A 108,128-nucleotide genomic window follows, 5' to 3' on the forward strand; every position below is an offset into this window, starting at 1 on the left:
GATCGGCGGGGCCGGCGCGACCGTCAGTGCCGTCCGGGCGCCGGCCAGCGCGACCGAGTTCACCCCGTTCGCCAGCCAGATCAAGTCCGCCAAGCCGGATCTGCTCTTCGTCGCCTGGGCCGGCACCACCGCCCCGGCCATGTGGCAGACCTTGGACCAGCAGGGCGTGCTCACCTCCACCACGGTCGTCACCGGCCTGGACATCCGCGCCTCCTGGCCCACCTTCGGCGCGGCCGGCAGCAAGATCTCCTTCCTGTCGCACTACTTCGACGGAGCCAGCGACACCGAGGCGGCCAAGGCCGCCAAGACGAAGATCCCCGGCGGCACCCTCGACCTGTTCCATCCGGACGGCTTCGCCGCCGCGCAGATGGTGGTCCGGGCCGCGCAGGAGGGCGGCGACGACGTCGAGAAGATGATCACCGCGTTGGAGGGCTGGAGCTTCGAGGGCGTGAAGGGCACCATGACCATCCGCGCCGAGGACCACGCGCTGCTCCAGCCGATGTACCAGGCGAGCCTGACCGGCAGCGGCGACACCTTCACCGCGGCCGCCCAGAAGGCGCTCAGCGGTGACGAGACCGCGCCGCCGGTCCAGGCGATGAAGGGCTGAGTTCCGATGCTCGCCACCCACGGTCTGACCTGGCGGATCGGTGAGGTCGCCATCGTCGACTCCGTCGAGATCGACCTGGCACCCGGGGAGTTCCTCGGCGTGATCGGGCCCAACGGCGCCGGCAAGACCTCACTGTTCAACCTGATCACCGGCCTGCGTCGGGCCACCGAGGGCCGGGTCACCCTGGACGGGCAGGACATCTCCGCCCTGCCGCCGTACCGCCGGGCCCGGCTCGGGCTCGGGCGTACCTTCCAGGCGTCCTCGGTCTTCGGCTCGCTCAGCGTGCGGGAGAACGTCCGGCTCGCCGTGCAGGCGCACCGTGGGGGCTCGATGAAGCTGTGGCGGCGGGCGGCGGCCGACCGGGAGGTGGCCGCCGCCGCCGACGCGGCGCTGCACCGGGTCGGCCTGGCCCACCGGGGTACGACGCTGGCCGGCACCCTCGCCCACGGCGAGAAACGCAAGCTGGAGATCGCCCTGCTGCTGGCCGGCGAACCACGGGTGATGCTGCTGGACGAACCGATGGCCGGGGTCAGCGCCGAGGACGTCCCCGAACTCGTCCAGGTCATCCGCTCGCTCACCGGCGACAGCGGCCGGTCGGTGCTGATGGTCGAGCACCACATGGACGTGATCCTGGAGTTGGCCGACCGGATCGCGGTGATGCACCACGGCGCCCTGCTGGCCTGCGACACCCCCGAGACGGTGATGGCCAACCCGACCGTGCAAGAGGCATACCTGGGGGAGTCGCTCTGATGGAGCCGATCTTGACCGTCGAGGAGCTGTCGGTGCGGATCGCCGGGCTGCACATCCTGCAAGGGGTGTCGTTCACGGTCGCGCCGACCGGGGTCACCGTGCTGCTGGGCCGCAACGGGGTGGGCAAGACCACCACACTGCGCGCCCTGGTCGGGCTCACCCCGCGCAACGGGGAGGTGCGCGGCACGGCCCAGATGGGCAACCGCGCCCTGCTCGGCCAACCGACCCACCGGCTGGTCCGCAGTGGGCTCGGCTACGTGCCGGAGGACCGCTGCGTCTTCGCCGGACTCACCGTCGCGGAGAACCTGCGGCTCGCCGAGCGGCGCGGCAGCACTCCGGCGTACGACCGGGTGTTCGCGCTCTTTCCCGAGCTGGACCGGCGGTCCCGGCAGCGGGCCGGGTCGCTTTCCGGCGGGCAGCAGCAGATGCTCGCCATCGGTCGGGTGCTGATCAACGACAACCGGCTGCTGCTGGTCGACGAGCCGACCAAGGGGTTGGCGCCGAAGGTGGTGACCGAGGTGGCCGAGGTGCTGGAGCGGGTCGCGGAATCCGTGCCGGTGCTGCTGGTCGAGCAGAACCTGGCCGTGGTCCGGCGGCTGGCCCACGACGCGGTGGTGCTGGCCGCCGGACAGGTCGCCTGGACCGGCAACGCCCAGGAGTTGTTGGCGGAGACCGAGCTGACCCGGTCGCTGCTCGGCGTCGGCTCGGCGGAGGTGCACCACTGATGGACGCGGTCATCCTGCTGACGCTGACCGGGCTCGGTCTGGCGGCGCTCTACTTCCTGGTCGCCTCCGGCCTGTCGCTGGTTTTCGGCCTGGCCGACGTACTCAACTTCGCGCACGGGCTGTTCCTCGGCGTCGGGGCGTACGCCACCTGGTGGGCGGCGGGGAACCTGCCCGGCGCCGGCCCCGACGGCCTCGGTTTCGTGGTCGCGGTCGCCTTCGGGGTGGCCGCCGGCACGCTGATGGCGGTGCTGGTCGAGCTGGTGCTGATCCGGCCGCTCTACAGCCGCACCATCGAGCAGGTGCTGGTCACCGTCGGGCTGTCCCTGGCCGGGGTGGCACTGTTGCAGGCCACCTGGGGTGCGGACGCCCGTCCGTTCCCGCGCCCGGAGTGGACCCGTCAGGTGACCACGATCCTCGGCGCGCAGGTACCCAACGGCGGCCTGCTGCTGATCGTCGCCGCGGTGCTGGTGCTCGGCGCGATCCTGGCCTTCCTCCAGTGGACCCGGTACGGCCTGATCATCCGGGCCGGGGTGGAGAACCGGGAGATGGTCACCGCGCTGGGCATCGACGTACGCAAGGCGTTCACCCTGGTCTTCGCCATCGGCGGAGCGGCGGCGGCACTGGCCGGGGCGCTGGGCAGCGTCTACTTCGGCACCGTCTCGCCGCAACAGGGCGGCTCACTGCTCATCTTCGCGTTCATCGTGGTGGTCATCGGCGGGATGGGCTCGGTGGTCGGGTCCGCGTACGCGGCGGTCGCGGTCGGGCTGCTGCAACAGTTCGTCAACTACTACGGCACCTCCGGGCTGGGCGACATCTGCGTGGTCGCGCTGCTGGCCGTGGTGCTGCTGCTGCGCCCGCAGGGCATCGCCGGAAAGGTGGCTACGGCATGACCGAGGTCAAGAGTCCCGAGGCGCCTTCGGCGGCGGTGCCGTCGGAGCTGACCACCGAGTCGACCCGCTGGTCACGGCTCCGCCCGTTCCTGCCGCTGGCCGTGCTGGCCGTCGCGCTGATCCTGCCGTACTCCACGCTGCACCTGCCGGGCATCTTCGAGGGGGCGCTGAACTCGCCGGGCACGCTGCAACTGCTCGCCGTCTGCCTGGTCTTCGGCGGCCTGGCGGCCGGCTACGACCTGCTGTTCGGGCGGACCGGGATGCTCTCCTTCGGACACGCGCTCTACTTCGCGGCCGGGGTGTACGGCACCGACATCCTGATCACCCGGGCCGGGCTGCCGCTCTGGCAGGCCGCGCCGCTGGCGATCGTCGGCGGGACCATCCTCGCCGGACTGATCGGGGCGGTGGCGCTGCGTACCGTCGGGATCGCCTTCGCCATGGTGACGTTGGCCTTCGCCCAGGTCGGTGCGATCCTGGTGGCCCGCGACTTCGGTGGGCTCACCGGCGGTGAGGAAGGACTTCCGCTGGACGTGTCGGGCGTGCCGGCCGGGCTGGTCGGGGTCGCCAACACGGTCAACCTGTACTGGCTGGCGCTGGCATACCTGGTCGTGGTGGTCTTCGTGGTGCACCGGGTCAGCGGCTCGCCGACCGGACGGGTACTGGCCGGGCTGCGCGACGACGAGCGGCGCATCGGCGTGCTCGGGCTCGACCCGTACCGGTTCAAGCTGGTCGCCTTCACCCTGGCCGGTGGCCTCGCGGCGGCCGGCGGGGTGGTCTACTGCCTGATCGTCGGCGGCGCCTCGCCGCACATCACCAGCAGCGAGCTGACCCTGTCGCTGCTGGTGATGGTGGTGCTCGGCGGTCCCGGTACCCGGTGGGGGCCGGTGCTGGGCGGCATCCTCTACATGTACCTGGACCACCGGCTGGTCTCCGTCGGCAGCTCCGGTGCCATCGACGCGCTACCGGCCTTCCTGAGCCGGCCACTGTCGCAGCCGCTCTTCGTCCTGGGCACCGTCTTCATCCTGGCCGTCTACTTCTTCCCCGGCGGCCTGGCCAGCCTCGCCCCCCGACTGACCCTCCTGCGCAACGCGCTGTCGCCGCGCCGACGGGGGTGACGATCAGGTTGGCGGGGCGCACAACGGCGTGTCGCCCCGCCAACCTGATCACCCGTTGAGCAGTTCGTACGCTGCGGTCGGCGCCGACTGGGCCTCGTCGTCGGTGAACGCGACGATCTCGGGGGCGTTGCCGAAGTCGAAGTACTCGACCACGTACTCCGACGCCTTCTGCTTGCCGGCCGCCGGGATTTGCAGGGTGAACGAGTTGAGGTTGCCGTCCGGGGCGACGACGGCGGTGAACGGGATCGGCTCCACGACGTCGCCGAGGGGCGCCACCCCCTCCAGGGCGTCCACCAGTTCCGGCTGGGCGGACAGGTCGACCACGCCGGTGTACGTCCCGCCCTCGCCGGCCTGGACGTCGGTGGCGGCGCGGATGATCACCTCGACGTTGCCCGGGTCGGTGCCCTCGTAGCTCGGCAGGGCGTCCGGACCCTCGATCTTCGTCGGGTCCAACTCCATCCACTTGGTGGGCAGCTTCATCAGCTTCTGGATGTCCTGCGCACCCTTGAAGTTGACCTTCATCCAGGTCCGTGACTCCACCATCCGGAAGGACATCTCCAGGGTGAATTCCTTGTCCTTGGTGACGGTGTCGATGTCCATGCCCCGGTTCACCGGGTCGACCACGCCGGAAACGTCACCCGAGGTGTCGCTGGTGGTGAAGCGGAAGGCCGCGTCCTCGGCGGTCGGCACCGCCGCCAGCAGCTCCTGCTTCGGGTCCGGCGGCGCCGCCTCCGGCTTGTCGTCGCAGCCGGCCACCAGCGCGGCGGTGAGCAGGGCCACTGCGGTGACCGCGATCCGCCGGCTCGCGACGGTGGTGCCGGTTCGCTGTGTCATCTCGTCCTCTCTCACTGATCGAACGGCATCGTATGCCAGCCTGCCCGGACCTGCCGGCGGGCTCGACCGCCCGTGCTGTGGGCGAGACGGCGCACGCTGGTAGAAAGGCCGGATGAGCCAGGAACGCACGGTGGTCCGAGAGCGGGCCGAGGGGGTGCTGCGGCGCCTGGCCGGCGCGCACGCCCGACTCCGCGAGGATCAGTGGCGGGCGATCGAGGCGCTGGTGGTCGACCGGCGGCGGGTGCTCTGCGTGCAACGCACCGGCTGGGGCAAGTCGGCGGTCTACTTCGTCGCCACCGCGCTGCTGCGGGACCGCGACCGACCGGAGACAGCGGCCAGTGGACCGGCCAGCCACACCGGACCGACGGTCATCGTGTCACCGTTGCTGGCCCTGATGCGCAACCAGGTGGACGCGGCGCAGCGGGCCGGCATCCGTGCCCGGACCATCAACTCCGCCAACCTCGACGAGTGGGACGAGATCACCGCCGAGATCCGGGCCGGTGCGGTGGACGTGCTGCTGATCAGCCCGGAACGGCTCAACAACCCGGACTTCCGGGACGGGGTGCTGCCCAAGCTCGCCGCCACCACCGGCCTGCTGGTGGTGGACGAGGCGCACTGCGTGTCCGACTGGGGGCACGACTTCCGGCCGGACTACCGCCGGTTGCGCACCTTCCTCGGCAACCTGCCGGAACACACGCCGGTGCTGGCCACCACCGCCACCGCCAACGCGCGGGTGACCCGGGACGTGGCGGAGCAACTCGGCACCGAGTTGAATGCCCAGCGGTCCGACGTACTGGTGCTGCGCGGCAGCCTGGACCGGGAGTCGCTGCGGCTGGGCGTACTCGACCTGCCGAGCCCGGCGTACCGGCTCGGCTGGCTCGCCGACCACCTGGACCGGCTCCCCGGCTCGGGGATCGTCTACACGCTGACCGTCGCCGCGGCGACCGAGACCGCCGAGTTCCTGCGGTCCCGGGGCTGGTCGGTGGCGGCGTACACCGGCCAGGCCGAGGACGCCGACCGCCGCGCCGCCGAGCAGGACCTGCTCGACAACAAGATCAAGGCGTTGGTGGCGACCAGCGCGCTCGGGATGGGCTTCGACAAGCCGGACCTCGGCTTCGTGGTGCACCTGGGCGCCCCACCCTCGCCGATCGCCTACTACCAGCAGGTCGGCCGGGCCGGCCGAGCCGTCGAACACGCCGAGGTGCTGCTGCTGCCCGGCGCCGAGGACGTCGCCATCTGGCGGTACTTCGCCTCACTCGCCTTCCCGCCGGAGGACCAGGTCCGCGCGGTGCTCGCCGCCCTGGACCCGGACCGGCCACTCTCCACCCAGGCCCTGGAACCGCTGGTCGACCTGCGCCGGGCCCGGCTGGAGTTGATGCTCAAGGTGCTCGACGTCGACGGCGCCGTCCGCCGGGTACGCGGCGGCTGGCTGGCGACCGGCGAACCCTGGGTCTACGACGAGCCCCGGTTGCGCCGCGTCGCCACCGCCCGCGCCGCCGAGCAGCAGGCCATGCTGGGGTACGCCGCGACGACCGGATGCCGGCTGCGGTACCTGCGCGAGTGCCTGGACGACGCCGGGGCTCTCGACTGCGGCCGGTGCGACCGCTGTGCCGATCCGCTGTTCCCGGCGGAAGTGTCACCGGCCGCGCTGACCGCCGCACAGACCTTCCTCGGCCGCCCCGGCGTGCAGATCGCACCCAAGAAGCTCTGGCCGACCGGATTGGAGACGGTCGGCGTACCGCTGAAGGGGCGCATCGCCCCGGCGGAGCAGGCACTGCCCGGCCGCGCCGTGGGCCGGCTCTCCGATCTCGGCTGGGGCGACCGGCTGCGGGGCCTGGTCGGGCCGGGTACGCCGGACGGCCCGCTCCCCGACGATGTGGCGGATGCCGTGGTCGAGGTGCTCAAGGCGTGGGCGCACGGGGACGACCCGTGGCCCAGCCGCCCGGTCGGGGTGGTCTCGGTCGACTCCCGCAGCCACCCGGTGCTGGTCGGCTCGCTGGCCGAGCGGATCGCCACCGTCGGGCGTCTGCCGCTGCTGGGCCGGGTGACCGTGGCGGGGCCGACCGATGCGCCACGCGGCAACAGCGCGCAGCGGGTACGCGCCCTGCACGGCACGCTCACCATCCCCGCGCCGCTCGCCGCCGCCCTGTCCGCCCTGTCCGGCCCGGTCCTGCTCGTCGACGACCTGGTCGACTCGGGCTGGACGCTGACCATGGCAGCCCGCGAACTCCGCCAAGCCGGCGCCCCCGCAGTCCTCCCCCTGACCCTCGCCCAAACCACCTAACCCTCCCTCCCCGCCCCTCCCTCCCCCGCGATCTTGCACTTTCTGTCGGGGCACAACGGGTGAATAACCCATAACGGCGACCTAAAGTCCAAGATCGCGGAGGCTAGGGGCGTGGGGGTGAGGGAGGCGAAGGGCGTGAGGGTGAGGGTGAGGGAGGGTGGGGAGTAGGGGTGGTTACGGTGGGTGCGTGGGGGAGCGGGAGGTTGAGGTGCCGGTGGTCGGGGCGGTGCGGGAGGCTGAGCGGGGCGTGGGGGGAGCGGCGGCGGGGGAGGTCGGTGAGGGTGGCGCGGTTTCGGCGGTGCCGGACCGCGCGACGCTCCGGTTGGCTCTGGTGGTCGGCGGGCTGGTGCTGGCCGTGTTGCTCGGGTTCGGGCTAGGGCGGATCAACAGTGGCGGTGCCACGCTGGCGGGCGGGTTGCCGGACAGCGCGTTGGCCGACCACACCCACGCACCGGGGACCGGCGCCCACGCCCACGACGCGGGGCAGGCCGAGGCGGGTGGCCTGGCGGTCAGCCAGGCCGGCTACACCCTCACCCCACTGTCCGGCGAGTTCACCGCCGGGCAGACCGGTGAGCTGCGGTTCCAAATTCGGGACGGGCAACGCCGGACGGTGACCCGGTTCGCGGTGGTGCACGACAAGCCGATGCACGTCATCGTGGTACGCCGGGACCTGACCGGCTACCAACATCTGCATCCGACCATGGCGGCCGACGGCACCTGGTCGGTGCCGCTGACCCTGCCGAGGCCGGGCATCTGGCGGGCGTACGCCGACTTCACCGCCCTCGCCGACGACGGCCGGCAGACCGCGACGACCCTCGGCGTGGACCTGGTCGCACCCGGTGGGTACGCACCACGAGCCCTCCCCGCCCCGGCGACCACGACCACGGTCGACGGGCTGACCGTCGGCTACCAGGGCGGCCCGCAACCCGGCCTGACCGTGCCGGTGAGTTTCCGGGTCACCGGGGCGGACGGCACCGGCCCGGCGCTGGAGCGGTACCTCGGGGCGTACGGCCACCTCGTCGCGTTGCGTGCGGGGGACCTCGGCTACCTGCACGTACACCCGGAGTCGGAACTCGTGGACGGGGCGATCCAGTTCTGGCTGACCACACCCGGACCGGGGCGGTACCGCCTCTACCTGGACTTCGCCACCGGAGGGAAGGTACGCACCGCCGAGTTCACGGTGATCGTGCAGTAGACGGCTGGCCCGGTGTCAGCCGGCGCGGCGGATCGGCCGGCGGGCGAGGTAGCGCAGCAAGTCACGGATGTGGTGCTTCTCCTCGGCGGGCACGGCCGGATCCGCCAGCCGTTGCAGGATCACCCGCACGTCCGCCTCGACCGGGCCCTCGCTGCCCCGCCGCCACGGTCCCGAGCCGGTGTCGGGCAGGCCGAGCGCACGGAAGGCCGCCGCCACCGGCAGGTCCAGGGCGGCGCAGAAGCCGCGTACCTTGGCCAGTTCCGGGTAGTCCTGCCAGTCGCCGGCCAGCCAGCGGAAGACGGTGGAACGACCGACGCCGGTGTGCGCGGCCAGATCGGTGACCGTCCACCCACGTTCCTCGCGGGCGTCGTCGATAGCTCGGCGCACGAAGCGCGCGAACGCCATCTGCGGCGATACGTCTGCCGAACCCATCCGGTGGGTCTTCCCTCCCGACCGGCACCCGACGGTGCGTTCTTCGAGAGTAGTACGGGACGGGCGGGAAACAATTGACTGACCGACCAGATGGTCCCGGTGGCGGGACCGGACCCGCCTAGCGGTCCGCTGCGGCCTGCGTGAGCAGGGTTTCCAGCCGGGGTGTGATTCGCCACTGCGTGATCAGTTCCCGGTATTCCGCACGCTGCTCGTCGGTGGGGGCGGCATCCGTGCGGCGGGCCCGGATGAGCAGATTGCGCGGGGTGTGCGCGGAGTCGACGAACTCGACCACCTCGGCCCGGTACCCGTGCAGCCGCAGCAACCCGGCACGCAGCGCGTCGGTGACGACGTCCGCGAAGCGCTCCCGCAGGATGCCCTGCCGGACCAGCAGCGCGTACGGCGATGGCGCGCCACCGGCGCGCAGTTGTGCCGCGACGTCGTGGTGGCAGCACGGCGCGGCGAGCACCCACCGCGCGCCCCAGCGCACCGCCCGGGCCAGCGCCTCGTCGGTGGCGGTGTCGCAGGCGTGCAGGGCGAGTACGAGATCGGGTGCCGGTTCGACGACCGCGTCGGCGATGCTGCCGGCGACGAACCGCACCCGGTCCGCCCAGCCGAGCCGCTCGGCCAACTCGGTGTTACGGCGGCGCTGGTCCTCGCGTACGTCCACGCCGACCAGTTCCACGTCCAGCCCTCGCTGGGTGAGATACCGGTACGCGGCGAAGGTCAGGTAGGCGTTGCCGCAGCCGAGGTCGACCACGCGCAGCGGACCGGACAGCCCGTCGGGCAACGTGGCCACCAACGCCCGCAGGAACGCGTCCACCTGCCGCCGCTTGGCCGCCGAACCGCCGATCTCCGCGAAAATCGGGTCACCGGGGTCGAGCAGGTACTCCTTGGCCCGGTCGTGCCCGCCCGGCGCGGCGGCGCGCCGCTGCTGGCCACCGGCCGGCTCGTCACCGCTGGCCGGGGCTGGTCGGCCGTCACCGGCCCGGCTCGGCCGCGTCGATGCCGCGCGGTGCAGTTGCGCCTCACCTGACTTGGTGACCCGCAGTTGCAGGGTGCTGTCGGCGGTCTCGACGTGCCAGTTGCCGAACGGCTCGGCCAACAGCGCCTCGACCGCCGCGTCCGACTCCGGGCCCGGCGCCACGTTGCGGGTGTACGGTCGGGCGCCGTCGGAGGTGGCGATCTGCAACCGGGGACCGGCCTTGAGCAGCACCGGCCGCAGCTCGGCCCGGACCACCGAAGGACGCTGACCACGCCGCCGACCGGCGGCCACGGCCCGGGTCAGCTCGGGACCGAGCAGCATCGAACGGACCTCGGCCAGGGCGGCGTCCAACGGTACGGGCATGACTCCATCTTCCATGTCGGTCCGGCTCGTCCCGCCACCAGCCGGCGCGCTGGTCACCGCCGCCACGGTCACCCTCGACACGGGATCGAGTGGCCTGGCGGTCGGAGTGAAACCAAACGGCCGCACCGCCCGAGGAGGGCGGTGCGGCACGGGTGTGGCTGTGGTCAGTCGGTCGCTTCGGCTGCCGTACCGGCGGTGGATGCGGCGCCACGACGGCGCCGCCGGCGGCGGGGCCGTGCTGCCTCGCCGGCGGCACCACCCTCGGTGCCCGTGCCGGTCTCGGCGGCGGCGGTGCCGTCGCCGGCCGTGGTGGCCGCGTCGACGCCGGCAACGACCTCGCCGGCCCGGCGGCGCCGGCGTCGCCGGGGAGTACGGGTGTCCTCGCTGGTCAGCTCGCCGGCCTCGGTGGCTTCCGGCCCGGCATCGCCGTCCTGCGGGGAGCGGCCCCGTCCGCGACCGTCGCCGCGTCCGCTCGCGCCGCGCTCACCGGATCCGCGTCCGCCTGCGGCACGGTCACCGTCACCGGAGCCACGGCCCCGGCGCCGCGTGCCACGCGGCTCGCCCCGGCGTGACCGGCCCCCGCCCAGGTCCTCCTCGACCTCGGCGGCCAGTCCGGCGCGGGTGCGCTCGGCGGTCGGCAGAGTGCCGGTGACCTCGGTCGAGATGTGCAGCTCGGTGTAGAGGTGCGGGGAGGTGTGGTACGTCTCCGGCGGCTCGGGCATGTCCAGCCCCAGCGTCTTGTCGATGATCCGCCAGCGCGGCATGTCGTCCCAGTCGACGAAGGTCACCGCGACGCCGGACGCGCCGGCCCGGCCGGTACGACCGATCCGGTGGGTGTACGTGTCCTGGTCTTCCGGGCAGTCGTAGTTGATGACGTGGGTGACGCCGCTGACGTCGATGCCCCGGGCCGCGACGTCGGTGGCGACCAGAGTGTCGATCTTTCCGGCCCGGAACGCGCGCAGGGCCCGCTCACGGGCACCCTGCCCGAGGTCGCCGTGCACGGCGGCGACGGCGAAGCCGCGGAAGTCGAGGTCCTCGGCGACCCGGTCGGCGGCGCGCTTGGTCCGCGTGAAGATCATCGTCAGGCCACGGCTCTCCGCCTGGAGGATCCGGGCGACGATCTCGATCTTGTTCATCGAGTGGGTGCGGTAGACCAGCTGCTCGGTCTGCGGCGACGGGCCGGTCTCCGCGGTGTGCCCGGCGTGGATCGTGATCGGGTGGCGCAGGAAGCGCCGGGACAGCGTCACGATCGGGTCCGGCATGGTCGCCGAGAAGAGCATGGTCTGCCGGTCCTCCGGCAGCATCGCCAGGATCCGCTCGACGTCGTCGAGGAATCCCAGGTCGAGCATGCGGTCGGCTTCGTCCAGCACCAGTGCACGTACCCCGTGCAGGCGCAGGTGCTTCTGCTTGGCGAGGTCGAGCAGGCGGCCCGGGGTGCCGACGAGGATCTCCACGCCCTTGCGCAGCGCGTCGACCTGCGGCTCGTACGCCACACCGCCGTAGATCGGCAGCACGCGTACGCCACGGGTGCGGCCGGCCGCCGCGATGTCCTTGGCGACCTGGATGCCCAGCTCGCGGGTGGGGACCACGACCAGCGCCTGGGGCAGTCCGTCACCGCCCTCGCCGGGCGCGAAGACCCGCTCCAGCAGTGGTACGCCGAAGCCGAGCGTCTTGCCGGTGCCCGTCGGGGCCTGCCCGATCAGGTCGGCGCCGCGCAGCGCGATCGGCAGCGCGTACTCCTGGATGGCGAAGGCGCGGGTGATGCCGGCCGCGGCCAGCGCGTCGACGGTCTCGGCACGTGCGCCAAGCTCGGCGAAGGTCGGTGCCTCCGGTCGGACCGGGGCGGTAGGGGCCAGTTCCTGGCCGTCGGTGAGGTCTTGAATCGGCTCACTCATATGGATTTGGGGGTGCCCTCTCGTGGGTGCGCCCCGTCATGTCTTCAGGGCGCGTTCGGTATGGCGCGGGCCACACGGTCGGCGGCAGAAAGCCGAGCGGACCGGGCCGCACGCGCGCCGCGGGGCCGGACTTCGGCCGGGATCGACTGCGACTCCGGCCGGATCGGCACCTACGGCAACTCCTCCATGCTACCTGAACGGGCCAAACGCGGTACTGATTCCGAACCGGCAAGCGTCACTGGGCAGGCTTCCATGTGATGTGTATCACCGGGCGGTCGCGATGTCGACGGGCTCGCGACGGCCGAAAGCCCCATGAGTGGCCGGTCGCGTGCGGACCGCCGGACATTCCGGTGCGTCCCGCTTGGGCGGTAACCTGCGCGGGTGTCCGCCTCCACCGCGCCCGGCCCCGCCGTGGTCGATCTTCTCGCCCTGGTGGCCCTCGGCGAACTGCTCGCCTTCGAACGGATGGCGGCCGACGCCCGGCTCGCACCCGATCTGCGTCGTCGGGCGGCGTTGAGCGAGATGGCCGCCGCCGAGATCGCGAACTACCGGCGCCTGGCCGACCGGCTCGCCGCGCTGGGCGTACTCCCCGACGACGCGATGGCGCCCTACGTCGAGCCGTTGCAGGCGTACCACGACTCCACCGAGCCGCGTGACTGGGCCGAGGCGGTCACCAAGGCGTACGTCGGCGACGCCATCACGGACGACTTCCTCCGGCACATCGCTGACGCGCTGCACGAGCCGGAGCGCCAACTCGTGCTCGACGTGCTGCACGAGTCGCGGTACGCCCAGTTCGCCGCCGCCGAGATCCGCCTCGCCATCGCGGCCGACCCGAAGGTGGCCGGCCGGCTGTCGATGTGGGCCCGGCGTCTGGTGGGTGAGGCGCTCTCCGAGGCGGGGCGGGTGGCCGCAGCCGACCGTGGGGCGCTCACCACCTTGATCATGCAGGGCGATCAGGTGGACGTGGCGGGATTGTTCCGGCGGCTGACCGACGCGCACACTGCGCGGATGGCCGCCGCCGGACTCAACAACTGACCGTCAGCGGACGGTGAAGCCCACCGCCCGGGGAGACGCCTCGGCGATCTCGACGTAGGCGACCTTGCTGACCGGCACGATGATCCGCCGGCCCTTCTCGTCGGTCAGGGACAGGGTGCCCTCGCCCCTGGCGACGGCGTCGGTCACGATCCGCTCGATCTCGGCCGGCGATTGCGCGCTCTCCAGGACCAGTTCGCGGGGCGCGTACTGCACGCCGATCTTGACCTCCACTGTGCCTCCTCCGTCGGGCGAAATGGCCGCCGTGCGAAGGCTATCCGATCACAAGCGGGTTGTTCAGGCTGACTCACCTTGCAGCGGAAAGCTGGCGATGCCCCGCCAGGAGAGGGCGGCGACCAACGCCTCCGCCTCGGCCTTGGGCACCTGGCGGCCACCGGCCAACCAGAACTGCGCGGCGGTCTCGGCGGCGCCGACCAGACCGGAGGCGAGCAGTTCGGCGTGGGCGCGGCTGACCCCCGTGTCGGAGATGATGGTGTCCGTAATCGCCGCGATGCAGCCCTGCTCGACCCGTTCGACCCGTTGCCGTACGGCCGGTTCGTTGCGCAGGTCCGACTCGAAGACCAGCCGGAACGCCTCGCTCTCGTGGTCGACGAAGTCGAAGTACGCCCGCACCGACGCGCTGACCCGCTCCTTGTTGTCGGTGGTGCTGGCCATGGCGTCGTGCACTTTTGCGACGATGGCGTCACAGTGCGTGTCGAGCAGGGCGAGGTACAGCTCCATCTTCCCCGGGAAGTGCTGGTACAGCACCGGCTTGGAGACTCCCGCCCGCTCGGCGATGTCGTCCATTGCTGCGGCGTGGTAGCCCTGCGCGACGAACACCTCCTGAGCTGCGGCGAGCAGCTGCTTGCGGCGCGCCGAACGAGGTAGGCGCGTGGGCCGGCCGGCGGTCTGGGCGCCGTTCCCCACAGCGGTCATGGGAACCTCCGAGATTGTCGTACGGGTCGGCATTTCACCCGAACCGGTCAGAGCCTGGGTGGCCCCTCGCGGAATTGGCCCGCCGCTGTAACTTATCGCCACTGTCGCCACACGGTAGCCTCAGCGGGGGCGACCAAGGAGCGCGCGGTGAGTGAAACAGGACAGTCCGGTGCTGCCACCCCGGGAGAGCACGGCGACGGTACGGGTCAGCGGGATGACCTGGCCCGTTCCGGCAACGGGTGGGCTCCACCGACGGGCGACTGGTCCTGGAGCGCGGAGGCCCCCCAGGACACCGGGGAGAGATGGCGCGTCATCCCACCGCCGTCGGGTTGGTCCACCGCGTCGCCACGCTACGCCGATCTGCCGGCTCCGGTAGGTGATCCGGCACAGTCGGAGCGCTCGGAGCGGGTCAACGGCCATCATCAGCTCAACGGCGTACATCATCCGGCGGACGATCCTTCCGGCTGGCACGCCCCGGTGAGCGCGCCACCCGGCCCGCGTGATTCCGGACACGAGCCGGGCCAGGAACGGCTCGTGCTGCCAGCACAGCGTCCCGTACCAGCCAGCGAGCGGCCCGCGCCGCCGACCGGCGCGCTGCCGACCTCCGCGCCGCCCGTTGGTGGCCTGCCGACCTCCGCACCGCCCGCTGGTGCGCTGCCGACGTCCGCGCCGCCCGTTGGTGGCCTGCCGACGTCCGCGCCGCCGGCTGGTGGCCTGCCGACCTCCGCACCGCCGGCGATGCAGGTGCCACCGGTCGGCACTGCCGCCTCGGGTTTCGAGATGCCGCCCGGCCTGCATGCGCCGTCCGGCGAGCGGGGCGGGGACGAGTACGCGGGCGGTCAGCCGTACGGGTGGGGCGACCCCTACCGAACCGCACCGAGCGCAGAGCCCCGGTCGGTGCCGGCCGACCCCGCCGCCGCAGCAGGTGATCAGGCGCCCACCGACTCGGCCGGTCCACGGTCGGCAGAGCCGCCAGCGGCCGAAACCGAGTGGCCGAGCTGGGCCCGGTCCGGCCCGCCCAGCGACTGGGCGCCGGCATGGGCGCAGCACGAGGGCGACCCGTCCGGCCGGCGTTCGCGTGAGACGCCGGGCCAGACCTGGGCCCACGAGCCGAGCCGGCCGTACGAGCCGGTGCGCGCCGAGTCGACCCGCCCCTACGAGGCGGTACGCGTCGAGCAATCCCGGCCGTACGAGCCGTCCCGGTCGGCCGCCGGCCACGGCCCGGAAGCCGTGGCGCCGCAGACCCCACCCGGTCGGGCCGAACAGCCTGCACCCGGTCGGGCCGAGCAGACCCCACCCGGTCGGGCCGAACAGCCTGCACCCGGTCGGGCCGAGCAGCCTGCACCCGGTCGGGCCGAACAGACCCCGCCCGGTTGGGCCGAGCAGCCTGCACCCGGTCGGGCCGAGCAGCCTCCGCCCGGCCGGCCGGACTGGGCGGTCGCGCCGACCAGTACCCCGCCGGCAGCGGAGCGGCCCGCGTGGGGCCCCCGAACGGTCGACGAGTCGCCGGCAGTCGGTGCGGCTGGTGAGCGTCCGGCGTGGGCCGCCCGGCCGGTCAGCGCGGCCCCAGCTGACGAGGGCCTGCCCTGGGGCTCGCGGGCGGCCGGCCAGCCGCCGGCCGAGGAGCGGCTGCCCTGGGGCCTTGGCCCGGCCAGTGCCCCGCCGGCCAGTGCCCCGCCGGCCAGTGCCCCGCCGGCCAGTGCGCCGGGCTACTGGGAGGCCCCGCCCGAGCCCGGCCCGGCACCGTCGACGTCCGAAGTCAGGCCGCTGTCGGACGCCGGGCCGCTGTCAGAGGCCAGGCCCCTCTCCGACGCCAGGCCGGCGGCAGAGGCCAGGTCGGTGCCGGATGCCTGGTCTGCGGCGGAGGCCAGGCCCGTGTCGGGTGCTTGGTCTGCGGCGGAGGCCAGGCCCGTGTCGGGTGCCAGGCCGGCGCCCGACCTGAACGCCCAGCGACCATTCCGACTTCGTCCGGTGCCCAGCGAGCCGACCCCGGCTCGGCCGGCACCGGTGTCTGCCCAGCCCGACCCGGCATCGGCGCCGACCGCAGCCGATCCGCTGGCCGGTGCGAACGCCGACGGATCGGGTCGCCACGAGCATGGCCCGTCCGCGCCCGGGATGAGCGCCGGTGGGACGGGCGGCTACGAGCCTGGCCCGTTCGCGGCCGGGGCCACCGCCGGTGGGTCGGGTCGTCACGAGCACACCCCTGCCGCGAACGGTCTGCCGAACGTGACTCCCTATGCGGCACGTCGGTCCGCGCCTGAACCCGTACCGCCGGCGGAGCCGGGCAACGGCCGGTCGCCGGACAGCACGTCGGCGGTGTTGCCGCAGCGCGTCCCTGCTGAGCCGGACGTGCCCGTCGTGCCGGAGCCGCCTGCCGTGGAGCCACCCGCCGAAACCCCGGAACTCGCCCGGATCGCCACCCACCTTCGCCGCGACGACGAGCCGGCACCGTTGCGTGACCGGCCCGAGGGGTTCGACGTCAACGCGATCCTCGACGCGGTCCGGGGCGTCGAGGGGGTACGCGACGCGGCGTTGCGCCGTACCCCGGCCGGTGCCCACAGCCTGCGTCTCGACCTGGCCGATGGTGCCGATCCGGCTGAGGTGAGCCGGCAGGTCGCCCGGCTGCTCCAGGAGCGGATGGGGCTGGCCGCCGCGCCGCGCGGCGTACCGACGCTGCCGGCGGCGCCGGTCCGACGCCGAACCCCCGACAACCGGGGCGGTGACAGCGGTGAGCCTCGGGCGCCCGGTGAGCCCCGACGCCCCACCAACCGGCCGGCGGGAGCCCGCGCGGAAGCGGTGGCGGCCCGGGCCGAACCGGCGCCCGACCCGTCGCGGCGACGGCGTCCGGCACCCGCCCCGCAACGCGGCCGGGCCACCGTGGAGGAGACCGGCGCGACGGGTAGCCCGGTGACCCTCGGCGCCTCGTACTCGGGTGGGCAACTGACCACCACCGAGTCGGCGCCGTCCCGACCGTTGGACACCGGCGGCCGGCCCGGGCCCCGGGTCGTGCTCGACCACGTTCAGGTGAGCACGTTCGGGCTCGACGCCACGGTCGAGGTCCGGCTGATCGCCGGGGAGCAGAGCTCCGCCGGGTACGCCACCGGGCCCGCCGTGGACGGTTACGTACTGCGGCTCTGCGCGGTCGCTGCCGCAGCCTCGATCGACGAGCTGCTGCGCGGCGCGAGTAGCACCGCCGACCGTGGGCGGTGCTTCGTCGAGCATGCCGCCGTGGTGCCGTTCGGCAACTGTGAGGTGGCCACCGTCGTGGTGTTGCTGGTCTGCGACGGGTGGGTCGAGCAGCTTGCCGGTTCTGCCCTGGTGGCCGGCGACCCCCGGCAGGCGGTGGTGCGGGCCACCCTGGCTGCGGTCAACCGTCGCCTGGAGGCGCTGCTGGCCTGAGCCGGCCCGGGCAAACTGGAACGGTGAAGCCTGCCACCCTCTCACCCGACCGGCTGCTGCCCGCCCACTCGGTCCCGCCGCCGTGGCCGGGCCGCCAGGTGCGGCTCGACGGCATGGTCAGCTATGTGCGGGACACCCCGGCCACCCGGCCGGACGCGGAACCGGCGCTGTACGTGCACGGGCTGGGTGGCTCCTCGCAGAACTGGACCGACCTGGCCGGTCTGCTCGCCGACCGGCTCGATGGCCAGGCGATCGACCTGCCGGGCTTCGGGCGCAGCGAGCCGGGCCAGCGCTACACCGTGCCGGTCTTCGCGCAGCGGGTGATCCGTTGGCTCGAACACAGCGACCGGGGGCCGGTGCATCTGTTCGGCAATTCGCTGGGCGGGGCGATCTCGGTGCGGGTCGCCGCGCTGCGGCCGGATCTGGTGCGGACGCTGACCCTGGTGTCGCCCGCGCTGCCGTTTCTGGACTTCCGCCGGTCGTTGCAAGGTCGGATGCTGCCGCTGCTGGCCATCCCCCGAGCCGAACGACTGGCCGCCTGGCAGCTGACCCGGGTAGCGCCGGAGGTGATGGCGCAGCAGGTGATGGAGGCGTGCGTGGCCGACCTCAGCCGGATCTGCGATCAGCGTCGGCAGGAGGCGCTGGAGGAGATCCGGGTGCGCTACCAGGCGGAGCACTACGCGGCGGCCTACGTGCGTACCTTCCGTGGGCTGGTGCACAGCTTCCTGCGGTCGTACCTGCCGGGGTCGGATTCGCTGTGGCGGCTGGCCCGTTCGGTGCAGGCGCCGACGTTGGTCGTCGGTGGTCGGCGGGACCGGCTGGTCGACGTACGGGTGGCGCCGCAGACCGCCCGGGCGATTCCGGACAGCCGACTGCTGATGCTCGACGGCGTGGGTCATGTGGCGCAACTGGAGGTGCCGCGCCTGGTGGCACGGGCCGTGGTCGGGCTACTCACCGAGACGGGGGACGCGAGAAACCGGGCTGACCTGGCAGGATGACCCCGATGGTCATCCCTCGTAGCCACCGCCGACAGTCTGGCCGACACGTCCGTCGCGCGGGTATGTCGGGACCGGGCGTTGGTGGGGGTCCCCGGCGGCGTCGATCGGAGGTCGTCGCCCGGGTGGCCGTACTGGTGGCGGCGGTCGGCGCCACGGTGGTGCTGGTGGCTGGGGGGACGAGCTGGCTGCCGGGTGCGGCCGACGCCGACGAGGCGCAGGCGGACTCGTCGGCGCCGTCGGTGATGGCGGTCGTACCGCCGCTGGCCTCACCGTCGGTGGCCTCGCCGTCGCCCGTACCGCCGGCGGCCTCGCCGTCGCCTGAACCGCCGGTGTTGCAGCAGCCCGGGCCGGTGCCGTCGGTCGGACGGGGCAGCTTCGACTACGACGAGCGGACGGGCCCGGTGCTGGGCGCGGCCGGCGGGATCCAGCGGTACCGGGTGGCGGTGGAGTCCGGCGCGGGTGTCGATCCGGGCGAGTACGGGCTGGCCGTGCAGGAGGCGCTGACCGGTCCGGGCAGCTGGGTGGACAGTGGCCGGCTGCGGTTGCGGCAGGTGGAGACCAGCTCGCGGTACGACTTCACCGTCTACCTCGCCACCGCGCCGACGGCGGGCCGGATGTGCGCGGCCGGCGGGGTGGACATCCGGGTCGGCGGGCGGCCCTACACCTCCTGCCGCGCGCCGGGAAAGGTGATCATCAACCTGGAGCGCTGGGTGCGGTCCGTGCCGCACTTCGTCGAGGCGGAGGTGCCGCTCACGGTCTACCGCACGTACGTGATCAACCACGAGGTCGGGCATCAGCTGGGCAACCGGCACGAGCGCTGCCCGGGGCCGGGCAAGCCGGCGCCGGTGATGATGCAGCAGACGCTCTTTCTCAAGGGGTGCGTCGCGAATCCCTGGCCGTACCTGGACGGCCGGCGGTACGCCGGTCCTCCGCTGTGATCGGCCGGCACGCTGACGGCTGCTCGATTATGCGGCTTTAGGTGCGATTTGGGTGCGACGATAGGGTCATGCCCTCTTCACCCCTTGATGGGCGCCCGCAGGGCCCGGACCGACTGGCCGAGTCCCGGCGGGCGGCCCGGTCGCGGCACCGTGGGCTCGCGGTATCGCTCGGCCTGATGGTCCTCGCGGTCAGCGCCACCGTTTATCTGGCTCAGGCCGGCGACCGGGTGGCGGACCGGCTCGACGGCCGCAGCCGCGCCGCGCACGATGTGCTTGATCAGCGCCAGCAGCCAAGCACGTACCCGAGCGCCGGTGCCGGAAGTTTCCTGGTGGCCGCCGAGGAGTCGCCCGTGCGCGGGCTGGACGGGCCGATCGTGCGCTACCGGGTGGCCGTCGAGGAGGGCGCCGGACAGGATCCGGCCGGGTTCGCGGCCGACGTCGACGCGGTGCTGGCCGATCCGCGTAGCTGGATCGGGTCGGGCGAGTTCCGGGTGCAGCGGGTCGTCGAGGACGACCCGGCCGACTTCACCGTCTACCTGGCCACCCCGCTCACCTCCGAACAGATGTGTGCCGAAGGTGGCCTGAGCACCGAGGGCTACACCTCCTGCCGGCTGCCCGGCAGAGTGATCATCAATCTGGCCCGGTGGCTGGAGGCGGTGCCGGACTACGGCGCGCCGCTGTCGGTCTACCGGGCCTACGTGGTCAACCACGAGATCGGGCACGAGTTCGGGCAGTGGCACGAGGAGTGCCCGGGCCCGGACCGCCCGGCACCGGTCATGCAGCAGCAGACGTACGGCCTGGCCGGCTGCGTGGCCAACGCCTGGCCCTTCCTCGACGGCCACCGGTACGCCGGCGACCTGGTTCCGTGAGTCACCCGGCCCGCCGGCCGGTTTCGCCACCCCGGCGGGCGCCCTGGATATTCCCGCTCCCGCATGCCGGGCGACGTGTCCCTGCTCATGGTCGATGGCTGCGTCGGCGAGCGACAATGGCCCGGTTGTCCACCACATCGATTTCCGGGGAGTTCACCGTGTCGTTGCCCCCGCTCGTCGAGCCCGCCGCCGAGCTGACCGTTGACGAGATCCGCCGCTACTCCCGTCACCTGATCATTCCGGACGTCGGGGTGACCGGGCAGAAGCGGCTGAAGAACGCCCGGGTGCTCTGTGTCGGCGCCGGTGGCCTCGGCTCTCCCGCCCTGATGTACCTGGCCGCTGCCGGGGTCGGCACCCTCGGCATCATCGACTTCGACACCGTCGACGAGTCGAACCTCCAGCGGCAGATCATCCACGGCGTCTCCGACGTCGGCCGGTCCAAGGCCGAATCGGCGGCGGCGAGCATCCGCGAGATCAACCCGCTGGTCAACGTCGAGATCCACAACACCGCGCTGGACCGGGAGAACGTCCGCGAGATCTTCGCCCAGTACGACCTGATCGTCGACGGTACGGACAACTTCGCCACCCGGTACATGGTCAACGACGCGGCGGTGCTGCTCGGCAAGCCGTACGTCTGGGGGTCGATCTACCGGTTCGACGGCCAGGCGTCGGTGTTCTGGGCCGAGCACGGCCCCTGCTACCGCTGCCTCTACCCGGAGCCCCCGCCGCCCGGCATGGTCCCCTCCTGCGCCGAGGGTGGCGTGCTCGGCGTGCTCTGCGCCTCGATCGGCTCGATCCAGGTCAACGAGGCGATCAAGCTGCTCGCCGGCATCGGTGAGCCGCTGGTCGGCCGGCTGATGGTCTACGACGCCCTGGAGATGAGCTACCGCAAGATCAAGGTGCGCAAGGACCCGAACTGCGTGCTCTGCGGCGAGAACGCCACCCTGACCGACCTGCTGGAGGACTACGAGGACTTCTGCGGCGCGGTCTCCGTGGAGGCCCAGGAGGCGGTGGTCGACGCGACCATCACCGCCGCCGAGCTGAAGGAGTGGCAGGACGCCGGCAAGGACATCTTCCTGGTCGACGTGCGGGAACCGGCCGAGTACGAGATCGTCCGCATCCCCGGCGCCACCCTGATCCCCAAGGGCGAGATCCTCTCCGGCGAGGCGCTGGCCAAGCTGCCGCAGGACAAGCAGATCGTGCTGCACTGCAAGTCCGGCGTCCGCTCGGCCGAGGCGCTCGCCGCGCTCAAGGCGGCCGGCTTCCGTGACGCCGTACACGTCCAGGGCGGCGTGCTCTCCTGGATCAAGCAGATCGACCCGTCCCTCCCGGCGTACTGACGCAAGGAAGGGCCCCTTCTTAACGCCTCCGGTAGAGGAGGGGCCCCCTATTAACATCGGTCGCAACGCCCTGGTCAAGCCTGCCGACGGGCTGGTGTCGGCTGCCCGATTCTCCGAGGCGAGATCACGTTTGCGCCGGTAGCCTGGCCGCCGTGGTCGACATCGACGCCGCGATCGGGTTCGTGGTGGCACACGGAGACGCGGTGGAACGTGCCCGCCTCTCCTGGTTGCGTAACGGCACGGCACCCTCAGCCGAGACGCTCGACAGCGCCGAGGTCGGCCAGACCCTCGGCGGGGGCTGGCCGGCGTCCTGGGGCGACGAGGTCGCCTCGGTCGACGCCACCTGCTTCCGCCTCGCCGAACTGGACGACCTCGGCGCGCTGAGCCGCCCGGCCGCCCGGCGAGCCCTGGACTGGCTGGCCGCGGCCCAGCGGCAGGACGGCTGCTGGGAGGAGGACGCGGCGCTCGCCGACGTCGCCCCCGAATGGGCCCGACCGGGCGATCCGGAGGCACGGCTCTACCTGACCGCCAACGCCGCCTTCTGGCTCACCGTGGCCGGCCTGGACGCGCGGGCCGCCGGGCCGCTGGACCACCGGGTCGGCGGGGCGTACGCCGGGGTGGTGCAGGCCGCCGGGCACGCACTCGCCGGGCACCTGAACCCCGACGGTAGCTGGCCGTCGTTCCTGGCCGCCGGCTGGCTGAGCGCTGCGGTGCTGCACCGGCAGCAGCTGTTCTACGAGTCGGCGCGGATCAAGGCGGTGCTCGCCGAACGGCTCCCGCAGGCGTCACCGGCCGACGCCGCCTGGCTGGCCGCGACGCTGCGCCGGGTTGGCGTCGACGAGCAGGAGTGGACCGTGGTCGCGGCCCGCCGCCGGCTGACCGAGACCCAACGCAGCGACGGTGGCTGGACCAGCGACGACGGCCACCAGTTCGACGTACACGCCACCCTGGCCGTAATCCGCGCCTTCCGCTGACCCCCACCCCCCTGGCTCCCCTCACCACCACCCCCAAGCTCCGCCGATCTTGCACTTTTCGTCTCGACAAAGGTGCCATATGACGCGAATCGGCGACCCAAAGTGCAAGATCGCGGGTGCGGGTGCGGGTGCGGGTGCGGGTGCGGGGTGCGGCGGGTGCGGGGTGCGGATTAGGTTCTGTCTCGCGGATCTTGGTACGAAACGGCCCCCGTGAGGGCCGTTTCGTACCAAGATCCGGGGCTGGGATCGGGTGAAGCGGATCGGGTCGCCCGGCGGTGTCGACCGGGGGCCGACCAGCGTGGTTGGACTGCGGCGTGGACGAGTAACGCGGTCAGGTCGGACGTGGCTTCAAGGGCGCAGGCAGTGGGGCGACCAGGCGGCCAGGTACGACGTGCTCGGTACCCACTTCCACGACTTGCTCGACTCGTCGAACTTCGATCGGCCTACCTGCCGTTCCCGACCAACAAGATCCGCGAGACAGAACCTAGGGGCGGAGATGGCCGGTGCCGGTTACTACGTACTTGGTGCTGGTCAGTTCGGGTAGGCCCATGGGGCCACGGGCGTGGAGTTTCTGGGTGGAGATGCCGATCTCGGCGCCGAAGCCGAACTCGCCGCCGTCGGTGAACCGGGTCGAGGCGTTGACCATCACCGCCGCCGAGTCGACCCGAGCCACGAACTCCCGGGCGGCCGACTGCGAGTCGGTGACGATGGCCTCGGTGTGGCCGCTGCCGTACCGGCGGATGTGCGCGACCGCCGTGTCGAGCGAGTCGACGACGGCGACCGAGATGTCTGCCGAGAGGTACTCGGTGGCGAAGTCCTCGTCGGTGGCCGGGACGACCGCGTCGGAGAACCGGGCCACCTCGGCCGAGCCGTGCACGGTCACCCCGGCCTCGGCGAAGGCGGCCAGCATCGCCGGCAGGAACTCGTCGGCGACGGCCGCGTGCACCAGCAGCGACTCGGCGGTGTTGCAGGTGGACAGGCGCTGCGTCTTGGCGTTCAGGGCGATCGACAGAGCCATCGACAGGTCGGCGGCGGCGTCGACGTAGACGTGACAGTTGCCCACCCCGGTTTCGATCACCGGCACGGTGGACTCCTCGACCACGGTCCGGATCAGCGACGCACCGCCACGCGGGATCAGCACGTCGACCAGGCCCCGGGCCCGCATCAGCTCCTTGACCGAGTCGCGGGAGCTGGCGTCGAGCAGCTGCACCGCGTCCGCCGGCAGGCCGGCCCCGACGATCGCGTCGCGCAGCACGGCCACCAGTGCGGCGTTGGAGTGCGCGGCCGACGACGAGCCGCGCAGCAGCGCCGCGTTGCCGGACTTCAGGCAGATGCCGGCGGCGTCCACGGTCACGTTGGGTCGACCTTCGTAGACGATGCCGACCACGCCGAACGGCACCCGGATCTGCCGTAGTTCCAGCCCGTTGGGCAGGGTCGAGCCGCGAACCACCTCACCCACCGGGTCGGGCAGCGCGGCCATCTGACGCAGCGCGTCGGCGATGCCGGCCATCCGGCCCTCGTCGAGGGCGAGCCGGTCCAGCACGGCCGCGCTCAGCCCGGCGTCGCGCCCGGCCGCCAGGTCCGCCTCGTTCGCGGTGAGGATCTCCGGCGTACGCGCCACCAGCGCGTCGGCCATCGCGTGCAGCGCGGCGTCCTTGGCGGTACGCGTCGCCACCGCCAGCGTCTCCGCCGCTGTCCGCGCCCGGCGCGCCTGCTCGGTCACGCTCATCCCATGCTCCTTCAGGTAAGGAAGGGCCCCCTGTTAACGCCTCGTGTATAGGAAGGGCCCCTTGTTATCACTTCAACCGGGCTTACAGCAGCACCAGGTCATCGCGGTGGACGACCTCCCGTTCGTACGCCGGTCCGAGCGCCGCCGCAAGGTCTGCGGTGGAGCGCCCGAGCAGGCCGGGCAGCTCGACCGCGTCGTAGTTGACCAGCCCTCGGGCGACCGGGGCGCCGGAGGTGTCGACCAGGTCGACCGGATCACCGGCGGTGAACGCCCCGTCGACGGCGGTGATCCCGGCCGGCAGCAGCGACTTGCGCCGGCCCACCACGGCGGCCACCGCCCCCGGATCGAGGTGCAGCCGCCCCCGGGGCGAGGTCGCGTGGGCGAGCCAGAACAGCCGGGCCGCCGGACGCCGGAGACTGGGGTGGAAGTAGGTGCCGACCGGCTCACCGGCCAGCGCCGCGACGGCCTGCGTGGCGGAGGTCAGCACCACCGGAATGCCGAACCCGGTGGCGATCCGGGCCGCCTCGACCTTGGTCACCATGCCGCCGGTGCCGACGCCCGAGCGGCCGGTGCCGCCGATGTCGACGCCGGCCAGGTCCGCCTCGTCGCGTACCTCGGCGATGCGGCGGGAGCCGGGCCGCGACGGGTCACCCGTCCAGAGGGCGTCGACGTCGGAGAGCAGCACCAGCAGGTCGGCGTCGACCAGCGCGGCCACCAGCGCGGCCAGCCGGTCGTTGTCGCCGAAGCGGATCTCCTCGGTGGCGACCGTGTCGTTCTCGTTGACGATCGGCACCGCCCGCAGGTCGAGCAGCTTGCGCAGGGTGCGGTACGCATTGCGGTAGTGCGCCCGTCGGGTCACGTCGTCGACGGTGAGCAGCACCTGCCCGACGGTGCGACCGTGCCGCGCGAACGCGGCGGCGTACCGCCCGATCAGCAGGCCCTGTCCGACGCTCGCCGCGGCCTGCTGGGTGGCCAGGTCGCGTGGTCGCCGGGCCAACCCGAGCGGCGCCAGGCCCGCGGCGATCGCGCCGGAGGAGACCAGCACCACCTCACGACCGTCGGCGGTACGCGAGGCAGGGGCGGCACCGGCCGGCGGTGGCGCGCCGAGCGCGTCGACCAGCGCGTCGAGGCGCTCGTCGGCCAGCCCGCCGGTGGCGGTGGTCAACGAGGAGGATCCGATCTTGACGACGACCCGCCGGGCCGCCGTGACTGCGTCGCGCACCCGCCTATTCTGCGCCGTCGCTTCCGAGCCGCCCTTCGGCGTTCCCATAGTCTGGCCGCTTGTGACACCAGACGAGTACGTCGAGGCGGTGCTGGAACTGGTCGACCGGATCCCCGCCGGTCGGGTGATGTCGTACGGGGCGGTGGCCGACGCGCTCGCCGAGCGCTCGGGTCGGGCGTCCGCGCGGCTGGTCGGCTCGATCATGGCCCGGCACGGCGGGGCGGTGGGCTGGCACCGGGTGGTCAACGCCGCCGGTGCGCTGCCGCCCCGGCTCGCGGCCGAGGCGCGGGCACGCTGGCTGGCCGAGGGCACGCCGCTACGCGGCGACCGGGTCGACATGCGGACGGCCGGTTGGTGGCCCGGTGAGGGGATGTGACCAGAGCCATAACGTGAGTAACATTCGGCGCCATGACTGCACCATCGGGTGGCCTGCCGCGCAAGGTGCACGTCGGGTACGCGTTCGGCTCGTTGGCCACCGGGGCGTTCGGCACCGTGCCGGGGCTGTTGCTGCTGCCGTACCTCACCGACACGCTCGGCGTGGCCGCTGGCGTCGCGGCGCTGCTGGTGCTCCTGCCGAAGGCGTGGGACGTGCTGGTCAACCCGGTCGCCGGGCGGATCTCCGACCGGACCCGGTCGCGCTGGGGTGCCCGTCGGCCGTACCTGCTCTTCGGTGGACTGGCGCTGGCCGTACTGTTCGGGGCGATCTTCGCCGCGCCGTTCGGCGCCGGGCCGGCCGCCGGGGCGTACGTCGCGATCGCCTTCCTGGCCACGGCGACCGCGTTCGCCTTCTTCCAGGTGCCGTACGTGGCGATGCCGGCGGAGTTGACCAGCGACTACGCCGAACGTACCCGGATGATGACCTGGCGGATCGCGGTGCTGGCGCTGGCCATCCTGGTCGCCGGTGCGGTGGCCCCGCTGGTCCGCGACGCGGCCGGCGGTGGAGTGCCCGGACACCGCTGGATGGGCGTGTTCGTCGCCGGGTTGATCGCGCTCGGCGCGGTCGGTGCCTTCCTGGGCACCCGCTCCGCCCCGCAGGGGACGGTCGGCGAGAGCGAACCCAGCCTGCGCGCCCAACTCGCGGTGGCCAGCCGCAACCGGCCGTTCCGGGCGTTGCTGCTCTGCTTCGTGGTGCAGTCCGCCGGGGTGGCGACGATCCTCGCCGGGGTGCAGTACTTCGCCGGCCAGATCCTGCGCGACCCGACGACCGGCCCGACGCTGCTGTTCGTCTGCTTCGTCGGGCCGGCCCTGGTGGTGATGCCACTCTGGTCGCGGGCGGGCGCCCGGCTGGGCAAACTCGTCGCCCTGGTGGTCGCGTCGCTGATCCTGGCGGCCGGCGGGCTGGCGCTGGTCGCCGCGCCGGTGCTGCCCACCGCCGTGATCTACCTGCTGGTCGCGTTGCTCGGCGTCGGGTACGCCGGCCAGCAGGTGTTCGCGCTGGCCATGCTGCCGGACTGCATCGCGTACGACACCGCCCGCACCGGCCGCCGGCAGGCCGGCGTCTTCACCGGCCTGTGGACCGCCGGGGAGACCTTCGGTCTGGCCCTGGGCCCCGGCATCTACGGTCTGGTGCTCGCCGTCACCGGCTACGTCTCCTCCACCACCGGGACCGCCGCCATCCAGTCCGACACCGCCCGCCTCGGCGTCCTGCTCGGCTTCACCCTCCTGCCTGCGCTCCTGATCGCCCTGGCCACCCTCCTGCTGCGCCCCTACGACCTCACCGAGGCCCGCCTCGCCACGTTGACCGGGACGAAGGCCGCCGAACCGCACGGAAAGGGCACCACTACTCCATGATCGACGAAGACCGGGCGGCACTGCCCGCGCACGGAGTACCAGCCGAGCGGGTGCTGGCGGAGATCCGTGAACTGCGGGCAATGGACCGGCCGACGCACGGCGGGCGGCTGTTCGCGTACGTGTACGACCCGGCGGTGCCGGGACTGGACGAACTGGCCGCCGCCGCGTACGCCGAGAGCGCCCACGTCAACGGGCTCGACCCGACCGCCTTTCCGTCCCTGCTGGCGATGGAGAACGCGCTGGTCGGGGCGGCTGCCCAGCTGCTCGGCGGTGGGGCCGGCACGAGTGCGCCGGACGTGGTCGGCAGCGTCACCAGTGGCGGCACCGAGTCGCTCATCCTGGCCGTGAAGGCCGCCCGGGACGCCCGCCCGGAGATCACCGCACCCCGCATCGTGGTGCCGGCCAGCGCCCACGCGGCGTTCGCCAAGGCGGCGCACTACCTGCGGGTGGAACTCGATCCGGTGCCGCTGCACCCGGACACCCTCCGGCCGGCGGTCGCCGACGTGGCCGCGGCGATCCGTCCCGAGACGGTGCTGGTGGTCTGCTCCGCCCCGTCGTACGCGCACGGCGTGGTCGATCCGGTCGAGCAGATCGCCGAGGTGGCCGCCGCAGCCGGGGTGCGTTGCCACGTGGACGCCTGCTTCGGCGGCTGGACCCTGCCGTACCTGCGCCGCCTCGGCGCCGTGGTGCCGGCGTTCGACTTCGCCGTGCCCGGGGTCACCTCGATCTCCGTGGACCTGCACAAGTACGCGTACGCCCCGAAGGGTGTCTCGTTGCTGCTGCACCGCGATCCGGCGCTGCGCGCGGCGCAGTACTTCGCGTACGCCGACTGGCCCGGGTACACGATGATCAACCCGGTGATCTCGTCCACCCGCTCGGGCGGGCCGATCGCCGCCGCGTACGCAACCCTGCGGTACCTCGGCGACGACGGCTACCTGGAGCTGACCCGGCTGACCCGGGACGCGGTCCGGGTGCTGGCGGACGCCGTACGCGGTGTCGACGGGCTGCGGCTGGTCGCCGAGCCCGAGTCGACCGTGGTCTGCTTCACCAGCACCGACTCCGGCCCCGACCTGTTCGTCCTGGTCGACGAGCTGGCGGCTCGGGGTTGGCACACCCAACCCCAGCTCACGTACGCCGGACTGCCGCGCAGCGTGCACCTGACGGTGACCGCGGCGGTGGCCCCCCGGGCGGCGGAGTTCGCCGCCGACCTGGCCGAGGCGAGCGCGGCGGCCGGTGCCGCCGGGCCGGTCCCGCTGCCAGCGGAACTGCTCGCGTTGGCCGGCACGCTCGCCCCGGAGGCGCTCACCGGTGAGCTGGTCGCCGGCCTGGCCGCCGGGCTGGGCCTCGGTGCGGGCGGCGGGCTGCCGGAGCGGATGGCACCGGTGAACACCCTGCTCGACGCGGCGCCACCGGCGCTGCGGGAGCGCCTGCTGGTCGAGTTCGTCAGCCTGCTGCAACGCCCCACCGGCGTCGCTGGCTAGCCCGCCGACGCCCTGAGCCGGCCGGCGCCCGTGGTGACCCCGCCGGCGCCCTGAGCCGGCCGGCGCCCGTGGCGAGCCCGCCGGCGCCGTGGTTAGGAAGGGGCCCTTCTACAACGCCAGGCGTTAACAGGGGGCCCTTCCTTCCAAAACGGCTGTGGTTGACTGTCGGGGACGGGAAGGGGGCGGTCGTGCAGCTACCGGCGGTGCTCGGCGAGCCGATCCGGTTCGTGCTCAACTGGGGCCGGCGCTACTCGCTCTGGGTTTTCAACTTCGGGCTGGCCTGCTGCGCCATCGAGTTCATCGCGACCAGCATGTCCCGGCACGACTTCATGCGCCTGGGCGTCATCCCGTTCGCGCACGGTCCCCGGCAGGCCGACCTGATGGTGGTCTCCGGCACCGTCACCGACAAGATGGCCCCGGCGATCAAGCGGCTCTACGACCAGATGCCCGAGCCGAAGTACGTCATCTCGTTTGGCGCCTGCTCCAACTGCGGCGGCCCGTACTGGGACTCGTACTCGGTGACCAAGGGCGTCGACCAGCTCATCCCCGTCGACGTCTACGTGCCGGGCTGCCCGCCCCGGCCGGAGGCGCTGCTGCACGGCATCCTCCGCCTCCAGGAGAAGATCGCCGCCGAGCAGTCCGGCATCGGTGGGGTGCCCCGCCCCGATCTGCTCGCCGCGCCGGTCGACGCCCCGCCCAGCGACGGTGCCGTACCCCGCTCCGCCGCCTCGCTGACCGCTCCGCCGGTCCGCCCGCCGTCCGCCTGAGTCTCCCGGCCTCGCCGATGCCGGCCGCGCCGATGCCGGCCGCGCTGACCGGGGGCCGAGTCGAGGGGCCTCGGTCTGGCGCTCGGGGGCTAGCGTACGGACCATGACCGACGTCGCGGAGCAGCGTTCCGCCTTCATCGTCGAGGTGCTGACCCAGGAGTTCGGCACCCTGATGGCGCTCGACCCGGCCGCCTTCCGGCGCAAGTTCCGCAAGATGGCCGCCTCCCCGTTCGCCTTCTACCGGGGCAGCGCCAGCCTCTTCTACGCCGATCAGCGCGGTGACTTCGCCGACGAGCGTTACCTCGACGGCCAGACCAGTCGGGTGTGGATCCACGGTGATCTGCACGCGGAGAACTTCGGCACCTACATGAACGGCTCCGGCCAGCTCGTGTTCAACGTCAACGACTTCGACGAGGCGTACGTCGGCCCGTTCACCTGGGACCTGCGGCGCTTCGTCGCCAGCGTGGCGCTGATCGGCTACACCAAGGCGCTCTCCGACCGGGTGATCAGCGATCTGGTGACCGGCTTCGCGGGAAGCTACCTGACCGAGTTGCGGGCCATCGCCGCCGGTGGCGACGACGCCATCGGCTCGATCACCCTCGACAACGCCGACGGTGTGCTGCGTCGGGTGCTCCAGCAGGCCCGGCTCAACACCCGGGTCGACCTGCTCCGGGCGCAGACCACCATCGACGCGTACGAGCGGCGGTTCTCCCTGCGCGACGGGGTGTACGAGGTCGACGGCGACGTCCGGGCCGAGGTCTGCGCCGCGTTCGAGGCGTACCTGGGCACCCTGCCGGCCGCGACCGCGTCGGCCCGACCGGTGGCGGCGCAGATCAAGGACGTGGTGCTGCGCAAGGGCGTGGGCATCGGTTCGGCCGGGCTGCCGTCGTACAACCTCCTGCTGGAGGGGCACACCCAGGCGCTGGAGAACGACGTCGTGATCTACATGAAGCAGGCGCAGGTGCCGGCGGTCGCCCGGTACGTCGACGACGAGCAGGTCCGTGGCTACTTCCAGCACCAGGGCCACCGCACCGCCGAGTCGCAGCGCGCCCTCCAGGCGCACGCCGACCCGTGGGTGGGCTTCACCGAACTGGACGGGGTGGGCCAACTGGTCGCCGAGGTCTCCCCGTACGCCGCCGATCTCGACTGGGCCGACGTCAACGAGCCGGAGGAACTGGCCGGGGTGTTGGCCGACCTGGGCCGGGCGGTCGCCCGGATGCACTCGGTGGCCGACGACGAGTCCAGCCACGACCTGGTCGATTACTCCACCGAGGAGGCGATCGTCGCGGCCGTCGACGCCGACCCCGCCGGCTTCGTCGGGCACCTGGTCGACTTCGCCCACGCGTACGGCGTCCGGGCCCGGCAGGACCACCAGCTCTTCGTGGACCTGTTCCGCAACGGCCGGCTCCCCGGCATCTGACCGGCGCCGGTCCGGGCCGGATCAGGCGGAGAAGTCGAGGATCACCTTGATGTCCTTCGGGCCGGGGGAGTAGGCGGTGGCGTACTCCGACAGCGGCACCCGACGGGTGATCAGGGAGGCGAGCCAGGTCCGGTCGGCCCGGGACAACGCCTCGGCGGCGGCGTTCCAGTGCCGCCGGTTCGCGTTGACCGAGCCGAACACCACGTTGTTCTCCAACACCAGGGTGCGGTTGAGCGCACCGGCGTCGAAGTCGATGGTCCGGCCGCCGCTGGAAACCCCGGCCAGGCAGACGATCCCGGTGGGTGCGACCTTGCACATGGCTTCGAGGACGACCACCGGTGCACCGGTGCACTCGACGATGACGTCCGGCTCGAAGTCGAGCTGGTCGAGCGAGCCGGCGTGGTAGGTGGCGCCGAGCGCGCCGGCCAGCGCCGGCTTCGGACCCTCGGTGGCCAGGTCCAGCACGTGTACGGAGAGACCCCGCTGGCTGGCCAGCAGGGCGGCCAGCAGGCCGATCGGGCCGGCTCCGGTGATCAACGCGGTACGCGGTTGCCACTCCGACCGCTCGCCGATCCGGAAGATGTGGTCCCACGCCTTGACCACCACACTTGTCGGTTCGAGCAGGACCCCGACCTCGCCCAGAGCCGGATCCAGTCCGACGGCGAAGCGGGGTTGGAGCCGCCAGCGTTGCCGGGCGAAGCCGGGCAGCGCCTTGATGCCGTGCTCGGTGAACATCCCGTTGCGGCACATGTCCCACTCGTCGACCGCGCAGTTCGGGCAGGGCAGCGGGTCCGGGTGCCGGACGATCCCGGCCACCAGGTCACCGGGTTGCAGAGTGCCGGTCGGATCCTCGATCACCCGGCCCAGCGACTCGTGCCCGAGCACCAGGTGGTCCGTGCCGGGCGGGGCCTCGCCGTACTGCCCCTCGATGATCTCAAGGTCCGTGCCGCAGATGCCCACCGCGATGGCCTCCACCAGGATCGCCCCCTCCTCGGTGGCCGGTTCCGGGTAGTCGTCGAGCAGCCGCAGCGAGCCGGGCACTCCGGGGATCACAGTCACAGCGCGCACGGGCCCATCCTGCTGCTCGGTGGCGGGCCGCCGCCGGTAAAGCCCGGATCCTCACCCGGCCGCGCGCACCAGGCCGGCGCGCTGCGCCCTGCTCGGCCATAGGATCAGCGTCATGACACCGGAAGAGGCCGGCCAGCGGCTCGTCGCGCTGCTCGCATCCGTCGAGGCCACCGCGACGGTTTCCGGAGGCCAGGCACACGCCCGGGCCACCGTCGACGTACCCCCGCAGGCGTGGCGGGCGGCGCTGCTGGCCGCGCGCGACGACACCGAACTGGCCTGCGACTTCTTCGACTGGCTCTCCGCCGTGGACGAGCTGGCCGAGGGCTTCGACGTGGTGGCCCACCTGTGGTCCACCACCCACCGGCACGGTCTGCTGCTGCGGGCGCGGGTGCCCCGGGCGACCCCGACGATCGACTCGGTGGTGGCGGTCTATCCGGGCGCGGCCTGGCACGAGCGGGAAACCCACGAGATGTTCGGCATCGACTTCGCCGGCCACGACGACCTGCGTCCGTTGCTGCTGCCGCCCGAGTTCGAAGGGCATCCGCTGCGCAAGGAGTTCGTGCTCGCCTCGCGGGTGGCCAAGCCGTGGCCCGGCGCGAAGGAGCCGGGCGAGTCGGAGGCGGGCGGTGGCCGACGGCCGATCCGGCCACCCGGCGTACCGGCCCCGGGCGAGTGGGGCACCACGCCGACCCCGGCCGGTGCCGGCGGCGCCGGTGAGGGTCCGCGCGGCGGCACCCCCGCCCGCCCCGCCCGGGAGCGCCCCGCCCGCCCGGCGCCGGGCGCCCGCACCCCTGAGCCCGACGAGGGGAGTACGCCCTGATGCCACTGTGGCTGGAACTGGTGATCCGGATCGGCGGCGTGCTGGTCGCGTTCCTCGTGCTGCCGCTGCTGGTGGGGCAGGCGGAACACAAGGTGATGGCACACATGCAGGGCCGACTCGGGCCGATGTACGCGGGCGGGTTCCACGGCTGGGCACAGCTCATCGCCGACGGGGTGAAGTTCGTACAGAAGGAGGACGTCACCCCGCGCGCGGCGGACCGGCCGGTGTTCCGGCTGGCTCCGGTGGTGGCCCTGGTGCCGTACCTGCTGGCCCTGCTGGTCATCCCACTGGGCCCGAACGACCTGGTGGGGCAGCCGCTGGACGTCGGTCTGTTCTTCGTGCTCGCGGTGGTCGGCGTGGGCGTGCTGGCCGTGCTGATGTCGGCCTGGGCGTCGGCCAACAAGTACAGCCTGCTCGGCGGGGTCCGTGGCGCCGCCCAGCTGCTCGGCTACGAGCTGCCGCTGGTGCTGGCCGCCGCGTCGGTGGCGATGGCCGCCGGCACGCTGAGCCTCTCCGGCATCGTCGAGGCGTGGCAGCCGTGGTGGCTGATCTGGCAGGCGCCCGCGATGCTGGTCTTCTTCGTGGCCGGCCTGGCGGAGATCCGCCGCCCGCCGTTCGACATGCCGGTGGCCGACTCGGAGCTGGTCTTCGGGTACATGACCGAGTACACCGGCCTGCGCTTCGCGTTCCTGCTGCTCGCCGAGTACGTCGGCATCGTGGTGATCGCCGCGCTGACCACCGTGCTGTTCCTCGGTGGCTGGCAGGGCCCGTTCGCCGACGCGCAGCTCGGCTGGCTCTGGACCCTGCTCAAGGTCGCCGCCGTCAGTTTCGTGATCATTTGGCTGCGGGTCTCGTACCCCCGACTGCGCGAGGACCAACTCCAACGCCTCTGCTGGCTGGTCCTGGTCCCCACCGCCCTGGCCCAACTGGTCCTAACCGCCGCCATCCGCCTAGCCCTCTAACCCACCCTCCCCACCCCTCCCCACCCCCTCTGTGCCGCGATCTTGCACTTTCGGTCTGCCTTTAGCGGCTTATGCGGCAAATGCGGCGACAGAAAGTGCAAGATCGGCGGGCGTGGGGACGCGGGCGGGGTGGGGGCGGGTGGGGGTGGGGGTGGGGGGTTAGGGGAGGGGGGTGTGGGTGGGGGTGAGCTGTTCGGGGGTGGGCGGGGGTGGTGGGGGAGTGCCGTCGCCGAAGGGGCGGCCGCCGAGGGAGTCGCGGTCGTGCGGGGTGAGCCAGTTCGACAGGTCGGGGCCGAGGGGCACCACTCCGGTCGGGTTGATGTCCCGGTGCACCTCGTAGTAGTGCCGCTTGATGTGGTCGAAGTCGACGGTGTCGCCGAAGCCGGGGGTGGTGAACAGATCCCGGGCGTACGCCCACAGCACCGGCATCTCGCTCAGCTTCTGCCGGTTGCACTTGAAGTGGCCGTGGTACACCGGGTCGAAGCGGACCAGCGTGGTGAACAGCCGTACGTCCGCCTCGGTGATCGTGTCGCCGACCAGGTAGCGCTGCCCGGCGAGTCGCTCGCTGAGCCAGTCCAGCCGGTCGAACAGCCGGTGGTACGCCTTCTCGTACGCCGCCTGGCTGCCGGCGAAGCCACACCGGTAAACGCCGTTGTTGACGTCGCGGAAGACGACCGCGTTGACCTCGTCGATCTCGGCGCGTAGCTGCTCGGGATACAGATCCGGGGCACCGGTCCGCTGGTACGCGGTCCACTCGGTGGACAGGTCGAGGCTCATCTGCGCGAAGTCGTTGGTCACCACCTGCCCGGTCGGCACGTCCACGATGGCCGGCACGGTGATGCCCCGGGGGTAGTCGGGATAGCGGGCGAAGTACGCCTCCTGGATGCGTTCGATGCCGAGCACCGGGTCCCGCCCGCCGGGGTCGAGGTCGAAGGTCCAGCTCCGGGCGTCGTGGGTCGGCCCGGTGACGCCCATCGAGAGGACGTCCTCCAGGCCCAACAGCCGCCGTACGATGATCAGCCGGTTCGCCCACGGGCAGGCGCGGCTGACCACCAGCCGGTAGCGCCCGGGCTCGACCGGGTAGCCGTCCCGCCCGTCGGCGGTGATCCGGGTGGTGATGTACCGCTGGTCCCGGTTGAACTCACCGCCCGGCTCGACGTACTTCCCACCGGTCTGCATCCGGCCCTCGTCGTTTTCCGCCGTCATCGCCTCGCTCCTCGCCCGTGCCGGCTGCCGTCCGGGTCCCATCATGGCTGACGCTGCGCCCGCTGGCTCGGCAAGAAGTGCGGGAGGCCGAGCCAGGGCAGGAAACACCGATGACCGAGCCAGGGCTGGAAACACCGACGACCGAGGCAAGGAAGGAAGCGCTGGAGACGGAGTTGCGAGCGACGACGGACCTGGACGGACCGCTGCGGTGACCGTCGGGCTGGTCAGAGGTACCTGGGCGTCAGTTGGGCCACCGACAGGTTCACCGGGAACGGCTCGCCCGTGTCGACGAACTTGGTCCACCGCCCGGTCTCGGTGTAGACCTCGTGCACCGGATCGATCCGGTGCGTGTGTACCACGAGACCGGCCGGATCGGTCTCGATCCGCCAGTAGTAGGGGATGCCGGCCTGGGCGTAGAGCGCCGGCTTGAGCACCCGGTCGATCGAGCGGGTGCTCGGCGAAACGATCTCGACGGCGAGCACCACCTCGTGCGGCTCGTACCGTGCGGGCCGGCGTTGCGCCGCCGGTGCGGTGATGACCAGGACGTCCGGGATGAAGGACCGGGTGCGGTTGATCCGCACCTCGACGCCCTGGGTCACCTCGTACTCGTCGGGGCACTCCGCTTCGAGTGCGACGCCGAGTCGCATGGCGATGGTCTGGTGGGCGGCGGTGGGGGAGGGGGACACGAGCAGTACTCCATCGAGCAGTTCGCGGCGGCGGCCGTCGTCGGGCAGGGCGTCGAGGTCGTCCGTCGTCCACTCGCCCGACGGCGGTTGGTCGTCGTGCAGCGCGGCGGTCATCTGACGGGTCCTTTCCGGTGTGTCGTTCTCCCCGTGGTCACGGTACTACCGGCAGAGCCCGGGTGGTGGTCGCGCACGCCGTGGCCACAGGGCAGGATGGTCGTCATGAGCGAGCGTCAGCGAGCGAGTCATCGGCTCGGCGCGGTGGTGCCTCATGACGCCACGGAGCGCAGCGGAGTGTCGGCATGAGCGAGCGAAGCGAGTCGGCCGGGGTACCGGGCAGCGGCCTGGTCAAGGGACTGGCGGTCACGCTCAAGACGATGACGAAGCGGTCCACCACGCAGCAGTACCCGGACGTCGCCCCCGAGCTGCCGCCCCGCTCGCGTGGGGTGATCGCGCTGCTGGAGGAGAACTGCACGGTCTGCATGCTCTGCTCCCGCGAGTGTCCGGACTGGTGCATCTACATCGACTCGCACAAGGAGGAGGTGGCGGTGCCCGGCGCCGCCCGCCCTCGCCAGCGCAACGTGCTCGACCGGTTCGACATCGACTTCTCGCTCTGCATGTACTGCGGCATCTGCATCGAGGTCTGCCCCTTCGACGCGCTCTACTGGTCGCCCGAGTTCGAGTACGCCGAGTACGACATCAAGGACCTGCTGCACGACAAGGAACACCTGGGCGAGTGGATGGCGACCGTACCGCCGCCACCCGCGCACGACCCCAACGGTGAGCCGGCCAAGGAGGAGACCGCCGCCGCGCGCAAGGCCGCGGTCCCCGCCGCGCCCGCCGCCCGCCCGACCGCACCGGCGGTACGCCCCGAGCCCGCTGCCGACGATTCGGGTACGGCCGGCGACGGCGAAGGTGCCTCCGCGTGACCGGGGTGGACGCGCTGCTGCTCGCCCTCGGTGCGGTGGCGGTCGGGTCGGCGGTCCTGGTGGTGGCGACCAAGCATCTGGTTCGCGCCGGGCTCTACCTGGTGGTCTGTCTCGGCGCCGTGGCCGGCATGTACCTGGTGCTCACCGCCGAACTGGTGGCCTGGGTGCAGGTGCTGATCTACGTGGGCGCGGTGGTGGTGCTGCTGTTGTTCGCGGTGATGCTGACCCGCGCGCCGATCGGCGCCTCGGACGACCTGGACCGTCCGGCCTGGCCGGCCGTGCTGATCGGTGGTGGCGTCGGGCTGGGGCTGGCCGCGCTGCTGGTCGACGCGTACCGCTGGACGAAGGTGGAACTGCCCGACGCGGGCACCGCCGAGCGCATCGGCGAACAGGTCTTCGCCAGTTGGGTGCTGCCGTTCGAGGTGCTCTCGATCCTGCTGCTGTCGGCGCTGGTCGGCGCGATCGTGCTGTCCCGCCCCGACATCGGCCGGTCACCGGCGAAGCGGGCCGCGGTGGACCGCTCCGGCAACGGGGGAGGGGGCCGGTGAGGCCGGTCATCCCGTACGTCACCGCCGCGCTGCTGTTCGGCCTCGGCGTGTACGGCGTGCTGCGGCGGCGCAACGCGGTGCTGGTGCTGATGGGCGTGGAGCTGATGCTCAACGCGGTGAACCTGATTCTGATCACGGCCGACACCACAGCTCGGGCGCTGCTGCCGCACAGCGGTCAGGTCTTCGCGCTCTTCGTCATCGTATTGGCCGCCGCCGAGATCGGGGTGGGGCTGGCGATCGTGCTCCAGCTCTACCGGATGCGGGCCAGCGTCGCCGTCGACGAGGTGCCACTGGAGGAGAAGCGGTGAGCACCACGACGTTGCTGGGCGCGCTGCTGCCGGTCGTACCGCTGGTCGCCGGTCTGGTCGGGCTGCTGCTGCCGCCGGCCCCGCGTGGCGCGGCGACCGCCCCGGACGTCGCCCGCCGCGCCGCGATCGGGCTCGGCGTGGCCGGTGCGACCGGCGCTCTCGTCCTGGCGGTGACGCTGCTGGTCACCCTGGACGGCCCGGCGGAGTCCTCGACCACCTGGATCCAGTTCGGCGGGGTCACCGTCACCCTCGGGGTACGCCTCGACGGCGTCGCCGCGCTGGTCGCCGTCGCGGTCGCCGCCGTCGCGTTGGCCGTGCAGGTCTACTCGACCGGGTACCTCAAGCGGGGCCCACACGACGACGTGGACGTCGACCACCGCTACCCGCCGTACGCGGCCCAGATCAGCCTCTTCACCGCGGCCATGCTGCTGGTGGTGGTCTCCGGGGACCTGATCATGCTGCTGGTCGGCTGGGAGGTGATGGGGATCTGCTCGTACCTGCTGATCGCCCATGACCGGCGGCTGCCCGAGGCGCCGGCCGCCGCGCAGAAGGCGTTCCTGCTGACCCGGGTCGGCGACGTCGGTTTCCTGCTCGGCATCGCCCTGCTCGGCGTCTCGGCGGGCAGCTTCCGGATCGCCGACGTGCTCGCCCACGACCACGGCGCCGGTACGCTCACCGCCGCCGGCCTGCTGCTGCTCGCCGGGGTGGCCGGCAAGAGCGCCCAGTTCCCGCTGCACACCTGGCTGCCCGACGCGATGGCCGGCCCCACCCCGATCTCCGCGCTGATCCACGCCGCCACCATGGTGGCCGCCGGGGTGTACGCGCTGACCCGGCTCTGGCCGCTGTTCGCGGCCACCCCGACGGTGCTGGCCGTGCTCGGGGTGATGGCCTCGGTGACCCTGCTGCTCGGCGCGCTCGCCGCCACCGCCCAGGACGACATCAAGCGGGTGCTCGCCTGGTCCACCGTCTCCCAGCTCGGCTACATGACCGGCGCGCTGGCCGTCGGCTCCCCGCCGGCCGCGCTGTTCCACCTGCTCACCCATGCCGCGTTCAAGGCGCTGCTGTTCCTCGCCGCCGGTGCGGTGATCCACAGCGTCGGCACCACGCTGATGTCGCGGATGGGTGGCCTGCGGCGCACCATGCCGGTCACCTTCTGGTGCACGGTGATCGGGCTGGGCGCGCTGGCCGGCGTACCGCCGCTCTCCGGCTTCTGGAGCAAGGAGGGCGTGCTCGCCGCCGCCGAGGGCGCCGCCCGGCACGGCGACGGCCCGGCACCGAGCTGGGTGGGTTGGCTGGTCTGGGTCGCCGGTCTGGTCGGTGTCGTCGTCACCGCCTGGTACGCCACCCGACTGCTGCTGCGCACCTTCTTCGGCACCACCCGCACCCCGCTGGCCCACCCGCACGATCCGCCCGCCGCGCTCCGCTGGCCGGTGCTGGCGCTGGCCGTACCGGCGGCCCTGCTCGGGGTGGCCGGCTTCTCCGGGTGGTTCGCGGCTCACCTGCAACCGTTGGCCACCCCTGAGGCCCTCGATGGCCTGGTCCACTTCACTCCGGCCGTACTGCTGCCGCTGGCGCTGCTGCTGATCGGCGGCGGGCTGGCCTGGGCCGAATGGCGGCGGGACCGCACCGCCGACCCGGCGGTGGCGCTGGGCCGGATGCGGCCGGTCTTCGCCCGCGCGTTGCGGCTCGACGACGTCCAGCACGCCCTGGTGGTACGCCCCACGACCGCGCTGGGTCGACTGGCCCGCTCCGCCGACGAACACATCGTCGACGGGGCGGTAACCGGCACCGGCCGTGGTGCCCGTGCCATCGGCGGCGGCCTCGGCACCCTGCACCGAGCGGCACTGCCCCGAGCCGCCGCCGCGGTACTCGCCGGCGCACTGCTGATCGGCCTGGCCACCGCCCTGATCGGAGCGCTGACATGAGCGGTGGGTTTTTGCTGGTTGCGGTGCTCGCGGTGCCGGCGCTCGGCGCCCTGGCCGTGGCGGCGATCCCCCGTGACCTGGCCGCCCGGGTGGTGGGCACGGTCGCCGCCGCGCTGACCCTGGTCGTGGCGATCGCACTGCTCGCTGGCCGAAACCTCGGCTGGGTGGCGTACGGGGCGACCCCGCCGGCCGTACGCCCCTGGCACTCGGTCGACGTGGCCTGGGTGCCGGGTCTGGATCTGCGTTTCCACCTCGGGGTGGACGGCATCTCCTGGCCACTGGTGGTGCTGACCGCCCTGCTCACCCTGCTCTGCTGTGGGTACACCTGCTGGCGGGTGCCGCCGGGTGGCAGCGGACGGGCGTTGGTGGCTCTGCTGCTGGTGGTCGAGGTCGGCATCCTGGGCACCTTCCTCGCCCTCGACCTGGTCCTCTTCTTCCTCTTCTTCGAGGTCGTCCTGCTGCCGATGTACGCGATCATCGTCGGTTGGGGTGGCGACGGCACCGGCCCGGCGGCCCGGCGGCGGGCGGCGCGGAAGTTCGCCCTGTACACCCTTTTCGGCTCGGTGCTGCTGCTGGTCGGGGTCTACCTGGTGGTGACCGCCGCCGGCACCGCCGACATCGTGGCGCTGACCGGCGGCACCGAACTGTCCCGGGGCACCCAGCTCGCCGCGTTCACGCTGCTCGCGGTCGCCTTCGCGGTGAAGAGTCCGCTCTGGCCGCTGCACTCCTGGCTGCCGGACGCGCACACCCAGGCGCCGACCGTCGGCAGCGTGCTGCTCGCCGGAGTGCTGCTCAAGATGGGCACGTACGGCCTGATCCGGGTCGCCGTCGGGGTGGCCCCGGAAGGCGCCCGCTGGGCGGCACCGGTGCTCGGCGTACTCGCCGTCGCGGCGATCCTGATCGGTTCACTGGTCTGCCTGGCGCAGACGGAGCTGAAACGGCTGATCGCGTACTCCAGCGTGGGGCACATGGGTTTCGTGCTGCTCGGCATCGCCACCTTGACCGGCACCGGCATCCAGGCGGCGCTGATCGGCAACGTGGCGCACGGCATCATCACCGGCCTGCTGTTCTTCCTGGCCGGTGCGATCAAGGACCGTACCCACACCGGGGCGCTCAGCGAGCTGTCCGGGCTGCGGGAGACCGCGCCCCGGCTGTCCGGGCTGCTCGCCTTCGCGGCGGTCGCCTCGCTGGGGCTGCCCGGCCTGGCCGGGTTCTGGGGTGAGGCGTTCGCCGTGGTCGCCGCCGTCGAGGTGGGCGGCGCGCTGTGGATCACGCTGGCGGTGCTGGCCGCGCTGGGCGGGGCGCTGACGGCGGCGTACCTGCTGCGGCTGTTGCGGCAGGTGACCCACGGCCGGCCGAGCGCCCCGGTGGCCGGGCTGAAGCCGGGGCTGGCCGGGGCCGAGCTGGCCGCCTGGGTACCGCTGGTGCTGCTCACGTTGGCCGTCGGGCTGGCACCGACGTTGGTGCTGGGCGTCGCCGAGGCGCCGGTGACGGCCCTGGTGGAGGTGCTGCGATGACCGGGACGACGGCCGGCGACAGCGCCGACGGGAGGCAGTCGTGAGCATGGTGCAGAGCGTCGACAGCGTGGCGCTGCTGCCGGCGTACCTGGCCGCCGGCACGGCCGTACTGGTGCTCCTGGTCGACCTGGTGCTGGCCCGCAGGGCGGCGACCGTGGGCGCGGCGGCCACCGGTGCGCTCGCCACGATCGTCGCGGCGGTGGCGGTCGGCGCGGGGGAGGAACGCCGTACCTTCTGCGTGGGTGCCGACTGCTCGTACGTCTTCGGCGGGCGGGCGGCCCTGGTGGCCGCGTTGGTGGCGCTGCTGGCCCTCGGGGTGTTGGCGTTGTCCGGGCCGCTGCTGCGCGACGGTACGACCCCGGTGGGGGAGTTCTGCTTCCTGCTCGCCTGTTCGATGACCGGTGGCGTGGTGCTCGGCGCGGCCGGCGACCTGATCACCCTGATCGTGGCCGTGGAGGCCCTCACCCTGCCGCTGTACGTCCTGGTCGGGCTGCGCCGGGGGAGCCTGGCCAGCGCCGAGGCGGCGGTGACGTTCTTCGTGGTGAGCGTGGTGGCCACCACGCTCACCCTGCTCGGTGCGGCGCTGCTCTACGCGGTCACCGGCAGCCTGCACCTGGAACGGCTGGGCACGATCCTGGCCGACCGCTCGGAGCTGCTGGACCTGCCGTTGACCACGGTCGCGGTGACGCTGGTGCTGGGCGGGCTGGCGTTCAAGGTGGCGGCGGTGCCGTTCCACGCCTGGGCCCCGGCCACGTACGACGGGGCGCCGCTGCCGGTGGCCGCCTACCTGTCGACCGCGTCGAAGCTCGGCGGGGTGGTCGCCCTGCTGGCCGTGGTGCAGCACGCGCTGCCGAACGACGTGGCCGGGCCGGTGTTGGCCCTGGTCGCCGCGCTGACCATGACCGTGGGCAACCTGGTGGCACTGCGCCAGCGGCGTACCGTGCGGCTGCTGGCCTGGTCCTCGGTGGCCCAGGCGGGCTACATCCTCGCCCCCCTCGGTGCGCTCGCCCTGGCCGACCCCGACGCCCGGTCCGGCGCGTACGCGGCCGCCCTCGCGTACGCCGTCTTCTTCGTGCTGCTGGAGTTGGCGGCCTTCGCCGGGGTGGTGGCGCTGCGCCCGGCCGGCGCGGACGGTGGCCACCTCGACGACCTGCGCGGCGCCGCCCGCCGGCATCCGTGGGTCGGTGCGGGCCTGGCGTTCGCGCTGATCGGGCTCGCCGGCCTGCCACCCGGGTTGGCCGGGCTGTTCGCCAAGGTGACCGTGGTGCGGTCGCTGCTCGGCGGCGACGCGGGCTGGCTCGCCCTGCTGGTGGCGGTGAACGCGGTCATCGGTCTGGCCTACTACCTGCGGTTCGCCGCGTTGTTGTACGCCCCGACCGGGGACGCCCCGGCCGTCGCCGGGCGACCGGCCCGCGTGGTTGCCGCCGCGCTGGCCGTGGCGACCCTGATCGCCGTGGTCGTCGGCTTCGCGCCGCAGTTGGTGCTCGATCTCGCCGGGAGCTGAACCCGGCCGACCTTCGACCCATTCCCGGCCGTGACTGTCACTCAGGTAACTCTCAGTCATGAGACGGATGGTTGACGGGTACCGGGTTGTTGTACCGGTCAGCGGATCCACGCTCCGTGCACCGAAGGAGTGATCGTGCACCACAACCGTCTCAAGACCGCCGCGCTGCTCGGCCTGCTCACCTCGCTGATCCTGGCGGTGGGCTACTGGTTCGGTGGCAGTGGCGGCCTGGTCATCGCCGTACTCGTCTCGCTGGTGATGAACGGCATCACCTACTTCTACTCGGACAAGCTGGCGCTTCGCTCGATGCGGGCGCAACCGGTCAGCGAGGCACAGTTCCCCGAGCTGTACCACATGGTGCGGGAGTTGGCCGCCGAAGCCCGGCAGCCGATGCCCCGGCTGTACGTCAGCCCGACCGCCCAGCCCAACGCGTTCGCCACGGGTCGTAACCCGCAGCACGCGGCGGTCTGCGTGACCCAGGGGATCGTCGAGCTGCTCGACTACCGTGAGTTGCGGGGCGTCATCGGACACGAGCTGTCGCACGTCTACAACCGGGACATCCTGATCTCCAGCGTGGCGGCCGGCCTGGCCGGCATCATCACCATGCTGGCGAACCTCGCGCTGTTCATCCCGCTGGGTGGCAACAGCGACGAGGACGGCCCGAACCCGCTCGTGCTGCTGCTCACCATCATCCTGGGCCCGATCGCGGCGACCGTCATCCAGTTGGCGATCAGCCGCAGCCGGGAGTTCCAGGCGGACGCCTCGGGCGCCGAACTCACCCGCGACCCGCTGGCGCTGGCCAGCGCGCTACGCAAGATCCACATGGGTGCCCAGCGTCGGCCGTTGCCGGCCGAGGGGCAGCTCACCAGCACCGCGCACCTGATGATCGCCAACCCGTTCAAGGGCGGTGGAGTCGCCGCGCTCTTCGCCACCCACCCGAAGATGGAGGAGCGCGTCGCCCGCCTGGAGCAGATGGCGTACCAGATGGGCCCGGTCCGCTACCAGCGCTGACCCGTACCAACCCCTTCGCCGCCCGCGCCGATCCGGCGCGGGCGGCGCCCTAATCGGTTGCGGGCCACCGGCACGGCGTTAGGGTCTAAACGGCTCTCGCTCATTACACATGGAGGTCGTCGGTGGCCGGTCTGCGCCGTTACCTGGGTGTCTGGCAGCTACCGGGAGCACCGACGCTGCTGATCACCGGCATCATCGGGCGGCTCGGGATCGGCATGACCCCGCTGGCGCTGCTGCTCGTCGTCGAGCAGGTCACCGGCCGCTACTCGCTGGCCGCCGTCGCCGGTGGCTGCTACGCCCTCTCCGGCGCCGCCCTCAGCCCGGTGGCCGGACGGATCGCCGACCGGATCGGCCCCACCCCGGTCCTGCTCGGCACCGCGATCGCCCACCCGCTGGCCCTGGTCGGCCTGCTCTGGGCGGCCCGCACCGAAACGGCCTCCTTCACCCTGGTCCTGCTCGCCGCCGCGGTGGCCGGCGCCTCGTACCCGCCGCTCACCGCCGCGATCCGTGGCGCCTGGAACGACCTGACCAGCGTCGCCTCCGGCCGATACCACCTGCGTAACACCGCGCTCGCCGCGGAAACCACCCTCTTCGAACTCGTCTTCGTACTCGGCCCACTGCTCGTGGCCGGGTTCGTCCTGTTCGCCGACGCGGGCGCGGCGCTGCTCGGCGCGGCCGTGGTGACCCTGGTCGGCACCGTCGCGGTGGCGCTCGGCCAGACCATGCGCGGCTGGCAGCCGCACTCCCGGGAACACCACGCCCGGGGCCTCGGCCCGCTGCGGGTCGCCGGTTTCCCCGCGCTGCTGCTCTGCGTGGCCAGCCTCGGCATCGCCTTCGGCGCGGCCGGGGTGACCGTACCGGCCTTCGCCACCCGCTACACCCCGAACGACCCGGACAGCCTCGCCGGGGTGCTGTTGGCCGTCTGGGGCATCGGCAGCGCCATCGGCGGCCTCTGGTTCGGTGTCCGGCGCCCCGCCCGCAACATGACCCGACAATTCGCCTGGCTGCTCGCCGGGGTGTCGGGCAGCTTCGTCGTCTTCGCCATGATGCCCACCCCCGTTGCGCTCGGCATCGCCCTGGTGGTCGGCGGTGCCACCATCGCACCGGCACTGACCCTGGAGAACACCCTGGTCGGCCGGATCTCGCCGAGCGGCATGCTGAACGAGGCGTACACCTGGGTGGTCACCATGTCGGTCGGCGCGAGCGCCGCCGGTGGCGCGGTGGCCGGCCTGATCGTCGACCAGGCCGGCGGCGTGCCCTGGGCCTTCCTCTTCGCCGGCGCGGCGGTCGCCGTCGGGGCCGCGGTCGCCGCCCTGCCCGCCGGCCCCATCGCCCGCGCAGAAGCCGCCACCGTACGCCTCGAAACCCCCGCCCCGGTCGCGGTGGCACCGGAGCGCCAGCCCGGGTGAGCGTCTGACCAGGCCTTTGGCGGGTATGCCCGCCCGATGTTCGCCTTCTTCTCGAACCGCCTCGGCTGCCTCGGCTCGATCCTGGTCAGCGCCATCGGCACCATCGTGCTACTGCTGATCTTCAGCCGTTAGCTCCGGCGCCCACCCGACCGCCGTCACCGATAGCCACTTCGACGCCTCGGGCCTATCAGGGAGCGGTTTGGCGACAGACGCCCTTGCCCTGCACGCCCTTGCCCTGCCGGCCGTCGATGAGCCCTTCGGCCTTCAGGATGAGCATGGCGGCGCGTTACTGACCTTGTACTGGTCGCACAGTGCGGCGAACGACGGCAGCGTGCCGCCCGGCTTCAGCTGCCCGGAGCCGACCTGCTCGCGGAGACCTGTAGGTATGCGGCTGCGCAGGCCCGTCCGCCCCCACCCGCTGCCGCCCGAGATCTTGGTGCGAGGGCGCCCCTCAAGGGGCACATCCGTACCAACATCTCCCCACGGCGTGAGCTGCCCATGACCATCGGACAGCTCAGCTGACAGCTGGATCGGGATGGCAGCCGACGGAACAATCTCAGCCTATGGACAACCCTCTGCTCTGGGTATGGATCGTGGTCGTGTTCGCCGCCGCCGTGTTCTTGATCAATGTGTGGGACGCTCGATCTCTGCGCCGCGATGGTTACCCCGTGAGCATGTGGCGGCTCGTCGCCAGTGGCCTGCTGCTGTTGGCGATCTTCCCGTACGCCGTTTGGGAAACGATCTCGGAGCTGTTCCTGCCGTAGCCGGGGCGTTGGTGCGGGCAGCTGGCCCTACCAGGCCGCCGGAGGCCGATCGTGAGCGACCAACGACGACCAGCGGTGACGCGGCCCGCCGAGGTGACCGGGCGTGGACGGTCACTCGCCGGGCGACGTCGGCTTGCCTTACCGGTAGTTGGTGAACTGGAGGGCGACGCCGAAGTCCTCCCCCTTGAGTAGCACGATGACGGCCTGAAGGTCGTCCTTCTTCTTGCCTGTGACGCGCAACTGGTCGCCCTGGATCTGCGCCTGCACGCCCTTCGGCCCCTCGTCGCGGATCTTCTTGCTGATCGCCTTGGCCTTCTCCTGGTTGATGCCCTGCACCACCGTGGCGTCGATCTTGAAGATCTTGCCCGACGAGCGAGGATCGCCAGCGTCCAGCGACTTCAACGAGATGTTCCGCTTGATCAGCTTCTCCTTGAAGACCTCCAGCGCGGCCCGCACCCGCTCCTCGGTCTCCGCCTGGAGGCTGATCGCCTCCTCGCCCGACCACGAGATCGCCGCGCCCGTACCCCGGAAGTCGAACCGCGTCGCAAGCTCCTTCTCCGCCTGACGAAGGGCGTTGTCGACCTCCTGGTGGTCAACCTTGCTCACGATGTCGAACGACGGGTTCGCTGCCATGCTCATACTCCTGCTGTCCGGCTTGGTTTGTGATCCTTTGCCCCCGGATGACCAGGGGTGCGACCCCCTGACGGTACCCGGTTGCGCCGAAGGCGGGAGGAGCCGCTATCCTTGCTTCCGCCGCCGCACCCCGGTGCGGAGGTACGCCCTGGCGGGTTGCCCGAGCGGCCAATGGGAGCGGACTGTAAATCCGTCGCGAAAGCTACAGAGGTTCGAATCCTCTACCCGCCACCAGGTGCGACAACGGCCCCTGACCAGCAGAGATGCTGATCGGGGGCCGTTCTCGTTGAGCTAGCCGAGTCCGGCTGAGTCCAGCCCGTTGCGACTCGTCGTGGGCATATCGTGGGCGGGTTGATCAAGGTTGTTCGTCCTCCCTTGCTCGGCGGTGCGATTGGTCCGAGGCCGCCCGTCGCCTGGGCCACGAAGTTGGAGCGCGGCCAGGTCACCGCGGGCGTAGTGGTCGAGGTCAAGCATTTCGGGGTGTTTGTTGACCTTGGCGGTGTTACCGGCATGGTGAACTGCGCGGAGCTGTCCTGGAAGCACTTCGACGGCCCGGTCGATGTCGTGACCATAGGGGACCGGCTCACCGTGATGGTGATGGCCGTGGATCCCGACCGTGAGCGGGTGGCGCTGTCGCTCAAGGGACTGGAGCCCGAGAGTGTGCTCGGTCATCTCTCGGTGCCGTCCTGCATGGCGAGGTCACTCGCGTCGCGCCAATCGGCGTCTTCGTGGCTGTGGGGATGGCATTCAAGGGTTGGTCCGGAAGTCTGACCTTGACCACAGCCCAGAGTTGGGCGACGGGTTGTCGGTGCAGGTCGCCGGGATCAACCTCATCCATCGCCGGGTCCGCCTCGTGCCGACCAGCGGCAGGCCTCGTGAAGATCTTGCTGGCGGTGCCGCGTCGCAAGGTGGGCGCGGTCTCCATCTCAGGAGGCCGGGGTCTTCGTGGTCTTGAAGGCCCTATGTCCGGCTCTTGCTCGGATCGGCTACAAGGTGAGGCGTGGAGCATGAAGGTCGATCCCTGCACTCGACGCCCGCCAGCATCGGAGTTCCACCAGTTGCACCAGCGGACAGTCCAGTGCCGGCGCTTCGGCTTTGGAGCATCCGTCGGTCGATAGCCCTGGTCATCGTGGCTGCGGTGCTGGTGGTCGGTGCCCTGATAGCTGGGGCGCTCTGGTCTGCTGGCTGGCCGAGTATCCGGCGGGAGAGCACGGTCACTGCGGCAACACTGTTCGACCTGCTGAAGTTGGTCTTCTCCGTGGTGGCGGGCATCGGGGGCGTGGCGGCTCTGGTGGTGGCGTACCGGCGTCAGCGGGTCGCGGAGCACGCCAACAAGCTGGCCGAGTTCGCTCACGAGTTGGCGCACGCCGCTGACCTGCGCGCCCAGGCGGCAGAGGGCCGGGCCAAGATCGAATCCGATCGTAACGGTGTCCGGCTGTTCAACGAGCGATTTGCCAAGGCGTCCGAACAGCTTGGCTCGGACAAGGCGGCCGTGCGGTTGGCCGGGGTCTACGCCATGGCCGGGCTGGCGGACGACTGGCGAGACGGCCGCCAGACCTGCGTCGATGTCCTCTGCGCCTACGTCCGCATGCCGTACACCCCAACGCCGCAACCCCCGAGCGGTCCGCCGCCGTCCGCCGAGGCCAAAGCACCGCCGGCCGCCGACGCCGAAGTGCCGCCGGCGGTCGCGGAGGCTGCGCGGGTCGTTCGCGAGGAGCGGTTGGTACGCCATGCCGTCATCCGGCTCATTGGTCGGCACTTACGTCTTGCGGCGGAGGATCCGGCATCGTGGCGCGGCTTCGACTTCGATTTCACCGGCGCTGTTCTCGATGGTGGTGACCTCTCGGCCGCTGGGTTCAGTGGCGGTCGGGTGTCTTTCGAGAGGGCGACGTTCGGTGGGCGGGTCTCGTTCAGCCAGGCGAGGTTCGACGGCGCGTGGGTGTCCTTCGCCGGGGCGAGGTTCAGCGACGGGCAGGTGACCTTCGACGGCGCGACGTTTGGCGGCGGGCGGGTGTCCTTCGAGGGAACGACGTTCAGCGGCGGGCGGGTGTCGTTCGACGGGGCGGTGTTCGACGGCATGCCGGTGTCCTTCGAAGGGGCGGCGTTCCGTGGTGGAGAGGTGTCCTTCGAGCGGGCACGGTGGGATGTGCCGCCGAAGTTCGATCAATGGCCCGACGGGCGTCCGCCGGAAGGGCTGCTCCTGCCTGCTGGGTGAGGTCGTGGCAGTGGACCAGGATCCAGCCGACCCGCGGGACGTCTGGCCGATGCTGGTGGACGGTTAGACGGCGGAAGGCGGGGGAGGGTCTCCGGTCGCCCCGGCAGCGGTGTCGACCAGGCGGCGTGCCTCGGCGCGTACCGCTGCGTCGATCTTCCCTAGGCCCGGTCCGCTGTGCTGGGCGACCTCGTACGCGTCGTCCAGGCGGACCAATGCGTACGCGATCGGGGTTCCTTCGATGGTGATGCAATGGTAGGCCCAGCTGGTCAGCTCCGAGGGTGTGATGGCCCCGGCGAGGAGTCGGCTGGCCATGATCCGGACGGCGGCTTCTTGCGCCTCGCGGCTGTTCTCGGGGTGGAAGGCCAGGGAGAGTTCGGCCAGGGCGGCCGGCAGCCAGCGGCGTAGCTCGTCACTTTCGCCGGCTGGGGTCGACGGGAGGCCGGCGAGGATCCGTAGCGTCGGGCTGTCCACGCCGGCCACCAGACAGGCGCAGGCGGCTTCGATCACGTCGGCTGGCGTACTTGATCCGACACTCCACAGGGCGGCGGCGTCCTGGAGCCGGGCGAGGGGGTCCTTGCTGGGCATCCGTACATGTTCGCCGACAGGCTGACGGCGCATCTCCTATTTTTCACCTGCGGATCGGTTGAATCATCCATTCATGGGGGTGACTGAACTGGTATGTCGCGCCTACTCTGGTCCTGGTGCGGCTTCGGGTCTGCCGGTGGGCAGGGGGGTGCCGAAGGGGACGTGGCCGTGGGACGCGCGGCCGGGGGCGGGCCGGGCAGGCGACCGGGGGAGGCGGTCGCGGGGGTGTTGACTGGGTGCTCGTGGTGGCGCGACGGGGCGCTACCATTCCACATTGTCTGGTCGGAAGGATTTCTCGGCATTGTCCGCTAGACCCGCTGCGCCGTATAGGTGGGTTATGCGCGGTTAGTGTCTTCTTCGAGCCTGACGGCCGTCTTGTTGAGTCTGACCTGGCCGAATGTTGTACGGCTGGGGTGCGGATGAGTGGGGTCGAGCGACGACCGGACCAACATCGGGTTCGTGAACTTTTCACCGCCCGTCTGGCTGTGGCACCATCGGGGGGCCCCGTCACGCACTTCCGTCACCCCGCCAGGAGCACATATGTCTGCTCAACGTTTGGGCCGGCTACTCGGCTCCCTTCTGCTGGTTTGCGGTCTGGTGGTTGCGACCGGCGCCGCCGCCGAAGTAGAGGTCCGGACCAACGGCGTCGAATGGCAGATGCCGATGTTGGGTTCGCAGGTGCGCTGACGCGCTCTCGTCCTGACTGGGCTCCGCCACCTCCAGCACCCACGTCGCGAGGGGAGCCATGACGTCGTCGAGTCCTGGATCGTCTCGCCGGCGGACCGAACGGGCCTGGTTGATCACAGGTCCGCTCGCGCTCTGCGCGGTTCTCTTCTCGCTGCTGCTCGGCTTGGCCGTTCAGCCCGCGCTGGGTGACTGGCTGCTGACGCTGCTCCTCACCGTGGCGATGATCGCCGCCGCGATGCCGACCATCAACGTGGTGGTACGCCGACAGGCGCTCGGCATCACCTTCACCGAGATTCCCCTCGTCGTCGCCCTCTATCTGCTGCCGCCGCTGTCGGTGGTGTTGGCGTACACCGTGGCCACGCTCGTGGTGCAGCTGCGCCGCAAGCTGCTACCGCCGAAGCTCTGGTTCAACGTGGCGCTCGCGGCGGTGGCGACCGCCCTGGCGACGATGGTCTACACCGTGCTCCCGCAGCCGGCCGGCGTCGGGCCGGGCACCTGGTTGCTGCTGCTCGCGGCGATCGGCACCCACGCCCTCGTCGGCTTCGTCGCGGTGGTCGCGGTGATCTCCGTCGTGCAGGGCTGGCAGTCCGGTCGGGAACTGATCCAGGCGATTCCGCCGATGCTGCTCACGGTCGCGATCAACCTCGCCATCGGCATTCTGATCATCATCTGCCTGGAGAGCACGCCGTGGGCCGTTCTCCTCTTCGCCGGTCTCGCCGTGGCGTTCGCGCTGGTCTACGACACGTACACGCAGTTCATCCGGCAGCACCGCACGCTCGCCGAGATGTACGAACTGACCAAGGCGATCACCGAAGGCGGCGCGGACGGCAACCTCATCGACGCGCTGCTGGTCCGCATCCGCAGCCTGATGCAGGCGGAGTACGCCACCCTCTGGCTGCCCGCCCAGGGGCGTCACCCGGAGGTCCTGCTGACCGCCCAGGAGGGCAAGCCGGGCCTGCTCGACTCGGCGCTCACCCCGTCGACCTTGCGGGACGCGGCAGTGTCCGGCCAGGCGACGGTGGTGGTGGGCAGCCGGCTCGGTGGTGACCCCGCGCTGCGGGAGTCGCTGGGGCGGGCGGCCAAGGACGTGATCGTGGTGCCGCTGCGTTCCGGCAAGGCGGTGATCGGCACGCTGGAGGTGGCGAACCGCCTCGGCGACATCAACTTCTTCCGGCCGGCCGACGTTCCCGTCTTCGAGACGGTCGCCGCCCACGCCGCGGTGGCCCTGGAGAACTCCCGGCTGGTCGACCGGCTGCGCCACGACGCGTACCACGACGGGCTCACCAAGTTGCCCAACCGGCGCCGGATCCTCGGCGCGCTGGCCGAGGCGGTGCGGATCCGGGCCCCGGGTGAAGTGGTGGCGCTGCTGCTCTTCGACGTCGACCGGCTGCGTCAGGTCAACGAATCGCTGGGGCACGCGGCCGGGGACAAGGTCCTGGCGGAGGTCGCCAACCGGTTGCGCGGCTGCGTACCGTCGGCCGCCCTGGTCGGCCGGGCCGGTGGCGACGAGTTCCTGGTGACCCTGCGACTGGAGAGCGCCGAGGCGGCGGTGGAACTCGCCGGCCAACTGCGCGAGCAGATCCGCGACGAGATGGTCTTCGACGCGCTCACCCTCGACGTGGACACCGCCGTCGGGGTGGTCGTACACCCGGATCATGGCAGCGATCCGGCGACGCTGCTGCAACGGGTGGACGTGGCGGCGACCGCCGCGAAGTCGGTGCCGGGCAGCGTGCAGCTGTACAACCCGGCGTTGGAGTCGCGTTCGCTGCGTCGGCTCGGGCTCGCCGGCGACCTGCGCGCCGCCCTCGACAACGGCGACCTGGAGATCTACTACCAGCCCAAGGTGACGCTGCGGGACCGCCGACTGGTCGGGGTGGAGTGCCTGGCCCGCTGGGAGCATCCGACGCACGGCACGGTCGCCCCGGCGGACTTCGTCGCGGTCGCCGAGCACACCGGCCAGCTCGGTCGGCTCACCGAGTTCGTGCTCCGCGAAGGGCTGCGGCACAGCCGCGACTGGGCGCACGGCGGCCAGGCGCTCGCCGTCGCGGTCAACCTCTCCGCGCGTACGCTCAACGACGAGCACTTCCCCGAGCGGGTACGGGAACTCCTGGCGGAGTACGGCGTCCCGCCGCAGCTACTGACGCTGGAGATCGAAGAGGCCGGGGTGCTCGACGGCACCGACCGACCGATCCCCAGCCTGCGCCGGCTGCGCGACCTCGGCGTACGGCTGTCCGTCGACGATTTCGGCACCGGCAGTTCCTCGCTCGCCCATCTGCGCCGGCTGCCCGTGCACGAGGTGAAGGTCGACCGCTCCTTCGTGCAGGGCATGGCGACCGATCCGGGGGACCTGGCCATCGTCAACGCCGTGGTCACCCTCTCCCAGCAGTTCGGGTTGACGGTGGTGGCGGAGGGCGTCGAGAGCGAGCTGACCCTGGAGTTGCTCCAGGACATCGGCTGCGAGATCGGGCAGGGATTCCTGTTCAGCCGGCCCCTGCCGTACGAGCGGTTGGAGGCCTGGTTCGGCGCCCAGGTCGACCCCGAGTCGATCTCCAACCGGGAGCTTCCTCGCCTCCGCGCAGTGCCCTGAGCTGCGCGTACGGCGTCACCGGGGATCCGATTTCACCAGCACGGCACGGCCGTGTACTCTTACCTCTGCGCGGCCACCGAGTGATCGCGCAGGCCCCCTTAGCTCAGTCGGCAGAGCGTCTCCATGGTAAGGAGAAGGTCTACGGTTCGATTCCGTAAGGGGGCTCAGAGGGTCCGGCTGGGCCCACCACGGCGGTGTAGCTCAGATGGCAGAGCAAGCGGCTCATAATCGCTGTGTCGCCGGTTCAAGTCCGGCCACCGCTACTCTCGTCCGCCGGAGTTCCCGGTGGTCGGTGGGACGGGCGCCACAGGCGCCCGCTTTGCGTGTCCGCCCTGGCGGCGCGTAGGCTTTAGCGCCGTAGTTGTATCCGTTAGCGAGGAAGGCACTCCGCCGTGGCGAAGGCGACCGATGTTCGGCCGAAGATCACTTTGGCGTGTGTGGAGTGCAAGGAGCGCAACTACATCACGCGCAAGAACCGTCGTAACGACCCGGACCGCATCGAGCTGAAGAAGTTCTGCCCCCGGGACGGGCGGCACACCGTTCACCGCGAGACGCGCTGAGCGCCGCCGGGCCTCGGCCCGGCAACCCCGACGTACCACGATCGCCGGTCCACGCGGCGGGCGCGGCTTGCCGCCGCCCAGCCAACCGCGTGGATCGGCGATCTTGTGCTGCGTGTAGGTTCGCGGGCATGTCCCTGGACCAGTCCTTCGTCGGCCGGACCTATCCGCCGACCGCCCCCTACCAGGTGGGCCGCGAGAAGATCCGCGAGTTCGCGAGCGCGATCGGCGCCACCGATCCCGCCCACCACGACCCGGAGGCCGCCCGCGCCCTGGGCCATCCGGACGTGGTCGCGCCGCCGACCTTCCCGGTCGTGCTCACCATGGCCGCCAGCCGCCAGCTGATCGAGGATCCGGCCCTCGGCATCGACTACAGCCGGGTCGTGCACGGCGACCAGCGGTTCGCGTACACCCGGCCGGTGGTCGCCGGTGACGAGCTGATCTGCGTCAACACCGTCGAGGACATCACCAGCCGCGGCGGCCACGAGTTCCTGACCACCCGGACCGACGTCACCACGACCGCCGGCGAGCCGGTGGTCGCGGTCTGGTCCAAGCTCGTCGTACGCGGGGAGGCCTGACATGGAACTGCCCACCCAGACGTTCCAGGTGACCCGGGCGGACCTGGTCCGCTACGCCGGCGCCTCGGGGGACTTCAACCCGATCCACTACAGCGACCGGTTCGCCACCAAGGTCGGGCTGCCCGGCGTGATCGCCCACGGCATGTTCACCATGGCGCTGGTCGGCCGGGCGGTCACCACCTGGGCCGGCGCGCCCGACGCGGTGGTCGACTACGGGGTCCGGTTCACCCGCCCGGTGGTGGTTCCCGACGACGACACCGGCACCGAGATCGTGGTGAGCGCGGTGGTCCGCGAGGTGACCGAGACGGGTCTGACCAGGCTCGACATCACCGCGACCTGCCAGGGGGACAAGGTGCTGTCGCAGGCGCGGGCCACCGTGCGGACGGCCGGCTGACCGGCGTCGCGCGACGCGATGGGTAGACCGGTTGGGAAACTCGGGTCCCTACCCGTACACTGGTCCGCCGTGGGGCAAGTGACCCCTGCCTGGTCGTGTGACCTGGTGGGGCGAGCGTTGCCACACAGGGGTGTAGCTCAATTGGCAGAGCAGCGGTCTCCAAAACCGCAGGCTGCAGGTTCAAGTCCTGTCACCCCTGCGCCTCAGGCCTGACCGTTCCGTGGGTCGCGCCACCGTTTGGTGGCGTCCGGCCCGTGGTGGTGGCATCGGCGGGGAGGTTCCGAGGCATCGGGCCTTCCGGCTGATCCGCCGGCCGCGGCCCGTCCCGGGACGGTTGGGTCCGGCCGGCGTGACCAAACGCCGCGTACGCGAACCGCGTGCGACCCCGACATCCCGCGACGGAGGGCGAAGTGGCCGACAACAAGCGGCGCGGCGAGGACGCCGACGACGACCGCCTGAACGACGAGGTCGTCAGTGACGGCGCCGACGACGACGCCTCCGACGCGGACGAGCCGGTTAACCGGGGCGGCACCGCAACCCGGGAGCGGGCCAAGGCGGATTCCGCCGACAGCCGGTCGAAGACGCGTACCGATGCCGACAAGGTGGGCCTGTTCGGCCGCATCGCGCGTTTCATCCGCGAGGTCGTGGCCGAACTGCGTAAGGTCATCTGGCCGACCCGCAAGGAGTTGCTGACCTACACGGGCGTGGTGATCGCGTTCGTCGCGATGATGCTGACGATCGTGGCCCTCCTCGACTTTGCCTTCGCAAAGGGCGTGCTGTGGGTCTTCGGCAACCCCAGCTGACCGGCTGACTGTGCCGATAGTGACGGAAGTGAGCGAGCGTGCCTGAGTACGACGAGACCGCCGAGACCCCGGACGAGCAGTCCACGGTGGCGACGGCGGCTGGTGACGAGTCGGTCGAGGCCGCCAGCGAGCCGGAGTTCGCGATGACCGAGCCCGCGCCCGACGAGGACTACGACCCGGTCGCCGAGCTGCGGCAGAAGCTGCGCTACGCGCCCGGCGACTGGTACGTGGTGCACTCGTACGCCGGTTACGAGAACAAGGTCAAGACCAACCTCGAAACCCGGATCACGTCCCTCGACATGGAGGACTACATCTACCAGGTCGAGGTGCCGACCCGGGAAGAGGTCGAGGTCAAGAACGGCAAGCGCTCGCAGGTGCAGGCCAAGGTCTTTCCGGGCTACATCCTGGTCCGGATGGAGCTGACCGCCGAGTCGTACTCCTGCGTACGCAACACGCCGGGCGTCACCGGCTTCGTGGGTGCCACGGACCGGGCCGACCGCCCGGCGCCGCTGAGCCTCGACGAGGTGCTGAAGTGGCTGGCGCCGGCCGTGGAGACGGAGCAGAAGAAGGCCAAGCCGGAGATCAAGGTCCTCGACTTCGAGGTCGGCGACTCGGTGACGGTCACCGACGGTGCCTTCGCCTCGCTGCCGGCCACGATCAGCGAGATCAACGCCGACCAGCAGAAGCTCAAGGTGCTGGTGTCGATCTTCGGCCGGGAGACGCCGGTGGAGCTGAACTTCAACCAGGTCGCGAAGATCTGATTCACCGACCGCTGGTGCCGGCCCTCGGGCCGTCGCCAGCGGTTTCGTCTGTCCGGTTCGCCCGCCAGGTCAACCTCCCTGGGCGGGCATGTCCCGGCCTGCGCTACCCTAGAACGTCGCCGCCGCCTATCCGCGCTGACCGTGCGCGCCCGGGTGGCGGTGTCGGTGCGAACCTTTCCCAGTTCCAAGCCCCAGGAAGAGACATGCCTCCGAAGAAGAAGCTCGTCAAGACGTTCACGCTTCAGCTGCCGGCGGGCCAGGCCACTCCGGCGCCGCCGGTCGGCCCCGCGCTCGGCCAGCACGGCGTGAACATCATGGAGTTCTGCAAGTCGTACAACGCGCAGACCGAGTCGCAGCGGGGCGACATCGTCCCCGCCGAGATCAGCGTGTACGAGGACCGGTCCTTCACCTTCGTGTTGAAGACCCCGCCCGCCGCCCGGCTGCTGATCAAGGCCGCCGGTGTGCAGAAGGGCTCGGGCGTCCCGCACACCCAGAAGGTCGGCTCGGTGACCCGCGCCCAGCTGCGTGAGATCGCCGAGAAGAAGATGGCCGACCTCAACGCCAACGACCTCGACCAGGCTGAGAAGATCATCGCCGGCACCGCCCGGTCGATGGGTCTGAACGTCACCGACTGACCTCGGCCACCAGCGACCCGTACGGATCGTGGGAGGGCGCGCGAGCATCGCGGCCCGCCAGAGACCACAGGAGTAGACAGAAAATGCAGCGCAGCAAGAGCTACCGCAAGGCCGCCGAGGTTATCGACCGGTCGAAGTTCTACACCCCCGCCGAGGCCGTCAAGCTGGCCAAGGAGACGACCAACGTCAAGTTCGACGCCACGGTCGAGGTCGCGATGCGCCTCGGCGTCGACCCCCGCAAGGCGGACCAGATGGTCCGCGGCACGGTCAACCTGCCGCACGGCACCGGTAAGACCGCCCGCGTGATCGTGTTCGCCGCCGGCGCGAAGGCCGAGGAGGCCGTCGCCGCCGGTGCCGACGAGGTGGGCACGGACGAGCTGGTCGCCCGGATCCAGGGCGGTTGGTTGGACTTCGACGCGGCGATCGCCACGCCGGACCAGATGGCCAAGATCGGCCGGATCGCGCGGATCCTGGGCCCGCGCGGCCTGATGCCGAACCCGAAGACCGGCACGGTGACCATGGACGTCACCAAGGCGGTGTCCGACATCAAGGGCGGCAAGATCACCTTCCGGGTGGACAAGCACTCGAACCTGCACCTGATCATCGGCAAGGCCTCCTTCACCGAGGCCCAGCTGGTCGACAACTACGCGGCGGTCCTCGACGAGGTGCTGCGGGCCAAGCCGTCCGCGGCGAAGGGCAAGTACCTCAAGAAGGTCACCCTCACCACCACCATGGGCCCGGGTGTCCCGGTCGACCCGAACGTGGTGAAGAACCTGCAGGAGGGCTCGGCCGACAGCTGAGCACGACGCACGCGAGGGGCCCCGCCACGATGTGGCGGGGCCCCTCGCGTGTACCGGTTGTGGCACGCTCGTCTGATGCGACTGGAGGACGTCTGGTTGCGGTACCGCCGGGGCGGTCCGTGGGTGCTTCGATCGGTGACGATCGGGATCGGGCCCGGCGAGGCGGCGGTGGTGCTCGGGCGAAACGGCGCCGGCAAGTCGACCCTGTTGCAGTTGGTCGCCGGGATCCTGCCCCCGGCCCGGGGCCGGGTGGTCGATCGGCCGGCCGTGGTCGGCTGGGTACCGGAACGCTTCCCCGCCGACCAGCCGTTCACCGTCCAGGGCTATCTCACCGCGGTCGCTCGGGTGCGCGGCCTGTCCCCGGCGCAGGCCGACCGGGCGGTGCGGGGCTGGCTCGACCGGCTCGGCCTCGGTCCGTTCCAGGGCGTCCGGTTGGCCCAGCTCTCCAAGGGCACCGCACAGAAGGTCGGCCTGGCCCAGGCGTTGCTGCGCCCGCCCGGTCTGCTCGTCCTCGACGAGCCCTGGGAGGGCCTGGACGCCGCAGCCCGCGAGCTGGTTCCGGAGGTGGTGGGTGAGGTCCTGGCCGACGGCGGCTCGGTGCTGGTCAGCGACCATCGCGGCGAGACGGCCCGACTGCCGGGCGCACGGGAGTGGACCGTCGCCGACCAGACGGTGACCGAGCGCGCCCCGACCGGCGGGGAGGCCCTGGTCGTGGTGGAGTTGGCCATCCCGGCGACGCAGGTCGCCGACGCCGTGCACCGGCTGCGGGCCGAGGGCCATCACATTCTCCGGGTACGCGGTCACGACGTCCCGCTGCCGGTCACCGGGCCGGTGTCCGGGGCAGCGGCCGAGGCGGCGTCGTGATCGCGCTCGTCCGGTTCCGGCTGGTGGGCTTCCTGCGTACCGGACGGGCGCTGGCACCGGTCCTGGCGGGCCTGCTCACGCTGGGCATCCTCTACGGCGGCGGTCGCGCCGAGCCGGCCGAGGCCTACGGAGTGTCGGCGGTGGTGCTCTTCCCGGTCCTGGCCTGGCAGACCAAGATCCTGTTGGACGTGGAGCCGGACGTGCAGCGCCGGCTGGCCCTGGTCGCGGTCGGGCCGGCCCGGGAACGGGCGGCCGGTCTGCTGGCCGCGGCGACCGCCGGCCTCGGCCTGGTCGTGGTGGCGCTGGCGGTGCCGTGGCTGGTCGGTGGGGTGGCCACCCCGACCGGACCGGAAGACCGGTCGATCGCCGCCGGCCTGGCGCTCGGCCTCTGGGCCCACCTGCTCGCCCTGCCGGCCGCCGTGGCGCTCGGCGCCCTGGCCAGCCGGGTGATCACCCGCACCGCCGGGTACGGCGTGGCGGTGCTCGCCCTCGGTGTGGTCCTCGCGCTGGTGCTCGGCCTCGCCGGCCCGGCGCTGGGGTGGCTGGCACCGCCGCTGCTGCCCACCGCCCGGGCCCTGGCCGGGTCGCTCTCGGTGACGACCGCAGCGCTGTTGACCGGTTGGGCGTTGCTCTGGGCGTGGATGGCCCTGGCCGGTTACCTCCAGGCGCGGCACCGCCGCGCCTGACGTCGGTCGCGGCTGGTGAGGGAGCACACTCCGGGGCGATTTGGTGGCTACCGCGAGTAGGGCGTAACCTAGGCGCGGAGTTACACCCAGAGACCGCTGGTCACCGTGCCCTGGCACGGTCGAAGGTCCCGCGAAGACGGGCGACCCGCGCAGGGCGGCAAGCGAACATCGGCAGCATCCTGCGGTCCGCCGACTGCGGTGATCGAGGCCCTTCTCGCCCCGTGCGCCCTGCGCCGGGGCTTTTCTGTTGTCGCGATGCCCTCGCTCCAGCCGCAGGCGACCGCCTGCGCTGGTGACCGGCCTCGAGCAACGAGAGAGGAGGGACATGGCGGACAAGCCGATCCGGGCCGACAAGGCCACGGCTGTTGCTGAGCTGACCGAGAGCTTCCGCAGCGCGGGTGCCACCGTGCTGACCGAGTACCGCGGTCTGACGGTTTCCCAGCTCACCCAGCTGCGGCGCTCGCTCGGTAAGGAGACCAGCTACACGGTCGCCAAGAACACGCTGGCCAAGCGTGCTGCGGCGGACGCGGGCATTTCCGGCCTCGACGAGCTGTTCACCGGTCCTACCGCGCTGACTTTCGTTTCGGGCGACGTCGTCGAGGCGGCGAAGGGGCTTCGCGACTTCGCGAAGGCCAACCCGAAGCTCGTCATCAAGGGCGGTGTCTTCGAGGGCAAGGCCATTTCCGCGGCCGAGGTCACGAAGCTCGCCGACCTGGAGTCCCGTGAGGTGCTGCTGGCCAAGCTGGCCGGCGCGATGAAGGGCAACCTGAGCAAGGCCGCGGCCCTGTTCCAGGCCCCGCTGTCGAAGACCGCCCGCCTGGCGGCCGCCCTGCAGGACAAGCGCGAGAAGGAAGGCGCCGAGGCGGCCTGAGGCCGCGCGGCGCACCCACGTTCTTAGTTAAACCTTTCAGGAAAGGACGCCAGACATGGCGAAGCTCAGCACCGACGAGCTGCTCGACGCGTTCAAGGAGATGACGCTGATCGAGCTCTCCGAGTTCGTGAAGCAGTTCGAGGAGACCTTCGAGGTCACCGCCGCCGCTCCGGCGGCGATGATGGTGGCGGGCCCGGCCGGCGGTGGCGCCGCTGCCGAGGCCGAGCCGGAGAAGGACGAGTTCGACGTCGTCCTCGAGGCCGACGGCGGCAAGAAGATCCAGGTCATCAAGGTCGTGCGTGAGCTGACCGGCCTGGGCCTCAAGGAGGCCAAGGACGCGGTCGAGTCCGCGCCGAAGGCCATCCTGGAGAAGGTCAACAAGGAGACCGCCGAGAAGGCCAAGGCCAAGCTCGAGGGTGAGGGCGCCAAGGTCACCCTCAAGTGACCTGAGCACCACCTGGTCGTCCCGGCCGACGTGAGCCGGGGCACACCATGTCGCGGCGGGCGGCGATCCAATCAGACGGATCGCCGCCCGCCGTGCTCGTGGACCGGGGTGTGACCGGGCATGAGCAGGCCGTGGACCTGACGGTCGGATCCGGTGACCCGCCAGGTGGACTAGCCCGTCGGTGGGAAAGAGCAGGGGATGACAAGCTCGGCCCTTGACGCGACCCTGGGCTGACAGGCACGCTGGCATCAGCAAGACCTTCCGCGCTTGCGACGGCCACCGCGTGGGTAGATCAACGGCAGCACCACAGCCGCGGACACCCGAGCGGCCGGCGGGAACGTTGCGTTCCGAGCGGTCCGGTGCGACCCGGTCAGGGTCCCGAGACCAGTTTCCGCAACGTCCTGCGGGGTGGGCTGGACAGCGGTTAGCCTCTCGGCTACACTGCTAGTTTGCGCTGCCTTCCGACTTGACCCCTGCTCGGAAATGTCCGGTTATGGATATTTTCTGGTGGGGTCATTGGAGTGCACGCGTACCAGCCGTTCTGCAGCACCGGTCCTCGGAAGGACGCATCTTGGCAGCTTCCCGCCCTGCGAAGACCAGTCGTACGTCGAGCGCATTCGCTCCCCGCCGAGTTTCCTTCGGCCGGATCACCGAACACCTCGAGGTCCCCAACCTCCTCGCCATTCAGAACGAGTCCTTCGACTGGCTCGTCGGCAACGAGGCTTGGCAGGGCCGGTCGGCGGACGACCCGCACGCACGATCGGGTCTCGCGGAAATTCTCGACGAGATCAGTCCCATTGAGGACTTTTCCGGCACCATGTCGCTTTCCTTCTCCGCCCCGCGCTTCGACGAGGTCAAGGCCTCGATCGAGGAGTGCAAGGAGAAGGACCTCACCTACTGCGCGCCACTGTTCGTGACCGCGGAGTTCACCAACAACACCACCGGCGAGATCAAGAGCCAGACGGTGTTCATGGGTGACTTCCCGATGATGACGCCGAAGGGCACCTTCATCATCAACGGCACCGAGCGCGTGGTGGTCAGCCAGCTCGTCCGCTCGCCGGGCGTCTACTTCGACAAGCAGCCGGACAAGACCTCCGACCGCGACCTCTCCAGCGTCAAGGTCATCCCGAGCCGGGGTGCCTGGCTGGAGTTCGACATCGACAAGCGCGACACGGTCGGCGTCCGCATCGACCGCAAGCGTCGGCAGGCCGTCACGGTGCTGCTCAAGGCCATCGGATGGTCGGCCGAGCGGATCCGTGAGAAGTTCGGCTGGTCCGAGCTGATGATGACCACGCTCGAGAAGGATCACATCGCCGGCCAGGACGAGGCGCTACTCGACATCTACCGGAAGCTGCGCCCTGGCGAGCCGCCGACCCGCGAGAACGCCCAGACCCTGCTCGACAACCTCTTCTTCAACCCGAAGCGGTACGACGTCGCCAAGGTCGGTCGGTACAAGTTCAACAAGAAGCTCGAAGTCGGCGTACCGATCACCACGGGCACGCTGACCGAGGACGACATCGTCGCCACCGTGGAATACCTCTGCCGGCTGCACGCCGGTGAGGAAGGCTACGAGGCCGACGACATCGACCACTTCGGCAACCGGCGGCTGCGTACCGTGGGCGAGCTGATCCAGAACCAGGTTCGGGTCGGCCTGTCCCGGATGGAGCGGGTCGTCCGCGAGCGGATGACCACTCAGGACGTCGAGGCGATCACGCCGCAGACCCTGATCAACATCCGCCCCGTGGTGGCCGCGATCCGGGAGTTCTTCGGCACCTCGCAGCTGTCCCAGTTCATGGACCAGACCAACCCGCTGGCGGGCCTGACCCACCGGCGCCGGCTGAGCGCGCTCGGCCCGGGTGGTCTGTCCCGGGAGCGGGCCGGCTTCGAGGTCCGCGACGTGCACCCGTCCCACTACGGCCGGATGTGCCCGATCGAGACGCCGGAAGGCCCGAACATCGGCCTGATCGGCGCGCTGTCCACCTTCGCCCGGGTCAACCCGTTCGGCTTCATCGAGACGCCGTACCGGAAGGTCGTCGACGGTCGGGTCACCGACCAGATCGACTACCTGACCGCGGACGAGGAGGACCGGTTCGTCAAGGCGCAGGCCAACGCGCCGCTGCGGGCCGACGGCTCGTTCGCCGAGGACCGTGTCCTGGTCCGCCGTAAGGGCGGCGAGACCGAGGACGTCGCGCCCGGCGCGGTGGACTACATGGACGTGTCGCCGCGGCAGATGACCTCGGTCGCGACCGCGATGATCCCGTTCCTGGAGCACGACGACGCGAACCGGGCCCTGATGGGCGCCAACATGCAGCGTCAGGCGGTGCCGCTGGTCAAGGCGGAGTCGCCGCTGGTCGGCACCGGCATGGAGTACCGTGCCGCCGTCGACGCCGGTGACGTGGTGGTGGCCGAGGTCGGTGGCGTGGTCGAGGACCTCTGCGCCGACTACATCACGGTGCACCAGGACGACGGCCACCGCCGGACGTACCTGCTGCACAAGTTCCGCCGCTCCAACGCCGGCTCCTGCGTCAACCAGAAGCCGGTGGTCTTCGAGGGCGACCGGGTCGAGGCCGGCCAGGTCATCGCCGACGGTCCGTGCACCGACGAGGGCGAGATGGCGCTCGGGCGCAACCTGCTCGTGGCGTTCATGACCTGGGAGGGCCACAACTACGAGGACGCGATCATCCTGTCGCAGCGCCTCGTGCAGCAGGACGTGCTCACCTCGATCCACATCGAGGAGCACGAGGTCGACGCCCGGGACACCAAGCTCGGCCCGGAGGAGATCACCCGCGACATCCCGAACGTCAGCGAGGAGATGCTCGCCGACCTCGACGAGCGCGGCATCATCCGGATCGGCGCCGAGGTCGTCCCCGGCGACATCCTGGTCGGCAAGGTCACTCCGAAGGGTGAGACCGAGCTGACCCCGGAGGAGCGGCTGCTCCGCGCGATCTTCGGCGAGAAGGCGCGTGAGGTTCGGGACACCTCGCTGAAGGTGCCGCACGGTGAGACCGGCACGGTCATCGGCGTGCGTACCTTCTCCCGCGAGGACGGCGACGAGTTGCCGCCGGGCGTCAACGAGCTGGTCCGGGTCTACGTCGCCCAGAAGCGGAAGATCCAGGACGGCGACAAGCTCGCCGGCCGGCACGGCAACAAGGGCGTCATCTCCAAGATCCTGCCGGTCGAGGACATGCCGTTCCTGGAGGACGGCACCCCGGTCGACATCGTGCTCAACCCGCTGGGTGTGCCGAGCCGGATGAACATCGGCCAGGTGCTGGAGACCCACCTCGGCTGGGTGGCCAAGACGGGCTGGCAGGTCGAGGGCGACGACGCCGAGTGGAAGCGTCAGCTCCAGGGGATCGGTGCGGACACCTCCGAGCCGGACACCAACGTGGCCACGCCGGTCTTCGACGGTGCCCGTGAGGAGGAGATCTCCGGTCTGCTCGCGTCGACCCTGCCCAACCGGGACGGCAAGCAGCTGATCGGGGCCAGCGGCAAGGCGCAGCTGTTCGACGGCCGCTCCGGCGAGCCGCTGCCGGACCCGATCGCCGTCGGCTACATCTACATCCTCAAGCTCAACCACCTGGTCGATGACAAGATCCACGCTCGGTCGACCGGCCCGTACTCGATGATCACGCAGCAGCCGCTGGGTGGTAAGGCACAGTTCGGTGGCCAGCGCTTCGGTGAGATGGAGTGCTGGGCGATGCAGGCCTACGGCGCCGCGTACGCGCTGCAGGAGCTGTTGACGATCAAGTCCGACGACGTCCTCGGCCGGGTCAAGGTCTACGAGGCCATCGTCAAGGGCGAGAACATCCCCGAGCCGGGCATTCCGGAGTCGTTCAAGGTGCTGCTCAAGGAGCTGCAGTCGCTGTGCCTCAACGTCGAGGTGCTCTCCAGCGACGGTGTGGCCCTGGAGATGCGCGAGACCGACGACGAGGTGTTCCGGGCCGCGGAGGAACTGGGCATCGACCTTTCCCGGCGTGAGCCGAGCTCGGTCGAGGAAGTGTGACGTTGGGGTTTCGGGGCGGGGCAACCCACTCCGGGCGGTCAGTTTGATCCCTGTGTGGGTCACCCCGCCCCGAAACCAAACCCGGTGAGCTGCTGACGCAACAAGCGACGTGTGAGGGAATTGAACGTGCTCGACGTCAACTTTTTCGACGAGTTGCGAATTGGGCTGGCGACCGCGGACGACATCCGTCAGTGGTCGCACGGCGAGGTCAAGAAGCCCGAGACGATCAACTACCGCACCCTCAAGCCGGAGAAGGACGGGCTCTTCTGCGAGAAGATCTTCGGTCCGCAGCGGGACTGGGAGTGCTACTGCGGTAAGTACAAGCGGGTCCGGTTCAAGGGCATCATCTGCGAGCGCTGCGGCGTCGAGGTGACCCGCTCGAAGGTCCGCCGTGAGCGGATGGGCCACATCGAGCTGGCCGCGCCGGTGACCCACATCTGGTACTTCAAGGGCGTGCCGAGCCGGCTGGGCTACCTGCTGGACCTCGCCCCGAAGGACCTCGAAAAGATCATCTACTTCGCCTCGTACGTCGTGACGAGCGTTGACGCCGAGTCGCGTCACCGTGACCTCTCGACGATCGAGAACGAGATCCTGGCCGAGAAGCGGCAGTCGGAGAACAGCCGCGACTCGGAGATCGAGAAGCGGGCCGCCAAGCTTGAGGCCGACCTGGCCGAGCTGGAGGCCGAGGGCGCGAAGGCGGACGTCCGGCGCAAGGTCAAGGAGGGCGGAGAGCGCGAGATGCGCCAGATCCGCGACCGGGCCCAGCGCGAGATCGACCGCCTGGACGAGGTGCTGGACACCTTCCGCAAGCTCGACTCGAAGCAGCTGGTCACCGACGAGCTGCTCTACCGCGAGCTGCGCGACCGGTTCGGCGAGTACTTCACCGGTGGCATGGGCGCCGAGGCGATCAAGGCCCTGGTGCAGAACATGGACCTGGAAGCCGAGGCGGAGAGCCTGCGGGAGACCATCCGTACCGGCAAGGGCCAGCGGAAGATCCGGGCGCTCAAGCGACTGAAGGTCGTCGCGGCGTTCCAGAACACCCGCAACTCGCCGCTCGGCATGGTGCTCGACTGCGTTCCGGTGATCCCGCCGGACCTGCGCCCGATGGTGCAGCTCGACGGTGGCCGCTTCGCGACCAGCGACCTGAACGACCTGTACCGCCGCGTGATCAACCGGAACAACCGGCTCAAGCGGCTGATCGACCTCGGCGCGCCCGAGATCATCGTCAACAACGAGAAGCGGATGCTCCAGGAGGCCGTCGACGCGCTGTTCGACAACGGCCGCCGGGGCCGGCCGGTCACCGGTCCGGGTAACCGTCCGCTGAAGTCGCTGTCCGACATGCTCAAGGGCAAGCAGGGCCGGTTCCGGCAGAACCTGCTGGGCAAGCGCGTCGACTACTCCGGCCGTTCGGTCATCGTGGTCGGCCCGAAGCTCAAGCTGCACCAGTGCGGCCTGCCCAAGCAGATGGCGCTGGAGCTGTTCAAGCCGTTCGTGATGAAGCGGCTGGTCGACCTCAACCACGCGCAGAACATCAAGTCCGCCAAGCGGATGGTCGAGCGGCAGCGGCCGGTCGTGTGGGACGTGCTGGAAGAGGTCATCGGCGAGCACCCGGTGCTGCTCAACCGGGCGCCGACCCTGCACCGGCTGGGCATCCAGGCCTTCGAGCCGCAGCTGGTCGAGGGCAAGGCCATCCAGATCCACCCGCTGGTCTGCACCGCGTTCAACGCCGACTTCGACGGTGACCAGATGGCGGTGCACGTGCCGCTGTCCGCCGAGGCCCAGGCCGAGGCGCGGATCCTGATGCTGTCGTCGAACAACATCCTCAAGCCGGCCGACGGCAAGCCGGTCACCATGCCCACCCAGGACATGGTCATCGGTCTCTACCACCTGACCCACCTCACCGCCGGTGAGCGTGGCGAGGGCCGGGCGTTCAGCTCGGACGCCGAGGCGCGGATGGCGTACGACAACGGTGAGCTGCACCTGCAGGCGCCGGTCAAGATCCGGCTGCGGGGCGTGGTCGAGGTCGACAACGGTGCCGGCGCCCAGCCGTGGACCGCGCCCGAGGGCTGGGTCCAGGGCGAGCCGCTGACCGTGGAGACCACCCTCGGCCGGGTGCTGTTCAACGAGACCCTGCCGCAGGGCTACCGGTTCGTGAACTACGAGATCCGCAAGGGTCAGCTCTCCGCGATCGTCAACGATCTCGCCGAGCGGTTCCCGAAGGTGGCCCTCGCGGCCACCCTGGACGGGCTCAAGGAGGCCGGTTTCCACTGGGCCACCTGGTCCGGCGTGACCATCGGCATGGAGGACGTCATCGCTCCGCCGCGCAAGCGGGAGATCCTGGAGCGGTACGAGAAGGAAGCCGACCGGATCGACAAGCAGTACCAGCGTGGTCTGATGACCGCCGAGGAGCGTCGCGGCGAACTCATCGAGATCTGGACCAAGGCGACCAACGAGGTCGCCAAGGAGATGGACACCGCGCTGCCGCAGGAGAACCCACTGTGGAAGATGATTAACTCGGGTGCTCGCGGTAACCTGCTTCAGCTCCGGCAGATCGCGGCGATCCGTGGTCTGGTGGCCAACCCGAAGGGTGAGATCATCCCGCGGCCGATCAAGGCCAGCTACCGGGAGGGTCTGTCCGTGCTGGAGTACTTCATCTCCACGCACGGTGCCCGTAAGGGTCTCGCGGACACCGCCCTGCGTACCGCCGACTCGGGTTACCTGACCCGTCGTCTGGTGGACGTCTCGCAGGACGTCATCATCCGCGAGGAGGACTGCGGCACCGACCGGGCCATCCCGATGCAGGTGGGTCAGCAGCTGGACGGCACGCTCGTGGTGCACGAGCACGCCGAGACCAGCGTGCACGCCCGTACCCTGGCCGACGACATCAAGGGGCCGGACGGCACCGTCGTCGCCGAGCGGGGCATGGACCTCAACTCCATCCTGGTCGACAAGATCGTTGCCGCCGGGGTCGAGAACGTCCGGGTACGCAGCGTGCTGACCTGCGAGTCGAAGCTGGGCGTCTGCGGTGCGTGCTACGGCCGTTCGCTGCCGACCGGCAAGATCGTGGACGTCGGCGAGGCGGTCGGCATCATCGCCGCCCAGTCCATCGGCGAGCCGGGTACCCAGCTGACGATGCGTACCTTCCACACCGGTGGTGTCGCGGGTGAGGACATCACCCAGGGTCTGCCGCGTGTCCAGGAAATCTTCGAGGCGCGGATCCCGAAGGGCAAGGCGCCGATCGCCGACACCCCCGGCCGGATCCGGATCGAGGACGGCGAGCGGTCGCGCAAGATCGTCGTGATTCCGGACGACGGCAGCGACGAGATCGTGTACGACAAGATCTCGAAGCGGGTCCGGCTGCGGGCACACGACGGCGACCACGTCGAGGTCGGCGAGAAGCTCACCGAGGGCACCATCGACCCGCACGAGCTGCTGCGCATCCTCGGCCCGCGGGCGGTCCAGGTCCACCTGACCCAGGAGGTCCAGGAGGTCTACCGCTCGCAGGGTGTGCTCATCCACGACAAGCACATCGAGATCATCATCCGCCAGATGCTCAAGCGGGTGACGGTCATCGACTCCGGCTCGACCGAGTTCCTGCCGGGTGTGCTGGTCGACCGGGCGCTGTTCGAGTCGGAGAACCGCCGGCTCGTCGGCGAGGGTGGCGAGCCCGCCGCCGGTCGTCCGGTGCTGATGGGTATCACCAAGGCCTCGCTGGCCACCGACTCCTGGCTCTCGGCGGCCTCCTTCCAGGAGACCACCCGGGTGCTGACCGACGCGGCGATCCACGCCCGCAGTGACTCGCTGATCGGTCTCAAGGAGAACGTGATCATCGGTAAGCTCATCCCGGCCGGTACCGGCATCAGCAAGTACCGCAACGTCCGGGTCGAGCCGACCGAGGAGGCGAAGGCCAAGGTCTACTCGATGACCGGCTACCCGGAGACCGACTACGGCTTCGGACCGGCCAGCGGCCAGGCGGTTCCGCTGGACGACTTCGACTTCGGGTCGTACCGCTGAGCCATAGGCACTGACGACGAGGCCCCCGGCAACTGCCGGGGGCCTCGCTGTCCCTACCGGCGGCCATGCGTCAACCGATCCACCCTTCGGGGGGCATGATGGAGGCATGACGACCGCCGCCGGACCCATGCCGGTCGCCCCACCGGGATCGCCCCGGCACCCGCTCGACCCGGACCCGACGCGGGCCACGAAGGCACGGGCGGTATTCGCGCTCGGTCTGATGGGCGCGCTGACCGGACTGCTCATCGGGGGAGTGGTACCGGCCACGGTGGCCCTGCAACTGGCCCGTCAGGCGCGCCGCGAGGCGTACGCATCGGAGGGTTTTCTCACCGGCGCGGCCTGGCTGCGGCGAGGGGAGAGCCTGGCCTGGACGGGCCTGGCGCTGGCCGCGGTGACGGTGGTCGCCGCGGTGGTGGTCGGCGTGATCCGCCTTGCCGAGGCACCCTACGGCCACGACTTCGCGCCGAATGTCGACTAGCCAGCTCCCGCCCGGCGCCGGCGGCGCCTGGTCCAGCCCCGGGTCACGCCGGACCTTCGAGCCGTGAACCGGATCCCCGCCCGGTAGGTGTTCGGGCGCTCGCCGCGCCTGGCGTCCTGTCCCGCGCCGCAGACCGATGGGCTGATCGACGACGGTAGCCTGAGGTTGTCCGCCGCGCGGTGGTGGACGCCGATGAGGAGGATCCTGTGACGGAACCGGCGCGTCCCGAGAGCGGCGAGCCCGCTCAGCCCACCGCCGGGCGCCCGGAGGCCGACCCACCGGGACCGAGCGAGTGGGCACCGCCGGGACCCGCGCCGGCAAACCTCCCGACCGGGTACGCGCCGCCCCCACCCGCCGCTACGTCGCCGCCCGCGCCTGGCACCCTCACCCCGCCCGCGCCTGGCTCGTTCGCCCCGGCTGCGCCGGGTCCGCCGCCGGAGGCATTCGGAGCGCCGCCGGGGGCGTTCGGCGCGTCGCCAACTCCGCCCGGGGCGCCGCATTTCGGGCCGTCGGTGGTCGTGCCCGGCACGCCGCCGAGCGGGCCGGGTCTCGGGCCACCACCGGGCGGGTACCCCGGTCCGGGCTGGGGCGCCGGCCCCGTCCCGCCGGCACAGGACCGCCCCCGGCCGCCGAAGCGGGTGGAGCCGGTACCCGGCACTCCGTACGCGATGGTGCATCTCGACGTGCCACCGGTCACCTCGGGCCTGGCGGTCGGTTCGCTGGTCGCCGGGATCATCTCCATCCTGGTGTCGTTCCTGGTCGTCTGCGTGGGTGCGGTGGGCGGCGGACCGAGCGGTGTCCTGGCCGCCGGTTCCTTCGCCACCCTGGGCGGCCTCACCGGGGCCGGCGCCATCGTCGCCGGTCTGCTGGGCTCGCGTCAGATCCGGCGGCCGGCACCTCCGCCAGCGGTCCGGTTCACCGGCCGCGGTCTCGCGATCGCCGGGATCAGCTGCGGCGGGGTAGGACTGCTGCTGAGCCTGCTGGGCGTGGGCCTTGCCCTCCTGCTGACGCTGGCCTGATCCCCCTGGTGGCCCGCCCTCGTCCGCCTGCTGACGCTGGCCCGAACAGCCGGCTGGCACTGGCCTGATTCGCCTGGTGGCGCCGGCTCGGGGGTCGGCGGGCGGTTTCCGGCAGAGCCGGTACACTTGTGTCCGTAGGTGCCCATCACGGGCGGGCGGAGCGACGGAGCCGGTCGCCGGGCGGTGAGAAGTTCGGCGGGTCTCCCGTTTTGACCTGCGCGGCTGTGGTAGGTACTCTTTCCCCTTGTGCCCGGGCCAGCCCGGGCAACTCGTGCGTGCGCTGGATCCGGCATCCGGATTCCGGAAGGCGCCACGACTGAGCCAAAGATCCGGCGTACGGATGCCCGTGTGCCGGTGACAAATCCCCCGGGGCTGCGCGCAAGCGTCGGAACCGGGACCGTGAGCGGGCGACACGCCCGACCGCGGGTGCCGGGACCTCCGCGAGGCGGCCCTGGTCGGAATGTAGGAGAGCCGGTCATCTGGTCGGCTACGGCAGACGGCGCGGTCGCGACATGCGGCCGAAGGGAGCGGAGAAACCCGGTGCCCACCATTCAGCAGCTGGTCCGAAAGGGCCGCCAGGCGAAAACCACCAAGACCAAGACCCCGGCGCTGAAGGGATCCCCTCAGCGGCGCGGCGTGTGCACCCGCGTGTACACCACCACCCCGAAGAAGCCGAACTCGGCGCTGCGCAAGGTTGCTCGTGTCAAGCTCAGCAGCCAGGTCGAGGTGACCGCCTACATCCCGGGCGTCGGGCACAACCTGCAGGAGCACTCGATCGTGCTCGTCCGCGGCGGCCGGGTGAAGGACCTCCCCGGCGTGCGTTACAAGATCGTCCGCGGTTCGCTGGACACCCAGGGTGTCCGCAACCGCAAGCAGGCGCGCAGCCGCTACGGCGCGAAGAAGGAGAAGAGCTGACATGCCGCGTAAGGGACCCGCTCCGCGGAAGCCGCTGGTCGCTGACCCGGTGTACAACTCGCCGCTGGTCACCCAGTTGGTGAACAAGATCCTGCTTCGCGGCAAGCGTCAGCTCGCCGAGCGCATCGTGTACGCGGCCCTGGAGGGCTGCCGCGAGAAGTCCGGCACCGACCCGGTCGTCACCCTCAAGCGGGCGATGGACAACGTCAAGCCGACCCTTGAGGTCCGCAGCCGCCGCGTCGGTGGCGCGACCTACCAGGTTCCGGTCGAGGTCCGCCCCGCCCGGGCGACCACCCTGGGCCTGCGCTGGCTGGTCACCTACTCCCGCGCCCGGCGCGAGAAGACCATGATCGAGCGGCTGATGAACGAGCTGCTGGACGCGAGCAACGGCCTCGGCGCCGCCGTCAAGCGGCGTGAGGACACCCACAAGATGGCGGAGTCCAACAAGGCCTTCGCGCACTACCGCTGGTAACACCCTGGTCCCGGCGCCCAACCGGTGCCGGGACCGCCACCAGTTGTGTCGGGACGACGATAAGTAGGGATTGAAGTGGCCGCCGCAGACGCGCTCGCCAACGTACGCAATATCGGCATCATGGCGCACATCGATGCCGGTAAGACCACTACCACCGAGCGAATCCTGTTCTACACCGGTATCACGTACAAGATCGGTGAGGTCCACGAGGGCGCTGCCGTCATGGACTGGATGGAGCAGGAGCAGGAGCGCGGTATCACCATCACTTCCGCCGCCACGAAGTGCGAGTGGAAGGGCCACACGATCCAGATCATCGACACGCCCGGCCACGTCGACTTCACGGTCGAGGTGGAGCGGTCGCTGCGCGTGCTGGACGGTGCGGTCGCGGTCTACGACGGTGTGGCCGGCGTGGAGCCGCAGACGGAGAACGTCTGGCGCCAGGCGGACAAGTACAACGTCCCGCGGATGTGCTTCGTCAACAAGCTCGACCGCACCGGCGCGGACTTCTTCCGCTGCGTGCAGATGATGATCGACCGGCTGAACGCCACCCCGCTGGTGCTCCAGATTCCGATCGGCGCCGAGAGTGACTTCATCGGCGTGGTCGACCTGGTCGAGATGCGTGCCCTCACCTGGCGTGGTGAGACCCAGAAGGGTGAGGACTACGCGATCGAGGAGATCCCGGCCGACCTGGCCGACTCCGCGGCCGAGTGGCGCGAGAAGCTGATGGAGACCCTGGCCGACGTCGACGACGCGGTGATGGAGAAGTACCTGGAGGGCGAGGAGATCTCCGTCGAGGAGATCAAGGCCGCCATCCGTCGGGCCACCATCGGCGGCAAGGCCAACCCGGTCCTCACCGGCACCGCCTTCAAGAACAAGGGCATCCAGCCGATGCTGGACGCGGTCGTCGCGTACCTGCCGTCGCCGCTGGACATCCCGGCGATCGAGGGCACGGCCACCGACGGCGAGACTCCGCTGCAGCGCAAGCCGTCGGTGTCGGAGCCGTTCTCCGGCCTGGCCTTCAAGATCCAGACCGACAAGCACCTCGGCAAGCTCACCTACGTGCGGATCTACTCCGGCACGCTCGAGTCCGGCTCCCAGGTGGTGAACTCCACCAAGGACCGCAAGGAGCGGATCGGCAAGATCTACCAGATGCACGCCAACAAGCGGGAAGAGCGCAGCTCGGCCCAGGCTGGCGACATCATCGCGGTGCAGGGTCTGAAGCAGACCACCACCGGTGACACCCTGTGCGACCCGGCGAACCCGGTCATCCTGGAGTCGATGACCTTCCCGGAGCCGGTCATCGAGGTGGCCATCGAGCCGAAGACCAAGGCCGACCAGGAGAAGCTCAGCACCGCCATCCAGCGGCTGGCCGAGGAGGACCCGACCTTCCGCGTCAAGCTGGACGACCAGACCGGCCAGACGGTCATCTCCGGCATGGGCGAGCTGCACCTGGACATCCTGGTCGACCGGATGCGCCGCGAGTTCAACGTCGAGGCGAACATCGGTAAGCCGCAGGTGGCGTACCGCGAGACCATCCGTCGCAAGGTGGACAAGGTCGAGTACACCCACAAGAAGCAGACCGGTGGTTCCGGCCAGTACGCCCGGGTGATCATCAGCCTGGAGCCGCTGCCGCTCGGTAACGACGCCCCGACCTACGAGTTCGCCAACGCCGTCACCGGTGGCCGCATCCCCCGGGAGTTCATCCCGTCGGTGGACGCGGGCGCGCAGGACGCCATGCAGTACGGCATCCTCGCCGGCTTCCCGCTGGTGGGTGTCAAGCTGACGCTGCTGGACGGCCAGTACCACGAGGTCGACTCGTCGGAAATGGCATTCAAGATCGCCGGTTCGATGGTGATGAAGGACGCGGCCCGCAAGGCCGATCCGGCACTGCTCGAGCCGATGATGGCCGTTGAGGTCACCACTCCTGAGGAGAACATGGGTGACGTCATCGGCGACCTCAACTCCCGCCGTGGCATCATCCAGGCGATGGAGGAGCGCAGTGGCGCCCGCGTCGTCCGGGCTCTGGTGCCGCTGTCGGAGATGTTCGGCTACGTCGGCGACCTGCGGTCGAAGACCCAGGGCCGGGCTAGCTACAGCATGCAGTTCGACTCCTACGCCGAGGTTCCGGCCTCGGTGGCCAAGGAGATCATCGCCAAGGCGACGGGTGAGTGACGTTCGTCTGAGCTGATCCGACGGTGGTCGCGGGAGGGCTTCCCCGACCGCGACCACCTCGGTCGGATTGTGTGAATTCCGGGCCTGTAGGCTTCATCGCCGCAGAACCCACAAAGCTCTCCGGTCGTTAGGCCGGAAAGGCTGTCGACAGAGTCCTAAGCGCCGACCTGGCGCACCGGGGCGAACGAACCAAGAAGTCCACAGGAGGACACCAGTGGCGAAGGCGAAGTTCGAGCGGACTAAGCCGCACGTCAACATCGGCACCATTGGTCACATCGACCACGGTAAGACGACGCTGACGGCGGCCATCACCAAGGTCCTGCACGACCAGTACCCGGACCTGAACCCGTACACGCCGTTCGACGAGATCGACAAGGCGCCGGAGGAGAAGGCCCGCGGCATCACGATCTCGATCGCGCACGTCGAGTACCAGACCGAGGCGCGGCACTACGCGCACGTTGACTGCCCCGGTCACGCCGACTACATCAAGAACATGATCACCGGTGCCGCCCAGATGGACGGCGCGATCCTGGTGGTCGCGGCGACCGACGGCCCGATGCCGCAGACCCGCGAGCACGTGCTGCTGGCCCGCCAGGTCGGCGTGCCGTACATCGTCGTGGCGCTGAACAAGAGCGACATGGTCGACGACGAGGAGCTCCTGGAGCTCGTCGAGCTCGAGGTCCGTGAGCTGCTCTCGGCCCAGGAGTACCCGGGCGACGACCTGCCGGTCGTCCGCGTTTCGGCGCTGAAGGCGCTGGAGGGTGACCCGGAGTGGACCGGCCGGCTCCTGGAGCTGATGAACGCGGTCGACACCGCGATCCCGCAGCCGGAGCGCGAGACCGAGAAGCCGTTCCTGATGCCGATCGAGGACGTCTTCACGATCACCGGTCGTGGCACCGTCGTCACCGGTCGCGCCGAGCGCGGCATCCTCAAGCCGAACGAGGAGGTGGAGATCGTCGGCATCCGCGAGAAGTCGATGAAGACCACCTGCACCGGCATCGAGATGTTCCGCAAGCTGCTCGACGAGGCCCGCGCGGGTGAGAACGTCGGTCTGCTGCTGCGGGGCATCAAGCGCGAGGACGTCGAGCGCGGCATGGTGGTCGTCAAGCCGGGCACCAGCACCCCGCACACGGAGTTCGAGGCGACCGTCTACATCCTCTCCAAGGAGGAGGGTGGCCGGCACACCCCGTTCTTCCAGAACTACCGTCCGCAGTTCTACTTCCGGACCACGGACGTCACCGGTGTCGTCACCCTCCCCGAGGGCACCGAGATGGTCATGCCGGGCGACAACACCACGATGACCGTGAAGCTGATCCAGCCCATCGCGATGGAGGACAACCTCAAGTTCGCGATCCGGGAGGGTGGCCGTACGGTCGGCGCTGGTCGCGTCACCAAGATCATCAAGTGAGCTGGGTAACCCCGATTAGACCCGCCGCCGGTCGTGCGGCATACTAGTCAGGTTGCGTAACGACAGTTCGCCGCCCGTGTTCGGCTTCCGCCGAACCTCCGGGTAGGCAGAGCAGTCGGGCGTGGGGTGGTTGGCGGCCCGTCCGCCAACCACCCTCGCGCGGCGTTCAGGTCGCGGTAGCGCGATCGGCGCCTTGACCCACCGCGGTCAGGATCGCTCCGGAGTCCCGGGGCGGAGCCTGGTCCAACGGCGCGACACGCCCGACCGCGGGGGTCGGCGAAGAGGGTCTGTACCAGCCGGTACAGACACCCGCAACACAGCGGCATCGAGAGAAGGAACAGAAGCCACCATGGCGGGACAGAAGATCCGCATCCGGCTCAAGGCCTATGACCACGAGGTCGTCGACTCCTCGGCTCGGAAGATCGTCGAGACGGTGACGCGTACCGGGGCGCAGGTCGCGGGCCCGGTGCCGCTGCCCACGGAGATCAACCGTTTCTGCGTCATCCGCTCGCCGCACAAGTACAAGGACTCGCGCGAGCACTTCGAGATGCGTACGCACAAGCGGCTGATCGACATCATCGACCCGACCCCGAAGACGGTCGACTCGCTCATGCGCCTCGACCTGCCGGCTGGCGTCGACATCGAGATCAAGCTGTAGGGACCGGACACATGGACAGGCAAGTTAAGGGGATCCTGGGCGCGAAGCTCGGCATGACCCAGGTCTGGGACAACAACAAGGTTGTCCCGGTGACCGTGGTTCAGGCCGGCCCCTGCGTCATCACCCAGGTTCGTGACGCCGACAAGGACGGTTACTCCGCGGTCCAGCTGGCGTACGGGACGATCGACCCGCGCAAGGCCAAGAAGCCGCTGCGTGGGCACTACGCCAAGGCTGACGTGGCGCCGCGCCGGCACATCGTCGAGCTGCGCACCAACGACGCGGCGGACTACTCGCTCGGCCAGGAGGTCACGGTCGAGGAGTTCCCGGCCGGCGTCTCGATCGACGTCACCGGCAAGACCAAGGGCAAGGGCTACGCCGGCCCGATGAAGCGGCACGGCTTCCACGGTCTGCGCGCCAGCCACGGTGTCGAGCGCAAGCACCGCTCGCCGGGCTCCATCGGGGCCTGCGCCACCCCGGGTCGCGTCTTCAAGGGCACCCGGATGGCGGGCCGCATGGGCGGCGTGCGCTACACCGTGCAGAACCTGACCGTCCAGGCGGTCGACACCGAGAACAACCTCCTGCTCGTCCGTGGCGCCATCCCCGGCCCCAAGGGCGCGCTGGTCCTGGTCCGCACCGCGGCCAAGGCCAAGGCGAAGAAGGGCGGTGTGGCCAAGTGACCAGCGTTGACGTCCTGAACTCCGAAGGCACCAAGACCGGCTCGGTCGAGCTGCCCGGTGACATCTTCGACGTGCAGGCCAACGTGCCGCTGATGCACCAGGTCGTGGTGGCGCAGCTGGCCGCGGCCCGGCAGGGCACCCACAAGACCAAGACCCGGGGCGAGGTCGCCGGCGGCGGCAAGAAGCCCTACAAGCAGAAGGGCACCGGTCGGGCCCGCCAGGGTTCGATCCGCGCGCCGCAGTTCGCCGGCGGTGGCGTGGTGCACGGCCCGGTGCCGCGCGACTACAGCCAGCGCACCCCGAAGAAGATGAAGGCCGCCGCGCTGCGTGGCGCCCTGTCGGACCGGGCCCGCGCCGGGCAGGTGCACGTCGTCGAGGCGTTCGTCTCGGGCGAGAAGCCGTCGACCAAGGCCGCGCTGGCCACGCTCGCCAAGCTGACCGAGGCCCGCCGGGTGCTCGTCGTGCTGAGCAGCATCGACGAGTTGAACTGGGTGTCGCTGCGCAACGAGCCGCGGGTGCACCTGATCGAGGCCGGCCAGCTCAACACGTACGACGTGCTGGTGGCCGACGACGTGGTCTTCACCAAGGAGGCCCTGGACGAGTTCCTGGGCGTTCCCGCCGAGACCACCGAGGAGGGTGGCAAGTGAGCACGATCGCCGACCCGCGCGACATCATCGTGGCGCCGGTCGTCTCGGAGAAGAGCTACAGCGAGCTGAACCGCAACTGGTACACCTTCCTGGTGCACCCGGACGCGAACAAGACCGCGATCAAGATCGCTATCGAGCAGATCTTCAACGTCCGCGTCCTGACGGTCAACACGCTCAACCGCGAGGGCAAGCGCAAGCGGACCCGTACCGGGTTCGGCAAGCGCAAGAACACCAAGCGCGCGATGGTGAAGCTGGCTGAGGGCGACCGCATCGAGGCCTTCGGCGGCCCGGTCAGCTGAGGGGTGTAGACAATGGCTATCCGTAAGTACAAGCCGACGACGCCGGGCCGGCGTGGCTCGAGCGTTGCCGACTTCGCCGAGATCACCCGGTCGACGCCGGAGAAGTCGCTGCTGGCACCGCTGCCGAAGAAGGGCGGCCGGAACGCCCACGGGCGGATCACCGCCCGGCACCAGGGTGGCGGCCACAAGCGGCAGTACCGGATCATCGACTTCAAGCGGGTCGACAAGGACGGCGTGCCGGCCAAGGTCGCGCACATCGAGTACGACCCGAACCGCACCGCGCGGATCGCGCTGCTGCACTACGCCGACGGCGAGAAGCGGTACATCATCGCGCCGAAGGACCTGAAGCAGGGCGACCGCGTCGAGTCCGGTCCGGGCGCCGACATCAAGCCGGGTAACAACCTGCCGCTGCGCAACATCCCGGTCGGTACCACGATCCACAACGTGGAGCTGCGTCCGGGTGGCGGGGCCAAGCTGGCCCGCTCGGCCGGCGTCGGCATCCAGCTGCTCGGCCGTGAGGGTGTGTACGCGACCCTGCGTATGCCGTCGGGCGAGATCCGGCGGGTGGACGTGCGCTGCCGCGCCAGCATCGGCGAGATCGGCAACGCCGATCAGTCGAACATCAACTGGGGTAAGGCCGGCCGGATGCGGTGGAAGGGCAAGCGCCCGACCGTCCGTGGTGTGGCCATGAACCCGGTCGACCACCCGCACGGTGGTGGCGAGGGCAAGACCTCCGGTGGTCGCCACCCGGTCAACCCGCAGGGTAAGCCCGAGGGCCGCACCCGTCGTAAGGGCCAGCCGAGTGACCGGCTGATCGTCCGCCGCCGCTACGCCACGCGTAAGCGCGGCTGAGGGAGATAAGACATGCCTCGCAGCCTGAAGAAGGGCCCGTTCATCGACGACCACCTGCTCAAGAAGGTGGAGACGCAGAACGAGAAGGGCTCGAAGAACGTCATCAAGACCTGGTCGCGGCGCTCGACGATCATCCCGGAGATGCTCGGGCACACGATCGCGGTGCACGACGGACGTAAGCACGTCCCAGTGTTCGTGACCGAGGCGATGGTCGGGCACAAGCTCGGCGAGTTCGCGCTGACCCGTACGTTCAAGGGTCACGAGAAGGACGACCGGAAGAGCCGCCGGCGCTGACGCCGCGGGCATACGGATAGAGGATCAAGGGGTTACAGCGATGCCAGGAAAGGGCGACGCTCCGGTGCTTCCGGGCGCGCGGGCGGTTGCGCGGTACGTGCGCATCTCGCCGATGAAGGCGCGCCGGGTGGTCAACCTCGTCCGCGGCCTGCCCGCGAAGGAGGCGCTCACGGTGCTGCAGTTCGCGCCGCAGGCTGCGAGCGAGCAGGTGTACAAGGTGCTCGCGAGCGCGATCGCCAACGCGGAGAACAACGAGCGGCTGGACCCCGACGCGCTGCTCGTCAGCGAGGCGTTCGTGGACGAGGGCCCGACCATGAAGCGGTTCCAGCCGCGGGCGCAGGGCCGGGCGTACCGGATCCGTAAGCGCACCTGCCACATCACGGTGGCGGTCGAGGCGGTCGCGCCGGCCGCGCCGAAGAAGTCGGCGAAGAAGGCGGCCCCGGCGGAGCAGACCGCGCCGGCCGAGACGCAAAGCAACACGGAGGGCGCCGAGTAATGGGTCAGAAGGTTCACCCGCACGGGTTCCGCCTCGGCATCTCGACCGACTGGAAGTCCCGCTGGTTCGCGGACAAGCTCTACAAGGACTACATCGGCGAGGATGTCAAGATCCGCCGGATGATGTCCAAGGGCCTGGAGCGCGCCGGCATTTCCAAGGTCGACATCGAGCGCACTCGCGATCGGGTCCGCGTGGACATCCACACCGCCCGGCCGGGCATCGTCATCGGCCGTAAGGGTGCGGAGGCCGACCGGATCCGCGGCGAGCTGGAGAAGCTCACCGGCAAGCAGGTGCAGCTGAACATCATCGAGGTGAAGAACCCCGAGTCGGACGCGCAACTGGTCGCCCAGGGCGTGGCCGAGCAGCTCTCCAGCCGGGTCAGCTTCCGTCGGGCGATGCGCAAGGCGATGCAGTCGGCGATGAAGAACCCGATGTGCAAGGGCATCCGGGTGCAGGTTTCGGGTCGCCTCGGCGGCGCCGAGATGAGCCGCACGGAGTTCTACCGCGAGGGTCGGGTTCCGCTGCACACGCTGCGGGCCAACATCGAGTACGGCTTCTTCGAGGCCCGTACCACCTTCGGCCGGATCGGCGTGAAGGTCTGGATCTACAAGGGTGACGCGGTGCCGGGTCGGGAGACTCCGGCCGAGGCGCCGTCGCGCCCGCGCCGGGAGCGCGGTGACCGTCCTGAGCGGCCGCGTCGTGGTCGTTCCGGCTCGTCCGGTACGACCTCCGGTGGCACCGAGGCCGGCCGGGCTGCCGCGACGACCGTCGCGCAGCAGGCCGAGACGCCGAGCGGCGAGCCGGTGGACACGTCCGCCGTCGCCGCCGCGGTAGAAACGCAGCAGGAGGGCTGACAGATGCTGATGCCGCGCAAGCCCCCGAAGGGCTTCCGCAAGCCGCACCACCCGGACCGTAGCGGCGCGTCCAAGGGCGGCAACCGGGTGGTGTTCGGCGAGTTCGGGATCCAGGCTCTCGAGCCGGCGTACGTGACCAACCGGCAGATCGAGTCGGCACGTATCGCGATGACCCGGCACATCAAGCGTGGCGGCAAGGTCTGGATCACCATCTTCCCGGACCAGGCCCTCACCAAGAAGCCGGCGGAAACCCGGATGGGTTCCGGTAAGGGCTCGCCCGAGTGGTGGGTCGCCAACGTTAAGCCGGGGCGGGTTCTCTTCGAGATGTCCTTCCCCAACGAGCAGATCGCGCGAGAGGCGATGCGTCGCGCGATCCACAAGCTCCCGATGAAGTGCCGCATTGTTACGCGCGAAGTGGGTGAATCCTGATGGCAGCGGGCGTTAAGGCCTCCGAGCTGCGTGAGCTCTCCGAGGAGGAGCTGGTCACGAAGCTGCGCGAGGCCAAGGCGGAGCTGTTCAACCTCCGCGTACAGGCCGCAACCGGGCAGCTGGACAACAACCGGCGGCTGCAGGTCATCCGTCGGGAGATCGCCCGGATCTACACGATCATGCGTGAGCGTGAGCTGGGGCTCTCGGCCGCGCCGACTGAGGTGACTGCTTCATGAGCGAGAACACGACCGCCACCCAGCAGCGGGGCCGCCGCAAGGTCCGCGAGGGCCTCGTGGTCAGCGACAAGATGGAAAAGACCGTCGTGGTCGAGGTCGAGGACCGGGTCAAGCACGCGCTGTACGGCAAGATCATGCGCCGGACCAGCAAGCTCAAGGTCCACGACGAGCAGAACTCCGCCGGCATCGGCGACCGGGTCCTGATCATGGAGACCCGGCCGCTGTCCGCCACCAAGCGGTGGCGGCTCGTGGAGATCCTCGAGAAGGCCAAGTAGCGAAGGCTCGAGCTCGGCCGAGATCGGTCGGGCGCAGGTTCCGCCAGGCTCCGGCCGCCCCGGCGGCCGGAGAACCGGCAGACATAGGAGATAGACGTGATTCAGCAGGAGTCGCGACTGCGCGTCGCCGACAACACGGGTGCCCGGGAGATCCTGTGCATCCGAGTTCTCGGTGGCTCCGGTCGGCGCTACGCGAGCATCGGCGACGTCATCGTCGCCACCGTCAAGGACGCGATCCCCGGTGCTGGTGTGAAGAAGGGCGACGTCGTGAAGGCGGTCGTCGTCCGCACCGCCAAGGAGAGGCGCCGGCCGGACGGTTCGTACATCCGCTTCGACGAGAACGCCGCCGTCATCATCAAGGACGGCGGGGACCCGCGTGGCACCCGTATCTTCGGCCCGGTCGGTCGTGAGCTGCGGGACAAGCGGTTCATGAAGATCATTTCTCTCGCGCCGGAGGTGTTGTGACCGTGAAGGTCAAGAAGGGCGACACGGTCGTCGTCATCGCCGGCAAGGACAAGGGTGCCAAGGGCAAGGTCATCGCGGCCTACCCGCGGCAGGACAAGGTCCTGGTCGAGGGCGTGAACCGGGTCAAGAAGCACACTCGCATCAGCACCACCCAGCGTGGCGCCAAGACCGGTGGCATCGTCACCCAGGAAGCCCCGATCCACGTCTCGAACGTGATGGTCGTGGACTCCGACGGCAAGCCGACCCGCGTCGGTTACCGGATCGACGAAAACGGCCAGAAGGTCCGCATCGCGCGTAGCACCGGTAAGGACCTGTGATGACCACGGCTACCGAAACCAAGACCATGCCGCGCCTCAAGGAGCGGTACCGCAACGAGATCATCGCCAAGCTGCGCGAGCAGGGCGACTACGGCAACCCGATGCAGGTGCCGCGGCTGGTGAAGATCGTCGTGAACATGGGTGTCGGCGAGGCCGCTCGGGACGCCAAGCTCATCGACGGCGCGGTCCGCGACCTGGCCACGATCACCGGCCAGAAGCCGCAGGTCCGGCGGGCGACGAAGTCCATCGCGCAGTTCAAGCTGCGCGAGGGTATGCCGATCGGCGCGAAGGTGACCCTGCGCGGCGACCGGATGTGGGAGTTCCTGGACCGGCTGCTGTCCATCGCGCTGCCGCGTATCCGTGACTTCCGCGGCCTGGACGGGCGCAAGCTCGACGGGCACGGCAACTACACGTTCGGTCTGACCGAGCAGTCGGTGTTCCACGAGATCGACCAGGACAAGATCGATCGCCAGCGGGGCATGGACATCACGGTGGTCACGACCGCCACGACCGACGACGAGGGCCGGGCGCTGCTCAAGCTCCTGGGCTTCCCGTTCAAGGAGAACTGAGATGGCCAAGAAGGCGCTGATCCTCAAGGCGGCCGCGAAGCCGAAGTTCTCGGTTCGCGCGTACACCCGCTGCCAGCGGTGCGGGCGTCCCAAGGCGGTCTACCGCAAGTTCGGGCTCTGCCGGGTGTGCATCCGGGAGATGGCCCACCGCGGTGAACTGCCCGGCGTGTCCAAGGCTTCCTGGTAATAGCCCGGCCGCGCTCCGCGCGATAGCTGGACTGTCTCTTCGCCGTAGGCCTGCGCGAGTCGCGGGAACCCCGGCGAGAAAGGTTGACGAGTTTTCATGACGATGACCGACCCGATCGCAGACATGCTCACGCGTCTGCGTAACGCCAACCAGGCGTACCACGACCGGGTGACGATGCCCTACTCGAAGATCAAGGCGAACATCGCCGAGGTCCTCAAGACCGAGGGTTACATCGCCACCTGGGCAGTCGAGGAGCCCGAGGAGGGCGCCGTCGGCAAGCGACTGGTCGTCGAGCTGAAGTACGGCCAGAACCGGGAGCGGAGCCTGGCCGGCATCAAGCGCGTCTCCAAGCCCGGTCTGCGGGTTTACGCCAAGTCGGACGGGCTCCCGCGGGTGCTCGGCGGGCTGGGCGTGGCGATCATTTCGACGTCCCAGGGGCTGCTCACCGACCGGCAGGCCCGCAAGCGGAGCGTTGGCGGGGAAGTCCTCGCCTTCGTCTGGTAACGGGAGACAGGTAGAAATGTCGCGTATTGGACGTAAGTCGATCCCGGTGCCGTCCGGCGTCGACGTGACGATCGACGGCCAGACCGTGAAGGTCAAGGGCCCCAAGGGCGAGCTGTCGCACACTCTGGCCGAGCCGATCTCCATCGAGCGGGCCGAGGACGGGCAGCTGAGCGTCAACCGCCCGAACGACGAGCGCAAGGCCAAGGAACTGCACGGCTTGAGCCGTACCCTGGTCGCCAACATGATCGTCGGGGTCACCGAGGGCTACCGCAAGAGCCTGGAGATCTCCGGCACCGGTTACCGGGTCACCGCCAAGGGCAAGGATCTCGAGTTCGCGCTCGGGTTCTCGCACCCGGTGACGGTGCCCGCGCCCGACGGCATCACCTTCACGGTGGAGAAGCCGACGTTGTTCCACGTGGCCGGCATCGACAAGCAGCAGGTCGGTGAGGTCGCCGCCAACATCCGGAAGATTCGCCCGCCGGAGCCCTACAAGGGCAAGGGCGTCAAGTACCAGGGTGAAGTCATCCGACGTAAGGCCGGAAAGGCAGGTAAGAAGTGAGCGCCACGCTGCTCAAGCGCCGCCGCGGCGTCGCCGCCAAGCGTGCCGTCGGGCGTGCGCGTCGGCACTTCCGGGTCCGCAAGAGCGTCAGCGGTACGCCCGAGCGTCCGCGCCTGGTCGTCACCCGTTCGCTGCGGCACATCGTCGCCCAGATCGTGGACGACACCAAGGGGCACACCCTGGCGTCGGCCTCGACCCTGGACGCCTCGGTCCGCGGCACGGAGGGCGACAAGAGCGCCCTGGCCGGCAAGGTCGGCACCCTGCTCGCCGAGCGGGCCAAGGCCGCTGGCGTGTCCAAGGTCGTCTTCGACCGCGGTGGCAACCGGTACGCGGGGCGGGTCGCCGCGCTTGCCGACGCTGCCCGCGAAGCCGGGCTCGAGTTCTGACAATCCCCGTCACGAGAGAAAAGGAAGGCTGCTGATGCCAGGTCAACAGCGCCGTGGCGGCGGGTCCGGTGGCAACGAGGGTGGTCGCCGCGACAACCGCCGTGAGGGCGGCCGCGGAAACGCGCCCGCCGAGAAGACCCCGCACCTTGAGCGGGTCGTCGCGATCAACCGTGTCGCCAAGGTCGTGAAGGGTGGTCGTCGCTTCAGCTTCACCGCCCTCGTGATCGTGGGCGACGGCGACGGCACCGTGGGCGTGGGCTACGGAAAGGCCAAGGAGGTGCCCGCGGCTATCGCCAAGGGTGTCGAGGAGGCCAAGAAGCACTTCTTCAAGGTGCCGCGGATCGGCTCCTCGATCCCGCACCCGGTGCAGGGCGAGGACGCTGCCGGTGTGGTGCTGCTCAAGCCGGCCTCGGCCGGTACGGGCGTCATCGCCGGTGGTCCGGTTCGTGCCGTGCTGGAGTGCGCGGGCATCCACGACGTGCTCTCCAAGAGCCTCGGGTCGTCGAACCCGATCAACATCGTGCACGCCACCGTGGCTGCGCTGAAGGGGCTGGAGTCCCCCGAGGCCGTCGCGGCGCGTCGGGGCCTGCCGGTGGAGGACGTCGCTCCGGCCGCCATGCTGGCCTCGCGGGCGGGGGTGGCTTCCTGATGGCACGGCTGAAGGTCACCCAGGTCCGTTCCGAGATCGGGACCAAGCACAACCAGCGTGAGTCGCTGCGTTCGCTCGGTCTCAAGCGGATCAACGACGTGGTGGTCAAGGAGGACCGGCCCGAGATTCGCGGCATGATCTTCGCGGTCAACCACCTCGTGAAGGTCGAGGAGGTCGAGTAATGACGATCAAGGTCCACCACCTGCGTCCGGCGCCGGGGGCCAAGACCGCGAAGACCCGTGTGGGTCGTGGTGAGGGCTCCAAGGGCAAGACCGCCGGTCGCGGTACCAAGGGTTCCAAGGCCCGGAAGAACATCTCGGCGGCGTTCGAGGGTGGGCAGATGCCCATCCACATGCGCCTGCCGAAGCTCAAGGGCTTCAAGAACAAGTTCAAGGTGGTCTTCCAGGTGGTAAACCTGGACCGTCTGGCTGAGCTGTTCCCCAACGGTGGCCAGGTCGGCCCGGCCGAGTTGGTCGAGGCCGGCGCGGTCCGCAAGGGCCAGCCGATCAAGGTCCTCGGTTCCGGGGACCTGGGTGGTGTCTCGCTCCAGGTCTCGGCGCACGCTTTCAGCGCGTCGGCCAAGGAGAAGATCACCGCCGCCGGCGGCGCGGTCACAGAGCTGTAAGCTGCACAAACGCATGGCGCCCGCCAGTTGATCCCAGCTGGCGGGCGCCGTGGTCTACGACGGGCGTGTGCGCCCGGTAACATCGGATTCGGTTTATGTAGCCGGGCACATCTGCCCGGACCGGGATCGGGCTGTTAGAGTCCCTTCCCAGCCATGGATATCGGGCACCTGCCCGGCACCCACCCCGATCCGCCAGGGATGCCCGGCGGCCCGCCTCGCGCAGGAGGAAGAAGTTGCTGTCCGCCTTTCTCAGTGCGTTCCGTACGCCTGACCTGCGCAAGAAGCTGCTGTTCACAGTAGGCATCATCGCGATCTATCGGCTTGGCGCCACCCTGCCCAGCCCAGGTGTCTCGTACGGCAACGTGCAGAAGTGCCTCGACACCATCGAGGGCTCGACCGGGGTGCTGAACCTGCTCGACCTCTTCTCGGGCGGTGCGCTGCTCCAGCTGTCGGTCTTCGCGCTGGGCATCATGCCCTACATCACCGCGTCGATCATCCTGCAGCTGCTGACAGTGGTGATCCCCCGGCTTGAGCAGCTCCGTAAGGAGGGCCAGGCCGGCCAGGCGAAGATCACCCAGTACACCCGTTACCTGACCCTGGGGCTCGGCGTTCTGCAGGCCTCGGCGTTCGTGGCGCTGGCCCGCTCCGGCCAGCTGTTCAACAACCAGTGCGACGAGTTCCCGATCATCCCGCAGGGCACCGGCATCCCGGACTGGCTGACGCTGTCCGTCCTGGTGATGACGATGACCGCCGGCACCGGTGTGGTCATGTGGCTCGGTGAGCTGATCACCGACCGCGGCGTCGGCAACGGCATGTCCGTCCTGATCTTCACCTCGATCGCCGCCCGGCTGCCCAGCGAGGGCTGGCGGATCAAGGAGAGCCAGGGCTGGTTCAAGTTCTTCCTCGTCATCGCCCTGGTGCTGGTGGTCATCACTGCGGTCACCTTCATCGAGCAGGCCCAGCGCCGCATCCCGGTGCAGTACGCCAAGCGCATGATCGGCCGGCGGATGTACGGCGGCACCTCGACCTACATCCCGCTGAAGGTCAACCAGGCGGGTGTCATCCCGGTCATCTTCGGTTCGTCGCTGCTCTACCTGCCGCAGCTGGCCCTCCAGTTCTTCGACCAGAACAACCCGGGCAAGACCCAGGCGTGGATCCAGAACAACCTGGTCGACCCGACCAGCCCGATCTACATCGCGGTCTACTTCCTGCTGATCATCTTCTTCACGTACTTCTACGTCTCGATCACGTTCAACCCGACCGAGGTCGCGGACAACATGAAGAAGTACGGCGGCTTCGTGCCGGGCATCCGCCCCGGCAAGCCCACCGCCGACTACCTGGACTTCATCCTCAGCCGCATCACCCTGCCGGGGGCGCTGTACCTCGCGATCATCTCGATCCTGCCGAACTTCTTCTTCATCTGGCTGGACCGGCAGCAGTACCTCAACTTCCCGTTCGGCGGCACCGCTGTTCTGATCATGGTCGGTGTGGCTCTCGAAACCAGCAAGCAGATCGAGAGCCAACTCATGCAGCGGAACTACGAAGGGTTCCTGCGGTAGATGAGACTGGTTCTGGTTGGCCCGCCGGGCGCGGGCAAGGGCACGCAGGCCGAGTTCATCGCCGCGCACCTGTCGGTGCCGAAGATCTCGACCGGCGACATCTTCCGGGCCAACGTGTCGCAGGGCACGCCGCTGGGCGTCGAGGCCAAGCGGTACATGGACGCCGGCAAGCTGGTGCCGGACGAGGTCACCATCAACATGGTGCGGGACCGGCTCGCCGAGCCGGACGCCGCCGAGGGCTTCCTGCTCGACGGCTTCCCCCGCACCACCCCGCAGGCTGCGGCGCTGGACAAGCTCCTCGCTGACCTGGGGACGGCGCTGGACATCGTGCTCGAACTGGTGGTCGACGACGATGAGGTGATCCGGCGGCTGTCCGGCCGGCGCACCTGCCGGGGCTGCGGGAAGATCTGGCACGTCGAGTTCGACCCGACTTCCGGGGACGGCATCTGCGACCGCTGCGGGGCCGAGCTGTTCCAGCGCGACGACGACAAGCCGGAGACCATCGCCGCCCGCCTGCGGGAGTACGCGGAGAAGACCGCGCCGCTGGTGGACTACTACGGTGCTCAGGGCAAGCTGGTCGGCATCGACGCGACGGGCCCGGTGGAGGACGTCACGGTCCGCGCGATCGATGCCCTGCGGTCCTACGGAGGCTGACCGGCGTCGGCTGACGGCCGGCCGGATAGAGTGCGAACAGCGGGGTACGCTCGGCGTGCCCCGCTGTTTTGTGGCAACGAAAGGTAGCGGCTCGATGCGTCGTCCCCAGCTGGACATCCAGCTGAAAACTCCCGAGCAGATCGAGAAGATGCGCGCCGCCGGCCTGGTGGTCGCGGAGGCGTTGCGTCGGATGCGGGAGGCGGTCGCGCCCGGGGTGACCACGGCCGACCTGGACGCGATCGCCGAGTCCACGATCCGCGAGGCCGGCGCGGTGCCCTCCTTCAAGGGCTACCACGGCTTTCCGGCGTCGATCTGCTCGTCGGTCAACGAGCAGATCGTGCACGCCATCCCCTCGCCCGAGCAGGCGCTGGCCGCAGGTGACCTGATCTCGATCGACTGCGGCGCGGTGCTCGACGGCTGGCATGGCGACGCGGCGATCACCGTCGGCGTGGGCGAGGTCGACCCGGCGCTGCTGCGGATGGCGAAGGTCGCCGAGGACGCCATGTGGGCCGGCATCGCCGCCGCTGCCCGGGGCGCGGCCAGCGGTAAGGGCCGGTTGACCGACATCTCGCACGCCGTGGAGAACGCCGTACGCAAGGCGGGCCGGTACGGCATCGTCGACGGCTACGGCGGCCACGGCATCGGCACCGAGATGCACCAGGACCCGCACGTGCTCAACCACGGCCGGCCGGGCAAGGGTCCCCGGTTGGTGCCGGGCATGGCGCTGGCCATCGAGCCGATGATCACCATGGGTTCACCGCGTACCGTCGAGTTGGCCGACGGCTGGACGGTGGTGACCAGGGACGGGTCGCGTGCGGCGCACGTCGAGCACACGATGGCGCTGCTGCCGGACGGGGTCTGGGTGCTGACCGCCCCGGACGGCGGGCGAGCGCGCCTGGGTGGCCTCGTCACCGCCCGCCAGCCGAGCAACTCACCCGCTGTCTGAGCCCGTCCGGGCCGGGCGGGCGAACGGGCGAGCTGCGTGGTGCCGCTCGCGGGTGCGTACACCAGCGGCCAGGTGGCGGCGGGGGCATCCAGCGACCCTTGATCCTCGCCGCGTCGCCGACCTGGCAGCGCGATGGCATGCTTGCCGGTATGGAACGGCGCGACGACATGCGAGCAGCGGACGCAGACCGGCAGGTCGTCGCCGAACGGCTCCGGGTCGCCCTGGACGAGGGCCGGCTCGATCTGCACGAGTACGACGAGCGGCTGCAAGGGGCCTATGCGGCGCGTACCTATGCCGAGTTGGACGCCCTGGTGGGTGATCTGCCCGCTGCGGGTGCGCTGGCGCCGACTGCGGGCGTGGCCCCTACCCAGCGTTCGGGTGGGGTGCCGGCTGAGCGGACGGGCGCGGAGCCGGCACCGGCACTGTCCGCTGGTGGGCGGGGTGTGACCGCGCGCTGGCTGGCCGAGGTCTGGGAGCCGTGGCTGCGGGTCGTCGGCATCCTGGTGGCGATCTGGGCGGTCACCTCGCTGGCCGCCGGCGAGTTGCTCTACTTCTGGCCGGGTTGGGTGGCCGGTCCCTGGGGTGCGGTGGTCCTGGTCGGCACGATCAGCGGCCTGGCCAGCGGCGAGCCTCAGCGGTCGGCGGCGCAGCAGGAGCGGCGCCGGCAGCGGCGGGCGGAGAAGAAGGCGCTCAAGCGCGAGCGTAAGGCCCGCCGCGACCAGGGCGAGGTGGGCCCGGCCGAGGCCACCGAGGGCTCCGCCGCAGGCGGCGGGTCCGGGGTGCGGGCCGGCGACGACCGTGGGGTACCCGAGGGGATGGATGGCCGGGCCGAGGTGCCGGGTCGAGAGGGTGACGCGGATTACCAGGCGGCCGAACCCGGGCTCGCGGAGCAACGGCGATATCCTGACCGGGACGCCTGAACGTCACGTTTGTCGTAGCCTTCCGGGCTTGCTGGCCGGTCGGTTTGGCGACGGCGTGCTGGCGGGCGTACACTTTCTGATCGGCGCACAGCGTCCACTCCGCCATGCCCACCAGCGCTTCGGTGGGACGCGGAGCCGCGGCTGGCGCGGGAAATCTGATCTTGATCAGGCACCCGTGTAAGACGTTGTGAGCCGTCCGGAGCAACCGACGTCAGGACAGCGGAGGACATGCCGAAAAAAGACGGAGCCATCGAGATCGAAGGTCGGGTCATCGAGCCCCTGCCGAACGCCATGTTCCGGGTGGAGCTCGCCAACGGCCACAAGGTGCTGGCTCACATCAGCGGCAAGATGCGGCAGCACTACATCCGCATCCTGCCGGAGGATCGGGTCGTCGTCGAGCTCTCGCCGTACGACCTGACCCGCGGGCGCATCGTCTACCGCTACAAGTAATCCTGACGACGGCCGGGAACGTCCCGTGTCCGTCTTCGACGTCCGGTGTCGCGCCTCGTGGCGCCGGGCCAGATGGGAAGTAAGGCAACCGTGAAGGTCAAGCCGAGCGTCAAGAGGATCTGCAACAAGTGCCGGGTGATCCGCCGGCACGGCCGGGTCATGGTCATCTGCACCGACCCGCGCCACAAGCAGCGCCAGGGCTGAGTCGTCACGGCCGACCGGGCAACCGACGGTCGGTCGAGGCGCGTCCGGGCCGCAGATCCAGCCAGCACATCACACATGCTCGTCCCAGCCGCGAGCGGTGCGCAGCGCGTACTTTCTCGTGGTTGACCCCCGGTCGGAGGCCGGGGCCTGCTTGGGCAGCGACCGATCCCGGTCGCCGGCGCACGACGCGCCGGAGGAGACGGGGTGGTCGGTAGCAGGGTGGGACGGGTCCACACCTCCGCGAGAAACCACAAGGAGTACGCCCACAGATGGCACGTCTAGTCGGCGTCGACCTCCCCCGCGAAAAGCGGCTGGAGATCGCGCTCACCTACATCTTCGGCGTGGGTCGCACCCGCGCCCTGGAGACGCTCGCTGCCACCGGCATCTCGCCGGACAAGCGCGCCCGGGACCTCACGGACGAGGAGCTGGTCCAGCTCCGGGACCACATCGAGGCCAACTACAAGGTTGAAGGCGACCTGCGCCGCGAGGTCGCCGCTGACATCCGCCGCAAGGTCGAGATCGGCTGCTACGAGGGCATCCGGCACCGCCGGGGCCTGCCCGTCCGTGGCCAGCGGACCCGTACCAACGCCCGGACCCGCAAGGGCCCGAAGCGGACGGTCGCCGGCAAGAAGAAGCCCGGCAAGAAGTAGTAGTTCTTAAACCGGAATTCTGGTCGTTCTCCGCCGAGGTGGGCCGGGCTCCAACCGGAACCGGTGCCCATCGAATCAACGGGGCGAAGAGCCAGAACCCGACCGAGAACCAATTCAGGAGCGCACAGACTTATGCCACCGAAGGCTCGTGCCGGAGCCGCTGTAAAGAAGGTCCGGCGCAAGGAACGCAAGAACGTCGCCCACGGGCAGGCGCATATCAAGAGCACCTTCAACAACACCATCGTGTCCATCACGGACCCGACCGGTGCCGTCATCTCCTGGGCCTCCGCGGGCCAGGTCGGCTTCAAGGGCTCCCGCAAGTCGACCCCGTTCGCCGCGCAGCTGGCCGCCGAGGCCGCCGCGCGTCGGGCCATGGAGCACGGCATGCGCAAGGTCGACGTGTTCGTCAAGGGTCCCGGCTCCGGCCGGGAGACCGCCATCCGTTCGTTGCAGGCGGTGGGCCTGGAGGTCGGGCAGATCTCCGACGTCACCCCGCAGCCGCACAACGGATGCCGTCCGCCGAAGCGTCGCCGGGTCTGAGAGGTTAGAGAGAGATGGCTCGTTACACCGGTGCTGACTGCCGCCGTTGCCGGCGGGAGAAGATGAAGCTGTTCCTCAAGGGCAGCAAGTGCGATGGTCCGAAGTGCCCGTTCGAGTCCCGGCCGTTCCCGCCCGGGCAGCACGGCCGCGGCCGCACCAAGGAGACGGAGTACCTGCTCCAGCTCCGTGAGAAGCAGAAGGCGCGTCGGGTCTACGGCGTGCTGGAGAAGCAGTTCCGCGGTTACTACGAGGAGGCCGTGGCCAAGCAGGCCAAGACCGGTGAGGTCCTCCTGCAGATCCTCGAATCGCGGCTGGACAACGTGGTCTACCGGGCTGGCTACGCCAAGTCCCGGGACATGGCCCGTCAGCTGGTCAAGCACGGTCACTTCACGGTGAACGGCAAGAAGGTCGACATCCCGTCGTTCCGGGTCAGCGCGCACGACATCATCGAGGTGCGTGCCAAGAGCAAGGAAATCACCCCGTTCCTGGTGGCGCAGGGTGAGGCCGGCTCGCGGACCGTCCCGGCGTGGCTGGAGGCGATCCCGAGCCAGCTGAAGATCCTCGTGCACTCGCTCCCGGCCCGCCAGGTGATCGACACCCAGGTCCAGGAGCAGCTGATCGTCGAGCTCTACTCCAAGTAGAAGCTCGTTGCGGTGGCCCGCCCCGGCCGGGGCGGGCCACCGGAACAGTTTGTGTCGTGGGCGTCATATGGCGGGCGCCCCGGAAGAGAAGAGAAGACATGCTCATCAGCCAGCGACCGACCCTCTCCGAGGAGTCGATCAACGAGACCCGGTCCCGGTTCACCATCGAGCCGCTGGAGCCGGGCTTCGGCTACACCCTGGGCAACTCGCTGCGGCGTACGCTGCTGTCGTCCATCCCGGGTGCGGCGGTCACCTCGATCAAGATCGACGGTGTGCTGCACGAGTTCACCACGATCCCCGGCGTCAAGGAGGACGTGGTCGAGCTCGTCATGAACATCAAGGAGCTCTGCGTCAGCTCCGAGCACGACGAGCCGGTCAGCATGTACCTGCGCAAGCAGGGCCCGGGCGACGTGACCGCCGGTGACATCCAGCCTCCGGCCGGTGTCTCGGTGCACAACCCGGACCTGAAGCTCGCCACCCTCAACGGCAAGGGCCGGCTCGACATGGAGCTGACCGTCGAGCGGGGTCGTGGCTACGTCACGGCGGCGCAGAACAAGCAGGCGGGTGCGGAGATCGGCCGGATTCCGGTCGACTCGATCTACTCGCCGGTGCTCAAGGTGACGTACCGCGTCGAGGCGACCCGTGTCGAGCAGCGGACCGACTTCGACCGGCTGATCATCGACGTCGAGACCAAGCCGTCGATGGGCCCGCGTACCGCGCTGGCCTCGGCCGGTTCGACGCTGGTGGAGCTGTTCGGGCTGGCCCGGGAGCTGGACGAGACGGCGGAGGGCATCGACATCGGCCCGTCCCCGCAGGACGCGCAGCTGGCGGCGGACCTGGCCCTGCCGATCGAGGAGCTGGACCTGACCGTCCGCTCCTACAACTGCCTCAAGCGCGAGGGCATCAACTCCGTTGGTGAGCTCATCGGGCGTACCGAGGCCGACCTTCTCGACATCCGCAACTTCGGCCAGAAGTCGATCGACGAGGTCAAGATGAAGCTCGCCGGGATGGGTCTGGGGCTGAAGGACTCGGCTCCGAACTTCGACCCGGCGCACGTCGTGGACGCCTTCGGCGAGGCCGACTACGACACCGACGACTACCGCGAGACCGAGCAGCTCTAGTCCGCGCTGCCGCCACACCTGAGGAGCACCAAGCATGCCCACGCCCACCAAGGGCCCCCGCCTCGGCGGCAGCCCCGCGCACGAGCGGCTGATGCTGGCCAACCTGGCCACCGCGCTGTTCCAGCACGGCAAGATCAAGACCACCGAGACCAAGGCCCGGCGGCTGCGCCCGCTCGCCGAGCAGCTCATCACCAAGGCCAAGCGGGGCGACCTCGCCTCGCGTCGGCGGGTGGCGGGTGTGGTCAAGGACAAGGACGTGGTCTACTCCCTGTTCGACCAGATCGCGCCGCGGTACGCCACCCGCAACGGCGGCTACACCCGGATCGTGAAGACCGGCCCGCGCAAGGGTGACAACGCGCCGATGGCGATCATCGAGCTGGTCGAGGAGCTGCAGGTCACCGAGCCGACGGCGAACCGCAAGACCGCCGCCCGCAAGGCCGCCCAGCAGGACAAGGTCGAGGCGCTGGCCCCGGCCGAGGAGACCCCGGCCGCCCGGTCGGCCGACCAGGATGCCGAGGCTCCGGTGTCGGCGTCCGGTGACACGGCCGCTGCCCGCGAGGACAGCGACCTGGCCACCGAGGAAGGCAAGGCCTGATCCAGGCTGTTGTCGGGCCCGGCATCCCTCACGGGGTGCCGGGCCCGACTCGTCCCTAGGAGGTACGACGTGGACGAGCGGATCCGGCTCCGGCTGGATGTCGCGTACGACGGCGGGGACTTCTCCGGCTGGGCCGCCCAGCCGGATCGCCGTACCGTCGCCGGGGTGCTGGTCGAGAAGCTGGACCTGGTGCTCGGCGCCGGCACCGCGACCGGGCTGACGGTGGCCGGGCGCACCGACGCCGGGGTGCACGCCTCCGGGCAGGTCTGCCACCTCGATCTGCCGGTGCAGGTGTGGCGGACGCACGAGGGCGGGTTGCTGCGCCGGCTGGCCCGGTTGCTGCCGGGCGACGTACGGGTCCGCGCGATGACCGAGGTACCGGCCACCTTCGACGCCCGCTTCTCGGCGACCTTCCGGCGGTACGAGTACCGGGTGACCGACGCCCCGTGGGGGGCCGAGCCGCTGCGCCGGCACGAGGTCCTGGCCTGGCCGCGCCCGTTGGACCTGGATCGGCTCGCCGCCGCCTCGGCCGGGCTGGTGGGGGAGCACGACTTCGCCGCGTACTGCCGGCGCAAGGAGAACGCGACCACGCTGCGGGAGATGACCCGGCTGGACTGGCGGCGTGACCCGGACGGCCTCCTGGTCGCCACCGTGCAGGCCGACGCGTTCTGCCAGGCGATGGTGCGTAGCCTGGTCGGTGCCATGCTCGTCGTCGGGGACGGCCGCCGGCCGGTGGAGTGGCCGACGGGTCTGCTCAGCCGGCGGGAGCGGTCCAGTGAGGTGAGTGTGGCGCCGGCACACGGGTTGACCCTGGTGGCGGTGGGCTACCCGGAGGATCCCGCCGAGTACGCCCGCCGCGCCGAGGCGACCCGGCGGTTGCGGGTGCCGGCCGACGCCTGACGAACCTGTCGACGGGGGTGTACGACGACGCGGGGACCGGGCGCTGCGCCTGGTCCCCGCGTGCTGTCCGTGTCGGACCGGTTCAGTTACCGGTGGACTCGTCCTGACTGCCGGTGCTGTCGTTGGGTGTCGGGGTCGGCTGGTTGGCGATGCCGCCGTTGGCCCGTCGCTCCAGCACCTCGCGGTTCAGGTGCATTTCGAGCATGTCGTAGAGGATCTCGCGGACGACGGTGTCGCCGGAGCGGATGGTGGCGCCGTCGGCCCGGGTGACCAACGCGTACGCGACGTAGTGGCCGCGTACCTGCCAGCCGACGCGGGCCGGGGCGGTGGTGACGACCTCGGTGCCGTCGCCTGCCGCCATACCGCGGAAACGGCCCTGCCGTTCGTCGAGCACCTGGCGGATCCGGTCCCGGGCCCGGTCCGCGCTGGACCGGTCGGTCAGGTTGAACAGTCCGGCGGTGACCAGGTGCTCCTGGTCGGGGGTCCGGAGGGTGGCCCGGACGACCTGGCTGCACCCGAGCCGGACGAGCAGATCCGCGACCTCGCCGGTGGCAGCCACCGGGCAACTCGCGCTCGACTGGGTGCGCAGCACCTCGTACCCACTCTGGCCGCCACCGATCGCCAGGTTACTGCCGGGGAAGACCTCCCGGGCGGTCAGCGGCGCCTGGTCGGTGTCGCGGGAGTCGAGGTCGCTCGCCTGGGCCGGGTCGGTGTCCCGGGTGGTTTCGGGCGCGGTGCTCGGCGCCGCCTGCTGGCCGATCAGCTGCCTGCCGTCGATCAGCGTCGCGGCGGTCAGGCCACAGAGGGCGAGCAGCACCAGCGCGGCGGCACCACTGATCAGCAGCTGCCAGACCCGACCGCCGCCACGGCGTGGTCGTGGCGGCGTGGCGGCCGGCTCCTGCGGCGGCGGAGGTGCGGCGACCGGCGTCGGATCGAACTGCTCCGGTGGCGGGGGGTCATAGCGGGGGACCGGCTCCGGCGGGGCGGGGTCGTGGCGGGGCGGCTCCTGGGGTGGCGGGGGAGCGGCTGCGGACGCCGCCATCGAGGGCAGCATCAGTTGGTTGGGCCGCGGCAGCGACGGTGTGGGGAAGCGCGACGGCGACGGCCCGGCCTTGGCAGGACCGGTCGTGGGTGTTGGCTGCCCCTCGGACTCGCCCTCCCGGTACGGGGCGTAGGCGTCCTCATCGGAGTCGTACCGATAAACCATGCCGTCCAGACTAGGGATGTTTAACCCTTTAGTAGGTAATTTGGGAAAAACGCACCGGTTGATCGTGTCGAGTCTGCCAAGGACTCCGTCCCGCCGGGGCGATCTGGTCCGGTGCGAGAATGGCCGGCGTGACCGGGGACCATTACTTCACCACCGCACCGAGCGCATCCGCCCAGCCGCGCGAGGTGCAGTTCACCATCGCCGGCCGCGACTTCACCCTGGCCTCGGCGGCCGGGGTGTTCTCGGCGACCCGCCTCGACCCCGGCACCGCGGTGCTGCTGCGCAAGGCCGAGCTGCCGCCGGCCGCGACCGGCGGCGCCCTGCTCGACCTGGGCTGCGGCTTCGGCCCGATCGGCTGCGTACTCGCGACCGTCGCGCCGACGGCGACAGTGTGGGCGGTGGACGTCAACGAGCGGGCCCGGGAACTCACCGCCGCCAACGCGGCCCGGCTCGGCCTCGCCGACCGGATGCGGGTGGCGGCGCCCGAAGAGGTTCCCGCCGATCTCCGCTTCGCCCAGATCTGGTCGAACCCGCCCATCCGCGTCGGCAAGGACGAGCTGCACCAACTGTTGCTGCACTGGCTGCCCCGGCTGGCCCCGGACGGGGTGGCCTGGCTGGTGGTCGGCCGTCACCTCGGCGGCGACTCGCTGCACCGCTGGCTGACCGAGCAGGGCTGGCAGGTCGGGCGGCACGCCAGCCAGAAGGGCTTCCGGGTGCTGCGCGTCACCCGGTGACCCCCCGCTGGAGCTAATAGGTTGGCCGACCGGCCCGGCTCGGGCAGGATGCCCGCGTGGGATACGTGGACGTGGCGACGGTCGGGTACGTCCTGCCGGACGGGCGGGAACTCTTCGCCGACGTGTCGTTCCGGGTCGGTGAGGGCGCCAAGGTGGCGCTGGTCGGACCGAACGGCGCCGGCAAGACGACGTTGCTGCGGATGGTCGCCGGTGACCTACCGGTGCGCACCGGCACCATCGCGCGGACCGGCGGCCTCGGCGTGATGCGTCAGTTCATCGGCATGATCGGTGACGAGTCCACGCTGGCCGACCTGGCCCTGTCGCTGGCCCCGCCACCGCTTCGCGACGCCGGCCGCCGGCTGGCCGAGACCGAGGCGGCCATGCGCGCGGCCGAGCTGCGCGGCAAGTACAGCACCGCCGCCGGCAAGGCCCAACTGGCGTACGCGGACGCGCTGGCGGCCTGGGGCGAGGCCGGCGGGTACGACGCCGAGGTGCTCTTCGACACCGTCGCCACCATCGTCCTCGACCTGCCCTGGGACGCGGCGCGACAGCGGCCGGTACGCACCCTCTCCGGCGGTCAGCAGAAGCGGTTCGCGCTCGAACTGCTGCTGCGCGGCCCCGACGAGGTGCTGCTGCTCGACGAACCGGACAACTTCCTCGACGTACCCGGCAAACGCTGGCTGGAGGCCCGGTTGCGGGAGTCCAGCAAGTCGGTGCTCTACGTCTCGCACGACCGGGAGCTGCTGGCGCACACCGCCGACCGGGTGGTCGCCGTGGAGGGTGGCAGCGCCTGGGTGCACCCGGGTGGCTTCGCCAGCTGGCACTCCGCCCGGGTGGCCCGGCACGACCGTCTCGACGAGCTGCGCAAGCGGTGGGACGAGGAGCACGAGAAGCTGCGCGAGCTGATGCTGATGTACAAGCAGAAGGCCGCGTACAACTCGGGAATGGCTTCGCGGTACCAGGCCGCGCAGACCCGGCTGCGCAAGTTCGAGGAGGCCGGGCCGCCGCCCGTACCGCCGAAGGACCAGGACATCCGGATGCGGCTGACCGGTGGCCGTACCGGCAAACGGGCGTTGGTCTGTGAGCAACTGGAGCTCGACGGCCTGACCTACCCGTTCGACCTGGAGGTCTGGTACGGCGACCGGGTCGCGGTGCTCGGTGCCAACGGCACCGGCAAGTCGCACTTCCTGCGCCTGCTGGCCCGGGGCGGAACGGATCCGGACCCGGCGAACGGCCCGGTCGACGGGGCGGCGGCGCTCGCCCCGGTGGCGCACGACGGGGTGGCCCGGCTCGGCGCCCGGGTACGTCCCGGGCACTTCTCGCAGACCCACGACCGGCCCGAGCTGATGGCCAAGACGCTGGTCGAGGTGCTCTGGCGGGGCGACGAGCACCGGGCCGGCATGGACCGGCACGCGGCGATGGCCGCGCTCAGCCGGTACGAACTGGCCGGCCAGGGTGACCAGCGCTTCGGCAGCCTCTCCGGTGGACAGCAGGCGCGTTTCCTGGTGCTGCTGCTGGAACTGTCCGGGGCGACCCTGCTGCTGCTCGACGAGCCGACGGACAACCTCGACCTGGCCTCGGCCGAGGCGCTGGAGGCCGGCCTGGCTGCCTTCTCCGGCACGGTGGTCGCGGTGACCCACGACCGCTGGTTCACCCGGACCTTCGACCGGTTCCTGCTGTTCCGCGGCGACGGCGAGGTGGTGGAGACCGAAGAACCGGTGTGGGACGTGGCTGGCCGAGCGTGACCGTGGGATGTCACTGACCGCCCGGCCGTCAACGGCGCGGCATATGGTTGATCTCGTGACTGAAATGACCTATCGCCGGCTGGGCGACTCCGGGCTCGTGGTGTCCGTCGTGGGGATCGGCTGCAACAACTTCGGCCGCAAACTCGACCTCGACGGCACCCGCACGGTGGTCGACGCCGCCCTCGACGTCGGGATCAACTTCTTCGACACCGCCGACATCTACGGCGAGCCGCACGGGGCGTCGGAGGCACAGCTCGGTGCGGCCCTCAAGGGGCGCCGGGACGACGTGGTGGTGGCGACCAAGTTCGGCATGTCGATGAGTGGCGGCAACGGGCGGGACTTCGGGGTACGCGGCTCGCGGCGGTACGTGATCCGGGCGGTGGAGGCGTCGCTGCGCCGGCTGGACACCGACTACATCGACCTGTACCAGTTCCACGAGCCCGACCCGGGCACCCCGATCGACGAGACGCTCGCCGCCCTGGACGACCTGGTCCGCGCCGGCAAGGTGCGCTACCTGGGCAACTCCAACTTCGCCGGCTGGCAGATCGCCGACGCCGACTGGACGGCGAAGACCCGTGGACTGAGCCGGTTCATCAGCGCGCAGAACCACTACAGCCTGCTCAACCGGGACGCCGAGATCGAGGTGCTGCCCGCCTGCGAACGGTTCGGGCTCGGCATGCTGCCGTTCTTCCCGCTGGCCAACGGGCTGCTCACCGGCAAGTACCAGCGTGGCGAGGCCCCGCCCGCGGGCAGCCGGCTGGCCGGCGGCGGCCGGTACGCCCAACGGCTCGCCGCTGCCGACTGGGACACCATCGAGGCCATCGAGGCGTACGCCGCCGAGCGGGGCGTACCCGTGCTCAACGTGGCCATCGGCGGGCTGGCCGCGCAACCGTCGGTGACCTCGGTCATCGCTGGTGCGACCACGGCCGAGCAGGTCCGCGCCAACGCGGCAGCCGGCTCCTGGCAGCCCAGCGCCGCCGATCTCAAGGCGCTCCGCGAGGTGCTCGACCGCCGATAGTCCGGGCCGCTGCGGCCCGGAACCCGCAACGGCCCGGCACGCGACGCGTGCCGGGCCGTTGCGTTCTGCTCTAGGGCCGGCTGCGACGCCGGCCCAGCAGCGGCGCGGTCAGCGCCACGACGACGAGCGCGGCGACGCCGATCCCCACCGCCCACCACCAACCGGGTGCCTCCGCGTCGGCGGTGGAGCGGTCCGCCCGGGCCGGTTCCGCGTCCCGGGTTTCCGCGACGGGGGCCAGCGCCGGAGTTTGCGCCACCCGCGCCTGCACCTGCGCGGAAGCCGCGCCGGTGTACGGCGCGGGTGCCTTCACCCGCACCTTCCACTCGCCGGGGGAGAGGATCGGGCCGGTGGTGTAGAAGCCCTGGCCCTCGGCGGCCGGTTCCAGTTGCACCGGGCCGACCGTGCGCCCCTGCGCCCCGGTGGCGGTGAGGACCAACCGGACCACCGTGTCCAGTTGGTGCCCGTCGGCGTACGTCGCCTGGATGGTCACCCCGTCGGCACCGTCACCGGCCACCGTCAACTTGAGTTTGTCGCCGTGTGCCACGGCCGGGGTCGCGGAGAGGACCGCCAGGAGCAGTCCGGTGAGCACGGCGGTGACCGCCGTCCGGATACGCGGCACAGGTGCCTCCTCACTTCGATGGAGCGGGGCCCCGCCCGGACGATGCCGGACGGGGCCCCGGAGATCACAGGCGACGGCCGGGTGCGAGCCGGGTGGGATCACCACCGAGCCGCCCGGTGCCGGTGACGGACTTGCCGTCGTTGGCCCGTACGCCCGCCTTGCTGGCCGTGCCGCCGAGTCGGACGATCATCGCGTCGGCGTCCCGGATCAGCACCTCCCGGATCTCCGCCTCGGTGACCAGCTTGGCGTCGCCGGCCAGGTCACGGAACTTGATCAGTTCCTTGATCGCCTTGTCGTCCTTGCCCTTGGCCTCCTCCTTGCGGACCTTTTCGAGCTGCTTCGACAACTGGTCGTACGCCTTGTTCGACAGCCGCCCCGTCGCCTTGAACCGGTCCAGCAGGTTCTGCATGTCCCGGAACGAGGTGGTGACGAAGAACCGGACCGTCGCGGTGGTGGAGTTGCCCGCCTTGTCGGTCGCGGTCACGGTCAGCTCGTGCAGGCCCAACGGCAGCTCGTACATCGCCTGGAGGGTGCCGCTGGCGTACGGCCGGCCGTTGAGCGTGCCGACCACGGTCGAGATGCCGGAGGTCGGGTCGACCGCCTGCCAGGACACCCGGACGTCCTGGCTGTCGCCGTAGAGCTGGCCGTCGGCGATGCCGGAGACCAGCAGGGTCGGCTTCGTGCCGTCGATCCGCACCACCGCCGACTTCAGCGTCTCGGCGTTGCCGGCGTTGTCGGTGGCCCGGTACAGCAACTCGTGGGTGCCGTCGCCGCTGATCTCGACCGGCTCGGTGTACGGCGTCCACGCGCCGCCGTCCAGCGACCACTCCAGCAGCTTCACCCCGGATCCGGCGTCGGTCGAGGTGAGCACCACCGGGATGGCCCCGTCGTGCCAGCCCTCGTCGTTCGCCGCAGCGAACGCCGCGGTACTGACCGGTGCGGTGGCGTCGATCTTGACGGTGACCGTCTTCGTCTCCTCCACGTTGCCGGCCTCGTCGACGGAACGGAACCGCAGCTCGTGCTCGCCGTCCCCGGTCACCTGCACCGGATCGGTGTAGGTGGTCCAGGCGGTGGCGCCGTCGAGCTGGTACTCGGTGCGGGCCACGCCGCTACCACCGTCGGAGTCGGTGGCGGAGAGCGTGACCGTCACCGGCCCGGTGTGCCAGCCCTCGACCGGCGTACCGGAGACCACGGCGGTGGTCACCGGTGGGACGTCGTCGGCCGGCTCGCCGGCGGAGAGCCGGAAGTAGTCGAACGACGCCGTCTTCGAGGCGGCCTGGTTGGCCCCGAGGGTGAACAGACCGACCTTCGGCGTGGCACCGACCGCCGCGCTGGTCAGCTCCGGCAGAACCGTCCAGGTCGTGCCGTCGGCCGAGTACGACGCGGTGAAGGTGTTGCCGCTGCGGGCCAGTCGCAGATGCCACACCGACTCGGTCAGGTTCGACGCCTGCGGCTGCGGGTTCTGCACCGCCCCGCCGATCTCGCTGCGGAACTCGATCCGCCGCGACACCGGCTGGCCGGCCTGGTTGTCCACGATGTAGTTGAACTTGAGGTAGTTGTCGTCGTCGGCGTACACCAGCAGACCGGCCTGCTGGTACTGCTCGTTCAGCAGGCTGCCGTCGACCTTCGTCTCCAGGGTCCAGTCGCCCTCCGGCGCGTTCTGGAGGATGAAGTTCGTCGGCCCGGTGTTGCCGGTGCCGTAGATGTCACCGTTGGGGACGTCGATCCTCAGCGAACCGCCGTTGACCCGGTAACCGGCCGGGTCCTCCCGGACGATCGCGTTCCAGCGGCACTTGTCCAACGTGCCACCGGTGAACTCGTCCGACGGCTCGACCGGTCCGGCCGGGGCGTCCGGCGTGAACTGGATCCAGTCGAAGACCGCGTCCACCACCGGCGCGGTGGTGCCACCGTTGAGCGCGAAGAGACCGATCTTCGGGTTGGTTATCCCGGCGAGCGCCGCCGCCCGACCGACCGGGGTGAAGGTCTGCCCGTCGGCCGAGAAGGCCGCGGTCAGGTTCGTCCCGTCGCTGATCAGACGCAGGTGGATGGTGTCACCGGCGGGAGCGGCGGTGCTGTCGGCCGCCTCGTTGCGCGGCGTGCCGGCGGTCTCCCTGATGAACTCCACCTTGCGGCTGCCACCGTAGAGCAGGCCCACCTTGGCGTAGTTGTCGTCGTCGCCGTAGATGATCAAACCGGCCTGCTGGTAGTCGGCGGCGACCGGCACGGTCACCTTCGTGGTGGCCTGCCAGGCGCCGGTCGGCGCGGCCTGCAACACCAGGTTGGTCGCGTCGTTGCGATCGCCGTACAGGTCACCCACCCCGGTGGGCAGGCGCAGCGCGCCGTCGGAGACCGAGTACAGCTGGTTCTCCCGGACCACCGTGGTCCACCGGTCCCGGTTGAGGGAACTGCCGGCGAAGTCGTCCGAACGGGCCCCGAAGCAGGAGGTGTTCGGCGCGTCGACCTTCACCTGGACCGTCGCGTACGACTTCGCGCCCCGACTGTCGGTCACCGTGAGGGTGGCGGTGAAGGTGCCCGGGACGTTGTACGTGTGGGTGGCGTTGAGGGTGGCGGCCGTGTTGCCGTCACCGAAGTCCCAGGCGTACGTGAACGGGGTGTCGTCCTCGGCGTCGGTGGCCGTACCGGAGAAGGCGACCGTGACCGGCGCGGTGCCGGTGGTCGGGGTGGCCGTCGCGGTCACCACCGGGGGCGCGTTGTCGGTGACGCCCTTGCCGAGGAAGTCCATCCAGTTGACGTTGAACAGGGTGCCGGCGCCGCCGCTCGGGTGGCGGGCGACGAAGAACAGCTTCCCGTTCGAGTCGGCGTTCGCCGGAACCTGCGCGGTGACGTCGGTGTACGTCTGCCAGGCTCCGGTGCCGGGCACCACCACGGAGGTGACCAGCGGACCGTCGGGGGCACCGGCGCGGACCTCCAGCCGGCCGCCGGAGGAGGCCGAGGCGACCCGGAAGCGGATCGCGTCGACCCCGCTCAGGCTCGCCGGCTCGACCGACCACCAGTCGCCGTCCTCGATCCAGCCGATGTTGTCGCCACCGCCGGCGGTGTCGCCGGTGGCCTCCGTGACCACGCCTGGGTCGCCGCCGCCGGTGCTGCCCGCCACCCGGCCGGTGTTCGAGTAGTACTCGGCCTGCTTGCGCTTCGGCTGCAGGATCTCCAGGGCCCGACCGGTGAGCGGTCCGGCACCGCCGGCGCCGCCCTTGTCGGTATAGGTCGCCTCCAGCACGGTGAACACGTTCGCCTCCGCGCCGTGCCCGGCGGCGAGCTGGGTCTGCACCACGCCCTCGCAGCCGGTGTGCTGCTCCAGCGGGTGGGCGTGCTCGTCGTGACCGAGGAGCACCTGGAGGTGCACGTCGGCACAGTCGATCTCGCCGTCCTCCGGGTCGGTCACCTTGATGGTGTACTTGACCTGGTCACCCCAGTCGAAGAAGCCGCCGTCCGGCGGGAACTCGATGGTGACCGTCGGCACGGTGTTGCCGACCGTGACCGGCACGTTCGCCACCGCCGTCCGACCCTTCGGGTTGGTCACGGTGAGCTGGGCGTTGTAGTTGCCCGCCGAGGCGTACGTGTGGGTGGGGTTCGCCTCGGCGGAGGTGTTGCCGTCGCCGAACGTCCAGGCGTAGCTGAGCACCCCGCCGTCCGGGTCACGGGAACCGGCGCTGGAGAAGCTCACGGTCAGCGGTGCCGGCCCGGAGGTCGGGTCGGCGCTGGCCGCCGCGATGGGTGCCCGGTCACCGGCGATGTAGTCGATCCGGTAGACCCCCGAGTTGTCGTTGTTGCCGCCGAAGCCGCTGCCCCACTCGATCAGGTACATCGCGCCGTCGGGGCCGAACTCGAAGTCCATCGGCCGGATGAAGGTCATCCCCTCCAGCAGACGGTTGATGTCCACCAGGGACTTGCCGTCCTGGGTGACCTGCATGGTGTACATCCGCGACTGGTTCCACTCACCGAACAGCGCCTTGCCGTCGAAGTACGCCGGCCACTTGCGGTCCGAGTTGAGGTCGGCGTCGTACCGGTAGACCGGGCCGCCCATCGGCGCACCGCCCCCACCGATCTCGGGGAACAGCGGGTTGGCGGCGTAGCCGTAGTCGACGGTGGCCGAAATGGCCGGCGGCAGGTTGGTCAGGCCGGTGTTGTTCGGCGAGTCGTTCACCAGGTTGGCGCAGTCGAACTTGGCACCGGACGGACCGGACGGGAACTGGTAGTCGTTGTACGCCCGGTTCGACCCGTGGCAGTACGGCCAGCCGAAGTTGCCGGGCCGGTCGACGATGTTCCACTCCACCAGGCCCTCGGGGCCGCGGTTCGGGTTGGCCGAGCCGGCGTCCGGCCCGTAGTCGGCCACGTAGAGCACGTCCGTGGCGAGGTCGATGCCCATCCGGAACGGGTTCCGGAAGCCCATCGCGTAGATCTCGGGACGGGTCTTCTCGGTGCCCGGCGGGAACAGGTTCCCGGCCGGGATGGTGTATGTCCCGTCGTCCTCCGGGTGGATCCGGATCACCTTGCCGCGCAGGTCGTTGGTGTTGCCCGAGGTGCCCTGCGCGTCGTAGTCCTTGCGACCCGGCCGCTCGTCGATCGGCGTGTACGCGTCGGACGAGAACGGGTTGGTGTTGTCCCCGGTGGCCAGGTAGAGGTTGCCGGCGGAGTCGAAGGTCATGGTGCCGCCCGCGTGGCAGCAGGTGTTGCGCTGCGTGTCGACCTGGAGGACCACCTTCTCGCTGGCCCGGTCGATGCTGTCACCGGTCACGGTGAACCGGGACAGGTAGTTGCGCGGGCCGCCACCCTGGGGTGCGTAGTAGAGGTAGACCCAGTTGTTGGTGGCGAAGTCCGGGTCGAGCCGGATGCCGATCAGGCCGTCCTCGTTGCCGGTGAAGACGTCGAGGTTGACGGCGGTGACCGTGTTACCGGTGTCCGGCTTGATGATCTGCACCCGGCCGTCGCGCTCGATGTAGAAGACCCGGCCGTCGGGGGCGATGTCCAGCTCCATCGGGTTGCTGGTGTTGCTGTCCAGCGTGACCTTCTCGAAGCTCGACGTCAGCGATGCCCGGCAGTCGGCGCCGCTCACCCCGGCGGCGGTACGGATGCCACCGAGCAGATGCTGGAGGAACTGCGGCTCGGCGAACGACTCGCGGGTGTGCCCGCCGCCGGTGTACCAGGCCCGGCCGCCGTCGTAGTCCCGGCACCAGGCGATCGGGTGGTCGTGGCCCATCGCGCCTGCGCCGGGGGAGTAGCTGCGCTCGTCGAGGGTGGCCAGCACGTGCACCTTGCCACGCGGGTTGGTGCGGTAGTTGTACCACTCGTCGTAGCGGGACCAGCGTTCCGGCAGGTGGGCGGTGGACTCGTGGGCCGGGTCCTCCACCTTCACCGTGGCCGTCTGGTTCGCCGGGTGGCTGGCGAAGTACGCGCCCACCAGCTCGCCGTACCAGGGCCAGCTGTACTCGGTGTCGGAGGCGGCGTGGATGCCGGCGTAGCCGCCGCCCGCCTGGATGTAGCGCTCGAACGCCTCCTGCTGTTCGCCGTTGAGCACGTCACCGGTGGTGGAGAGCCAGATCACCGCCTGGTAGCGGGCGAGGTTCGCGTCGGTGAAGGCGGCACTGTCCTCAGTGGTGTCCACGGTGAAACCGTGGGTGGCACCGAGCTGCTGGATGGCGGTGATGCCGGTCGGGATCGAGTCGTGCCGGAAGCCGGCGGTCTTGGAGAAGACCAGGACCGAGAAGTCGTCGGCTGCGGCGTTCGGGGCCGCGGGCGCGGCCTGCTGGACGGGGATGGCCTGCGCAACGCTGCTCGGGGCGGCCTGCGCGGCAGGGGTGCCGACGAGGCCGGTCGCGGCGAGGCCGAGGGTGAGAAGAGTGGCGGTGATGGGTACGCGGGCACGGCGTGGTCGGGACACTCCGGTCTCCTTTGTCCTTACTGGACACGGGTCGCGGGGGCCGGTTCGCCGAAGTACCGTCCCAGGTGGAGCCGGACCGAACACCTTGCCAGGGGCATCCGACCGGCATTATGGCCAATCGCTGAACAAATTAGTTCCGGCGGATCGGTCCATGGCAAGGTCTCGATTGGTAACGTTTCAGCAACATGGGGTGACATTCCTCCCCGCAGCCGGGCAAACCCCCCACCTTCCGATGAAGGAAGGTGCCCTTCTTAACGCCTCAGGTATAGGAAGGGCCCCCTGTTAACACGCCGGCCGCAGGACCGCCGTCGCGGCGGCACACCTTGGCAGTCCGGCAGATCTGTCGTACGGTGACACCCAAGTAACCCACGGGAGCCCGGTTGACCGGGCTGAGAGGGGGGCTGTGAGCCCCCGACCGTCGAACCTGATCCGGGTAATGCCGGCGCAGGGAGGAGAGTTGCCGTGCCGTCCCTGGGACGACTGCATCTGATCACCGACACCCGGCCCGGGCGGGATCCGCTCGCCGTGCTTCAGGCCGTCCTGCCGGTCGCCCGCGCCGAGCTGGTCGTCCAGGTCCGGGTCGAGGACGCGACGACCGACCGGGAGGCGTACGACCTCACCCGGCGGGTGGTCGCGCTCTGCCAGCCGTACGACGTCACCTGCCTGGTCAACGACCGGCTGCACGTGGCTCTGGCGGCGGGCGCGGCCGGCGGCCATGTCGGCGCCGACGACCTGCCCGTGGCGGCGGCTCGACGGGTGCTCGGCCCGGCCGCCGTGCTGGGCGCCACCGCCCGGGAACCAGGGTCCGCCGTCGCGGCGACCACTGCCGGCGCGAGCTACCTGGGCGTCGGCCCCTACCGCGCGACCACCACGAAGGACGGGCTGCCGCCGGCGATCGGGGCGGCCGGCGTCCAGGCGGTGGCCGGCGCGGTCGGCGTACCGGTGATCGCCATCGGGGCGGTGACAGCGGAGCACGTGCCCGCGTTGCGGGCCGCCGGCGCGTACGGGGTGGCGGTGGTCGGTGCGCTCTCCGGAGCGACCGACCCCGCCCGCGCCGCCGCAGCGCTGATCGGGGCGCTGACGTGTTAAGAGGGGGCCCTTCCTCTACCGGAGGCGTTAAGAGGGTGCCCTTCCTTACACCGCAGGTGGCGATTGTGGGGGCGGGGCCGATCGGGCTGGCGATCGCGTGGCGGTGTGCGGCCCGTGGGCTGCGGGTCGTCGTGCACGATCCGGCGCCGGGTTCGGGGGCCTCGTACGTCGCCGCCGGGATGCTGGCGCCGGTTGCCGAGGCGTACTTCGGCGAGCACGAGCTGACCGGGCTGCTCACCGAATCCGCCCGACGCTGGCCCGGATTCGCCGCCGAGTTGACCGAGGCGACCGGTGTCGACATCGGATACCGGACCGAGGGCACCCTCATGGTCGGGCTCACCGCCGACGACCTGGCCGAGGCCCGACGGCTGTGGGCGTACCAACAGGGGCTGGGACTGCCGGTGACGCCGCTGCGCCCCTCCCAACTGCGCGACTACGAACCGGCGCTGGCACCCCGGGTCCGTGGTGGCGCGCTCGCCGCCACCGACCACCAGGTCGACCCGCGCCGGCTGGTGCCGGCACTGCGGCTCGCCGCCGAGCGGGCCGGCGCGGTGCTGGTGGCCGAGCCGGTCCGGCGGCTGTCCGACCTGGCGGCCGAGGTGACCGTGGTCGCCGCCGGATGCGGCGCCGCCGCACTGACCGGGCTGCCGGTCCGCCCGGTCAAGGGCCAGGTGCTGCGGCTGCGCACCCCCGGCGGCGGTCCGCCGGGCTTCCGGCACGTCATCCGGGGGTACGCCGACGGCGAGCACGTCTACCTGGTCCCGCGCGAGTGCGGTGAGGTGGTCGTCGGTGCCACCGTGGAGGAACGTTCCGACGTGCAGGTGTCCGCCGCAGCGGTGCTGCGGTTGCTGCGTGCCGCCGTCGACCTGCTGCCCGAGCTGGCCGAGTACGACCTGGTGGAGGCGGTTGCCGGGCTGCGCCCGGGTACGCCGGACAACGCTCCGATTCTGGGACCGCTACCCGGCCGTCCGGACGTGCTGGCGGCCACCGGCCACCACCGGCACGGAATCGTGCTCACCCCGGTCACCGCGGATCTGATCACCGGCCTCGTCACCGGCGACCGGGCGAGCGACCCGATGCTCACCCCGTTCCAGGCGGACCGGTTCCACCCCGCCGCCCACCCGGATCCGGAACCTGTCCCCGGCGTTCGCACTGCTTCCAGCGCTGGCGCTGGCTCCGTTGGCGGCGACCGTGGCGGTGGGGCTGGGGCTGGGGGTGGCGGGTGACGTGGCGGGAGCGGGCCGGCGGGGTGCGGGGGTGCCGGCCGAGGCCGGGCAGGGGAGGAGGACGAGGGTGGTACTGACGGTGAATGGTGTCGGGCGGGACGTGCCGGACGGGGTCACGGTCGCCGAGTTGGTCCGGCAGGTCACGGCGCAGCAGCGGGGCCTGGCGGTGGCGGTGAACGGTGAGGTGGTGCCGCGTACCGGATGGCCGGCGACGGTGCTGCGCGGTGGCGACCGGGTCGAGGTGCTCAGCGCCGCGCAGGGCGGGTGACCACGATGAGCGTGGACTCCAGCGGTTTCGAGGTCGGCGGGGTGCGGTTCGGGTCCCGGCTGATTCTCGGTACCGGCGGGGCGGCCAACCTGCACGTGCTCGAACAGGCGATCCGGGCGTCCGGCACCGAGCTGGTCACCCTGGCGCTGCGCCGGGTGGACGCCGTGCCAGGTGGCTCGGGTGGGCTGCTGGACCTGCTCGACCGGTGTGGCGTACGGCTGCTGCCGAACACGGCCGGCTGCTACACGGCCGGCGAGGCGGTGAAGGTGGCGCACCTGGCCCGGGAGGCGTTCGACACCGACTGGGTCAAACTGGAGGTGATCGGCGACGAGCGGACGCTGCTGCCCGACGGGGTGGAGCTGCTGCGCGCCGCCGAGGAACTCGTCGCCGACGGGTTCACCGTGCTGCCGTACACCTCGGATGATCCGATTTTGGCCCGGCGGCTCGCCGATGTCGGCTGCGCGGCGGTGATGCCGGCGGGATCACCGATCGGGTCGGGGCTCGGCGTGTCCAACCCGCACCACATCCGGCTGATCCGGCAGAGCGTCGACGTGCCGGTGATCCTGGACGCCGGGATCGGTACCGCCTCCGACGCGGCACTGGCCATGGAGTTGGGCTGCGACGCGGTGTTGCTGGCCAGCGCGGTCACCCGGGCCGCGGACCCGGTGGCGATGGCCACCGCGATGCGCCACGCGATCGAAGCCGGCCGCCTGGCTGCCGGCGCCGGCCGGATTCCCCGCCGCTTCCACGCCCTCCCCTCCACCCCCGACGAAGGGCGCCCCGACCTGTGAATCCCCACCTTGCCGATCTTGGTACGACAGTGCCCCTCCAGGGGCCGTCTCGTACCAAGATCCAGGCGGTCTCTGGGGTTGTGGTGCTGACGGATCGGTGGGGGGCGCGGGGGGAACGGGGGGAGTGGGGGGCGCGGGGGGAGTGGGGGGAGTTGGTGGGGGTGGTGGGG

106 protein-coding genes, 4 tRNA genes, 4 pseudogenes and 1 riboswitch (1 of these 115 only partly in view) are annotated in these 108,128 nt (G+C 70.7%); of the genes and pseudogenes, 97 read left to right on the top strand and 17 right to left on the bottom strand.

The window, feature by feature from the left end; all coding sequences use genetic code 11:
• The 5 genes in view from E0H26_RS07145 to E0H26_RS07165 are tightly spaced (at most 6 nt apart) and all read left to right on the top strand, a layout consistent with a single transcriptional unit that may run on beyond the window.
• Positions 1–607: the 3' portion of a substrate-binding domain-containing protein gene (locus E0H26_RS07145; protein ID WP_131302369.1), read on the top strand. 599 nt of this gene lie to the left of the window's left edge; 607 of the gene's 1,206 nt are visible here — the last part of the coding sequence; its start codon lies beyond the left edge, outside the window; it ends in the stop codon at positions 605–607.
• Positions 608–613: 6 nt separating this feature from the next.
• Positions 614–1,357, top strand: coding sequence for an ABC transporter ATP-binding protein (locus E0H26_RS07150; RefSeq protein ID WP_131302372.1), 744 nt, complete (start codon positions 614–616; stop codon positions 1,355–1,357).
• Entirely contained in the window at positions 1,357–2,082 is a 726-nt protein-coding gene (locus E0H26_RS07155; protein ID WP_206024913.1) for an ABC transporter ATP-binding protein, read from the top strand. Before E0H26_RS07150 ends, E0H26_RS07155 begins: the two co-directional genes overlap by 1 nt.
• A complete protein-coding gene (locus E0H26_RS07160) occupies positions 2,082–2,972 on the top strand; it encodes a branched-chain amino acid ABC transporter permease (RefSeq protein ID WP_131302375.1) in 891 nt (296 codons plus the stop codon). Before E0H26_RS07155 ends, E0H26_RS07160 begins: the two co-directional genes overlap by 1 nt.
• Complete coding sequence (locus tag E0H26_RS07165) at positions 2,969–4,087, top strand: branched-chain amino acid ABC transporter permease (protein WP_131302378.1); 1,119 nt, start codon at positions 2,969–2,971, stop codon at positions 4,085–4,087. The genes E0H26_RS07160 and E0H26_RS07165 overlap by 4 nt, the downstream gene beginning before the upstream one ends.
• A gap of 48 nt (positions 4,088–4,135) precedes the next feature.
• On the opposite strand, the gene E0H26_RS07170 is transcribed toward E0H26_RS07165, so the two are convergent.
• Complete coding sequence (locus E0H26_RS07170; RefSeq protein ID WP_131302381.1) at positions 4,136–4,921, bottom strand: hypothetical protein; 786 nt, start codon at positions 4,919–4,921, stop codon at positions 4,136–4,138.
• A gap of 112 nt (positions 4,922–5,033) precedes the next feature.
• On the opposite strand from E0H26_RS07170, the gene E0H26_RS07175 reads away from it, so the two are divergent.
• Both E0H26_RS07175 and E0H26_RS07180 read left to right on the top strand, forming a co-directional pair.
• Positions 5,034–7,205 (top strand): RecQ family ATP-dependent DNA helicase, encoded by a 2,172-nt coding sequence (locus tag E0H26_RS07175; protein ID WP_131302383.1) that lies wholly within the window; start codon positions 5,034–5,036, stop codon positions 7,203–7,205.
• A gap of 247 nt (positions 7,206–7,452) precedes the next feature.
• Positions 7,453–8,400, top strand: coding sequence for a hypothetical protein (locus E0H26_RS07180; RefSeq protein WP_420812801.1), 948 nt, complete (start codon positions 7,453–7,455; stop codon positions 8,398–8,400).
• 15 nt (positions 8,401–8,415) lie between these two features.
• Here E0H26_RS07180 and E0H26_RS07185 read toward each other — a convergent pair whose 3' ends face one another.
• The 3 genes from E0H26_RS07185 to E0H26_RS07195 all read right to left on the bottom strand — a co-directional run bounded on the left by E0H26_RS07185 (position 8,416) and on the right by E0H26_RS07195 (position 12,072).
• Positions 8,416–8,832, bottom strand: a complete 417-nt coding sequence (locus E0H26_RS07185; protein ID WP_131302386.1) for a helix-turn-helix domain-containing protein — start codon at positions 8,830–8,832, stop codon at positions 8,416–8,418.
• Positions 8,833–8,950: 118 nt separating this feature from the next.
• Complete coding sequence (locus tag E0H26_RS07190) at positions 8,951–10,177, bottom strand: class I SAM-dependent methyltransferase (RefSeq protein WP_131302389.1); 1,227 nt, start codon at positions 10,175–10,177, stop codon at positions 8,951–8,953.
• Between the two features lie 164 nt (positions 10,178–10,341).
• Positions 10,342–12,072, bottom strand: coding sequence for a DEAD/DEAH box helicase (locus tag E0H26_RS07195; RefSeq protein WP_131302392.1), 1,731 nt, complete (start codon positions 12,070–12,072; stop codon positions 10,342–10,344).
• 381 nt (positions 12,073–12,453) lie between these two features.
• Here E0H26_RS07195 and E0H26_RS07200 point away from each other — a divergent pair, with 381 nt between their 5' ends.
• Positions 12,454–13,107 (top strand): ferritin-like fold-containing protein, encoded by a 654-nt coding sequence (locus E0H26_RS07200; RefSeq protein WP_131302395.1) that lies wholly within the window; start codon positions 12,454–12,456, stop codon positions 13,105–13,107.
• Positions 13,108–13,110: 3 nt separating this feature from the next.
• Here E0H26_RS07200 and E0H26_RS07205 read toward each other — a convergent pair whose 3' ends face one another.
• Both E0H26_RS07205 and E0H26_RS07210 read right to left on the bottom strand, forming a co-directional pair.
• On the bottom strand, positions 13,111–13,338 hold the full coding sequence (locus E0H26_RS07205; RefSeq protein WP_013736008.1) for a DUF3107 domain-containing protein: 228 nt from the start codon (positions 13,336–13,338) through the stop codon (positions 13,111–13,113).
• Positions 13,339–13,401: 63 nt separating this feature from the next.
• Positions 13,402–14,040, bottom strand: coding sequence for a TetR/AcrR family transcriptional regulator (locus E0H26_RS07210; protein ID WP_131302398.1), 639 nt, complete (start codon positions 14,038–14,040; stop codon positions 13,402–13,404).
• A 1,869-nt stretch (positions 14,041–15,909) separates the two neighbouring features.
• On the opposite strand from E0H26_RS07210, the pseudogene E0H26_RS30565 reads away from it, so the two are divergent.
• The 6 genes and pseudogenes from E0H26_RS30565 to E0H26_RS07240 form a co-directional block, all read left to right on the top strand.
• A pseudogene (locus E0H26_RS30565) lies at positions 15,910–17,439 on the top strand (hypothetical protein); the annotation flags it as partial.
• A 23-nt stretch (positions 17,440–17,462) separates the two neighbouring features.
• Positions 17,463–18,437: an alpha/beta fold hydrolase gene (locus tag E0H26_RS07220; RefSeq protein ID WP_131302402.1), complete on the top strand. Its 975-nt coding sequence runs from the start codon at positions 17,463–17,465 to the stop codon at positions 18,435–18,437.
• Positions 18,438–18,559: 122 nt separating this feature from the next.
• The gene (locus E0H26_RS07225; RefSeq protein ID WP_240742043.1) at positions 18,560–19,375 is read left to right on the top strand and encodes a DUF3152 domain-containing protein; all 816 of its coding nucleotides are present in this window, start codon (positions 18,560–18,562) and stop codon (positions 19,373–19,375) included.
• A 68-nt stretch (positions 19,376–19,443) separates the two neighbouring features.
• Complete coding sequence (locus tag E0H26_RS07230; protein WP_131302409.1) at positions 19,444–20,244, top strand: DUF3152 domain-containing protein; 801 nt, start codon at positions 19,444–19,446, stop codon at positions 20,242–20,244.
• A gap of 87 nt (positions 20,245–20,331) precedes the next feature.
• Positions 20,332–21,584: pseudogene (gene moeZ, locus E0H26_RS07235) on the top strand (adenylyltransferase/sulfurtransferase MoeZ).
• Between the two features lie 152 nt (positions 21,585–21,736).
• Positions 21,737–22,558: a prenyltransferase/squalene oxidase repeat-containing protein gene (locus E0H26_RS07240; RefSeq protein ID WP_206024919.1), complete on the top strand. Its 822-nt coding sequence runs from the start codon at positions 21,737–21,739 to the stop codon at positions 22,556–22,558.
• 484 nt (positions 22,559–23,042) lie between these two features.
• Here the strand turns inward: E0H26_RS07240 and E0H26_RS07245 are convergent, their stop codons facing one another.
• Together E0H26_RS07245 and proB are read right to left on the bottom strand one after the other, a co-directional pair.
• On the bottom strand, positions 23,043–24,287 hold the full coding sequence (locus tag E0H26_RS07245) for a glutamate-5-semialdehyde dehydrogenase (RefSeq protein WP_131302415.1): 1,245 nt from the start codon (positions 24,285–24,287) through the stop codon (positions 23,043–23,045).
• Between the two features lie 82 nt (positions 24,288–24,369).
• On the bottom strand, positions 24,370–25,509 hold the full coding sequence (gene proB / locus E0H26_RS07250) for a glutamate 5-kinase (protein WP_206024921.1): 1,140 nt from the start codon (positions 25,507–25,509) through the stop codon (positions 24,370–24,372).
• A 61-nt stretch (positions 25,510–25,570) separates the two neighbouring features.
• On the opposite strand from proB, the gene E0H26_RS07255 reads away from it, so the two are divergent.
• From E0H26_RS07255 to E0H26_RS07275, 5 genes are all read left to right on the top strand, one after another.
• Positions 25,571–25,885, top strand: a complete 315-nt coding sequence (locus tag E0H26_RS07255) for an MGMT family protein (RefSeq protein ID WP_131302422.1) — start codon at positions 25,571–25,573, stop codon at positions 25,883–25,885.
• A 32-nt stretch (positions 25,886–25,917) separates the two neighbouring features.
• Positions 25,918–27,300 (top strand): MFS transporter, encoded by a 1,383-nt coding sequence (locus E0H26_RS07260; RefSeq protein ID WP_131302425.1) that lies wholly within the window; start codon positions 25,918–25,920, stop codon positions 27,298–27,300.
• Positions 27,297–28,781, top strand: a complete 1,485-nt coding sequence (locus E0H26_RS07265; RefSeq protein ID WP_131302428.1) for a pyridoxal phosphate-dependent decarboxylase family protein — start codon at positions 27,297–27,299, stop codon at positions 28,779–28,781. Before E0H26_RS07260 ends, E0H26_RS07265 begins: the two co-directional genes overlap by 4 nt.
• A 188-nt stretch (positions 28,782–28,969) precedes the next feature.
• A complete protein-coding gene (locus E0H26_RS07270; protein ID WP_131302432.1) occupies positions 28,970–29,548 on the top strand; it encodes an NADH-quinone oxidoreductase subunit B in 579 nt (192 codons plus the stop codon).
• 103 nt (positions 29,549–29,651) lie between these two features.
• The gene (locus E0H26_RS07275) at positions 29,652–30,968 is read left to right on the top strand and encodes a DUF2252 domain-containing protein (protein WP_131302436.1); all 1,317 of its coding nucleotides are present in this window, start codon (positions 29,652–29,654) and stop codon (positions 30,966–30,968) included.
• Positions 30,969–30,989: 21 nt separating this feature from the next.
• Here E0H26_RS07275 and E0H26_RS07280 read toward each other — a convergent pair whose 3' ends face one another.
• On the bottom strand, positions 30,990–32,036 hold the full coding sequence (locus E0H26_RS07280) for a glucose 1-dehydrogenase (RefSeq protein ID WP_131302439.1): 1,047 nt from the start codon (positions 32,034–32,036) through the stop codon (positions 30,990–30,992).
• A gap of 112 nt (positions 32,037–32,148) precedes the next feature.
• Here E0H26_RS07280 and E0H26_RS07285 point away from each other — a divergent pair, with 112 nt between their 5' ends.
• A complete protein-coding gene (locus E0H26_RS07285) occupies positions 32,149–32,856 on the top strand; it encodes an NADH-quinone oxidoreductase subunit C (RefSeq protein ID WP_131302442.1) in 708 nt (235 codons plus the stop codon).
• Positions 32,856–33,818 (top strand): NADH-quinone oxidoreductase subunit NuoH, encoded by a 963-nt coding sequence (gene nuoH / locus E0H26_RS07290; RefSeq protein ID WP_131302444.1) that lies wholly within the window; start codon positions 32,856–32,858, stop codon positions 33,816–33,818. The genes E0H26_RS07285 and nuoH overlap by 1 nt, the downstream gene beginning before the upstream one ends.
• Before the next feature lie 159 nt (positions 33,819–33,977).
• Here the strand turns inward: nuoH and E0H26_RS07295 are convergent, their stop codons facing one another.
• A complete protein-coding gene (locus E0H26_RS07295) occupies positions 33,978–35,024 on the bottom strand; it encodes a glutathione S-transferase family protein (RefSeq protein WP_131302447.1) in 1,047 nt (348 codons plus the stop codon).
• Positions 35,025–35,248: 224 nt separating this feature from the next.
• Complete coding sequence (locus tag E0H26_RS07300) at positions 35,249–35,824, bottom strand: Uma2 family endonuclease (protein ID WP_131302449.1); 576 nt, start codon at positions 35,822–35,824, stop codon at positions 35,249–35,251.
• 185 nt (positions 35,825–36,009) lie between these two features.
• Between E0H26_RS07300 and E0H26_RS07305 the strand changes: the two genes are divergently transcribed.
• From E0H26_RS07305 to E0H26_RS07340, 8 genes are all read left to right on the top strand, one after another.
• Complete coding sequence (locus E0H26_RS07305; protein ID WP_131302452.1) at positions 36,010–36,636, top strand: NuoI/complex I 23 kDa subunit family protein; 627 nt, start codon at positions 36,010–36,012, stop codon at positions 36,634–36,636.
• The gene (locus E0H26_RS07310; protein WP_131302456.1) at positions 36,633–37,184 is read left to right on the top strand and encodes an NADH-quinone oxidoreductase subunit J family protein; all 552 of its coding nucleotides are present in this window, start codon (positions 36,633–36,635) and stop codon (positions 37,182–37,184) included. Before E0H26_RS07305 ends, E0H26_RS07310 begins: the two co-directional genes overlap by 4 nt.
• On the top strand, positions 37,181–37,492 hold the full coding sequence (gene nuoK / locus E0H26_RS07315) for an NADH-quinone oxidoreductase subunit NuoK (RefSeq protein WP_131302459.1): 312 nt from the start codon (positions 37,181–37,183) through the stop codon (positions 37,490–37,492). The genes E0H26_RS07310 and nuoK overlap by 4 nt, the downstream gene beginning before the upstream one ends.
• Entirely contained in the window at positions 37,489–39,417 is a 1,929-nt protein-coding gene (locus tag E0H26_RS07320) for an NADH-quinone oxidoreductase subunit 5 family protein (protein WP_131302462.1), read from the top strand. Before nuoK ends, E0H26_RS07320 begins: the two co-directional genes overlap by 4 nt.
• Entirely contained in the window at positions 39,414–40,934 is a 1,521-nt protein-coding gene (locus tag E0H26_RS07325) for a complex I subunit 4 family protein (protein ID WP_131302465.1), read from the top strand. Before E0H26_RS07320 ends, E0H26_RS07325 begins: the two co-directional genes overlap by 4 nt.
• Before the next feature lie 40 nt (positions 40,935–40,974).
• The gene (locus tag E0H26_RS07330; RefSeq protein WP_131302468.1) at positions 40,975–42,438 is read left to right on the top strand and encodes an NADH-quinone oxidoreductase subunit N; all 1,464 of its coding nucleotides are present in this window, start codon (positions 40,975–40,977) and stop codon (positions 42,436–42,438) included.
• Positions 42,439–42,573: 135 nt separating this feature from the next.
• Entirely contained in the window at positions 42,574–43,449 is an 876-nt protein-coding gene (gene htpX / locus E0H26_RS07335; protein ID WP_131302471.1) for a zinc metalloprotease HtpX, read from the top strand.
• Positions 43,450–43,571: 122 nt separating this feature from the next.
• Entirely contained in the window at positions 43,572–44,858 is a 1,287-nt protein-coding gene (locus E0H26_RS07340; protein ID WP_131302474.1) for an MFS transporter, read from the top strand.
• A gap of 187 nt (positions 44,859–45,045) precedes the next feature.
• On the opposite strand, the pseudogene E0H26_RS30400 reads toward E0H26_RS07340, so the two are convergent.
• A pseudogene (locus E0H26_RS30400) lies at positions 45,046–45,257 on the bottom strand (GntR family transcriptional regulator).
• A 164-nt stretch (positions 45,258–45,421) separates the two neighbouring features.
• Here E0H26_RS30400 and E0H26_RS07350 point away from each other — a divergent pair.
• A complete protein-coding gene (locus E0H26_RS07350) occupies positions 45,422–45,622 on the top strand; it encodes a hypothetical protein (protein ID WP_131302476.1) in 201 nt (66 codons plus the stop codon).
• Positions 45,623–45,760: 138 nt separating this feature from the next.
• Here the strand turns inward: E0H26_RS07350 and E0H26_RS07355 are convergent, their stop codons facing one another.
• Positions 45,761–46,255 carry a YajQ family cyclic di-GMP-binding protein gene (locus E0H26_RS07355; RefSeq protein ID WP_131302479.1) on the bottom strand — a complete coding sequence of 165 codons (495 nt, stop codon included), beginning with the start codon at positions 46,253–46,255 and terminating at the stop codon, positions 45,761–45,763.
• 150 nt (positions 46,256–46,405) lie between these two features.
• Here E0H26_RS07355 and E0H26_RS07360 point away from each other — a divergent pair.
• The 3 genes from E0H26_RS07360 to E0H26_RS07370 all read left to right on the top strand — a co-directional run bounded on the left by E0H26_RS07360 (position 46,406) and on the right by E0H26_RS07370 (position 48,470).
• Positions 46,406–46,489 (top strand) — tRNA-Tyr (locus tag E0H26_RS07360).
• 117 nt (positions 46,490–46,606) lie between these two features.
• Positions 46,607–47,026 (top strand): S1 RNA-binding domain-containing protein, encoded by a 420-nt coding sequence (locus E0H26_RS07365; RefSeq protein WP_165521773.1) that lies wholly within the window; start codon positions 46,607–46,609, stop codon positions 47,024–47,026.
• Between the two features lie 367 nt (positions 47,027–47,393).
• Complete coding sequence (locus E0H26_RS07370) at positions 47,394–48,470, top strand: pentapeptide repeat-containing protein (RefSeq protein ID WP_165521774.1); 1,077 nt, start codon at positions 47,394–47,396, stop codon at positions 48,468–48,470.
• Positions 48,471–48,533: 63 nt separating this feature from the next.
• Here the strand turns inward: E0H26_RS07370 and E0H26_RS07375 are convergent, their stop codons facing one another.
• A complete protein-coding gene (locus E0H26_RS07375; protein WP_131302487.1) occupies positions 48,534–49,055 on the bottom strand; it encodes a hypothetical protein in 522 nt (173 codons plus the stop codon).
• Positions 49,056–49,595: 540 nt separating this feature from the next.
• Between E0H26_RS07375 and E0H26_RS29175 the strand changes: the two genes are divergently transcribed.
• The 57 genes and pseudogenes from E0H26_RS29175 (at position 49,596) to truA (ending at position 93,362) form a co-directional block, all read left to right on the top strand.
• Positions 49,596–49,742, top strand: a complete 147-nt coding sequence (locus E0H26_RS29175) for a hypothetical protein (RefSeq protein ID WP_165521775.1) — start codon at positions 49,596–49,598, stop codon at positions 49,740–49,742.
• Positions 49,743–49,800: 58 nt separating this feature from the next.
• Entirely contained in the window at positions 49,801–52,329 is a 2,529-nt protein-coding gene (locus E0H26_RS07380) for a putative bifunctional diguanylate cyclase/phosphodiesterase (protein WP_131302489.1), read from the top strand.
• Between the two features lie 92 nt (positions 52,330–52,421).
• Positions 52,422–52,494 (top strand) — tRNA-Thr (locus E0H26_RS07385).
• 25 nt (positions 52,495–52,519) lie between these two features.
• A tRNA-Met gene (locus tag E0H26_RS07390) sits at positions 52,520–52,592 on the top strand.
• Positions 52,593–52,721: 129 nt separating this feature from the next.
• Positions 52,722–52,889, top strand: a complete 168-nt coding sequence (rpmG, locus tag E0H26_RS07395) for a 50S ribosomal protein L33 (protein WP_007073056.1) — start codon at positions 52,722–52,724, stop codon at positions 52,887–52,889.
• 128 nt (positions 52,890–53,017) lie between these two features.
• Positions 53,018–53,464, top strand: coding sequence for a MaoC family dehydratase N-terminal domain-containing protein (locus E0H26_RS07400; protein WP_131302491.1), 447 nt, complete (start codon positions 53,018–53,020; stop codon positions 53,462–53,464).
• 1 nt (position 53,465) lies between these two features.
• The gene (locus tag E0H26_RS07405) at positions 53,466–53,858 is read left to right on the top strand and encodes a MaoC family dehydratase (RefSeq protein WP_131302493.1); all 393 of its coding nucleotides are present in this window, start codon (positions 53,466–53,468) and stop codon (positions 53,856–53,858) included.
• Between the two features lie 126 nt (positions 53,859–53,984).
• A tRNA-Trp gene (locus E0H26_RS07410) sits at positions 53,985–54,057 on the top strand.
• A gap of 211 nt (positions 54,058–54,268) precedes the next feature.
• Complete coding sequence (gene secE / locus E0H26_RS07415; RefSeq protein WP_131302496.1) at positions 54,269–54,661, top strand: preprotein translocase subunit SecE; 393 nt, start codon at positions 54,269–54,271, stop codon at positions 54,659–54,661.
• Between the two features lie 38 nt (positions 54,662–54,699).
• Positions 54,700–55,422 carry a transcription termination/antitermination protein NusG gene (nusG, locus tag E0H26_RS07420; RefSeq protein WP_013735967.1) on the top strand — a complete coding sequence of 241 codons (723 nt, stop codon included), beginning with the start codon at positions 54,700–54,702 and terminating at the stop codon, positions 55,420–55,422.
• Positions 55,423–55,625: 203 nt separating this feature from the next.
• Positions 55,626–56,057, top strand: coding sequence for a 50S ribosomal protein L11 (rplK, locus tag E0H26_RS07425; protein ID WP_093403591.1), 432 nt, complete (start codon positions 55,626–55,628; stop codon positions 56,055–56,057).
• Positions 56,058–56,140: 83 nt separating this feature from the next.
• Entirely contained in the window at positions 56,141–56,857 is a 717-nt protein-coding gene (rplA, locus tag E0H26_RS07430) for a 50S ribosomal protein L1 (RefSeq protein WP_131302499.1), read from the top strand.
• 75 nt (positions 56,858–56,932) lie between these two features.
• Positions 56,933–57,721: an ABC transporter ATP-binding protein gene (locus E0H26_RS07435; protein WP_131302502.1), complete on the top strand. Its 789-nt coding sequence runs from the start codon at positions 56,933–56,935 to the stop codon at positions 57,719–57,721.
• Entirely contained in the window at positions 57,718–58,407 is a 690-nt protein-coding gene (locus E0H26_RS07440; protein WP_131302505.1) for a hypothetical protein, read from the top strand. The genes E0H26_RS07435 and E0H26_RS07440 overlap by 4 nt, the downstream gene beginning before the upstream one ends.
• A gap of 325 nt (positions 58,408–58,732) precedes the next feature.
• Positions 58,733–59,278: a 50S ribosomal protein L10 gene (gene rplJ / locus E0H26_RS07445; protein ID WP_013735964.1), complete on the top strand. Its 546-nt coding sequence runs from the start codon at positions 58,733–58,735 to the stop codon at positions 59,276–59,278.
• Between the two features lie 55 nt (positions 59,279–59,333).
• Entirely contained in the window at positions 59,334–59,723 is a 390-nt protein-coding gene (rplL, locus tag E0H26_RS07450) for a 50S ribosomal protein L7/L12 (RefSeq protein WP_131302509.1), read from the top strand.
• 571 nt (positions 59,724–60,294) lie between these two features.
• Entirely contained in the window at positions 60,295–63,726 is a 3,432-nt protein-coding gene (rpoB, locus tag E0H26_RS07455; protein ID WP_131302512.1) for a DNA-directed RNA polymerase subunit beta, read from the top strand.
• Positions 63,727–63,852: 126 nt separating this feature from the next.
• On the top strand, positions 63,853–67,740 hold the full coding sequence (locus E0H26_RS07460; RefSeq protein WP_131302643.1) for a DNA-directed RNA polymerase subunit beta': 3,888 nt from the start codon (positions 63,853–63,855) through the stop codon (positions 67,738–67,740).
• A 106-nt stretch (positions 67,741–67,846) separates the two neighbouring features.
• Entirely contained in the window at positions 67,847–68,218 is a 372-nt protein-coding gene (locus E0H26_RS07465) for a hypothetical protein (protein ID WP_131302515.1), read from the top strand.
• Between the two features lie 668 nt (positions 68,219–68,886).
• On the top strand, positions 68,887–69,237 hold the full coding sequence (locus E0H26_RS07470; protein WP_206024923.1) for a hypothetical protein: 351 nt from the start codon (positions 68,887–68,889) through the stop codon (positions 69,235–69,237).
• Between the two features lie 540 nt (positions 69,238–69,777).
• The gene (gene rpsL / locus E0H26_RS07475; protein ID WP_013735958.1) at positions 69,778–70,152 is read left to right on the top strand and encodes a 30S ribosomal protein S12; all 375 of its coding nucleotides are present in this window, start codon (positions 69,778–69,780) and stop codon (positions 70,150–70,152) included.
• Between the two features lies 1 nt (position 70,153).
• Positions 70,154–70,624, top strand: coding sequence for a 30S ribosomal protein S7 (gene rpsG, locus E0H26_RS07480; protein ID WP_077938296.1), 471 nt, complete (start codon positions 70,154–70,156; stop codon positions 70,622–70,624).
• A gap of 75 nt (positions 70,625–70,699) precedes the next feature.
• On the top strand, positions 70,700–72,796 hold the full coding sequence (fusA, locus tag E0H26_RS07485; protein WP_131302521.1) for an elongation factor G: 2,097 nt from the start codon (positions 70,700–70,702) through the stop codon (positions 72,794–72,796).
• 214 nt (positions 72,797–73,010) lie between these two features.
• Positions 73,011–74,204: an elongation factor Tu gene (gene tuf, locus E0H26_RS07490; protein WP_111215579.1), complete on the top strand. Its 1,194-nt coding sequence runs from the start codon at positions 73,011–73,013 to the stop codon at positions 74,202–74,204.
• Between the two features lie 349 nt (positions 74,205–74,553).
• On the top strand, positions 74,554–74,862 hold the full coding sequence (gene rpsJ / locus E0H26_RS07495) for a 30S ribosomal protein S10 (protein ID WP_007073037.1): 309 nt from the start codon (positions 74,554–74,556) through the stop codon (positions 74,860–74,862).
• Positions 74,863–74,873: 11 nt separating this feature from the next.
• The gene (gene rplC, locus E0H26_RS07500) at positions 74,874–75,539 is read left to right on the top strand and encodes a 50S ribosomal protein L3 (RefSeq protein WP_131302524.1); all 666 of its coding nucleotides are present in this window, start codon (positions 74,874–74,876) and stop codon (positions 75,537–75,539) included.
• The gene (gene rplD, locus E0H26_RS07505; RefSeq protein WP_131302527.1) at positions 75,536–76,186 is read left to right on the top strand and encodes a 50S ribosomal protein L4; all 651 of its coding nucleotides are present in this window, start codon (positions 75,536–75,538) and stop codon (positions 76,184–76,186) included. The genes rplC and rplD overlap by 4 nt, the downstream gene beginning before the upstream one ends.
• Positions 76,183–76,485 carry a 50S ribosomal protein L23 gene (rplW, locus tag E0H26_RS07510; protein ID WP_013735952.1) on the top strand — a complete coding sequence of 101 codons (303 nt, stop codon included), beginning with the start codon at positions 76,183–76,185 and terminating at the stop codon, positions 76,483–76,485. The genes rplD and rplW overlap by 4 nt, the downstream gene beginning before the upstream one ends.
• Before the next feature lie 12 nt (positions 76,486–76,497).
• The gene (gene rplB / locus E0H26_RS07515) at positions 76,498–77,337 is read left to right on the top strand and encodes a 50S ribosomal protein L2 (protein WP_013735951.1); all 840 of its coding nucleotides are present in this window, start codon (positions 76,498–76,500) and stop codon (positions 77,335–77,337) included.
• A 12-nt stretch (positions 77,338–77,349) separates the two neighbouring features.
• Entirely contained in the window at positions 77,350–77,631 is a 282-nt protein-coding gene (rpsS, locus tag E0H26_RS07520; RefSeq protein WP_013735950.1) for a 30S ribosomal protein S19, read from the top strand.
• 40 nt (positions 77,632–77,671) lie between these two features.
• Positions 77,672–78,127: a 50S ribosomal protein L22 gene (gene rplV / locus E0H26_RS07525; protein ID WP_131302529.1), complete on the top strand. Its 456-nt coding sequence runs from the start codon at positions 77,672–77,674 to the stop codon at positions 78,125–78,127.
• Positions 78,127–78,981, top strand: a complete 855-nt coding sequence (gene rpsC, locus E0H26_RS07530; protein WP_131302532.1) for a 30S ribosomal protein S3 — start codon at positions 78,127–78,129, stop codon at positions 78,979–78,981. The genes rplV and rpsC overlap by 1 nt, the downstream gene beginning before the upstream one ends.
• Before the next feature lie 3 nt (positions 78,982–78,984).
• Complete coding sequence (gene rplP, locus E0H26_RS07535; protein WP_007465292.1) at positions 78,985–79,410, top strand: 50S ribosomal protein L16; 426 nt, start codon at positions 78,985–78,987, stop codon at positions 79,408–79,410.
• Positions 79,410–79,646, top strand: coding sequence for a 50S ribosomal protein L29 (gene rpmC / locus E0H26_RS07540; RefSeq protein WP_007073028.1), 237 nt, complete (start codon positions 79,410–79,412; stop codon positions 79,644–79,646). Before rplP ends, rpmC begins: the two co-directional genes overlap by 1 nt.
• Entirely contained in the window at positions 79,643–79,921 is a 279-nt protein-coding gene (rpsQ, locus tag E0H26_RS07545; RefSeq protein ID WP_131302536.1) for a 30S ribosomal protein S17, read from the top strand. Before rpmC ends, rpsQ begins: the two co-directional genes overlap by 4 nt.
• A gap of 96 nt (positions 79,922–80,017) precedes the next feature.
• Positions 80,018–80,386 (top strand): 50S ribosomal protein L14, encoded by a 369-nt coding sequence (gene rplN, locus E0H26_RS07550; RefSeq protein WP_007465279.1) that lies wholly within the window; start codon positions 80,018–80,020, stop codon positions 80,384–80,386.
• A complete protein-coding gene (rplX, locus tag E0H26_RS07555; protein ID WP_012184319.1) occupies positions 80,383–80,703 on the top strand; it encodes a 50S ribosomal protein L24 in 321 nt (106 codons plus the stop codon). Before rplN ends, rplX begins: the two co-directional genes overlap by 4 nt.
• The gene (gene rplE / locus E0H26_RS07560) at positions 80,703–81,272 is read left to right on the top strand and encodes a 50S ribosomal protein L5 (RefSeq protein WP_131302540.1); all 570 of its coding nucleotides are present in this window, start codon (positions 80,703–80,705) and stop codon (positions 81,270–81,272) included. The genes rplX and rplE overlap by 1 nt, the downstream gene beginning before the upstream one ends.
• A 1-nt stretch (position 81,273) precedes the next feature.
• Positions 81,274–81,459, top strand: a complete 186-nt coding sequence (locus E0H26_RS07565; RefSeq protein ID WP_007073023.1) for a type Z 30S ribosomal protein S14 — start codon at positions 81,274–81,276, stop codon at positions 81,457–81,459.
• A gap of 96 nt (positions 81,460–81,555) precedes the next feature.
• Positions 81,556–81,963, top strand: coding sequence for a 30S ribosomal protein S8 (gene rpsH / locus E0H26_RS07570; protein WP_119575437.1), 408 nt, complete (start codon positions 81,556–81,558; stop codon positions 81,961–81,963).
• Positions 81,964–81,979: 16 nt separating this feature from the next.
• Positions 81,980–82,522 carry a 50S ribosomal protein L6 gene (gene rplF, locus E0H26_RS07575; protein WP_131302543.1) on the top strand — a complete coding sequence of 181 codons (543 nt, stop codon included), beginning with the start codon at positions 81,980–81,982 and terminating at the stop codon, positions 82,520–82,522.
• On the top strand, positions 82,519–82,908 hold the full coding sequence (rplR, locus tag E0H26_RS07580) for a 50S ribosomal protein L18 (protein ID WP_131302546.1): 390 nt from the start codon (positions 82,519–82,521) through the stop codon (positions 82,906–82,908). Before rplF ends, rplR begins: the two co-directional genes overlap by 4 nt.
• Positions 82,909–82,942: 34 nt before the next feature.
• A complete protein-coding gene (gene rpsE / locus E0H26_RS07585) occupies positions 82,943–83,557 on the top strand; it encodes a 30S ribosomal protein S5 (RefSeq protein WP_131302645.1) in 615 nt (204 codons plus the stop codon).
• Positions 83,557–83,739 carry a 50S ribosomal protein L30 gene (gene rpmD / locus E0H26_RS07590; RefSeq protein WP_111215551.1) on the top strand — a complete coding sequence of 61 codons (183 nt, stop codon included), beginning with the start codon at positions 83,557–83,559 and terminating at the stop codon, positions 83,737–83,739. The genes rpsE and rpmD overlap by 1 nt, the downstream gene beginning before the upstream one ends.
• Positions 83,739–84,182 (top strand): 50S ribosomal protein L15, encoded by a 444-nt coding sequence (rplO, locus tag E0H26_RS07595; protein ID WP_131302548.1) that lies wholly within the window; start codon positions 83,739–83,741, stop codon positions 84,180–84,182. The genes rpmD and rplO overlap by 1 nt, the downstream gene beginning before the upstream one ends.
• 233 nt (positions 84,183–84,415) lie before the next feature.
• Entirely contained in the window at positions 84,416–85,741 is a 1,326-nt protein-coding gene (gene secY, locus E0H26_RS07600; protein WP_131302550.1) for a preprotein translocase subunit SecY, read from the top strand.
• Positions 85,742–86,395, top strand: a complete 654-nt coding sequence (locus tag E0H26_RS07605; RefSeq protein WP_131302552.1) for an adenylate kinase — start codon at positions 85,742–85,744, stop codon at positions 86,393–86,395. It abuts the gene before it with no gap.
• Between the two features lie 94 nt (positions 86,396–86,489).
• Positions 86,490–87,341, top strand: a complete 852-nt coding sequence (gene map, locus E0H26_RS07610) for a type I methionyl aminopeptidase (protein ID WP_131302554.1) — start codon at positions 86,490–86,492, stop codon at positions 87,339–87,341.
• A 167-nt stretch (positions 87,342–87,508) separates the two neighbouring features.
• Positions 87,509–88,078, top strand: a pseudogene (locus E0H26_RS07615) (DUF1707 SHOCT-like domain-containing protein); the annotation flags it as partial.
• A gap of 411 nt (positions 88,079–88,489) precedes the next feature.
• Positions 88,490–88,711: a translation initiation factor IF-1 gene (infA, locus tag E0H26_RS07620; protein WP_007073013.1), complete on the top strand. Its 222-nt coding sequence runs from the start codon at positions 88,490–88,492 to the stop codon at positions 88,709–88,711.
• Positions 88,712–88,801: 90 nt separating this feature from the next.
• Positions 88,802–88,915: a 50S ribosomal protein L36 gene (gene rpmJ, locus E0H26_RS07625; RefSeq protein ID WP_012184307.1), complete on the top strand. Its 114-nt coding sequence runs from the start codon at positions 88,802–88,804 to the stop codon at positions 88,913–88,915.
• A 269-nt stretch (positions 88,916–89,184) separates the two neighbouring features.
• Positions 89,185–89,565, top strand: coding sequence for a 30S ribosomal protein S13 (rpsM, locus tag E0H26_RS07630; protein ID WP_013735933.1), 381 nt, complete (start codon positions 89,185–89,187; stop codon positions 89,563–89,565).
• Positions 89,566–89,697: 132 nt separating this feature from the next.
• Positions 89,698–90,105 carry a 30S ribosomal protein S11 gene (gene rpsK / locus E0H26_RS07635; RefSeq protein ID WP_007073011.1) on the top strand — a complete coding sequence of 136 codons (408 nt, stop codon included), beginning with the start codon at positions 89,698–89,700 and terminating at the stop codon, positions 90,103–90,105.
• Positions 90,106–90,119: 14 nt separating this feature from the next.
• A complete protein-coding gene (gene rpsD, locus E0H26_RS07640) occupies positions 90,120–90,746 on the top strand; it encodes a 30S ribosomal protein S4 (protein WP_131302556.1) in 627 nt (208 codons plus the stop codon).
• 98 nt (positions 90,747–90,844) lie between these two features.
• On the top strand, positions 90,845–91,867 hold the full coding sequence (locus E0H26_RS07645; RefSeq protein WP_013735931.1) for a DNA-directed RNA polymerase subunit alpha: 1,023 nt from the start codon (positions 90,845–90,847) through the stop codon (positions 91,865–91,867).
• A gap of 34 nt (positions 91,868–91,901) precedes the next feature.
• Positions 91,902–92,462 (top strand): 50S ribosomal protein L17, encoded by a 561-nt coding sequence (gene rplQ / locus E0H26_RS07650; protein ID WP_131302558.1) that lies wholly within the window; start codon positions 91,902–91,904, stop codon positions 92,460–92,462.
• 69 nt (positions 92,463–92,531) lie between these two features.
• The gene (gene truA / locus E0H26_RS07655; protein ID WP_131302560.1) at positions 92,532–93,362 is read left to right on the top strand and encodes a tRNA pseudouridine(38-40) synthase TruA; all 831 of its coding nucleotides are present in this window, start codon (positions 92,532–92,534) and stop codon (positions 93,360–93,362) included.
• Between the two features lie 82 nt (positions 93,363–93,444).
• On the opposite strand, the gene E0H26_RS07660 is transcribed toward truA, so the two are convergent.
• On the bottom strand, positions 93,445–94,569 hold the full coding sequence (locus E0H26_RS07660; RefSeq protein ID WP_131302562.1) for a hypothetical protein: 1,125 nt from the start codon (positions 94,567–94,569) through the stop codon (positions 93,445–93,447).
• Between the two features lie 128 nt (positions 94,570–94,697).
• On the opposite strand from E0H26_RS07660, the gene E0H26_RS07665 reads away from it, so the two are divergent.
• The 3 genes from E0H26_RS07665 to E0H26_RS07675 all read left to right on the top strand — a co-directional run bounded on the left by E0H26_RS07665 (position 94,698) and on the right by E0H26_RS07675 (position 98,066).
• Positions 94,698–95,303, top strand: coding sequence for a class I SAM-dependent methyltransferase (locus tag E0H26_RS07665; RefSeq protein ID WP_131302564.1), 606 nt, complete (start codon positions 94,698–94,700; stop codon positions 95,301–95,303).
• A gap of 56 nt (positions 95,304–95,359) precedes the next feature.
• The gene (locus tag E0H26_RS07670; protein WP_131302566.1) at positions 95,360–97,048 is read left to right on the top strand and encodes an ABC-F family ATP-binding cassette domain-containing protein; all 1,689 of its coding nucleotides are present in this window, start codon (positions 95,360–95,362) and stop codon (positions 97,046–97,048) included.
• Between the two features lie 64 nt (positions 97,049–97,112).
• Complete coding sequence (locus E0H26_RS07675) at positions 97,113–98,066, top strand: aldo/keto reductase (RefSeq protein ID WP_131302649.1); 954 nt, start codon at positions 97,113–97,115, stop codon at positions 98,064–98,066.
• Positions 98,067–98,136: 70 nt separating this feature from the next.
• On the opposite strand, the gene E0H26_RS07680 is transcribed toward E0H26_RS07675, so the two are convergent.
• Complete coding sequence (locus E0H26_RS07680) at positions 98,137–98,685, bottom strand: hypothetical protein (protein WP_131302568.1); 549 nt, start codon at positions 98,683–98,685, stop codon at positions 98,137–98,139.
• 64 nt (positions 98,686–98,749) lie between these two features.
• The gene (locus E0H26_RS07685) at positions 98,750–104,584 is read right to left on the bottom strand and encodes a ThuA domain-containing protein (RefSeq protein WP_131302571.1); all 5,835 of its coding nucleotides are present in this window, start codon (positions 104,582–104,584) and stop codon (positions 98,750–98,752) included.
• 358 nt (positions 104,585–104,942) lie between these two features.
• Positions 104,943–105,052, top strand: a riboswitch (TPP riboswitch).
• On the opposite strand from E0H26_RS07685, the gene E0H26_RS07690 reads away from it, so the two are divergent.
• The 4 genes from E0H26_RS07690 (at position 105,047) to E0H26_RS07705 (ending at position 107,958) form a co-directional block, all read left to right on the top strand.
• Complete coding sequence (locus tag E0H26_RS07690) at positions 105,047–105,673, top strand: thiamine phosphate synthase (protein WP_131302573.1); 627 nt, start codon at positions 105,047–105,049, stop codon at positions 105,671–105,673. Its footprint overlaps the riboswitch before it by 6 nt.
• Positions 105,667–106,899 carry a glycine oxidase ThiO gene (gene thiO / locus E0H26_RS07695; RefSeq protein WP_420812796.1) on the top strand — a complete coding sequence of 411 codons (1,233 nt, stop codon included), beginning with the start codon at positions 105,667–105,669 and terminating at the stop codon, positions 106,897–106,899. Before E0H26_RS07690 ends, thiO begins: the two co-directional genes overlap by 7 nt.
• A gap of 67 nt (positions 106,900–106,966) precedes the next feature.
• Entirely contained in the window at positions 106,967–107,167 is a 201-nt protein-coding gene (gene thiS, locus E0H26_RS07700; protein WP_131302575.1) for a sulfur carrier protein ThiS, read from the top strand.
• 5 nt (positions 107,168–107,172) lie between these two features.
• Complete coding sequence (locus E0H26_RS07705; RefSeq protein WP_131302577.1) at positions 107,173–107,958, top strand: thiazole synthase; 786 nt, start codon at positions 107,173–107,175, stop codon at positions 107,956–107,958.
• Positions 107,959–108,128 lie beyond the last annotated feature (170 nt).

The sequence above is a fragment of the Micromonospora zingiberis genome, assembly GCF_004331455.1.
Taxonomy (GTDB): domain Bacteria; phylum Actinomycetota; class Actinomycetes; order Mycobacteriales; family Micromonosporaceae; genus Micromonospora; species Micromonospora zingiberis.

Coding starts and splice junctions, on each gene's coding strand:
- E0H26_RS07175 (WP_131302383.1), top strand. CDS start 5,034: ATGAGCCAGGAACGCACGGTGGTCCGAGAGCGGGCCGAGGGGGTGCTG.
- rpsC (WP_131302532.1), top strand. CDS start 78,127: ATGGGTCAGAAGGTTCACCCGCACGGGTTCCGCCTCGGCATCTCGACC.
- map (WP_131302554.1), top strand. CDS start 86,490: ATGCGTCGTCCCCAGCTGGACATCCAGCTGAAAACTCCCGAGCAGATC.
- E0H26_RS07605 (WP_131302552.1), top strand. CDS start 85,742: ATGAGACTGGTTCTGGTTGGCCCGCCGGGCGCGGGCAAGGGCACGCAG.
- E0H26_RS07150 (WP_131302372.1), top strand. CDS start 614: ATGCTCGCCACCCACGGTCTGACCTGGCGGATCGGTGAGGTCGCCATC.
- E0H26_RS07275 (WP_131302436.1), top strand. CDS start 29,652: ATGACCGACGTCGCGGAGCAGCGTTCCGCCTTCATCGTCGAGGTGCTG.
- rpmD (WP_111215551.1), top strand. CDS start 83,557: ATGGCACGGCTGAAGGTCACCCAGGTCCGTTCCGAGATCGGGACCAAG.
- E0H26_RS07210 (WP_131302398.1), bottom strand. CDS start 14,040: ATGACCGCTGTGGGGAACGGCGCCCAGACCGCCGGCCGGCCCACGCGC.
- rplA (WP_131302499.1), top strand. CDS start 56,141: ATGCAGCGCAGCAAGAGCTACCGCAAGGCCGCCGAGGTTATCGACCGG.
- rpsD (WP_131302556.1), top strand. CDS start 90,120: ATGGCTCGTTACACCGGTGCTGACTGCCGCCGTTGCCGGCGGGAGAAG.
- E0H26_RS07645 (WP_013735931.1), top strand. CDS start 90,845: ATGCTCATCAGCCAGCGACCGACCCTCTCCGAGGAGTCGATCAACGAG.
- E0H26_RS07465 (WP_131302515.1), top strand. CDS start 67,847: ATGACGACCGCCGCCGGACCCATGCCGGTCGCCCCACCGGGATCGCCC.
- rpsQ (WP_131302536.1), top strand. CDS start 79,643: ATGAGCGAGAACACGACCGCCACCCAGCAGCGGGGCCGCCGCAAGGTC.
- rpsJ (WP_007073037.1), top strand. CDS start 74,554: ATGGCGGGACAGAAGATCCGCATCCGGCTCAAGGCCTATGACCACGAG.
- E0H26_RS07190 (WP_131302389.1), bottom strand. CDS start 10,177: ATGCCCGTACCGTTGGACGCCGCCCTGGCCGAGGTCCGTTCGATGCTG.
- rpsH (WP_119575437.1), top strand. CDS start 81,556: ATGACGATGACCGACCCGATCGCAGACATGCTCACGCGTCTGCGTAAC.
- rpsM (WP_013735933.1), top strand. CDS start 89,185: ATGGCACGTCTAGTCGGCGTCGACCTCCCCCGCGAAAAGCGGCTGGAG.
- E0H26_RS07375 (WP_131302487.1), bottom strand. CDS start 49,055: ATGCCCAGCAAGGACCCCCTCGCCCGGCTCCAGGACGCCGCCGCCCTG.
- E0H26_RS07195 (WP_131302392.1), bottom strand. CDS start 12,072: ATGAGTGAGCCGATTCAAGACCTCACCGACGGCCAGGAACTGGCCCCT.
- rplB (WP_013735951.1), top strand. CDS start 76,498: ATGGCTATCCGTAAGTACAAGCCGACGACGCCGGGCCGGCGTGGCTCG.
- rpmC (WP_007073028.1), top strand. CDS start 79,410: ATGGCAGCGGGCGTTAAGGCCTCCGAGCTGCGTGAGCTCTCCGAGGAG.
- rplC (WP_131302524.1), top strand. CDS start 74,874: ATGGACAGGCAAGTTAAGGGGATCCTGGGCGCGAAGCTCGGCATGACC.
- E0H26_RS07675 (WP_131302649.1), top strand. CDS start 97,113: ATGACCTATCGCCGGCTGGGCGACTCCGGGCTCGTGGTGTCCGTCGTG.
- rplL (WP_131302509.1), top strand. CDS start 59,334: ATGGCGAAGCTCAGCACCGACGAGCTGCTCGACGCGTTCAAGGAGATG.
- nuoH (WP_131302444.1), top strand. CDS start 32,856: ATGCCACTGTGGCTGGAACTGGTGATCCGGATCGGCGGCGTGCTGGTC.
- rplQ (WP_131302558.1), top strand. CDS start 91,902: ATGCCCACGCCCACCAAGGGCCCCCGCCTCGGCGGCAGCCCCGCGCAC.
- E0H26_RS07155 (WP_206024913.1), top strand. CDS start 1,357: ATGGAGCCGATCTTGACCGTCGAGGAGCTGTCGGTGCGGATCGCCGGG.
- E0H26_RS07660 (WP_131302562.1), bottom strand. CDS start 94,569: ATGGTTTATCGGTACGACTCCGATGAGGACGCCTACGCCCCGTACCGG.
- E0H26_RS07405 (WP_131302493.1), top strand. CDS start 53,466: ATGGAACTGCCCACCCAGACGTTCCAGGTGACCCGGGCGGACCTGGTC.
- rpsK (WP_007073011.1), top strand. CDS start 89,698: ATGCCACCGAAGGCTCGTGCCGGAGCCGCTGTAAAGAAGGTCCGGCGC.
- E0H26_RS07325 (WP_131302465.1), top strand. CDS start 39,414: ATGAGCGGTGGGTTTTTGCTGGTTGCGGTGCTCGCGGTGCCGGCGCTC.
- E0H26_RS07355 (WP_131302479.1), bottom strand. CDS start 46,255: ATGGCAGCGAACCCGTCGTTCGACATCGTGAGCAAGGTTGACCACCAG.
- infA (WP_007073013.1), top strand. CDS start 88,490: ATGCCGAAAAAAGACGGAGCCATCGAGATCGAAGGTCGGGTCATCGAG.
- E0H26_RS07170 (WP_131302381.1), bottom strand. CDS start 4,921: ATGACACAGCGAACCGGCACCACCGTCGCGAGCCGGCGGATCGCGGTC.
- E0H26_RS07380 (WP_131302489.1), top strand. CDS start 49,801: ATGACGTCGTCGAGTCCTGGATCGTCTCGCCGGCGGACCGAACGGGCC.
- E0H26_RS07260 (WP_131302425.1), top strand. CDS start 25,918: ATGACTGCACCATCGGGTGGCCTGCCGCGCAAGGTGCACGTCGGGTAC.
- E0H26_RS07165 (WP_131302378.1), top strand. CDS start 2,969: ATGACCGAGGTCAAGAGTCCCGAGGCGCCTTCGGCGGCGGTGCCGTCG.
- E0H26_RS07400 (WP_131302491.1), top strand. CDS start 53,018: ATGTCCCTGGACCAGTCCTTCGTCGGCCGGACCTATCCGCCGACCGCC.
- rpsE (WP_131302645.1), top strand. CDS start 82,943: ATGCCAGGTCAACAGCGCCGTGGCGGCGGGTCCGGTGGCAACGAGGGT.
- rplP (WP_007465292.1), top strand. CDS start 78,985: ATGCTGATGCCGCGCAAGCCCCCGAAGGGCTTCCGCAAGCCGCACCAC.
- E0H26_RS07300 (WP_131302449.1), bottom strand. CDS start 35,824: ATGACCGCCGCGCTGCACGACGACCAACCGCCGTCGGGCGAGTGGACG.
- E0H26_RS07245 (WP_131302415.1), bottom strand. CDS start 24,287: ATGAGCGTGACCGAGCAGGCGCGCCGGGCGCGGACAGCGGCGGAGACG.
- E0H26_RS07230 (WP_131302409.1), top strand. CDS start 19,444: ATGCCCTCTTCACCCCTTGATGGGCGCCCGCAGGGCCCGGACCGACTG.
- rpsS (WP_013735950.1), top strand. CDS start 77,350: ATGCCTCGCAGCCTGAAGAAGGGCCCGTTCATCGACGACCACCTGCTC.
- rplJ (WP_013735964.1), top strand. CDS start 58,733: ATGGCGGACAAGCCGATCCGGGCCGACAAGGCCACGGCTGTTGCTGAG.
- rpsG (WP_077938296.1), top strand. CDS start 70,154: ATGCCGCGTAAGGGACCCGCTCCGCGGAAGCCGCTGGTCGCTGACCCG.
- E0H26_RS07350 (WP_131302476.1), top strand. CDS start 45,422: ATGGACAACCCTCTGCTCTGGGTATGGATCGTGGTCGTGTTCGCCGCC.
- E0H26_RS07160 (WP_131302375.1), top strand. CDS start 2,082: ATGGACGCGGTCATCCTGCTGACGCTGACCGGGCTCGGTCTGGCGGCG.
- E0H26_RS29175 (WP_165521775.1), top strand. CDS start 49,596: ATGTCTGCTCAACGTTTGGGCCGGCTACTCGGCTCCCTTCTGCTGGTT.
- rplF (WP_131302543.1), top strand. CDS start 81,980: ATGTCGCGTATTGGACGTAAGTCGATCCCGGTGCCGTCCGGCGTCGAC.
- rplO (WP_131302548.1), top strand. CDS start 83,739: ATGACGATCAAGGTCCACCACCTGCGTCCGGCGCCGGGGGCCAAGACC.
- rplK (WP_093403591.1), top strand. CDS start 55,626: ATGCCTCCGAAGAAGAAGCTCGTCAAGACGTTCACGCTTCAGCTGCCG.
- E0H26_RS07265 (WP_131302428.1), top strand. CDS start 27,297: ATGATCGACGAAGACCGGGCGGCACTGCCCGCGCACGGAGTACCAGCC.
- rplE (WP_131302540.1), top strand. CDS start 80,703: ATGACCACGGCTACCGAAACCAAGACCATGCCGCGCCTCAAGGAGCGG.
- E0H26_RS07185 (WP_131302386.1), bottom strand. CDS start 8,832: ATGGGTTCGGCAGACGTATCGCCGCAGATGGCGTTCGCGCGCTTCGTG.
- E0H26_RS07705 (WP_131302577.1), top strand. CDS start 107,173: ATGAGCGTGGACTCCAGCGGTTTCGAGGTCGGCGGGGTGCGGTTCGGG.
- rplV (WP_131302529.1), top strand. CDS start 77,672: ATGCCAGGAAAGGGCGACGCTCCGGTGCTTCCGGGCGCGCGGGCGGTT.
- E0H26_RS07435 (WP_131302502.1), top strand. CDS start 56,933: ATGCGACTGGAGGACGTCTGGTTGCGGTACCGCCGGGGCGGTCCGTGG.
- E0H26_RS07470 (WP_206024923.1), top strand. CDS start 68,887: ATGGTGCATCTCGACGTGCCACCGGTCACCTCGGGCCTGGCGGTCGGT.
- E0H26_RS07305 (WP_131302452.1), top strand. CDS start 36,010: ATGAGCGAGCGAAGCGAGTCGGCCGGGGTACCGGGCAGCGGCCTGGTC.
- E0H26_RS07295 (WP_131302447.1), bottom strand. CDS start 35,024: ATGACGGCGGAAAACGACGAGGGCCGGATGCAGACCGGTGGGAAGTAC.
- E0H26_RS07285 (WP_131302442.1), top strand. CDS start 32,149: ATGACACCGGAAGAGGCCGGCCAGCGGCTCGTCGCGCTGCTCGCATCC.
- E0H26_RS07565 (WP_007073023.1), top strand. CDS start 81,274: ATGGCCAAGAAGGCGCTGATCCTCAAGGCGGCCGCGAAGCCGAAGTTC.